Origin of the sequence: Psychrobacter sp. R86515 (genome assembly GCF_042466315.1) — a bacterium.
Taxonomy (GTDB): Bacteria; Pseudomonadota; Gammaproteobacteria; order Pseudomonadales; family Moraxellaceae; genus Psychrobacter.
In genome coordinates this window covers 2,537,547-2,652,889 of sequence record NZ_JAXHCC010000001.1, presented here as the reverse complement: position 1 = coordinate 2,652,889, position 115,343 = coordinate 2,537,547, and the positions used below count along the sequence as shown (strand labels likewise).

Sequence of the window (115,343 nt, the reverse complement as noted above, 5' to 3'; positions counted from 1 at the left end):
ACTTGCATCAATAGCCGCACGCGCCTTGTCATTACGTGTCGAAAAACCAATCTGGTAAGGGCCTCGAGAGAGCATTGGATTCATCGATCCTGAGATTCCGTAAGTATAGCCAAGGTTTTGTCTTACCTCAGTCATTAGCCGCGCATTAAAATCACTGCCTGCCATAACTTCGTTTCCAACAGCAAAGTTGGTCTGCTGCTGCTGAGCTATTGGGTCGGTTGCCCGTTTGCTACCCAATTGTCCCATAAGGACAGTGGTTTGAGTGCTTGGAAATGGAATATGAACGTGCTGCGCTTTGGTAAGCTGTTTCGGCTCAGGTAAATCAGTGGCAGCTTGGCCAGTAGGCAATTTAGCAGTGATGTCTTCTGCCAGTTTTTTTGCTTGGTCTAATGTTAGGTTACCTGTCATAGCAACAGATGCGTTTGCTGCTACCAGATATTTGTTTTTAAAGTCTATCAGTTGTTGCTTCTCAATCGTAGGAACGCTTTCTAGCGTGCCGACTGATGGATGCGCGTAAGGGTGAGTACCGTACAAAGCATCGTTGAAAGCGATACTGGCTAGACTATTGGGATCTTGTTTTTGTTGCTGCAGGCCTACCAACAGTCTTGCTTTATTGCGAGCTAAAACTTGCTCGTCAAACGTAGGCTCACTTACCATCTGTGTCATTAAGTCAATGGCTGGCAGAAGATGCTTATCATCAGATAGGCTACGTAGTGAAACGATAAACATATCTTTATAGGCGCTACTGCTTAGATTGATGCCCAACGTTTCCACTGCACGTGTAAATGCATTTTCATCTAGACTTTTGGAGCCCTGTTCGAGCATCGTCGCTGTCATATTAGCAATACCAAAACCATCCTTTTTGATACTACCATCGCGCGCGCTACCCGCATTAAAACGCAAATCCACATCGACGATTGGCAAGGTGGTCGTTTGTACAAACATTACAGGTATGCCAGACTTGGTCTCAAACTGTTGAATGGTTGGTACGGTGACGTTTAAAGGTTTGTCATCGTCTAAGCTAGTCAGTTTAGATAGAGCAGCAATTGGTGCACTTGCATCGACTGCAGCAGGTGAGCGGTAATCTTCAGCAGCTGTTGCATCTGCCTGCGCGGTAGTAGCCAAGATACTAAAAGCAAAAATTACGCTAGCACTGAGGTAAGATCGCTTTTTAGTTGTGATAGTGCTTCTTACAGAAAGTGAAGCAGCCTTAAAAGATTCTTGTTTTGCTTGATAGTCGTATTTATTCTGAATCATGAGTTTCTTCTTATTAAGAATACGGTGTTATGGCCATTTTTATGAGACGTTTGATAATAGACAGCGACTACTTCGCTGAGGTTTTATTGTCTTTAGGTGGCACGACATGCATCACCGTTAAGTTGTCCTTGACCAAATATTTTTTACTGGCCGCCTGAATATCAGCCACACTGATACCATCGAGCTTAGTTGGTAACTTAGCAAGTAGCCTGTCATCTAGACCGATAGATTGTAACGAGCCAATCATACGCGCTTGTCCTTCCATGCTATCTTGCGCATAAATCAAACCAGTAACTGTATTGGTCTTGGCGCGACTGATCTCATCATCGGCAATAGGATCGGTTTTCAGCTTTTCTATTTCTGAGGTTATTGCTTGTTGTGCTTGCTCTAAGCTGACGCCTTCACGAGGTGTTGCTTGAATCAAAAACAGCCCATCACCGCTATCTAGCAAGTCGTAAGAAGTACCAACCGTGGTAAGAAGACCTTGCTCACGTATCAGTCGACTCTCTAAGCGTGCAGATAAGCCGCCATCGAGCACATCTTGCGCAAGTGACAAGGCATAAGCTTGTTTTTCATTGTTGGTGCCTGCCGTTGCAAGGCTTGGCACGTTGTAACCCATCAGTAGAACGGGCACTTGTACGGCTTGCTCAGAGTCTACCTTTTGATAACCACGGAAGCCTTTTTGAGTTACAGAGGTACGTTTGGGTAGGTTGCTTTTTTCTAAACCACCAAAGTAACGTTTGACCTGAGTAAGTACTTCTTGTGGTTGCACGTCGCCGACGATGACTAACGTTGCATTATTTGGTGCATACCATGTCTTATACCAGTCTTTTAAATCTGAAAGTTTAATCGATTCTAGCTCGTTCATAGGCCCAATAACAGACTCACCCTTTGGGCTATCAGGTAAGGCTAGCAGACGAAATGATTCATACGCTTTGGCAAGCGGATTGTCATCAGTACGTTGGCGGCGCTCCTCCATGACCACTTGATGCTCTTTGGCAAATTCTTTTTCATCGAATATAAGGTTTTTCATGCGATCTGCTTCAAGCTCTAGCGCTAACGGCATATGATTGGCAGGGAACAGCTCGTAGTATCCGGTATAGTCATAGCTGGTAAAGGCATTGTTGACGCCGCCAAACTTAGCAATTAGCCGCTCATAGTCATCACTAGAGACATTGGTCGTGCCCTTAAACATCATGTGCTCGAGCAAGTGAGAGATACCACCTTTATCAAGAGGCTCATCTGCCGAGCCCACTCGGTACCAGATTTGTGTCATAGCAACTGGGGCACGGTGGTCTTCTTTTATGACGACTTTTAGTCCATTTTCTAGCTGATATTCATGTCGACCTGACATGTCCATTGTCAACTCAGATGGCTGTGTGTCTTTGCTCGTTTTATTTTCATCTGATATGTTTTGAGCCAAGCTATCAGTTGCGATTGATCTTGTCGCGGTTGCAGAATTAGTAGGCATCGTATTGGTTTGACACGCAGCAAGTGAGGCTGTTACTGCTAAGGCACAAGCAATGCGTAATGGCGCAGCTGCTAGAGGTAAAGACAATGGCATGGTATGGTCTACTTATATAAAATAATAATAGAAGAATTAAATGCTAATCATAGTAATAAATGGCATTACAAAGAGGTCTGAGCACCAACCATAACACTAGCAGTTGGTCTAAACTCTTGCGTCGTGGTGCAACCTGTCACTAATATTGTCGTCGTTAATAAAACAGCCACACTGATGCTGCTGGTTTTTTTGTAGTGCTTAGAGAGTAATGACATAACGGATTCCTAATAAGTATTTATCGAATAAGTCTTGGTAGAGTAGGCGAAGTCTGACAAGTAACAGGTCAGAATTTTGTGTCTAAACCTTAAGCAAAACTTTCTCAAATCATCGAGTGATTTTTTAAACAAATAAATTTTGACGGTAGTCTAATAGGGTAAAGGCTGAGCATGACTTGAATTATGCTAAAATAGGTCAAAATCAGATGTCATGTCGCTCGTAGCCAGATGACAACCTATAAATCCATTAACAATAAACAAATAATTGATTGTGATAACTTTTAGGGCAAATTTATGAACAACCCAAACAACAGTAACCGCGTAGTCATTAACCTTGATGCTGGTTTTGACGACTTAGATGACGATGATATTACCTTACCCAGTCTACCGGTGCAATCTGTGCCCATTATTGATGAAACAGAGAGTGTTGCTCCACAAAAGGACAGTACGGTAAACCAAGACGTCTCTAGTAATGATGCTGCGGACAATATTGCTTTGGCGACGCCAATTGTTATGACAGAAGAGCATAATGTCCCTAAAGGTAATTCTGAAAGCTTTTCGAGCGCTAAAGAGACAGCCGCTGCCACAAGTCAAACTAATACTGCGTCAACCATTCCTGCTATGCCGTTGCAAGAGCAGTTGGGTGATACGCCAAGTGTAAACCCAGTGGCTGACAGCGACACACAGGTAGCTACTAGCAAAGAGCCTGCCACAGAGTCACAAGAGAATAAGAAAAAGGGCAGCTGGTTTAACCGTATGAAAACAGGCCTCAGTAAGTCACGCAAAAACTTAGCCGAAGGCATGGTCAGTATCTTAATCGGTGGTAAAGAGATTGATGACGAGCTATTAGAAGAAGTCGAAGATCAGCTATTGGTAGCTGATATTGGCGTCAACGCGACGAACCGTATCATCAAGAGCCTTACCGAGCAGACAGATCGTGGTGACTTGATCTATGCTCATTCTTTATATAAAGCATTGCAAAGTGAATTGGTTGATATCCTCACACCAAAAGTTGAGCCATTGGTGATTGATACTAGCAAAAAGCCGTTTGTTATATTGGTAGTAGGTGTCAATGGCGTAGGGAAAACTACAACGATTGGTAAGCTTGCCAAGCGCCTACAAGGTGAAGGCAAATCAGTCATGCTGGCAGCGGGTGATACGTTCCGTGCGGCAGCTACTGAGCAGCTACAGATTTGGGGCGAGCGCAATCATATTCCAGTGGTAGCTCAAGGTCATGGTTCTGACAGCGCTTCTGTCATTTTTGATGCGATGCAGTCAGCCAAGGCAAAAAATATCGATGTGCTCATTGCCGATACTGCGGGACGTCTGCAAAACAAGACACATTTGATGGCAGAGTTGGAGAAGGTCGTACGTGTCATGCGTAAAGCGGATCCAAGCGCCCCGCATGAAGGTATGATTGTGCTAGATGCTGGCACGGGTCAAAATGCTATCAACCAAGTCGAACTGTTTAATAAAGTTGTGCCGCTGACGGGCATCACTATTACTAAGTTAGATGGTACTGCTAAAGGTGGCGTGGTATTTAATATTGCCGAAACGACAGATGTGCCTATCCGCTATATTGGTGTGGGTGAGTCGATTGATGACTTGCGTTCTTTTAGTCCGAAGCAATTTGTCGCCGCCTTATTCGAGACCGACGATAAAGAATAAAATAGCCAGTTTTATCTGGTAAATCGTTTTTAAGATAATAGGGAAGTAGACGCTATGATAGTTACCACAGCATCCTTTGGGTCACATCGATTAACACTGATTGCTCGTGACAATGAGCATGGTCAGCCTATGCTCGTTGAAGCCAACTGGCTGCTGTCAGGTAACTCATGGCATAGCTCAAAATCTGTACCCAAACTTAAAAAGTACTATGGCCTGACAGATGAAGACTTTACCTTTATAGATAAAAATAGCCTAAGCATGAATGAACCTGCTCAAGCGTTATTAATAGAAACGATTTTTCAACTTAAAGACTATGCTGATGGTAAACGCAAGACATTGGATTTGCCTTTAGATTTCTCTATGGGTACCGAGTTCCAGCAAAGAGTATGGCAGGCACTACAAGGTATTGAGTATGGCGAAACCATCAGCTATGCCACACTCGCGCAGCGTGTCAACAGTCCAAAGGGATTCCGTGCGGTTGCGCAGGCCAATGGCAAAAATCCTTTTAGCATTATTGTTCCTTGTCATCGAGTGATTGCAAGCGACGGTAAGCTCGGTGGCTATACAGGCGGGCTAGATAAAAAAGAGTATTTACTAGCATTAGAAGGAAGTTGGACGTAAAACTAAATCTATCTTAATAAAAAAGGGCCAAATACTTTTAGTATCTGGCCCTTTTTACTGAACAATTAACAAGTTTATGCTTCAAGCTGAGCCATGACGTCAGCAGAGAAGTTCACGTTAGTATAAACCTCTTGCACATCATCAGCATCTTCTAACATATCAATCATCTTTATGATCTTTTCAGCATCATCGACATTGTCGATCTCAGCCGTGGTAGATGGTGACATAGTGACCTCGGCGTTGTCAGAAACAAGACCAGCCGCATTAAGGGCATCTTGAACTTGACCGAAGCTTTCCCATTCAGTGATAACGAGTAAGCTTTCGCCATCATTTTCGATATCAACGGCGCCCGCATCTAGTGCAACGAGCATCACTTCATCTTCTAAGCTGACATCGTTAAAAGTGATCTCACCACGTTTAGTAAATAGATACGCCACTGAGCCTGATGTGCCAAGATTACCATCATTCTTGGTAAAAGCATGACGTACTTCGCTGACCGTACGGTTAAGGTTATCTGTCATGGTTTCGACCAGTACAGCCACACCACCAACACCGTAGCCTTCGTAACTGACTTCTTCCATATTCTCATTATCGCCGCCACCTGTACCACGGTCGACAGCACGATTAATCGTGTCGCGCGTCATATTGACGGATAGGGCTTTTTCGATAACGGCACGTAAGCGTGGGTTTTTGTCAGGATCGGGATCGCCTTGTTTGGCAGCTGAAACGATTTCACGAATAATCTTGGTAAATATCTTACCCCTTACTGCATCCTGACGGGCTTTACGGTGTTTAATATTTGCCCATTTTGAATGGCCTGCCATATAACATCCTTAAGTTCTACGTACTATTTTTATGGGTAAAAAGAGTGATCAACAACAACCTTCGATATCTGATTGCCTGATTTTATACTATCATTACTTTGTCTATTTGAGGTAGTAGCGCTACTGGCACGTTAACGATTTGTATGTTGTTGAGAGTGCTTTTTTGCTACACTGTGGCAACTTATAGATTGTATTCACTGTGATAGGTGAGCGATATTATAAACCAGTTTTAGCTATTTTGACCAACTTGCCCTTATCCATCACATTTTAAGTCATTGTGTGCTATCAAGCCATTGATTTTATAAAGTACTGATTCTATGAAGCAACCAACCGCCGAAGCTCTTACACACTTGCGTAACCGTACGCATATCATTATTGAAGGCACAGATACTCGTCTGGGTAAGCTCTTTGATATTGTATTGCTGATTGCAATTTTAGCCAGTGTGGCCGTCGTCATGCTTGATAGTGTGCTATATATGCGTTTGCAGTATGGCACGTTGTTCTTTTATGCAGAGTGGTTTTTTACCATTTTGTTTACTATTGAGTATGCGTTAAGGCTGTTTTCAGCACCCAACCGCTTACGCTATGCTTTTAGTTTCTTTGGGATAGTAGACTTACTGTCTGTATTGCCAAGTTATTTGAGCTTAATGTTTGTAGGCGTGCAGTATCTACTCGTGATACGGGTATTACGTATTTTACGTGTGTTCCGCGTTCTTAAGCTCAAGGCCTATATGCAACAGGCTGGGTTTTTGGCGTCTGCATTAAAAACCAGTCAACAGAAAATTACGGTCTTTTTCTTATCGCTTGTATTGTTAGTAACCATCTTTGGTTCAATTATTTATGTGGTAGAAGGGCCGGAAAACGGATTTACCAGTATTCCATTGTCTATCTACTGGGCAGTTGTCACGATGACAACGGTTGGCTATGGTGATATGTCACCTAAAACACCGCTCGGCCAAGCAATTGCAACCATGGTCATGATCACGGGTTATTCGATTATTGCTGTACCAACAGGTATTTTTACGTCAGAGTTAGCACGTAACATGCGTCCACAGTTGAACCCAGTGACTTGTCCAAACTGTGGTAAATTCGGCCATGCAGTAGGGGCAGACTTTTGCGATCGTTGCGGACACGCGCTACATATCTAGAGATAGATTTAATCGTGACAGTCAGTATACTTACTACGCATCGATATATTCATCAACCAGTGGTGACAGGTCGATCTCGACGCCTAGATTGACCAGGTTCCAGTATTGTCCTGATACAGTACGGTCTAGCATCATAGTGGTAGCTGAGGGTTGAAACTGACCAAAGTACTTCAAAGACGTACGCATCTGTGCAATGGCCTCGTGATGTACTTGGCTACTCCCAAAATCAAATTTGCCTTCTTGATAGGGGCTAATGGATAAAGGTTTTAGACCAATCGATAGCCACTTTTCATAAAACTCACCAGGGATGTTCTTATCATCTTCGCGGCGAATATCTAGGGCAATCAAATCTTGTTCAAGTGCAGTGACGTCACCTCTTAGTGCATGTTTGACAAAGCGTTTGAATAGCTGCACTTCACTATCGCTATAACTGCGGATACCGCCAAAATCATATGCCACGACACTGCCGTCATGACGGAACGCAAAGTTACCTGGATGAGGATCGCAGTGCATACGGTACAGCCCAAACAGCTGGCCTGCGGTAAAATGAAACAGACGCTCTGCTATTTTTTGTTTGATGTCATTGTCCCATGTCGCAGCGACAGTCAACGTTTCTCCCATCTCTTCAGTCAGCGTTAAAATCCGTCTAGACGAATGGCTGCTAATTACTTTGGGAACAATAAGGCCTTCATCTTCTGCATGAAAAGCGCCGAATACGCGTAAGTTATGAGCTTCTTTAACATAGTCCAACTCATCGTGCAGACTCTGGCGAATCTCATTAAAAAGCTGCTCTTGTAGTTGCTTACTCATATTGAGCACGCCAGCGATTTTTAGTGCCATACGTACTTGTTTGAGATCGCTATCACAGTTTTCATCAACATCAGGATACTGGACTTTGACCACCACTTTTTGACCCGATGGCAACGTCGCTTTGTGCACTTGTCCAATGGATGCTGCGGCAAAGGGTGTCTCTTCAAACTCGCTGAATAATTCTAAGATCGGCGCTTTCAGTTCGCGTTCAACTTGGGCTTGTATCTGCGCATACGGCATTGGCGGCGCATCTTTCTGTAGTTTTTCGAGTGCTGACGCAACCTCAGGCGGGAAAACATCCTTATATTGTGAAGCAATCTGTCCTACCTTCATTACCGCGCCTTTCATCTCACCTAACGTCTCGGCAATTTGAACGCCCACGTCTTGCATCAGATCTGAGCGAGCTTGCAGACGTTTTTCTTCGTCACTTGAGAGATGCTTAAATGAGTTTTTGGCGGCTTTGCCAGCAATACTCGCTGTCATGCCAGCGAGTTTCATAAAGCGTTTTCCGGACGATTTTGCCATTCATGTCACCGTATAATGGGTTGTTTGCTCAGTCGTAATTCTATTATTTTAATTGCAAGATTACTGTTTGACTAATGTGTGAAGACGCGAGTAATCATTTATAAAAAAGTAAGCGCCGTCATATCATTTGTTTGTGTCAACTGCATACATATTGATCAACCAGTAATCAAGCGCCATTTGATAACCCAATTGTCCCAACCCGCAAATAACTCCGACCGCAACGTCACTTAAATATGAATGATGGCGGAAAGGCTCACGGGCATGAACATTGGATAAATGTACTTCTATAAATGGCTTTTGGGTGGCCAATAGCGCATCGCGCAGAGCCACTGAAGTATGCGTAAAGGCAGCTGGATTAATGATGATAGCATCGACTTGAGCAGATTTATCCGCCAATAACCCATGATGCTGAATGTCATCTACTAACTTACCTTCATGGTTGGACTGTATGCATATTAACTCTACATCGTGACGAGCGGCGTGCTCAACTAATTGCTTTTCTATATCGGCAAGTGTCGTATGACCATAAATGTGCGGTTCTCGCTTGCCTAGTAAATTTAGATTTACGCCATTTACCAGTAGTAATTTATGAGTCAGTATTTGATTTGAATTTACGTTAGTCGATTGTTCGGCTGTTTTTGAGGGAGTGGAGGCGGTCATAATGGTCTCGGTAACTATTGGGCGGTGTTAATAATTTATTATAATATAAGAATAATCTAAGGTGCGCGGCGTTAAGCTAAAATGGCTTCAACGCATTTTGCTCTTTATCATAACAGCTTGCCAGCTAGGTTATAAAAATTTGTCTAAAAAGATTATTTAGATATCAAAAAGCATATTAAAAGTCTTTATGTTGCTAAAAACCCGTGCTATGATATTTTTTATGCAATAAATATTGCAAGTTTGTTGCTATCATCAAGTTTCGTGACGATAAGGGCGTTTAGCAAATTCGTTATAGAAGTATTATGTAGGTAATTAAAGTACTGCATAGACGATGATAAGTAGAGTAGTAATACTCTTAATTTTTGATTTCATAATCTTAGACCCTGTTTATATGCAATGTCGCAAAGGAAGCTAGGGCTAAGCGGACTTTTTTAGGAAGTAATATTATGTCAGCTCGTGAGCAAGGTATCGTTAAGTGGTTTAATGACTCAAAAGGCTTTGGTTTCATTCAACGTGACAGCGGAGAAGATATTTTTGTCCATTTCCGCGCGATTCAGGGTGATGGCTATCGTTCTCTAAAAGATGGCGAAAAAGTTGAGTTCAGCGTAGTAGAAGGTGATAAAGGTCTTCAAGCTGAAGAAGTCAGAAAGATAGAAGAGTAATTTACTCAGACATTAAAGCGGTTTAGTTATAATGTCTGTACAAACTACTGATATACTACTGAGTCAAGCCCATCTTATCTTACCTATGTTGAGTGAACTGCAGCATATTTGGTAGGATTGGATTTGGGCTTGGCTTTTTTTATGCCTATATGTCTGATGGCTTTCCCTAGACTTGATAAAGCTACTCTTACTGATTACGGTTTAAACGCTACATTTGACACTATAAAGGTTCATTGTGAGCCTATTTATAACTAATAAAATACAAGCAATTCATTTAAAAGGATATTTTTTTGAGCAATTTTACAACGTTTACTGATTTGCCACTTTCAACAGCGACCCTGCGTGCAGTAAGTGATCTAGGCTTTACTGAATTGACACCCATTCAAGCAAAGATACTACCGCATACATTGGCACATCAAGATGCTATCGGACAAGCACAAACGGGCACAGGGAAAACAGCGACTTTTCTACTGACTATTATGGAAGCCTTGCTTAAGCGTCCATTTACCAACGACGAAGAGCGTTATCTTGGTGAGCCGCGCGCTGTGATCATGGCGCCAACTCGCGAACTGGCTCAGCAAATATTTGATGACTGTATTGCATTAACCAAATATACCTCGCTACATAGCGTCTGTATTATGGGCGGTACTAACTATGAAACTCAGCAGCATGAGCTTGAACGTCAATACGTTGATATCTTGGTAGCGACGCCTGGCCGTCTAATTGACCTTGCTAATAAAGGCATGGTGTATCTAGATAGAGTAGAGGTACTGGTACTTGATGAAGCCGATCGTATGTTAGATATGGGGTTCATTCCTGATATCAAACGCCTAGTTGGTCGAATGCCTGCCAATACCGATCGCCAAAGCTTGTTGTTTTCTGCAACCTTTAACCAAGATGTTATGAATTTGGCCTATCGTTGGTTACATGAGCCTCAATTTGTTGAAATTGAGCCTGAACACAAGACCAGCGAGTTAGTAGATCAGCATTTTTATTTGCTGACAGAAGATCAAAAGCTGGACGCCTTGCAGCGTATTATCAGTGATGAAGCAGTAGAGAAGGTCATCGTCTTTGCCAATCGTAAAGACCAAGTAAAGCGTCTATATCACAAACTGCGTCAAGCGCATAATATTGTGATGCTCTCAGGTGATGTCATTCAGCAAAAACGTGAGAAGTACTTACAGCGATTTAAAGATGGTCACGCATCTATTTTGGTGGCGACAGATGTAGCAGGGCGCGGTATCCATGTCGATGATATCAGCCATGTGGTTAATTTTACTTTGCCTGATCAGCCAGATGACTATGTACACCGTATCGGTCGTACGGGCCGTGCGGGTCAGACAGGTATTAGTATCAGCTTTGTGAGTGAGGATGATGCCTTTAATATACCAGCATTAGAGAAGCATTTAGAAACCAAGTTTACGCTTGAGCAATGGCAGGAATAATTGCTATAAACTGAGCATTATTCAACAAGCAAAAGCCCTCAATATCAAAAATGGTATTGAGGGCTTTTTTATATGCTAAGTGTTAATAGTATCTGTTTAGATAACTTTATTGAGCGTGTTCCATCATTTCAATATGCTCATGATGATTCATGTCCATCGATTCATCACTCATGTCATGCATACTATGATCCATATGGCTGTCCATATCCTGCATGTTATGATCCATGTCTTCTGCCATATCCATATCGTGATTCATTTGGCTCATGTCGTGAGAGTCCATATCAGACATCATAGCAGCGTGGCTACCATGATTCATCTCACCATGGCCGCCATGCATATTTGCCATGACCATCGGCACGACTGCTACTGCCAAACCTGATATGACCATAACCGCACCATTTAACTGCCTTAAGCGAAAACGTCCGATCTTATCACGTAGCCAACCGACCGTTTCATGCGTCGCAACCAACATCGGTATGGTTCCTAGACCAAAGACAAACATCAATGCAGCACCGCTTAATGGATTATGAGCAACGACGGCAATCAGTAGAGCGCCATATACCAAACCACAAGGCAAAAAGCCCCAAAGCAAACCTGCTGTTAGTGCGCGCGGAAAAGTATTAAGTGGAAATACCTTTTGGCGCAATGGGCTAAGATACTGCCAAAATCGCATACCAAAACGTTCGAGCTTAGTCAAAAACGGCGCACCAAGCATCGTCACACCGACGAATACCAGTACCAATCCCAATAAGATACGCGGTGTACTATTACCCATCATCAATGGCTTTAATACGGTAATACCGATAAGCCCTGCAATTAAACCCAATAATGCGTAACTTGTTAAACGGCCAAGATGGTAAGTGGCCACCAAAGCACGACGCTTGGCAGGGCTGACATCTTTCATAGACAGACCAAACGCGGTCACAAGACCACCACACATGCCTAAGCAATGCGGTGAACCAAAGAATCCCATTAGTAATGCCGCCACAAGTAAAGCGATGGTCATGAATGCGTCTCCTAAGAATGGTAAAGGGCGAACTTGCTAGTGCTGAACTGGTTAATAAAACGGCACCAATAAATTACGCATTTATAAGGTAGATAAATTAGATGTTTGAATCTTTATTTATCTCAGAATTATCGTTATTTCCATCAGTTGCCGCTGTTTTATCTTTTTGCTGGGTAGGTGCTGAGCGTTCATGAGCCTGCATAGTTTGGCGTCGTTCTTGACGGTCATCCAATATAATACGCTGTGATGCATTGTCCAGATCTTCAAATTGATTTGACTTGACCGCATAACGCACCGCCCAAATAGCAACCACAAACAGCATGAGACTTAATGGAATTAATAAAAATATACTGAGCATGGCAAATCTCTTAAATAGCAGTGTCTCTTATTATTATACACCCATCACAAATGTAGTGGATGACTGGTAGCATTTAGAATGGATCTCTCAATGGTACCGTATACATTTCTAACGTTTATTCGTCAGAGTTTTTTGCGGCATTGCCTCTTGGAGTCAATAGTTGCTGTGAAGTCACGTCATTGGCATGGCGACAGTCCATCTGTGGACGTATCACATCGCGCAGGTAGGCTGCGACCTCATAGACAGCGCGCCGTGAGTGACTTAAGTTGTGGGCAGGTTTCATCCAGTCGCGTCTTACTGGCAGTGGCGCAGGAAGTGGTGTGCTGTTAATACCATTTAAGGCAAACTGTCTGCGTGCACGCGCCATATGATAGCTATCAGTAACCAGATATACATGGCGTAGCGGAATGCGTTTGGCAGTAAAACGGGCGTTTTCACATGTATTCATGCTGGCATTTTCACTTATCAGTCCGTCGATACCGTGTTCCATCAACCATTGACCGAGCCATGGAGCTTCAGCACCACTCAGTACGATCGGTAGAGGTAAGTCATGGTAAGCGCCTGCAGCGGTACGGGCGCGATTGAGACTATAGCGATTCAAGATAATCTGGTTGTTGTGGTCATTGGTCAGACCGCCGCCTAGGACTACATAGACGGTAGGCGGTGAGCTCATGGCAGCAGAAGGCATATCAGGTAGCGGCAGTAGAGAAAAGATATAAACGATTGCTTGCGAAAACAGCGGGGTAAATAGGCTAATAATCACTAAAATAACAGACGTGGAGCCTAGTATAAAAGTAATATTGATAATGCGAAAAAGCGTCGCCATGCGTTCAGAAAACCGCAAGTAATATCGCCATAATCGTTTAGATAATAGCCGCTTAGACCATGATTTTTTAGGCCACATGCTCAGCATATCCAATTGAGCCATCGGCATTTACCCAGACTGGCTCACGTGACAATTGAATGGCAAATTTTTCATAGACAGTAGCAGCGATATGTTTTTGCGCTATAGCTACATCCTCTTGTGTGGCTTGTTGAGGCGTATGGTTGGTCAGTACTAGTGCTTGCTGCTTATGAGTAAAAATAGGTGCAATACCGCCGCCTTTTAATCCCGCTTGTTCAATGAGCCACCCTGCAGCCACCTTTACCATTGCATCAGGCATCGCATAACCAACGATAGCTGGATAAGTTACTTGCAGCGCCGTGAATTGCTCCTGAGCGATAATAGGATTTTGAAAAAAACTGCCACAATTAGGTAGCTGCTTAGGGTCTGGCAGCTTTTGTTGTCTAATATCTATAATAGCTTGCATAACGTCAGCAGGCATTGCTTGCTCGCGCCCTTGTTGCTCCGCATAGCGCTGCGCCACAGTCTGTACATCGCCGTAACTGGCTAAAATATTGGCAGAATCAGTATGTAATCTGAAACCTACACGACTAATAAGCCATGTGTTTGGCGTACGTTTAAAGATACTGTCACGATAGCCAAATTGGCAATCAGCAGCTGATAAATGGTGCCAAGTTTGTGTCGGCAAATGATAGGCGCGTACATACTGTAAGCGGTCTTCTAATTGTACGCCGTATGCACCGATATTTTGTATGGGTGCCGCGCCAGTTAGACCTGGTATTAGTGCAAGATTTTCTAACCCATACCAACCTTGATTGACCGTATGAACGACCAAATCATGCCAGTTCTCGCCAGCCATTACCTCGATATTAACATAATCGTCAGTTTGTTCGGTCAGACTAATACCACGCATCTTTGGCTGTAATACTATGGCTTTCAAAGCGGCAGGCAATAAGACATTACTACCGCCAGACAGTACAAACAGTGGTAGCTTGTCTGCTGTATCCTCTATATAAGCTGCCATAAAGTCATCAAGCTGCGCCTCATTTTCTAACGTCACGACAGAGTCAGCAACACAGGCCAATGCCATAGTATTGTCATATGACAAGTCGATTGAATCATTGACTACGGCAGTCGATGAAACATTCGAAACATCAGAGCTGATGATAGACTGAGTACTGTGGTCAAGGCGTGCAGCTTGGGTCATAACATAGCCTATGTGGCAAAAGGATAATAAGTAATAAGGTAGTTATAGTTGTTTCAATTTAAAAGAGATACAAGGCAACTGAGTGCAGATGTAACTGTGATACTTCAAGCGAGGTTAACGCTGTAGCTCTTTTGTAGAAGCTTAACCATATTATAGAGGATACCGGATGCAAGAGTAGCAGAAATATAGACGGTATGGCTAGCAGGCTTTCCAGCTTTCTATCCAAGCTTGGGCGCTTGACTCGATACGCTCGATCACCTCTTCAAAATCATCGTTATCGCCCTTATAGGGATCTGGCACATCACTGCCGCAATAGGTAGGGTCTTCTTCACTGAATAGGGCTAGTGTTGCCAAACTATCTTCTGACTCTGCAATGCTGTCTTTGATAGCTTGTAGATCAGCTAAATTCTGTGAATCCATGGCTAAGATTAAATCAAAATCACGAAAGTCATTGGCACTGACTTGACGAGCGACCAGCTTATTAATTTTGTAGCCGTGTGACTTAGCATGACGTTGTGAGCGAGCATCAGGCGCACTGCCAACGTGCCAATCACTAGTGCCTGCTGAGTCTACTTTTATGGATAGTCCAGCAATCGCTGCTTGCTGACGGAAAACTTCTTCAGCAGTAGGGGAGCGGCAGATATTTCCCAAACATACCAATAATACAGACGAGGGAGTACAGGCTTTCATCAGCATAATATGACCTTCTATAACAAAAAAAACATGCTATAAGAGACCAGCATTGTTAATGCGGCTTTTATTAGCATGCAATCGATTGAATCAGCTGCTAGCGTAACGCTTAATGCTTGGAATGGCAAGGATAGAGACTAAACAATAGCGTCATTTAACAATGAAAATTTGGCCATATGATGCATGGCCAAAAGGTGAGATAGTGAAACGGTTTTAATCTTGATTACTTTTAAAACGCTGTAGATCGCGTCGCTCTTTTTTGTTGGGCTTGTTGTCAGGACGAGCAAGATTGGCCAGTTTGCGCTGTTCGGCATAGTAAGCACGGCGGGTTTCGCTTTCTTTGGTCTCTGAATATAGTACCTCAGCGGCAGTCGCATTGCCACGCTGGGCAGATAGCGCCTCAACAACGACCGTCTTTTCGGTCATAGTGGTCGCTGAGCCTTGGCGAATGGTTAGCTCATCTCCGACTGAAATCTCTTTACTGGTTTTTACCCGGCTACCAGCATAGTGTACGCGTCCACTTTCAATCGCTTGTTTGGCTAGGGTGCGTGTACGATAAAACCTAGCTGCCCAAAGCCATTTATCGAGACGGATTTTCACCAAACCTTGGTTATTATCATCAGTATTTTTTTTCATAAGAATCACTCTGCATTCGTTTTTATATTAAATCATAGTTTTATATAAACAATATTAGGGCAACTTTAATATTTGCAAATAGATTTGATGACTGTGGGTTAGTTGCACCATTGTTGTTCACAAGGTACACCATCGTGGTTACCATCCATTTTGGTATTAGGACAGTAGTTTGTGAAATAAGTGGCTTCTGCACAGGATGTCATTTGTGAGCAATGTGTTCTGCCGTCACATGAAAAGCTTGAAGTCGGTTGTGTTGATAAGACTGGAGTTGCAGTTGGCGCTGATGTTGAAGTGGTACCTAAATCAACGTATGTTGGCGCTATATCATCAATATTATCAATATTATCAACGTCAGTAGAGGTAAGAGTAGGTTGCATTACGATATCTGCTGCTGCATTGGTTGCAGGCTGACGTACCGTGTTTTTAGGTTGAAGGACTCTATAACCTATAAGCACGAAAATCAGACAGGTCAATATCACTAATACTTTGTTTATCACTGTGCCATACCTGCCAGCTCATAATCATTATTAATATAAAAATGGCAGTTTTTAATCGACTTAAAAACTGCCATTAAATAAAAAATATTCGTCTATTTTTACTATCTCAAAAACAACTGATAGCCAATATTGTCATTGACCGTGGCACAGTCATAACCAATATCTAAAAGTGCGTCTTGTAACTGACGAGAATTGCTTTCAGAGGCTTGCAGGCCAACCAGTACACGACCTTCAGCAGCACCATGGTTGCGGTAATGGAATAAGGTAATATTGAAGTCATCACCCAATTTCTCTAAGAACGTTAGCAATGCGCCTGGGCGTTCTGGGAATACCACTTGTAGCAATTGCTCGTTTTCGACATGAGCATGACCACCAATCAAATGACGGATATGTGATTTGGCGATATCATCATCAGTCAGGTCGTGAGCGGTATAGCCATCGTCTGACAATTGGTTACTGATGGTTTGACGCTCTTTTTCGCCTTCTTTTAAAGCAATGCCAACGAATATTGAGGCAGGTTCCATTGAGTCTGGTGACTTTTTGCTATCAGCACGATAGTTAAACTCAGTAATATTACGACCGTGTAGACTGCGACAGAAGTTCAAGAAAGCGCCTGTTTGTTCAGGGATAGTGACCCCAAAGATGGCTTCTTTTTTCTCACCGATTTCGGTACGCTCAGCGATATAACGCAGGCGGTCAAAATTCATATTGGCACCGCAAATGATACCGACGCAGTTTTTATCTTGAATATTATTGGCTTCGATATATTTTTTCATACCAGCGACTGATAACGCGCCAGCAGGTTCAACGATGCTACGATTTTCTTCAAAAATATCTTTGACAGCTGCACACACTTCATCATTGGTACAAGTAATCACTTCAGGTTCAACGATAGGACCTGAGTTATCGCTTTTTTGCGTACGGATGACGTCAAAAGGCAATTCACCAATCTGCGCCACTGCCACCCCATCTACGAACAATCCTACTTGCTCAAGCTTGACACGTTCACCTGTTTCAAGTGCTGCTTTTAGACAAGCTGACTGCTCAGCCTCTACCGCGATCACTTTTACATGCGGTGCCACTTCGCCTAAGAATGCGGCCACACCAGATATTAGGCCACCACCACCAACGGCAACGAATACATAGTCCATGTTGCGCCACTGTTGGGTCAGCTCAAGACCGATGGTACCTTGTCCTGCGATGACTAGCTCATCGTCATAAGGCGGAATAAAAGTAAGGCCTTCACGTTCAGCGCGGTCAATCGCATAACGGTTTGCTTGATCAAAACTATCTCCGTGTAGATCTACATTGCCACCAAGTGCTCTTACCGCATCTACTTTGATGTCAGGAGTCGTGGTTGGCATGACGATGATGTTGTTTAATGATAATTTGCGTGCAGAGTACGCCACGCCTTGTGCATGATTACCTGCTGAAGCGCAAATGACGCCACGCGCTTTTTGCTCATCGCTCAACTGACTGATGCGGTTATAGGCACCGCGCAATTTAAATGATTTGACTGGTTGTAAGTCTTCACGCTTAAATCGAATATCATTGGCAAAACGTTGGGTCAGCTTGGGCGCCGTTTCAAGTGGTGTTTGAATAGCAACGTCATAGACGGTGGCTTGTAAGATGGCTCGTACCCAGTGTGACAGCATAGTAATCCCTAAACAGAGTGAATATAAAAAGTGTAGATGAATATAAAAACGAAATAGATTAGCCTATGCCGATTTTTAGTATCTTGCAAGACTCAATTGCAGTTTTCTTGGGATTTCGTGCTTGAATTTACATGAAGTGCAGGTATTTGCATACGTTAAGTCTTAGGTAGGCACGATAGGACTCACAAATTAGCGTTATGATGCGCTAACATCCGTTAATATCATCGGTTATAATAGCCGCGCATTTTATCTGTTTTAGCCTTTTACTTTTTTTAAGACCATACGTTTATTTTCCAAGGATTTATGATGAGTGATCAGCAAGCACAAAAGCAAGCCGCGGCCAAAGCTGCTCTAAGCTATATCGAAGACGATATGATACTTGGGGTAGGGACAGGTAGTACGGTCAACTGTTTGATTGAGTTGTTGCCACAACTGAAGCTTGCTGGTGCCGTCGCTAGCTCACAGGTGACAGAAGATAAACTTCGTGCGCTTGGTATCGAAATAGTCGATTTAAACTTTGCTGGCACATTAGATGTGTATATCGATGGTGCGGATGAAGTCAATGAGCACTTGCAACTTATCAAGGGTGGCGGTGGTGCATTGACTCGCGAAAAAATTGTGGCCGCAGCTTCAAACAAGTTTGTCTGTATGGTCGATGATAGTAAAAGCGTTGATATACTAGGTCGCGCGTTTCCAGTACCGATTGAAGTATTACCACAAGCACGCTCTTATGTGGCTCGCCAATTGGCCAAATTGGGCGGTGAGCCAGTATATCGTGAAGACTTTGTCACTGATTATGGTAACGTTATCTTAGACACCTATGATTTGGATGTGAGTAATCCAATCGCGCTAGAAAAAGAGCTGAATAATATCGTCGGTGTGGTCTGTAATGGTATCTTTGCAGCAAACCAAGCAGACGTTCTGCTAAAAGCAGGTGCTAATGGTGTGACAACGCTCACGCGTTAATTTATGATCAAATCATTTGTATAAAAAAAGCCGTCCAGATCTGGGCGGCTTTTTTATTTGGGAACTTATTTAGGAGTTTGTTATCAAGTTATCTTACTATTGAATTCACTAGCTTTTTATAGAATAACCTAAGTTATGCAGGTAACTTGATTTTGTCTTTAAGTAAAAACTCCATCAATGCTTTCTGTGCATGTAAGCGGTTTTCAGCTTCGTCCCATACGACAGAGCGCGGGTCATTAAGCATGTCATGAGAGATTTCCTCGCCGCGATGGGCTGGCAAGCAATGCATAAACACCACTTCAGGGTCAGCCTTGTCTAATAGAGACGGCGTCACTTGATAAGGGGCAAAACGACGTGCACGTGTGTTTTGCTCTGATTCTTGACCCATACTTGCCCACACATCAGTGACAATTAAGTTAGAATCTTTTGCCGCGTCTTGTACGTTTTCTACCAGACTGACGCAGTGTGAAAAGCGCTCCATAAGTTTCGGATCAGGCTCAAACCCATAAGGCGCTGCCACACGTAGTTCAAAACCAAACTGATTGGCAGCTTGCATAAATGATGAGCACATATTGTTGCCATCACCGACCCAAGTCACAATCTTATTTTCGATACTACCGCGATGCTCGTAATAGGTTTGCATATCAGCAAGCAACTGGCAAGGATGATAATCATCGGTCAACGCATTGATAATCGGTACACTGGAATATTCAGCAAAGGTTTCAACTTTTTCGTGCCCAAAGGTACGAATCATGATGATATCAACCATGCTAGAAATCACGCGTGCTGAGTCTTCTAATGGCTCGCCGCGACCGAGCTGTGTATCGTTTGGTGATAAAAATATGGCGTTACCACCAAATTGACCCATACCCGTCTCAAATGAGATACGGGTACGCGTTGAAGATTTTTCAAATATCATGCCAAGCGTACGACCAACAAAAGGCTGGTATATCTCGCCTGCGTGCTGCATCTTACGCAATTCGCTTGCGCGTTTGATTAAGTTTTCTAGTTCTTGTTTGGTTAAATCAGATAAGGTTAAAAAATGGCGCAAACTCATAGTAATCCTAGCAGTCGATCGCAGTCAGTGAAACGTCATCAGTCTTCAATAGCATCGCGTCAGTGCGTATACTGGGTTGACAACAAACTTTTAGTATAGCGTATTTACTTTCAATGTAAACGTTCATTTTTATCAAGATCAAATGGCTTGCCAAATAGATCGAAATCACCTTAGCAAGCCACCATACCTTGTACGCTAATGACTGTGCCGCTAATGATTATGCCTGTGTACGGTTTGGACGTATGCTAAGGCGACATAACAGCTCATAGCTAATCGTACCAGCATGACCTGCTACTTCGTCGACACGCGGCGCATCGCCCCAGAGCATGACCTTGCTATCTATAGCAAGACTCTCAGGTGCGCTACTGATATCAATAACAATCATATCCATAGCCACGCGCCCAATCACTGGGCAGCGGTAGCTTTGGCTGTCATTAGCATCCATGACAGTGACATACGCATCATCCGTGACCACACGTGGGTAGCCATCGCCATATCCAACGCTGACCAAAGCGGTTCTGGTGTCTTGCTGCGCACGCCAACGGCTACCATAGCCGATCGCATCATTTGCGCTAACGGTTTGTAGAGCGATGATTTGAGCACTAAATTCCATCGCAGGCTGCAAGCCTAATTCTTGTGCGCTTTTATCAACCACAGGCGAGCTACCGTATAAGATAATGCCTGGACGTACCCAATCATAATGGTGTTCTGGGAAGTTGACGATGCCAGCAGAGTTGCATAATGAGCCTTGGATATCTGGGCTAATAGTGTCTTTCAAAGTCGCTAGCACGCTCGAGAAACGCTCAATCTGCATGGCATTTAATGGGTGATCGTGGTCATCAGCGTTGGCAAAATGCGTGGCCAGTATCAGTTGATAACCTGCTTCATGTAGGCGTTTTGCTGCTGATAGCACACCCTCAGCATTGAAACCCAAACGGTTCATGCCAGTATTGTATTTGAGCCAAGCGACTCTAGTTGCACTACCAGCTGGCGGGATATTTTGTAGTGCCCACTCTAGCTGTGGTCCGTGGTGAATCACGCAGCTAATATCATGATCAATCGCTTGTTGCCATTCATCAGCGGTAAACGCACCTTCTACCAGACCGATGGTTTTCTCCCAACCTAGCTGTCTGGCTTCTAGCGCTTCAGTCAACGTTGCGACCCCAATACCTTCTGCTTGCTGCAGGGCTGGCAAGACCGCCGCCACGCCATGTCCGTAAGCATTGGATTTGACCATAGCCAACACTTTAGACTGCGGTGCTCGTTGTTTGACTTGATTTAGGTTATGGGTAAGGGCTTTTGGTTTTATAGTAATAGTGCGCATAATCGCCTTCTATATGAGTAGAATTATGAAGTTATAAAGCCAGTACTGCATCGATTGAGTTGATGCGGTACTGGCTATTGTATTAAAAACTGATTATATAAAATTATTCATTAACCTATAATTGAAACTGAGTTTATATGAGGCTTAGTTCTTCTCAGAATCAAGTTTTATAAGGTTAGTTACTCATCATTCTCAAAACTCACGCCTTGATAGTACTCTGGCGTTAGATTGATAAAGCGGGTAAATTGACCTTCAAAGCCTAGACGAATAGTACCGATAGGACCGTTACGCTGTTTACCAATAATGATTTCCGCCACGCCTTTGTGGTCTGAGTTTTCATTATAAACCTCATCACGATAGATGAACATAATCAAATCGGCATCCTGCTCAATCGCACCAGATTCACGTAGATCCGACATGATAGGACGTTTATTTGGACGGTTTTCCAGACTACGGTTAAGCTGTGATAAGGCAATCACGGGACATTCAAGCTCACGTGCGAGCGCCTTTAAACTACGAGAAATCTCAGAAATCTCGCCAACACGGTTACCATCTAGGCTGGGCACTTTCATCAGCTGAAGATAATCGACCACGATTGCACCCAAGCGCCCATCATGGTTTTTGGCGATACGGCGGCAGCGGGAACGCATCTCAGACGGCGGTAGGGCAGTACTATCATCAATATATAAATGCTTTGATTGCAAATGTTGAATGGCGTTCATCATTTTTGCCCATTCATCTTCGTTCATTTGCCCAGAGCGCAGGTGTGTCTGGTTAATCGCGCCCCATGAGGATAGCAGACGCATGACGATAGATTCCGCAGGCATCTCCATCGAAAACACCACGACAGGCAAATCTTCATTAAACAAAATCCCTTCTGCCAAGTTCATCGCAAAAGTGGTTTTACCCATCGAAGGACGCGCAGCGACAATAATCAAGTCACCTGCTTGTAGGCCTTGAGTTTTGTTATTCAGCTCGGCAAATGGTGTCTGCAAACCAATCATGCCATCGGGGTTTGATTTGAGTTCTTGAATCTTATCGATAACATTGGTCAAGACAGAGGTAATACCGACAGGGCCGCGCTGTTCCGCGCGCTTGTTATGCTGCTCATTGATACTAAATATCTTACCCTCGACATTGTCTAGAATGTCGCTAACGCTTTGGTCTTTTGGGTTATAGGCAAGCGTCAGCATGTCATTACCAGTAGTAATCAGCTGGCGTAGGGTTGATAGTTCACGCACACGCTGGGCATAGGCAGTCAGGTTAAACAAAGTCGCAGGACTTTGGCTCAAGATATCAGCCAAATAACTGTCACCACCTGCACCTTTGAGTAATTTTTGCGCTTCTAACCAGTCGTGTACCATGACGGTATCATAAGGCTCATTCACTGCCGCCAAATGGGCAATGGCATCAAAAATATATTGATGTCGCCCAGCATAAAAGTCATCTTTGGTGACAATATCGGCAATCTTGTCGTACGCCTCTTCGATACTCATCAAAGACGCGAGCAATGCCTTTTCAATATCAATATTGTGCGGCGGTGTCTGATTGAGTAAGTCGTCGGTTTTGTCGTTTTCTGCCATGAGTGCCTAATGAGTCAAAATGGGTATAAAAAAGGATGTCGATGATAGAGCAATACAAACATAGAGCGCCTCTACGATAGAAGTACCAAAACGCGGTCTCAGGTTTGTCTGTAAATGCTACAATCAGATGCGAAAGTTTAACACATAATGTGGTTTTTTAGACTTGATAAAGCACTAAATCTGAAGTGATTGTTTTTTATGAAGTAAGAGATACCATACAATGTCTAAGTATAAAAGCTTAGAATAATAATTATAAATACAATAAAATCAATAATTTGAATAATATAAGGCTATTGTTATGACAGAAGAAAAGCGCCCGCTATTAATCACTACAGGTGAGCCTGCAGGTATTGGCATGGACGTAGTACTAGGACTAGCAGCAGAGGGTAAGTTACAAGACTTTGCTCGACCAATTTGGGTGACTGCTGATGCTAAAGCCATGCAAACTCGTGCGGAGGAATTGATTGCAGCTGGCGTGCTCAAAAGCACACCTAGCTGGCATACTATCAATAAAGATATAAATACCGATAATTTCGATGTTAACTTGGTAGAGCAGATATCGCAGCAAGATATAGACGCTGATAGTGCTTTTATCCTACTGAATATTCCTTGTGCCGCACCAGTTGTCTGCGGGCAAATCAATATCGCTAACTCGGCGATGGTGGCTCAGCAGTTAGATATTGCTCATAAACTGGCAACAAATAACACAGTCGCTGCCATCGTCACTGGGCCATTGCAAAAATCAGCGTTGATAGATGCTGGTATCAAGCTATTAGATGGCACCATGTTTAGTGGTCATACTGAGTTTTTTATGCAGCAAAGTGGCTGTGAGAAAGTCGTCATGATGCTTGCCAATCAAGCGATGAAAGTCGCGCTTGTCACTACGCATTTGCCATTAAAGGACATCCCAGCTGCGATTACTGCCGACAATGTACGCCAAACGGTACAAATTGTCATCGATGACATGAGAGAGAAGTTTGGTCTCACGCAGCCTCGTATCTTGGCTTGCGGTCTCAATCCACATGCAGGCGAGGGCGGGCATTTGGGTATGGAAGAAATTGAAATTATTAATCCAGTACTCAACGAGTTTATCAATATGGGCGTCAATATTTCAGAGGCAATGCCAGCGGATACGTTATTTACCACCAGACATTTAACAAACTGTGATGCGGTCATTGCCATGTATCACGACCAAGGTTTACCAGTATTAAAATCGCACGGTTTTGGCGATACGGTCAATCTAACCTTGGGCTTGCCTTATATTCGTACCTCTGTCGATCATGGTACGGCGCTAGATTTGGCAGGAAGCGGCGGTGCGAGTGCGACTAGCTTATATCAAGCACTAAGTATGGCTAATGAGATGGCTGATAAATCACTTATCGATGTACCTGCTGTATAAGTCAGTGCTTATAGATATTTTTCACATAGTACTTAATAATTTTATTATCAGTAATGCCTATCTAAAAAGGCAGCCGCCTAAGACTATTCAGTAAAATTTTTATCGTGCATGAGGAACAGCATCTGTCTTAAACGCAGGCCTGCATACCTAGGATCAGGACCCTAGGCTTGTCCAGTGACGGATACCGATTGGTTGATCAGCTCCATGGATCCGAACGAAGTTAAGAACGCGACGCTGGACGCATCGGACCCAACACCGATGCGGGCCATCGTGTCGGCACCTGCCATGCCAGTCGGATCAATGAGGTGCCAGCTCCCTTCAAGATAGACCTCGGCCACGGCATGAAAGTCTTGTGGTGTCACATCGGGCGCATAAACGCTCACAAACCTAGCTGGTATCGACGACGCGCGCGCTAGTGTTACGAGAACATGTGCAAAGTCGCGGCATACGCCCTGACGTTGAGCAAAGCTGTTGAGCGCGGTGGTTTGTGCATGGCTCGATCCGGGTACATAGCTAAATGCCGACTCGATCCAGTCGCGCATCGCGGCAATCCGTGCGCCGCCAGCGAGATTGCCAAACTCGGCGTCCACGAAGGCATGGAACTGTTCTGACGGGCAATAGTGAGACGGCATTAAATGCCTGATCGTCTCTCCGGGCAAAAGATGCAGGGGCGTTTGGGACAGTGCCGATATGTCTAAGGCAGGACGGTCAACGGCGATTTCTGCGAGATAAGTGCAGCTAAAATCCCCTTCAGCGTGAATCCAAATCCGCTCTCCTATGCCATCATCGGCGGTAACCCGTGAAAAATGCGCAACGTCTGATGTCCAAATCTCGGTCGAACGCACCCGTTGATCCGCAAGATCGGCAGCTTCAATCTGAAGCAAAAGATCCATGGGCTCTGAGAGTCTATAATGGAGTGTGACGTTAAGTTTCAGGATCATATGTGAATTCCCTAAGGGTATTTATCTGGCGGGCTGACGATCGGGTAGGGCTGAACCGCCTCGACTATATCAGAGACTGGCTTACTTTACTGGAGTCAGACAGCAATGCCTGACAGGGTTAAATTATCATAATACCGCTTTTCAGAATCAAAAGGTGAGACATAACCAATTGCGTTATGCAGTCGGGCTGTAATGAACCTGAGAAGTGTTAAAAATCGATTAATTATCGATTTAGTTTTACGCCGCGATTATTATGATGACTCCATCTTTGGACTTGTTTGTGTCTGCTAGCACTTGGTTTGACGCTGCCATTTAGCATATTCAGAGTTATATTATATGGATGTAGAGGTGAAAAGTTACCGAGTCAGTTGCTCGAAAGCATGGCTCGTCTATCGATAATAATTATTCAAAAACACAGCCTAATTATGAGCTGTGGTATAATTTGTCATTATAAAGTCAGCGTATCGCTGCCATTACATTATTATCGCCCATTTATCTTTTATACATTAAGACTCTTTTATGTCCAAAACTTCATTTGATGCTCAAACTATTTCTAACAGCTTACGTGCTGCCAAACATCAGCCGCGTAAGCGCTTTGGCCAAAACTTCCTGCATGATACTAGCGTCATTCGCGAAATCGTCGAAAGTATTCGTCTAGAGCGCGATGACAATTTAATCGAGATTGGGCCTGGTATGGGCGCATTGACCGAGCCGTTATTGGCAGAAGTGGATGCGATGACCGTGGTGGAGCTGGATCGCGATTTGGCAGATAGCTTGCGTATTCGTATCGGTGCCAATAGCCATCCAAACTTTGAGATTATCAAAGACAACGCGATGCATGTGGACTACCGTGAGCTATATAGTGAAGAGCGCGGTAAGCTGCGCGTGGTAGGTAACCTGCCATATAACATCTCTACGCCTATCTTATTTCATCTGCTTAGCTATGCCGATGTGATTCAAGACATGCATTTTATGTTGCAAAAAGAAGTGGTTGAACGTATCACGGCCGATGTGGGTAGCAAGACTTATGGCCGCTTATCGGTCATCATGCAGTATCACTGTGATACAGATTATTTGCTAACCGTTCCTCGCGGTGCGTTTAATCCACCACCAAAGGTGACCAGTGCCGTCTTCCGTCTGACACCGCATATCAACAAACCAGTAGTCGCAAATGATGAAGAGCACTTTGCTATTGTCGTACGTGAGACCTTTAACCATCGTCGCAAGACACTACGTGCTATCTTCAAAAAATCAACGTTGCTGCCGACATTGAGCGAAGACGATTTTGCGGCTTGTGGTATCGATCCGCAGGCACGACCTGAGACATTAAGCGTCACAGATTTTGTGAACCTAAGCAATCATTCACAACAGCTAGACGTATAATGTATTTTTGATACATAAAAGCATGCTACTAACCGTCAATTATAATGGCGGTTTTTTATGCTTTATTTTTGTGATTAGTGCTTAGGTATTTATTTCTTATCGAGCTGTCTTTAACTATCGTGTTTAAATCGTTGAGGTGTTATGAGTTTTCGCCATCAGTATGTTATCGGTGACTTACAAGGTTGCTATGCTGCGTATCTACAATTGCTAAAAACACTGGATTTTGATCCTGCCCAAGACAAATTATGGTTTGCTGGTGATTTGGTAGCACGCGGTGAAGATTCATTGAACACGCTGCGTCATGTCAAAGCGTTGTGTGAGCAAGGCGCTGCGGCAACGGTATTGGGCAATCATGATCTTAATTTGATAGCAGTCTGGCGTGGGGCAGCCAAGCTTAAAAATAAAGACAAAACGGCACCTATCTTTGCTGCGGATGATTGTGATGAGTTGCTCGAATGGTTACGCAGGCAGCCGATATTAGCCTATCCTGATGAGCATACGGTGCTGGTACATGCGGGTATTCCACCGCATTGGAGTATTGAAGCGGCCGCAGGATACGCACAGCAATTAGAAGCTCAGCTGCAAAGTAATTTGAATCAGCTCGATCAATTGCTGCCGAATCTATATAGCAAAGAAGCGGATGAATGGCATGCAGGTATCGAAGGATTTACTAAGATGCGGGCGATTGCTAATTACTTTACGCGTATGCGCTTGTGTAAGCAGGACGGGTCGCTTGAGTTTAGCTTTTCAGCAGGTTTAGATGAGGCTATGCCAACCGATTTTTTGCCTTGGTTTGAGTGGCAAGTACCGCGCACTCGTAAGATACTATTTGGACATTGGGCTGCGCTAAAAGGCGAGATTGATTTGCCACATGCGCGCGCACTCGATGGTGGCTGCGTGTGGGGTAATTATCTATTGGCTTATAGATTGGGTGATGGCAAAGTAATGACCTCAAGCGCACAGTGCCCGAGTCTATAAAGAGGGTTATAAGCGTCTTAATATACAAGGCTAAATAAATAGTCTGTTATAAGTAGTTCCATTATACCAGTCTGTTTTAAGTGGTCTGTTAATAGGTTTGATGGGTGAATTAGCTGGTTCCCTTGGGGGTATGCCTATGGCAAACCAATCAAAGAAAAATAACTCGACAGCTTGCCCAGCTTTAATAAGCTTTGGCTAAATATTCAAAGCAAAACTCAATAACACGCGTTTACCAGATTGAATTCGTGAAACACTGTGCTCATATTTATCGGGACGAAATAAATAAACTCTGTCGAACAGGTTTATAATGCAGTTTGAACACTCGAACACACCACCAACTTTAGGCTGAATTAAAACAAAGTTTAATTTGTAATAACAGCCTTTTTGCACGGAGTCACAGTGTCTCATAACGCTGTGGTTAGTAGGGTAGGTAACATAATTAATTGAAAAAATTCTACTACTGAAAATTGCTTTATTGGTTACTCTTGCGGTCATATCTAATCCATTACTTTACGTGTATTAAATGTCGCTTAACGCATCTCAAGCTGATTGTATTGGTTGTAAACTAGTCAAATACTAGCGTAAATAATGTAATGAAATGTTCTACTTAATTTATGGAGCTATTTATTCGATGAAGACTATGTTGCTATAAATGGATTAACGTGTATTGAGAGAATAGATGAAGAGTTTGTAAATTTCCCTCATATGCCTGAGTTGTGGAAATCTCCTAGATATAAAGGAGGTTGGAATAAAAGAATTTCCCAAAGCAGTTCGATGCCTGTATAGCGCACCGAACATACCCTCATAACAGGTCTTATGAAAAATTAATTTATTATCAACAGTCGATCGAGCATAAAGCCACCGCAACTACCTATTTAACTAGGTAGCTTTGGTGGTTTTTTAGGTTTTGGTAAAGGGGTTTTTGCGTCACCAGTCTGCTTATCATCAGAGTCAGGATGGTGTGGCTCATCACTAACGACATCGTTATCAATCGCACTTATCGTTTTAGTGGCCTTATCGTATTGAATATCATCGGTATAAGGAACACTGTTTAGTTCGTCATCGATTAAACCATCGTCCAGATCCATTACCTTTTCAGGAGAGCTATACGGCTGCGTATGCTCATCTGACGGCTGCTTTTCATAGTTGATGTCGGTGTTGGTCTGGAAATGTTGAGCATCAGCATGTTTAGATTCAGGCAGGATTCTGACATCAGACAAACGCCTTACCACATAATTACTTGGTATAGATTTGCCATTTTTTTGGGCGGAGGTATCATCAAATATCATGTGACCCTGACTATCGATACGCGCATATTTCATTGGCTTATCACGTGGCCAGAAAAAGTCAGACGGATGGCTAATAATATGGCCAAACACCAGTTTTGTGAGGCGACTCCATTCAAAAAAGCGAACTTCTTTAGAACGTAGGGCGACAAACAGTGCCAGTGAAAAGCTAACGATTAAGTTGACCAAACCAATAAGTGCCACACCAAGTATAGAAATTAGAATGAGGCTCCAGCTGATGTCATCAGCAGATATATTAAATAGTCCGTGTGCCAAGTTTGCTGAAGCAAAGGCAATGTGACGAATATCAATTGGTAAGCCGAAGATATAGCCGATAGTCGCGGTACTACCTAAGAACACCCCGAATAAGAAATTACCCATGATAGCGCCCAAGTTGGCTTCTATAAAGCCGCCTAAACGCTGAAGCCATGAGCTAGGTAGTATGTATTTCAGTAATTTGTGACGTTGTATGCGTGCGCCTACGTTGTTATAAACTGCCAAGTTATCGTAGTAGCCGGCAATCAAACCAGATAAGAACAGATAAACCCCAGCAATGGCAGCATGGGGAAGTGCTAATGAGTGAAAGGGGTCGAGATCATGTAGCAGGTGTCCTGCTTTTTCGGTATCGATCATTGGCGCGCCAGTATATTGCAACCAAGCAAAAGAGATAATCAAAGCGACGGGTACAGCTAGCATGACGTTACCCATGATAGCGATAAACTGGGTACGCAAGATATCGACGACCAATTCTGATAGCTTGGTCAATTGATGTGATTTTTTGCCAGAGCCTTCAGATATGGTAGAGGCAATCGCAGCTGCGGTCATGGCTGGCTGCTTGGTAGCGACTGTGCCACGAATAACATGAATAAATACGAAGCCCAAACCATAGATCATACTGTTGATGAACGCACGACCCATAGGTGCGAGCGCTAAGTGATACGCCAGTATTTTTATGGTTGCCATAAATGCGATGATAAAGCCACCGATAGAGGCTTTTTTGAGCATCTTTTGATAGCCAGCTTTATCGGTACTAATATAATGCTCACCGACGCGACTGGCATTTTCTGTGACTTTGCGAGAGAGCAGTTTGGTATTGTTATCAATCAAATAGCCAATACTATAGCGCTGATTGGCCGTAGTGATGAGTGCCTGTATCAGTTCGATAACAGCACGATCTCGCTTTTGATTATCGTCTGTGACCAGTTCAGTTAAAATCCGCATACGCTGCAAGCTTTGATCTAGACGCAGCATCATATTGGTCAAACGGATAGAGATACCTGTCTTATAAATCCGCTTACGTACGGTAGCGACGATATCTTCACACTGTTCGAGCATAACCAATAGGGGTGCAGGATCGACTGCTTGCTCGGGTGTGATATCTGTCAAGGTATCAAGTTCATGTGCTTGACGATATTGATTGACAAATAGTACGGCTTCTTGATTTTGTGCAACAAAAGACGCGGAATAGTTCAGTATCTGCGGATAGGACTCCATCAAATCAGGATGCAAGCCGATACCACTGATGCGATAAGACAAAATAATAATGGCGTTTAGAATACTGTTTTTTGCAGTAGCGACTAGATTTAAATGTTTCTCTTCTACACGAACCAGCTCAACCAGTTTGTCCCATTTTTCCTTTTCAATATTGGCAAGCCAGCGTTCATCAGAGCGTTTATTAAATAAGTAGCCCACCAGTTCAACGACAGAGTCATCTTGTGGTAATAATGGTAAAAACCGATGGCCAATCAACCGGCGTAAACTGTTGAAAAATCCTTGATCGGACATGATACCAGTATCGGTATACAGCGCAATTTGCCGATATTGGATAATCAGTTTTAGTACAAAACTAGACAGACCATCACCATATTCTGGATGCTGATGTATGATATCAATAAGGGATTGAATTTTCTCATTGGCCAATGCAGGTTCTTTATCACTGACTCGGAGCTCATCAATCAAGCGTTTGAGTACTGCAGGATCTGGCACGTCGCTCAAGGCGGTAATCTGTTGTAAAATGCGTTTTAATTCTGACACGTCGCACCCTTTATCATGGTTGTTTCAATCGTTTTTATTATTTAAGTCGGTATAGGTGGTTGAGTAATGTTTGCCAATCGTTCAATTGTAGTCGAGCGACATCTTGTCTTGCGTTATTTTAATCGGAACTGCCAATTGATATTGAATTATTTTGTTAGCAGTTATTTTGACAAAAAAAAGGACAGTAACACGACTGTCCTTTTAATCAAGGTATTTTAAGTTAGTTTTAAAGCTAGCTTAGCTTGCAGGAACGTCGAAATAAGCAAGATCAAAGTTCATCATTGGGTCACTACCAGCTTTGACCATTTGTGCATGAGCATCGATACGCGGTAGGACACGGCCAACGAAATAGTCAGCAAGCTTGGCTTTATTGGTATAAAACTCGCCTTCTTTGCCATTAGCGGCTTCTACCATCAACGCAAACATGTACGAGTAGGCGAGGTAGCCAAACGCATGCATGTAGTCAACCGCACAGCCATTGATTTCGTTTTTGCGTTCGCCGATGTTGTTAAGCACAGTTGTGGTTAGCTCTTCGATGGTATCCGCAGCATCTAGAGTAGCTTGTTTGATAGCATGGTCTGCTTGCATGTTGTTAACAAAGTCACGAATTTCACCCAAGAAATGAGTGACGTATTTGCCGTTGTTACGAGCAACTTTACGACCTAACAAATCAAGCGCTTGAATACCGTTGGTACCTTCATAAATCTGGGCAATACGGGTATCACGCACGATCTGCTCCATACCCCATTCGCGGATATAGCCATGACCACCAAAGACTTGCTGACAATCAACAGTGGCTTCCAGTGCCTTATCAGTCAGGAACGCTTTAGCAACTGGTGTTAATAGAGCAACACGAGCTGCAGCCGCTTTGGCTGACTCAGGATCGGTACTAAATTTCTCTTCATCAAGGTTTTTGGCAACGTACATCGCAAAACAGCGTGACGCTTCAGTGTTTACTTTGGCGTTCAATAGCATACGACGGACGTCAGCATGATGGATAATAGCATCAGCAGGTTTTTCTGGGCTTTGTAGCTGTGTATCGCTACGGCCTTGACCGCGGTCATTGGCATATAACGCTGCGTTTTGATAGGCAAGCTCAGACCCACCAAGGCCTTGCAAGCCCATAGTGACACGCTCATAGTTCATCATGATGAACATAGATGATAGACCAGTGTTTTCCGCGCCAACCATCCAGCCTTTGGCATTATCAAAGTTCATGACACAAGTCGCAGAGGCTTTGATACCCATTTTGTGTTCGATAGAGCCTACTGCTAACGTATTGCGCTCACCTAAGCTACCATCTGCATTGACCAAGAATTTTGGTACGACAAATAGTGAGATGCCTTTTGAGCCTTCTGGTGCATTAGGTGTTTTTGCCAATACCAAATGAATGATATTGTCAGTAAGGTCATGCTCACCACCAGTGATAAAGATTTTGGTACCAGAGATATCATAGCTACCATCATCATTAGGTACGGCTTTGGTTTTGATAATACCCAAATCAGTACCAGCATGCGGCTCTGTCAAGCACATGGTGCCCGCCCATTCGCCGTTGTACATTTTTTCTAGATAAGTTTGCTTTTGCTCTTCAGAGCCAGCTGCATTTAAACAAAGCGTCGCACCAACCGTTAGGTTTGGATACAGAGCAAATGATTGGTTAGCAGTAAAAACCATCTCTTCAGTGAGCATGGTAACCATTTTAGGGAAGCCCTGACCGCCGTATTCAGCATTACCGCTTAAGCCAACCCAGCCAGACTCAGCATATTGCTTATAGGCTTCTTTAAATCCTGTCGGCGTAGTGACGACGCCATCACCTTCGAAAGTTGCGCCTTCTTCATCACCGCTACGGTTAATAGGAAGTAGAATGTTTTTTGACAGTTTTCCCATTTCTTCTAAAATCATATCGACAGTTTCCATGTCGACATGAGCCAAGTTTTCGTTGTTTTGCCAAAACTCTGGCGCCTTGAATACGTCATTTAAGATAAAGCGCATGTCATTAAGAGGGGCATTGTAAACAGCCATAAACATTCCTTTGGTTCAAATAATTAAAATTGAAGTTGTTAAGATTATCAACTGTTTTCTTGGTATAACCTTAGCGATTAATAATCAAAGTTTAACAAATAAGCTTGTGAGCGAGTGTATTTCTTCGTGAATTGTGCGTACACCAAAAGTTAGCAGCGGCTATTGAAGTGCTTACAGACACCTCACTGGCAACTATAATGTGAGAAGGTAGACAGGTCGGTACTTATAGACAGTTGCTACTGTTAAAACTATGTTGATAGTCGTCATAAGTATCCGCAAAACAAAGCGGCAACACACCGAAGTATGTTGCCGCTCAGATTATACTATTGCGAAATTTAGCGCTTTAATTAAAAGGCAAACTGATCAACGTCCATGCTCATGTATGGCTCTACACCAGTGCTGATACGCTGTACGTGCGTAGTCGTACGTGGCAATAGCTTAGCAAAGTAGAACTGAGCTGTTTTAACTTTAGCATCATAGAATGCTTTTTCGCCAGTACCGTTTGCGATAGCAGTCTGAGCAACCAGTGCCATGCGCGCCCATAAGTAGGCTAGAGTCACATAACCACTGAAATACATATAGTCTACTGCAGCGCCGCCGACAGCATCTGGCGTTTCAGTTGCTTGCATACCGATGCGTGCAGTCAAATCGCCCCATTCTTTAAGATGTTTGGCAAGTGGGCGGATGAACTGACCCATCTCGTCATTTTCTTTGTTTTCTTCACAGAATTCTTGGATAACGTTTACAAAGTTCGCAAGTAGCTTACCTTGTGAACCTAGGACTTTACGGCCTAACAAGTCAAGTGCTTGAATCTCTGTGGTACCTTCGTATAAGCAAGAAATGCGCGTATCACGTACGTTCTGCTCCATACCCCATTCGCTAACGAAACCATGACCACCATAAACCTGAATACCATGGTTAGCAGCTTCCAGACCTGTTTCAGTCAAGAACGCTTTAGCAATTGGTGTCAGTAGTGACAACATTTGATCAGCAAACTTCAACTCTTCGCCTTCACCTTTTGCAACGGTATCTGCAAAGTGTGAGAGATAATACACTAGCGCACGACCACCTTCAGCAAAGGCTTTTTCAGTCAATAGCATGTTACGAACAGCTGGATGTACGATGATAGGGTCAGCCGCTTTTTCTGGTGCTTTTGTACCTGATAGTGAACGCATCGCTAAGCGGTCTTTTGCATAAGTCAATGAACCTTGGAATGCATACTCTGCTGCAGTCAAACCTTGCACAGCAGTACCGATACGTGCCACGTTCATGAAAGTGAACATGCACTGTAGGCCGCGGTTTTCAGGTCCAATCAAATAACCCGTTGCGCCATCGAAGTTCATGACACAAGTTGCAGAAGCTTTGATACCCATTTTGTGTTCGATAGAGCCACAAACGACATTGTTGCTTTCGCCAACGCTACCATCTGCATTTACCGTCATTTTAGGAACGATAAACAATGAGATACCTTTGGTGCCAGCAGGCGCGCCTGGTAGACGAGCCAATACAATGTGGATAATGTTGCTGGTTAGGTCATGCTCACCGGCAGAGATGAAAATCTTTTGACCAGTGATGCTATAGCTACCATCTTCTTTAGGCTCAGCTTTGGTACGGATAATACCCAAGTCAGAACCCGCATGCGCTTCAGTAAGACACATGGTGCCTGACCATTCGCCAGTAACCATTTTTTCTAAATAAGTTTGTTTTTGCTCGTCAGTACCATGATGCTCGATGGTTTGAATAGCACCATGTGAGAGGCCAGGGTACATAGAGAATGACCAGTTAGCCGTACCAACCATTTCATTGATGACAGTAGACAATGAGAAAGGCATGTTTTGACCACCGAAATCTTCTTCAGCAGATAAAGCAGGGAAGCCAAGCTCACAATACGCGTCATAAGCTTCTTTAAAGCCTTTTGGCGTGGTGACTTTACCATTATCAAACTTACAGCCTTCAGCATCACCGCTTTGGTTCAATGGTGACAGTTCGTTTTCAGCAAAGCTTGCAGCCATTTCAAATAGGCTGTCCATTAGCTCACGGTCAGCTTCTTGGAACGCAGGCAAAGTTTTGTAGTGGCTTTCACTATCGAGTAGTTCATGCATAACGAATTGGATATCACGTAAGGGCGCTTTGTATTGCATAACTTCCTGTCCTTTTTGGAATGTAACCGATCATAGCCAATAATGAGTATATGGTCGCACTATCCTCTAGTGCGTTATTCTTACCTAGCCAATCTGAAAATCTAAATAAAGGATAAACAGTAAAGCAGGTCAACTATGCTATCGATTACATAAAATAGTATTAAAAAGAGTGGTGATTGTCAGAGTCAATGAGAGATTAAATGTGCTCTAACAAATTCACTATAAAAGATAGGCTTTCATAGGTGATTATACAAGTTTGGTGACAGGACTGATAAGTCATGAACCTATCTTGCATCGGTTATGCAATCGACGTTAGGCACTAGGAAACAGTAGCATTAAGCATATGAAAACTCTAACGTTACTAAGACAGATAGTCCTTTATATGATTAGTATTAACATGAAAAAACGACAGCCAAAAAAATAGCGTTCGCCATAAAGACAAACGCATCGGTATAAATTACAACACTATTTGGTAGAATCGAGCATGTAAGTTATTTCACAGATATAAACGTGATAAACATTAAACATGCTCGTATGCTAGGAGTCTGAACATGGTAGTTTATGATTAATAACTTATGATTAATAACTTATGATTAATAAGTTATAACTTATAACGAATAGCTTAGCGTTTACTCAGAACCGTTTTGTTTAATCAGCATAGCAGTGGCGACATCAGCAGCCACGGGTTTGCTAAACCAATAGCCCTGACCAATTTTGCAACCCATATCTAACAACACATCACGCTGCTGCTCAGTTTCGATACCTTCAGCCACGACCTGCATGTCTAAAGCGACTGCTAAGTCTAAAATGGCTTTTACAATTGCGTGCTGGGTACGATCGGTTTCAATATTGGAGATAAAGCTCTTATCAATCTTGATAAAATCAAATGGATATTCTTGCAAGTAGCTCAATGATGCATAACCAGTACCGAAATCATCGAGCGCTAGACGTACGCCAAGCTCTCTAAGCGAGTTAAGCTGTTTTTTTACATTATCATGACGCTGAATCAAAGACGATTCGGTCACTTCGATATGCAATTGATGGGCAGCAACGCCATTCTCTGTCAGTAGTGTGCTCACCATATCAAAGAAGTCAGGGTGGCTAAATTCCGCGGCATCAGCGTTGATACAGACGTGTTGATGAAACCCTTGCTGTTGCCAAACGGCTAGTTGTTTGACGATTTTAATGGCCAGTTGCGAAAACAAATCAAAGGAGAGCTTGTGCGCGATAATGGCATTGATAAAATGAACGGGCTTGAGCAATCCGCGAGTAGGGTGTTGCCAACGTACCAATGCTTCAAAGCCTGTGATAGCTCCAGTCTCTAATGAGAACTTTGGCTGATAATAAGGAACGAATTGGCCTTCAGTGGTAGCAGCTCTAAGCTCAGACTCTAGCTCTAAACTACCAGCGGTGGCGCTTTCAATAGCCTCATCGTACCAACGTATATCATCGCCACCATGCTGCTTGACATAGTCCAATGCTTTTTCTGCTTTGGTCAATAAACCGGTTACTTCATTATCGTCTTTTGGAAAACAGCTGACACCCACAGAGATATGGTAATAGATATTTGCATCTGTCGCATGGCTCTTATCAGTAGAGAAGGGGCGTTCACACATTTGCATAAGTGTGTCTAGTTGATGACGTACCATATTGGCATCTTTAACTTCAAACAGTAGCGCAAAATCATCACCACCAAAGTGAGAAAAAGAGCGTAAATTATGCAGCTTGAGCTTCTCGACTTCTTCTACAAAGTTTTTTATTAAATCATTGGCACCATCAGGCCCTAGTAAGCTGGCAAGATTGCGATAGCGGTCAATGTTTAAGCGTACAAGGACAATCTCTTGGTAACTATCCAATAGCATGTCACTTGTCTGACTCAAAAATACCTTGCGATTAGGGAGACCCGTGAGCTGATCATAGTTGAGTAAATGCGCGACCTGCTTTTGATCTTTGATAACGGATGACATGTCACGCAACATACCCACATGGTAAGCCGTCTGCTCAATATAAATCTTGCGATAAGTGACATGGCAATCAATAGGCTCGCCATAACGATTGATCATCGAAAAATCAAGTTCGTAAAATCCATGACTGTCTAGGTTTTTACTGATATCTTTTAAGATCAGCTGCTCTGCTTCTGATAAAAACTCAGCAGCATAAATACCAAGTGGCCGACCAACCAAGAACTCTTCTTTGTAGCCAATCATAAGCTCATAACTGGCATTGACCGCTAAATAACGTAAATTATCATCTAATACAAATATGGCGTCTTCAAGCTGTTCACATAGCGTACTCATCAACTGCTGCTTGATTGATACTGGAATAGTGTCAAAATTGCTCATAATAGTGGCTCACAAAAGATAAGGGCTTATAAAAATAAGAACTGCATTATCAATTTATTAACATTGAGTTGGCATCGCGTTTTACTATGTACGATACAGAACAGACGTTATTTTTGACTATAAGCATAAAAGATAAAAACTACGATAGTCATACTAGTACTTATCAGTCTTTGCTAGGTGCTTAAGGCATGTAAAGTAGCTAACGCTACCACTGGTGCAGTCTCGGTACGCAAGACTCTTGTGCCGATCTGCCAAGGCTCAAATCCAACACTCTGTGCCTGCTGACATTCATCTTGACTCAGACCTCCCTCAGGCCCGATCAACAGTTTGATATAAGGGGTCTGTTGTTTAAGAATATCAGATAGAGCGTTAGGCATGGCAGGCTGTCCTGCTGCTGGTACACTCATTTGCATACATAGATCTGCAGCGTTTGCTAATACTTGGTAGTAAGGATCATGACTAAGCACAGAAACGATAGAACTGACGGCCATTTGCGCCTTCGTAACGCCAGTAGCCATAGCCTCAGAATTGGTATTGCTTAGCCATTCATTGATAGATTGTGGCGCAAGAATAAGAGGTGGACGATTAAGGCCGCATTGTTCACAAGCGGCGATCGCTACTTGTTGCCAGTGCGCCAGTTTCTTTTCAACTTGAGCAGGTTTCAATGTGACTTCGCCATGATGGCTGCTGAGCAACTGAATAGCAGTTACCCCAAGCTCAGTTGCTTTTTGAATAGCATAATCCATACGCTCACCACGGCTCATTACCAAACCAATCTGAGTGATAGTAGGCGGCGTACGATCGTCGTCTATGTGAGCAAGCAAAGTAGCCGTGGCATTTTTTTTACTGATTGCCTGTAGCTCTACTGTATATTCGCCGCCAAATCCATCGAACAAAATCCCTTGATCACCAATATTGGCTCGTAGTACACGGCACCAGTGATGGACAACGCTATCTGGTAATTCGACATTGCTACCTAGCGGTAATTCACCCAATTTAGGTAGTGGTGAGGCATCAGCGTTGTCGTTGTTAATGGCATAAAAAAAACGTCGCACGTGGTCTTATTCCTATTATTTGATTGAGTATAGTTATTATTAGATCTATAGAATATCACTTGAGACAATTAATGACATTTGTTTTATGAGAATTTTTCTTAATAAAGAAAATTATTTTTAGAGCAGCATTATTACACAGTGAAGAAATTTTTAAAAATCAAATAAGATAAAGTGTATGAATAAAACGGTTAAGGGTTATTGGTCAGAATTTTGACAATAAAAAACTGGCGCTCCTAGAAGCGCCAGTCATTGATAATGTATTCAGGAATGATTAAAGGATATTCTAGAATGCTTACAAGTTTAAGCGGTCAATCCCAAAGCTTCTACTAAGCGTTTGTTTGGCTCAATTTTGTTCATGCTATAAAAATGCATAGCAGGTACGCCCTCGGCAATCAAGCGTTCACACAAGCGATAAACCACATCAAAGCCAAACTCACGAATAGCCTTACGATCATCACCAAAATCCGTCAACTGCTTACGTACATAGCGCGGAATATCGGCACCACAGCTATCAGCAAAACGCAAGAGATTGCTTGAATTGGTAATTGGCATGATACCAGCGACCAAAGACTGAGCTACCGTGTCAATACCGCGTTTCTCTAACTTATCACGCAAGTACAGATAGCTGTCAGCGTTGTAGAAAAACTGGGTAATCGACGCATTGGCACCAGCTTGGTATTTATTTACCAGATTATCGATATCAAACTCAAAGCTACGCGCTTGTGGGTGCATTTCAGGGTAGGAGGCCACTTCGATATGGAAGTGATCACCTGAATGCTCACGAATGTACTTTACCAAATCTACCGCAAATGGTAGTTCACCCATGCCCACCTGACCTGATGGCAAGTCGCCGCGTAGCGCTACTAAGCGTCTAATACCTAAAGTCTTATAATACTCGAGCAATTCAGCGATTTCACTTTTGTCATCACCAATACAAGACATATGCGGTGCGATTTCAGTGGTACCACGCGCACTTAGTGCCTGTACGATATCTAAGGTGCGGCTACGGGTTGAACCGCCCGCACCATAAGTTACCGAAAAATAAGCTGGTGACAACTTATTAAGCTCATCATAAGTGCTGAGAAGCTTCTCGTGACCTTGCTCAGTCTTTGCAGGAAAGAACTCAAAGGAGAAAGCAGGCTTACTCACAGTCAGGCTCCTTTTAGTATTTATAAGCGTCAGGCTTGAATGGACCTTCAACTGGCACACCCAAATACTCAGCTTGCTTTTGGGTCAGCTTGGTTAGCGTACCGTTAAAGCCTGCAACCATCGCAGCGGCCACTTCTTCGTCTAACTTTTTAGGCAATACTTTTACGTATAGGTTGTCAGTACGTTGGTCAGCTGGCAAGTCAGCGAATTTTTCTTCGAACAGATACATTTGAGCCAATACTTGGTTGGCAAATGAGCCGTCCATCACGCGTGATGGGTGACCAGTAGCGTTACCTAGGTTTACTAGGCGACCTTCAGCAAGCAAGATCAAATAATCGTTCTCATCGTCTGAACGGAAGATTTGATGAACTTGTGGCTTGATCTCAACCCAGCGCCAGTTGTCACGCATGAATTGTGTGTCGATTTCGGTATCGAAGTGACCGATGTTACATACCACAGCTCCAGGCTTAAGGGCTGCTAGCATATGTCTATCACAAACATGGTAGTTACCAGTAGTCGTGACGATCATGTCAGTGTCTTCAAGCAAGCGCTTGTTGATGCTGGCTGCGCCGCCAGTATTGTCACCGTCGATGTATGGTGATAAGACTTCAAAACCGTCCATACATGCCTGCATAGCACAGATAGGGTCAACTTCTGAAACACGTACGATCATGCCTTCTTGACGTAAGCTTTGCGTAGAACCTTTACCTACATCGCCGTAACCGATAACCAAAGCGCGGCGACCAGCAAGGAACATATCGGTAGCGCGTTTGATAGCATCGTTTAAGCTATGACGGCAGCCGTATTTGTTATCATTTTTAGACTTGGTAACCGCATCGTTGACGTTGATGGCTGGTACTTTAAGCGTACCTTTACCAAGCATCTCAACCAAGCGATGAACACCAGTAGTGGTCTCTTCTGAGATACCATGGATATTATCAAGAAGCTCTGCATAATCGCTGTGAATCAAAGCAGTCAAATCACCGCCATCATCCAAGATCAAGTTAGCATCCCAAAGTTGGCCTGATGCTTCGCCGCCAACATGGACTTGCTGACGTAGGCACCATTCATACTCTTCTTCTGTTTCGCCTTTCCAAGCATAAACAGAGATACCAGCAGCAGCAATTGCAGCAGCAGCATGGTCTTGAGTTGAGAAGATGTTACATGATGTCCAGCGTACTTCAGCACCTAGCGCGACTAGTGTCTCGATAAGTACGGCAGTCTGAATAGTCATGTGGATACAGCCAGCGATTTTCGCGCCTTTAAGCGGCTGGTCTGCTTCGTAGCGACGACGCAAGCCCATTAGGGCAGGCATTTCGGCTTCAGCAAGGGTAATCTCACGGCGGCCGTAATCAGCAAGGCTGATGTCAGCGACTTTGTAGTCAGTGAAAGAGGGATCGATCGTATGGGCAGATGGTGTAGTAGACACTGCGTCCATAATATGCTCCTATCAGTGGTTAACGAATGATAAAAAGAATAAAAACGCAGGTGCCGTTGTTTGCGCTGTGAGCGACCAAAAATATGGTCTTTCGACAGTTAACCGAGCCTAACATAACCTGTGATTGCATAACTATAGAATGTTAATGCAGTAAATCACTGTTATGGCGCAACACCTCTCGGAGGTCGTTATTGTAATAGATGAGTGGTTAATTGTCACCTATTGACTGAGATAAATGATAGGCAGTCATGGCATAAGTACCTGTATATTTTTCATAGGTATAAAAAAAGGCCACCTGTAGATGACCTTTTATATTGTTTGCAATAGATACTATATTAATTTATGACTGGTTTAGTACCAATCATAGGTTAAAGAGCCAAAATAGCTAGTGCCTTCGGTAGCGTACTCATTACCGAATTGGCTGGCAAGGGTATAATCTTCATCAGTAATATTATCAACGCGTAAGTTAGCGCGCAGATTGGATGTGATATAGGTGCTTCCACTTAAGCTAAGCAGCGTATAGCTATCAAGTTCATTATTTTCGGTTGTAAGTCTATCATCACTATATTTTGCCTCGAGACGCATATCGAACGTAGGCTGCTGATATCCGATATAAACTAAACCACTATTTTTAGGACGGTAGGGCAGTTGTTGATCAAAGTTGACATCATTTTTGGTTTTGTTCTTCGCGTCTAAATAGTCATATCCTAAGCCAAATACAAACGAGCTAACGCGCCAGTCTGAAGTCAAACTTAATCCTTTGATTTGAGCCTTACTCGTATTAGTGGCATTGCTAATGAAATCATCAACGTCAGTATGATAGCCAGTTAGACGGGAGATTTGATTGCCTTTATTGTACTCTACAAACACTTCCGTATTTTTACTAGTCTCAGGCTTTAAGTCAGGGTCGCTGTAACCAGGGTAGTATAAATCGTTGAAGGTTGGCGCGCGAAACCCTGTCGCATAGCTTGCACCGATACGCAAGCCATCTAATGGACGTATAGCGGCACCTATGTTGTATGTGTTCTCATTGCCATATTGTGAATTGTCATCGACGCGATAATTGGCTTGTAGGTCATAACTATCTTCTGATAATTGATAGCCTACAAAACCACTTTTGACAGTTCTATCTTCAGGATCGTAAGCAGTTTGAGCGGCAGGGGCAGGATAACCTGAAAAATCCAAAACATCAGATGCTTCTAATTTCTGTGATAACCATTCTGCGCCAATGATAACGGTACCAGGTTGTGCATTAATACTTGTTTCTGAACGTGCCTGCTGTTGAATGGTATCAAATTGACTGCCATCTTGATAATCAATAGAGTTAGCATCATGAGTAGTGGATTTATCGATACTTTGGCCGTAGCTAAATTTAGTGACAGCTAATGGTGTTTGATGCTGAATAAAAACATTGGCGCTGCCATTTTTTTGATCTGAATAAGCATTTGGAAAAACGTTGCCTGCAGAGTCGATATTCGTTGTAGAGTCAGAATATAATGCGCTGAGTCCAGCACTTAAAGAGTCTGAAATCTTATGTTGTAACGCTAGACTGGCATTGGTAGATTTAAAACCATCATCATCAGCATTGTAATCATAAGAACTAGGGTTAGCAATTGCGTTAAAACCGTCTGTTTCGTTGCGGCTGACACCCAAACTCAGTGAGGAAGTCTCATTTTTAAGCTGGCCTGTCAGGCCTACTTGGTAATGGTTGTTGCTACCATAACCCACGGTCGTTGAAACGTTAGATTGTTCTACGTTATTGCCTTTAGTAAATATTTGAATGACACCGCCCATCGCGTCAGAACCATAAATACTAGAACCTGATGCGCCATATAAAATTTCGATACGGTCGATTTGATCGGCAGATAATAGATTTAGTGCTGGCGCGCCTGTAGAAATAGAGCTGTAGCGGATACCATCAATGATTACAAGAACTTGCTTGCTGTCGTAACCGCGCATATAAAAGTTACTAACACTTCCCATACTACCACTTTGAGTAATGTTGATGCCCGGTTGATTCTTTAATACATCTGTTACGGTTTGACCTTTATAACGTTGCAATTCTTCTTTATCGATTACCCGTGTCTGAGCAATCACATTACTGACTTTAGTAGGTGTGCGAGTCGCTGTTACTACGATTTCGTCAAGCTCAACTTGTGGTAAGTTACTATCGTCAATGGAAGTGTTTTCAGAAGTGGCTGCCATTGCAGTATTTACTGCTAGTAAGCCAAGCGCGCTCAAAATACTTAAACGAAGATAGGTACGTGAAGATGCACGTGATACAGACATAGTCGATTCCAAAGTAATCAAGTTAAAAATGCAGAAATGAGAGGTAACTATTATGACGTAAAAGGGGTCAAAAGTTACAAAAAACAGTATATAAGCAAAACTGTGCTCATTATCTACAAATTGTCCTGCTTTATAAACTACTTTAACCTAATGTTTACTCAGGTTAGGCTGAATGTTATTCAGGTTGGCTTGCTAAATAGTCAGTTAAAAATTACTTTACTTAGAAATTCTAGGAGAAATAATTCAACTTTATAAGAGAAGCCTATCCTTAAAAACACCTATTATTAGAAGCACACCTAGAGTAAGAAACCAAATACCAATACAGTTAGCTACAAAATTGCGTAATCAAAAGCACTGCTGTTATAAATAATTGTTACTATAGTATGGACGCCACCTGTCATTTATCATGCCATTTAAACTAAGAGGTTTGTTTTGTCTATCAAGCACAATCTGACTCCCAGTCCTTCGCCTAATTTATTCCCTGTTATTACTAAGATGCCATTTATAGTCGCAATGCTATTACTGACTATGCTGTTGAGTATTGCCTTGCCAAATAATGCCTATGCTGTTGAGGCTGGTGCGCTTGGAGTGGGTAATGACAGTAGTGGAGAGACAGTAAGTACGCCATTGCCTGATTCATTCGGACGAGATACGCCGCGTCATACGGTACAAGGGTTTATCAGTGCGTTGGGCGAAAATGATTATTTGCTGGCAAGTAATTATCTCAACTTATCAAAGTCCGATAACCCAACGACCGTTGTGCGACAGTTCAAACAGGCACTGGATGCAGGAGGGCGTTTTCAGCCGGATCTACAGATTAGCAATTCACCTGAGGGTAATCTAACTGACCAACTGCCACCTAGCCAAGAAAATGTCGGTGTGATTAATATCGGGGAGCGAAGTGTTCCGCTATTGCTAGAAAGGGTGGTCTCAAAACAAAACGAACAATATTGGCAATTCTCTAGCGATACACTGACCTCAGTACCAGAAGTGATAGAAAATACTGAGCCGACTTTGGTCTCTCGCTATACGGTTGATTCTTTAGATGGTAAAAAGCTTTTTGGCTATCAACTAGCTGATTTGGTCGCCGCGCTCACCATGATTGTGACTAGCTTTGTACTTACTTATGTCGCGGTATGGTTGCTATACCACTTATTAAGGATTGTATATCCGCGTGTGCGCGGGACGTCGTTGCCATTGCCCGACAAAGTTATTTTGCCATTATCTGTTGTGATCATGGCCCTGATACTATCTGAAGTTATGGTTTATGCAGGGGTTTCGGTGACCCTGCGTGAGCCGGTCAATCGCTTTACAGATATTGCTTCCTGGTTGGCGCTGACTTGGCTACTATTGCGAGTGATCGATGCGATATTCACCCGAGCGGTAAATCTAAGCTACAAGAAAAACTATACTGAGCGTGTCTCAATTTTGGGACTGCTGCGCAAGGTTGTCAAAGCGCTATTACTGATATTTGCAGTGATTGTTATTTTTGGCAATTTGGGTTTTGATTTGACCACTGGTATTGCGGCACTGGGTGTGGGTGGTTTGGCGTTAGCTCTTGGTGCGCAAAAGACGATTGAAAACTTAGTTGGTAGTGTCGTCGTCGTCGCCGATTCACCTGTGCGTATCGGTGACTATTGTAAATTTGGTACTTATGAAGGCACAGTTATTGATATTGGTATTCGCTCATCGCGCGTACGGACCTTGTCGCGGACGATTGTCACGGTACCAAACGGTGATTTTTCATCGATGCAGATCGAAAACTTTACCTCTCGCGATATGTTTCGTTTTTTCCATTACTTATATATTAAGCGTACCGCTGATCTTGACGTAATATTCAAAATGGTTAATGACTTGGATGAATTTATAAAAGAGCATGATTTGACCAATCAAGAATGGAATCAGGTCAATATTTTGGAGTTGCGCCAAGATTGCTATGTTATTCAGTTGCAAGCTTATGTGAATGCTATTGGTATCATTGAGTTCTATGATAAACAAAACGCTTTGTTTGTCGATATATTAAAGAAAGTCGCGAAATATAAAGTAGAACATGCATTGCCGACTCAGCAGTTGATTGTTAATCAAACGGAGCTTGAAGATCATGTGGGAAGTAGCACTGTTGAAACAGAGGAAGGTAGCTCAGAGAATAATAGCGATACAAATAATCATGAAACAAACGTTGGCATAGATAATGGTGACGGTGTTGATATCACTAAAAACGTTGATGCCACTAAAGACGAAGACAATAATAATGCTGCCAATGCATCAAACCAGCATAATCCATCTCTGGCAACCGTAAGCCGAAGTGGGGCGCTCAAAGCACTAAAACATAAAAGTCGTATGCTAAGAAAAAGCAAATTTAAGCATACCAAAAGAAAGATTGGTTTTTCTATATGGAACCAGCCTTAAAAGAGACTCTTTGCTCACGAATGGTAGTGAATAACACTAGCTCAGTTTTTGCTCAATTAGTTATAAAGGTACTGCGGTTTTATCACGTAATGAGCCGTAGTACGACCAAAGCAATAGACTGGCAGCGCTGCGATAAGGTGACCAGTGCTGAGTTAGATCTTTAAGCTGCTTGGGTGTTGGGCGCTCTGCTAAACCTAACAACTCCATGGCTGCAACTTTAATGGCCAAATCATCGACAGCGAGTATGTCTGCACGTTTTAATGAAAATAATAAATACATCTCAGCTGTCCAACGCCCAATGCCTGTCACAGCTGTCAAAGTTGTTATGGCTTCTTCATTTGACAAGGTTTCTAAGGCTGCAAAGTCTATATCATGATCTACTAATGAACGCACGTAACGAGTTTTTTGCTTAGACAATCCTTGTGTCTTCAAAGTATCATCTGTCGCTTTGCGTATCGCTTGCGGGGTGAACAATTCTGCATCAACCAACCGTTTCCAAATACTGGCAGCGGCGGCAACTGATAACTGCTGACCAACCATCGCTCTCATCAACTGCTCAAACCCACCTGCATTATGCCTAAGATTAGGTGTCCCGACCTGCTTATGGACAGGAGCAAACCTTGGTTCAATGGCAATCAGCGCAGCAATTTGCTGTTCTAGTTCGTTGGTGTTTTCAATAGTCTGTATGCTCATAGTGATTTCGCTTTGCTAATAAGAAGGTGCTCCAGTCAATATACTGATAGAGAGTAAGAAGCTAACATTAAATGGAATGTACATGAAAGAAGGCATTCATTAAAGGAAACATCGTTACAATCCATGTCTGAGCCATGGATGAGTGATAAAAAAAGGACTGCAAATAAGCAGTCCTTTTTATGTAGTACCGTATCACTAACAATAGACCTATTCGCTATCTGCTTTAGGTTTTTTAAGTAGTACCAATACAGCACCGTTACCACCGTCTTTTGGTGGCGCAGAGCAAAACGCCAGTACTTCTGGCAATTGACGTAACCAGCCATTGATACAGGTTTTTAGAATCGCTTCGCTACCTTTACCATGGACAATTTTTACCATGGTTTCGTTTTTCTGCTTGGCTTGGCTCAATAGTTGAGTCATCGCTTCGCGTGCTTCTTCTATCGTACAGCCATGGATATCTACCGCGTCATACCAACGCAGCTTGCCTTTTTTGAGCTGATCAAAGATTTTATTTTGCAGTGTTGGTTGCTTATAAGACAAATAAGCTTCAGCAGCGACAGGGTTTAGTAGTGCTTGCATATCTGATAAACCTGCACCTAAATCACTGGCTTCACTACCTTGAGCCGCCGCTCGTTTTGATAGTGTCGCTGCATCAGGTTTGCCTGCTCTAGTTGCGCTGGCAGGTGAACGAACATTTTTATCTTCTAGCTGATTGACACCATGCATGGCTTGCATAAACAGCACTTTATCGTCATCGATATGTTCACTGTCTAGCTGCTTGACTGTCTTTTTTACTTGCTTTTGAGTCGGTAGCGATACCGGCTCAGTTGGCTTTTGGTTCTCACCTTCAGGTGAATTGGTATCACGGCCTTTGCTCAGTTGGCCTTTGAGTTCTTTGAGCTGGTCTTGCATTTCTTTTGAAAACAGAGAGTTTGACATAAAAGTTAACGTATCGTTGATTGATGAATGGTTGATTGAACTATGTCTATAGCGCAGACATTGTTCAAGCTATTAGCATATATTTAAGCATAAATTATTGAGTTACTTTACCCGTCTGCTGCGACGCCCGCAAGTAAGGATTGTAACGCTTGCCCTGGATGGTCGGTTTTCATAAATTGTTCACCGATTAGAAAGTGCTGAATCTTATTGTTTAACATGAGACGGATATCATCACTGCTATGAATGCCGCTCTCGGTCACGATAAGTGGTTTTTGCTCAGCACTATCAGTAGCAAGTGCGTCGTTTAAAATATTCTTAAGATCAAGCGTGGTTTGCAGGTCAACATCGAAGGTATTCAAATCACGGTTATTAATACCGTAGATATTGTGTGCTGAGCGTGGCAACTGTAGCGCACGCTCAAGCTCAGATTGGGTATGCACTTCTATCAATACGTCCATACCAAGCTCAATACTGAGTGCATGTAACTCTCGTACTTGCGCATCATCTAGGCAAGCCATAATGAGTAGGATGCAGTCAGCGCCCATTAGGTAAGATTGATAGATTTGATAGACATCAATCATAAAGTCTTTACGTAATATCGGTAAGCTTGAGGTATTAGCCGCCTGAATAAGGTAGCTGTCATCACCCTGAAAGTAATCACGATCGGTCAATACAGACAGACAACTAGCGCCCGCTTGCTCATACTGCTGCGCAAATAGAGCAGGGGTAAAGTTATGATTGATAATGCCTTTAGACGGTGAGGCTTTTTTAATCTCAGCAATGATACCGATACCATTTTCTTTAGTGCCAGCAGCACGTAATGCTGCGGCAAAACCTCGACGCGGTTTATCATCAGCTGCGACCTGTGTTTGCAAGTCCTCTAGAGACAATGCTTCGCGAGCGACTTTTACTTCTTCTACTTTGGTGGCGACAATGCGCTGTAGCACTGACGGTATATCTGAATGGGTTGTGGTCATACTGGTATCCGAATATCGTTAAATGTAAATATAGTCAGAGAACTATTAGTAACTACTAAATGGCTACGGCGTTATCCTCCTTAGATGTACGATTTGTACAATCTATGGTTGGCTGCCTTGTATCCGTTTTAGATTTCTTTGACTATAGACAGTATATAAGTGCTTATAAGTTAACCTTGAGCGACTAACTGTTGGGTATAGTTGGCCAAAGACTCAAGTTTTAGTAAAGCATCGCCATTTTGAATAATTTTTTGTGCTCGGCTAACACCGTTAGGGTAGTTGCTGGCAAGTCCTGCGGTGTATATCGCGGCACCTGCATTTAGCGCAATCATATCACGTGCTTTAAGTACGGCACGGTCATGAGTGTCGGCTCCAGATAGCGCAGCACGAATCAACTCAAGACTTTGTGCTGGAGAGTCGACATCGAGGCCAATAAGAGTTTGTGACTCGATACCCGCATCTTCTGGCATCATGTCATAGACTGATATCTCGCCATCTTTTAGCTCAGCGACTGTGGTCGAAGTCGCAAGACTGATTTCATCAAGACCATCTTTCGCGCCTACTACCATGACATGACGTGCGCCTAAGTTTTTCATCACTTTGGCAATTGGCTCACATAGCTGCGCAGTAAATACACCAATGACTAAGTTTGGCGTGCCAGCAGGGTTGGTCAATGGGCCTAAAATATTAAAGATGGTACGTGCCTTTAGCTCACGGCGTACAGGGTTGGCATAACGCATGGCACTATGATGATTGGGTGCAAATAAAAATCCAATACCTTGGTTTTCGATACAGTCTTTTGCCTGCTCTGGCGTGAGCGCTAGACTGATGCCTGCTTGCTCAAGTAAGTCTGAGCTACCAGATTTGGTTGAGACGCCGCGATTGCCGTGCTTAGCAACTTGTGCACCAGCTGCCGCAACAACCAATGCCGACGCAGTCGAGACATTGAACAGATTAGCACCATCGCCGCCAGTACCAACGATATCTACCAAGTAGTCGCAGTTCTTTGGTTTAATGTTGGCGGCTAGTGCACGCATGGCGCTGGCTGATGCAGTAATCTCGTCGATGGATTCGCCTTTCATGCGTAGGCCTGTCAAGATAGCGCCCATCATAGCGTCGCTACATCTACCTTGCATGATGATGAGCATCACTTGATACATCTCATCAAAGGTTAAGTCAATGTGTTGAAATATTCTACCCAAAGCTGTGGTTAGCAATTGATGCGTTTGCTCATCAGACAATTCTGCAATACTCTCTGGTGTGTGCGTTTCTTCTATTGTTGTCGTACTCATTGTAGTCTCACTTACTATTATTTTTTATATGAATCTGTGTGGAATTTGGCATGGGCTTATGAAAGCAGTATTTTTTACCGACGTGCTTTTAGTCAAATCTAGCCAACTTGCGGTAGCTCATCGGATGTCAGAGTAGCCAAGCCATGAGTCTGTAAAAAGTTATTGAGCAATTGATAACCTGCTTCGCTCAATATTGACTCAGGATGGAACTGGACACCTTCTACAGCAAAATCCTTATGGCGAATACCCATGATTTCCTCAATACTACCATCAGCATTCTGTGTCCATGCAGTGAGCTCAAGGCAGTCTGGTAGGCTTGTCTTATCAATGACGAGTGAATGATAGCGCGTAACCTGTGACGGGTTGGGTAATCCAGCAAACACACCTTGCTCGTTGTGATAGATAGCGGATAAGCGGCCATGCATGACTTCGCCAGCTTTGACCACTTGACCGCCAAAGGCTTGACCGATAGCTTGATGACCCAAGCAAATACCCAGTATAGGAATAATTCCTTTAAATGTCTCAATGGCTTGCAGCGAAATACCCGCACGGTCAGGGTCGCACGGACCTGGGCCAATCACAATGACATCAGGTGCGAGGGTTTTAATCTGCTCAATGCTGACCTGATCATTACGCCAGACAATAATGTCCTGCTTTAGCTCACCGAAGTACTGTACGATATTGTACGTAAAGCTATCGTAATTATCGATCATCAAAATCATTAAGGCTTCAACTTATCAGTTTTATTATATTTTAAACATAAAATTTGTTTTCACTGTTATAGAGTCACTTGATTGCCGGACACAAGCAGCTATGACTATAACAGAGGGGGTTATTGCGCGCGGTTATCTTACCACTATTTTGTTTTCTATCAAATGTAGGGTATAGGCTATCTAAGTAAGCACCAAGTAAAAACATATTTTTTATTATTTTGTCGACGAATAAACTAATGTAGTTAGAGATAATGTTATAAATTCAGCTGTTAACGGCGCACCAATAAATAGCATTATAACGATAAATATATTTTAATTTGCACCAATTAAGTGCCTTTGGTTCTCAATTGGTGCTCTAATTAAGTGGTATTCTAAAACCGAACTAGATGAGAATTAATTAATATATAACGATATTAATCGTATAAATCACTGTAAATATTGATAATTAAATCTATCTATAACTATATCTGTTATCAGAGCGTCAATACATTGGCATAGCCTTTGCATTATTGCTGTTATGATTATTTTTAAAGCCAAAAAGCTGGTCTAAAAATAATTATTAACAAGAGCCCGAAGAGTTCAGCATTATGAGTTGTATATTGCTAGAATGTCGTTAGGATTGAATTGGCGTATGTTAGACCATGTGCACAAATATTGGTCTGATTGAGTAAACGCTTTAGATGAGCATCTTGACTAATACGCAAAATAGTGCTGATAATAAGCATAATATCGAATGCGCTATTTTAGTATTGAGAGCACATCTGACATTCTTGGACAAGAACATCATATTAATAATTTTAAATCGCAATTACGTGATCAACACAACGGAGACTATTCATGTCGAATAAACTATTAGATCTTATCCAATCCTCTAATGCTAAATGGGTTGATTTTCGCTTTACTGATACACGCGGCAAAGAGCAGCACATCAGCTTCCCAGCGCATACCGTTGATGAAGATGTCATGGAAGATGGCAAAATGTTTGATGGCTCATCAATCGCTGGTTGGAAAGGTATCGAAGCGTCAGATATGATCTTGCGTCCTGATCCAGAAACTGCTTTTGTTGACCCGTTCTTTGACGCGGTGACTGTGGTAGTGACTTGCGATATCATCGAGCCATCAACGCTACAAGGTTATGACCGTGACCCACGTTCTATCGCACGTCGCGCTGAAGAGTACTTAAAGTCTACTGGTATCGGTGATACTGCTTACTTCGGTCCAGAGCCTGAGTTCTTTGTATTTGACGATGTTAAATGGTCAGTTGATATGTCTGGCGTTAGTCATAAAATCACGGCTGAAGAAGCAGCATGGTCGACTAACGAGACTTACGAGTGGGGCAACATGGCGCATCGCCCACGTGTGAAAGGCGGTTATTTCCCAGTACCACCGATCGATAGCTCACATGATATGCGTGCTGTTATGTGTGAACGCATCGAAGAAATCGTTGGTGAAGGTTCAGTTGAAGTTCACCACCATGAAGTTGCTTCTTGCCAGTCTGAGATCGGTGTTGCATTCAACACAATGGTACGTAAAGCGGATGAAGTTCAGCAATTGAAATATGTTGTTCATAACGTTGCGCATCAGTTTGGTAAAACAGCGACCTTTATGCCTAAGCCAATCGTTGGTGATAACGGTTCAGGTATGCACGTACATATGTCAATCTCAAAAGACGGCGTAAACACATTCTCTGGTGATGAGTATGCTGGTCTGTCTGAAACAGCATTGTACTTCATTGGCGGTATTATCAAGCATGCTCGTGCGTTGAATGCGATTACTAACCCATCAACGAACAGCTATAAGCGCCTAGTTCCTCATTATGAAGCGCCTATTAAACTTGCTTATTCAGCATCTAACCGTTCAGCATCTATCCGTATTCCACACGTGAGCAGCCCGAAAGCGGTACGTGTAGAAGCACGTTTCCCTGATCCAACGGCTAACCCATATTTAGCGTTTGCTGCACTATTGATGGCTGGCCTTGACGGTATCCAAAACAAAATACATCCAGGTGAAGCTGCTGACAAAAACTTGTATGACTTGCCACCAGAAGAAGAAGCACAAATCCCAACGGTTGCAGAGAGCTTAGATGTTGCACTACAAGCACTGCGTGACGATCATGACTTCTTATTAAAAGGCGATGTCTTCACTGAAGACATGCTAGAAGCGTTTATCGCTTTGAAAGAAGAAGAAGTACAACGTCTGAATGTAACTGTACACCCTGTCGAATTTGACATGTACTACAGCTGCTAATTAGTCGCTAAAACACTCAGTTGTTTTGAGTCAAAAAAACCAGCTAAGTTATTCTTAGCTGGTTTTTTTATGGAATTTAAACTAGGGCGTGTCTTCAATTCACTCGATAGTCATCTAAATGGGCTAAAAATTGCTAAATCTTGCCAAACATCATCAAATAGCTGGTTAATATCCCGATATTATTTGCGCTATTTTCTTTGTTTAACGGCAATTTATCTCATTTTTATCACCATTTTTGAAATGAAGACACGCCCTAATAATTATCTTAAAATAAGAGATTAATACCAAACCCAAAAAATACGATTAGCTGTGTCAAACTCGTTTAGTCTACAATGCGTAGTACTTGCACTTGTTTTCCTTGCCACTCTAATTTTTGTGAATGGCATAAGAATGAATGCTCGATAGTAAATACTGGTCGTAACGCTCAATGTTTCAAAATCAGCCATCATAATTATAACAACAGGCACTACCATGAAGCTTTCAACGTTAAGCTCTTTAGTAATAATAACCTTGTCACTGTTTCAAATAAGTTGTATGCAACAAGATAAAAAGCAAGATCCTTATAAAGAGGGCGATATCGTTACTTGGAAGATTAATAATCATCTTATTTTAAAAGCTGAAGTCGGACAAAGGCGAGAGCACTCTCTTGAAAACCACTCTAAAAGAGGGGAAGCCGAGTTCTATCGACCACAGTATGAGCGTTATCTTGGGCAGTTTCCTATTGATTATCAACCTACAAGATTTGACAAGATAAGCGAGTCAGAGGCAAGAGACATGCCTATCTCTAAGCACTCAGGCAGAAGATATGAGTTTAATCTGATGCTCAATGGCTCATGGGTACAAGCGTCGGATAGGAGTGTCTACTCTAACGACACGTTAGATCATCCTGATCAGGTGAAAGTTGTTGTAAATAATTATTCTCTAGGGGGAAATACCAAGCAGTCTTTTGATAATTACTCAATACTAGAGTTGGATGCTGATTCTGCAGAGACTAATAATGGGGTGACTTGTTATCGTTTTAAGGGAAAGCATGATAATCAAAGAAGGTGCTTTGGTGAATCTACCAACCCTCTTGTTTCAGGCTTCTCTTACTATATCCCAACATTTAAGAATTATCCTGTAACTGTAGAGTCAAGAGAACCTATCTATAGCGGTATAGAAATCAACTGGTATACAGATCGTAAAAACCTTGACCAAGCACAAGCGATTGATACTGCAATATGGGATTTGATAGAAACGTGGAATATATCGCCAATAGAGTAAATACTTATTACTTAAATCAGCCATCATAATTATAACAACAGGCACTGCCATGAAGCGTTCAATGTTTAATACTCAGATTGTGGACACGCCCTAGTGTTATTCGCTGAAAAATACCCCATAATGGTACTATCATATTTGTTAAATACGCGCACTTATTAGGTTGACTGACTATGCACTCACTCTCAAAACATTCCCGTTTGATTCAGACCGCCATGACCATACGCAGTCATACCAAAAATAAGATGTTATTTACAGGTTTACTCGTCTTTACAGCCAGTCTTTGTGCATCTCTCACGAATGCTGCGCCTATTTACAAAGTGGTCGATGAGCAAACCGGTCAAGTCACCTTTACTGACCGTCCACAGGATTATGAGCAGCAAGCTGGCAAACAAGTCAGTCAAATGGCTATTACGACAGGTAATGAGACGAGCAGGTCAACTAGTCTGAATACGACAACCAATTCTAGTACAAGTCGCCAATCATCAAATGCGTCGCAGGCGACTACTACTGAGTCGGCTGCGATAAATACTAAGGTTACCACGCCAGTAAACTATCAGTTAGCCATTACTGAACCTAGCGAAGAGAGAGCCTATCGTCGTCCAGTACAGAATATCGATGTCAATGTGCAGATTAAGCCTGCGTTACAGGCAGGTGATAGCGCCCGTATTTATTTTGATGATAAAGAGGTTGCACAAGGTTTAAGTGCATCTATTGCTACTGTTGATGTTTTGCCAGGTGCTCATACAATCAAGGCGGTTGTACAAAGCGAAACTGGCCAAACACTTGAGCAAATTACACGTACTGTATATGTGATTCAAAACACGACCACATTGCAAGACAACAAAAGAAAGGCTGCGCAGCTGTTGGCTTATCAAAAGCTAGCTTGGTATCAAAAATTGATGCTAAAACTGCGTCAACAGGAAGTTGCTCAGTCACAATAATGGTCTCAATGATAGTCTCAATAATGATTGAATATAATAAATAGATATCGCTAGCAAAATAAAAGGGCAAGCATCGTTAACGATGCTTGCCCTTTTTTGATGTAAATCACTTATTTTAACTATAAGCTGTCTTATTTAGTTAACTCGATAGTACCGTTAGCAGTCACCGAAATAGTGCTGTTACCAGACTCAAAGCTTTGGCTTGGTACTGACTCGTCTGCCATTCCTGATTTCATGCTCATAGCGCTATACATTGGACGTGGATAGTTGCTACCTGTGTTTAGGTTAACATTGACGACGCGGTAGCCACGAGCATCCCAAGCGCGGGTAAGGCTCTTAGCTTGCTGCTGAAAAGCGCGAGAGGCTTCGGTCATTAATTTTTGCTCTAGCGCATCCTTTTTGGTATCTGATACACCAAAATTAAGATTGTCCATCACTAATGTTTCTTGCAAGTCAGCAATTAGTTGGCTAGTTGCTGAAAAGTCTGTACTTTTTAAGTCTATGTTTGCTTGACCTGTCCAGCCAATGATTTTATCGTTTTTGTCGTAGCGTGGATAGGTGCGCTGTTGCCCTGTGCTCACGGTCACGCTAGGGTAGCGCTTGGCGATTTTCATGGCATTATTGATTGAGGTGTTAAGCATTGTGGCTAAAGTCTTAGAGTCAGCTGCTTGTGCTTTTTTGTACAAGCTGGCGCGTACTTCATCGTTCTGAATTTCTTCTTTTATTTCTGTTTGAAACGTCAGTTGATCATAGCCTGTTGGCTCTGCATGGGCGCTACCCATCATCGCTGTCATAAGACAAACCGTACCAGAAGCTAGTGCTGCTTTATTCAATAAAGTATTTTTCATTATTATCTCCTAAGTTGATTCTAATAATATATAAATGACAATTATCAACGCTCATTTATACATGAAAAGTTGTCCCTATTGTTCTCTAGAAATCGACATGGGTGCAACTTCATCCACTAACATAGCAAAATTCATATAAGTTGCTGTGAGAATTTTGTGAGCTACGTTACAGTGATAAACATAGCCAAAGATGGTTCTTTTTACGACCGTAAGGGCAGTTTGTCGCTATTAGGAATAAGCAGGGTTGTCTAAGTGTCGATGTTCACTGGTCCATTGTTTAGGAGAGCTGCCATATAGACGTTTAAACTCTCTACTAAATTGTGATGAGCTGGCGTAACCCACTTGCATGGCTGCTGTATTTACATTCATACCTGTGGCTATTTTCATGGCCGCTGTGTTTAAGCGCATGGATTTTACAAATTGAATAGGCGACATCGATGTAGCTTGCTTGAATTTACGGTGCAATACCGCGCGGCTCATTCCTACATGTTTGGCCATGTCCTCAATGGTAATCACCTCATCCAAACGCGTCGATAAATATTCGATAGATTGCGCGATTTCATTGCCCACACCAAATGCGCGCTGCGCTGACGCTCCTGATTCCCCCTTTAATAGTGCATAGTAAAGCTCACGTAAACGGTTCTCTCCCAATATCGATGTATCGACTGGATTGTCTATCAAGAACAATAAGCGTAGCAATGCCTCAGTGAAAGCATCGTCCCAGTGTGAAAGCGCCAATCCTAAAGGCAGGGAAGTACTCTGAGACTGACGTAGGATGCCTGTCGCCCGACTGTGCATCTCAATTGAGAGCTCAGTCATCACCTTAGTATCTAAAGAAACATAGACCCCTATCAGAGGGTTGTCAGGGGAGGCAGTAGGCGTACCTGCTTCTACTGGCATCGACATTGAGCAGCAGAGATATTGGCTACTGTCATACATATAGCGATAACCATCCAAAATGGCTTCTTTGGCACCGCTCACGATAGCTATTATAGACGGTTCATACACCGCTGGTGCACAGCGCACGGAGGAGGTCATCCGAAAGAGCTTGACACCTCTCACACCCGTTTCTACCATGCCGTCTTCCACGATATAGTTATCGATAATCTGTTTGATTTGCTCTTTACTCATGAGTTGTAAGCCAATTGAAAACCCAGTCATTAAAAACTAGTGATTAGAAACTTAGTGATTGAAAATACCGTATTAATTTATCACCTGCTAGTGCAGCGCTCAATAGATTGATACAAATAGGCATGTTTTAGAGATTATATCGCCTATTTATCGATGGGTGTGAGAGTTATAGTATGCTTCAAGACAATGCATAGGATACTATACCATGATCACAAGCAATCAATTTGGACCAAAGGGATGGACGCCTGAGTTATTGGGTTCTCTTCATAACAAAACTTACGTGATTACAGGTGCCAACTCTGGCGCTGGCTTTGAGGCCACACGCATACTACTGGGTAAAGGTGCTAGTGTGGTCATGCTAAACCGTAACCAGCAAAAGTCAGTTGCCGCAATCAATACCTTACAACAAGAGTTTGGCGCTGAGGCTAAAGTCAAGTTTGTACACATGGATTTGGCAGCGCTCGACAGTGTACGCAACGCTGCGACTACGTTGCTAGCCACCGTATCAAATATTGATGCATTGATCTGTAATGGCGCAATCGCACAAGTGGCCAAACAAGAACATACGGTCGATGGCTTTGAGAGTCAGTTGGGCGTCAATCATTTTGGTCATTTTTTATTATGTGGCTTGCTGTTTGAGCGCATCGAGTCATCCCAAGGGCGTATTGTGGTGGTGGGTAGCAACGCCTACAAGATGGGTAAAAAGACCATTCAGTTCGATGATCTAAACTTCGACCATAAATATACCGCTTGGGACGCATATGCTCAAAGCAAGCTGGCACAAATGATGTTTGCTTTTGAATTACAAAAGCGCATTGAAAAGGCAGAAAAAGCCGTAAAAGTTTATGTTTGTCACCCAGGTGCATCGCGTACGAACTTGTTGAAGGATACAGCGAGTACTTTTAATAAGGCGCTATGGGCTGTGTTGTCTCGTTTCATTGCCCAGTCCGCTGAAAAAGGCGCATGGCCTGAGGTGATGTGTGCTACGCAAGCAGGTCTTGAACCTCAAAGAATCTACGGACCCACAAAACGAGCACAAACGGTTGGCCCTGTTGGTGAATGTCCATTAGATGAGGTTGTGTTGGATGAGACGCTAGCCACCAAGCTGTGGTCAGTATCTGAAGACAAAACATCATTCACCTGGGCGTTCTAAACAATTTATTGAACGCAGTTTTATCGTAGGGGTTGCAAAATTAAAAATTTCTTGTATAATTTGCGACTGGTGGCTCCATTGGTAGCCTCGCAACATTGTTCTATGAATCCCGCCAGGACCGGAAGGTAGCAACGGTAATAGTTATAATGTGTGCCGAGGATGTGCTGATGGAGTCGCTTTTTTTTGCCTAAAATTTGATAATTATATTTATAAAGTATAAAAGACATATTTGTGATGTATTAAGCCCTTAATTGTAAAGGGCTTTTTTTGGGTCAAAATTTTGTCTGATGATTAGCTAATTGCTTATGTAGTTTTCAATCTAACTTCCTGTTCGATTTCCTTTGTAGTTCCGTTCTAGTTCTAAGGTTTTATTGATTAATATGAGTTAAAATACAATGTATTAACTTTTTATTAACATTCTAGACACCTTGGAGTTTGATTATGAAGATGTTTGTTTGGCTATTCATTGCATTTGTGGTGTTGGTAGTTGTGTTTGGGGTATCCGTTTTTAATAGATTGGTACGCGCACGTAACCAAGCAAAGAACGGCTTTGCTCAAATAGATGTGCAATTAAAGCGTCGTCATGATCTGATTCCAAACTTGGTCGAAACTGCCAAGCGTTATTTGAGTCATGAAGAAGAAACACTTACTCGCGTCATTAGCGCGCGCAATCATGCCCAAGATCTACAAGACTCTAATAAGCATCAGCCAGACTCGCTAGAGCATATGGCACTATTTGCAAAAGCAGAAGGTATGTTGTCCAAAGCGTTGAGTCAATTCTCCGCTGTCGTCGAAGCCTACCCAGAGCTAAAAGCCGATAGTATGATCAAGGAACTCATGGACGAACTAACCAATACGGAAAATCGCATTGGATTTGCGCGTCAGCATTATAATGACAGCGTGATGTTTTATAATAACGATCGCGAAGTCTTTCCTAATAACCTCGTTAGTACGACTTTTGGCTTTCGTCCACTCAGTCCGTTGGTATTCGAAGATAGAGAAGCGATTGCTCAGGCACCGATTGTCAACATGAGCTAAGGTTTAAACAATTTTGGCGAACTCTAGGCAGCCTAATCTGATGGATTTTTTTGGTGAACAGCGGATACGTACGCGTCGCAGTCTATTACTTTATGGACTGTTTTTCCTGATTGTACTTGCTCATATGGCTGTAGGACTGGCTGTCATGTCTATACTACTGACAGTATTTACAGGCGGTATATACCACTGGGTATTGGTTCTGGTCATTGTCTTGACGTTAGGTAGTTTCGTTGGTGGTAGTTTTTTAGAGTATCGACGCCTGCGAGCAGGTGGCCGCGCTATTGCTCAGCGAGTAGGAGCAGTTAGGCTATTCATTGATAACAGTCAAGAAGCATGGGAGCACAGTCAAGGAGTCGCTCATCAACACGAAGCTGAAGAAAAGGTTCGCTATCGTTCGCGTCATATAGCAGTACGTGATGAGCGCGATTTTCCGCCCGTCTATCGCCGCTATTATGAAATTGCTCAGCAACTGGCTATTGCTTCAGGTTTGCAAACTCCTATTTTGTACGTGCTACCTGACGAGCAGGGTATCAATGGTTTCGTCGCTGGTCGCCATAGCTCAGATATGGTACTCGTCATTACCCAAGGTGCGTTAAATAAACTGTCTGATGAGGCGCTATACGGACTCATTGGTCATGAATATGGTCATATATTGCACGGTGATGCTACGTTCAGCTTACGGCTGATGGTGGTATTGGCAGGCTTGCAGATACTATACGACTGGAGTGACCCAATATCTAATCGCCTCTCTAATTATAGTCACTTTGATAGCGATAGTATTTCCCAAAAGTCTCTATCACAGAGACAGGTTGATATGCTAGCACGCAATACAGAAGCGCAAACCGCCAATTTCACCACGCATAGTGAATGGGTCGCTTACTGGCAGCCGCAATCACAACAACAGCAGTCCTCAGCCAAGCGTCAGTCTAAATGGGTGCAAACGCCGCCTATAATAGATCGTCAAGCCCCGCGTAGTGTATGGACATTGCTACTGCATGGTTTAAGCTTCTCCAGTATGGCAAGCGCGCAGTTGATTAAGCACAGTTTTAATCGTGAGCGCGAGCTACTTGCTGATGCCACTAGTGTTCAATTGACACGTACGCCTGCGATTATCGAAACCTTAAAAGCCATTCATCAAGACTCGCTCGGCTCGCGTTTGTCTGGCATTGCTGATATCAATGGACTCAGTCATTTTTTCTTTGCTAGTAGTGGGGCAGACTTAGGGGATGTGTCATGGTTTGCCACACACCCAAGCTTGACTGAGCGTATGAGCGCTATTAATGCGGATGCTTATCATCAGTTCGCGGTACAAGTCGCCAAAGAAAAGCGAATAAATCAGCAAAAGGTCAAAGAAATATATAGGCAACGCCGCTTAGGTGATTGGGGAGCAACAAAAGAAAATAGCCTAAGTGAAGATTTCCCAGAAAAAAAGACGCGGCATTCGTCAGTATTTGAGACTCAAACAGCTGCAACGATTAATATAGGTGACGCTAAACAGACAAATGACACAAAAGTCCTTGCTGAATCTATAAGCGAAAATCGTAATAAAGATAATGGCGAATCAGAGATTGATGACGGTTTAGAGTTTGCCGTAGAAGCTGATGTGGTGGTCGATGGGCGGCTTCAAGTACAGGCCGAAGACTTTGGCGTTCACCAGCTATTAAAACCGTGGCAGTCCAAACCTGACGCTGACCTACCAGAAAACACATTAATTGGATTTAATGATATTCAAAAGGTATCGCTACCTCAGTACATACTAAACCATAGTTATCATCCTTTAGGTGCGCTAGCATTAGTCGAAGCTGTCTTGCTTTGCCATCAGCATCAACCCTTATCAACGACTGTCACTTATAGTTTGAATGATATTTGGAGTGATGGCTTCTATGTTGCGACTGACTCGACTTCCCATGAGCAAGTATTGCTACATAAGATAGATACTAAGCTGATGACAGTAGTAGCCAGTTTGGACAGGCGTTTAGACAGCGCTTTGATTGAGCTTGCTTTAAACCAGTTACGTCAACAGAATTTATCTGAACTATGTATCGAAGATCTGAAGCTCAAAAGTAAAGACGATCATAGTCACGACAGTCATCAGTACTATAAAAAACAAGAAAAATGCCGTACGATGTTGTGGCGTTATCAGCAGGGCATATTTGAGTTATTTAGCCAACAGCTGACATCTGACTTAACCAAAAGCTTAGCTTATGATTTGTCAGATCAAAATATACCTAGTGATAACGCTCATGCTATGGCTCTGAATAATTCGTTAGCTTTAGCACATCAAAAATCGCCAATATTATCATTATGGCAAGCGTTACATTTGCAGCAGTTGCTACCAATATTATCTGAAGTTTTACAAGATACAGACGCGCAGTCTCTATGGCCGCAAATACTGAATACTGGTATGGAAGACGTAAGATCGCAACTAGATCCTTCGGGTCAAGTATTTACAGGTCTTAATAAATCAGAAGTATCAGTTGTTGTCTTATTGGCTTATCGACTATCAAAAGATGCAAAAGGTCAGATGATCTCAATGCATGACCGATCGTTATTGAGTGAAGGTAACGACAGTGTAGCGCATTATATTGTAGATTTGAGACGACATGCGCGCTTGATTGATATTGATCTTGTGACAGTAAGCGATGTTAATTTGCAGTGGCTATTATTGACAGCACAGCATTTGAATGGCATTCAGTTATTGGCGATTATTTCTGCGGTTCCTGTCTCTGCCAATCACTCTCTCAAGCGCGTGGTAGGTGCTCAGAATGCTGATAATTATCGAGAGAAGCAACAGGATGGTAGCCAAATAGATTATAATGAAAGTGAGATGAGCCAGCCGACGCATAATGAGTATCGCCAATGGCTAAGTACGTTGCATACGGTGATGTTACACGATACGATAATCAGCCAAGATGAATACGATTGTTTGTTGGTAATATCAGAGCGTTGGCTCGGTATTCGACAGTTGTTTTGATTGGTATGTATTTAGTATTTGATTAATAGTGTGATGCATACTCAGTGAGAGCTGCCAAAATAATAAAAACATTTATAAATGATATAAACAAAATGAGTAGGGATAGTAGAGTCAAATGAGTGATACCCAAGACCCGCTAACTGTATTACAGCGCCGTGTGCAGCAACGACAAATTCTAGCGATGATGGGTATCAATCAGTGGGTACAGCCTGAGTCAGAAACCATCAATATAGCTGATATTGCGACAGCTTCGGTTGAGCAATCACATATTGATTCCATTGATATTGAGTCTAACAACAATGAGGTAGCGAGCGCTGGAATTGTAGACACAGTTGATCAACCGACTGATGGCTATGATATCAGTGATTATAACGCTAGCGACTATGTTGCCGATGAGTATGGTACTGATTTGCAAGCTACCACTGAACAGACGGCTAGTGAGCAAAGCCCTGTTACCTATAGTTTTGATTCCGTTGATTCAAATACGGTCAGTTCAGATGCTGTTAGTTCAAGTGCTGGGTCTATCTATCATGACATCCCAAGTACTGCATCGAACCAAACTGCTGTAACCTCTACGAATGCACATATTGAGCAACCTCAATTTGCGCAGAGTAATTTTCCGCAAAGTAGTTTTCCACAGAGTACTAGTGATGACAGCATAAATGATGATAGCTTAAAAAAAGTAGCACCATTTGACCTGCAAGGTGGCCGCTATGGTGACTGGGTAATATTGGTTGATATCAAAGCGCTAAATAGTGACAGTCAAAAACTATGGCAAAACATCACTCAAGCGCTATCAATCACTTGTGAGACAACATCATTCCCGATTTGCGACGGTATGGATACTGCTGAGCTTGCCAATGCCAGTCTTGCAGGATATATTTTTCGAATTGGCCGAAGCGAAGAGATACAAGTTGTTGCACTGACCGCGCTGCCTGACGGCCTCCAACATCCCAATCTGACCACTGTGCCGACATTAGAAGAAATGCTCGCAGACAGTGATGCTAAACGTCAGCTGTGGGAGCAGATATCTCATTGAGTTGTATGAAAACTAACGTCGATACCAATGCCTTTATCAACAAACTGAAATAAAAAACATCCTTTTATTTCATCATACCTAGGACTGTGATTATGCCTACAACCCCAACGTCTACAGCAACTGCCACACCGCATCGTCTGCCAAATTTTTGTGCTGGACCTGCTACCATGCCAACAGCCGTATTAGAACGCGCGCAGAGCGAACTGCTTGATTGGCAAGGTCGCGGCCTGTCGGTCATGGAAGTCAGCCATCGTAGTAAAGAGTATATGGCCATTACTGACAAAGCGGAAGCTAAGCTACGCACGCTTATGGAAATACCAGATAATTATAAAGTGCTGTTTTTGCAAGGTGGCGCTAGCTTACAGTTTTCTGCGATTCCATTGAACCTGTTAAATGGTGGACGCGGTGACTATTTGACGACAGGCGCATGGTCAAGTAAAGCGATCAAAGAAGCCAAGCGCTATGAAGCGTTGGGTCTGGGCGAAATTAACCTAGTTGCAACTGGCAAAGAGAATAACTTTACTGACGTACCAGCGCAAAGCGATTGGAGCATCAGTGAAGACGCGGCTTATTTTCATTACTGTGCCAATGAAACGATTCATGGCCTACAGATATTTGAGCCACCACAAGTAGATGCGCCAATCATTGCTGATATGTCATCTTGTATCTTGTCACAGCCGATAGATGTGTCTAAATTTGGCATGATCTACGCGGGTGCGCAGAAAAACATCGGTCCTGCAGGCCTAGTCATTGTCATTATCCGTGATGATTTGATGGGGCAGGCCAGCGAATGGTGTCCTATGCTGCTGAACTATGAGCATCAAGCTGACAAAGAGTCTATGTCTAACACGCCAGCGACGTATTCTTGGTACTTGGCTGGGTTAGTGTTTGATTGGTTGGAAGAGCAGGGCGGTGTGGCTGCTATCGGTAAAATCAATCAGCAAAAAGCCGATTTACTTTATAAGACAATCGATGAGAGCAGTTTTTATAATAATCCAGTAGATTCTAAGTATCGTTCTATCATGAACGTACCGTTTACTTTAGCAGACAGCAGCCTTGATAAAGTATTCTTAGAAGAGTCAGAAAAAGCTGGCTTGTTAAATCTAAAAGGTCATCGTGATGTAGGCGGTATGCGAGCCAGTATCTACAATGCCGTACCACTTGAGTGGGCACAGCAGCTGGTTGACTTTATGATTGCTTTTGAAAAAAAGCATGCATAAGCAAAAGAGTAACCGCTAACGTATAGAGTCTTCATATATAAACTCATATCAAGAAAGGCGTAACTAATCATGGTTGCGCCTTTTTTATATTTATAAACAGACAGTTTGGTCATGCTAGCGCGTAGTAATAATGGTTTGCCGTGGATATGACTTAATGCTATCACCATTAAGTCATATCCACGGCAAACCATTAGGTTAAAAAACCTAAGTTTGTTATGATAAAATTTTGCTATAACGCTGTTTTGCTGTCAGGCTTTACGTTTTGATATTTATATTGGTTAGCATAGAGGTTTGTTATAACGTCATGATAATAAAAAACGCCCTGTTAAAAGCCACGTTGCTAACCATCACTGTCAGTTGGATACCGAGCAGTATCGCTGCACCTATCACGACGACCGCGCTTGGTCACAATAGCCCTACTGAGCACATCAATGCACCTTACTTACCTTATGCCAATCCAAAAGCGCCATCAGGGGGCATGCTTTCTCTAGATGCTCGCGGTACGTTTAATAGCGCCAATAAATGGATGACCACGGGTGTCGCGATGATTGGAACAGACTATCTGTATGATACTTTGATGACCGGCTCATTGAATGAAGCTTTTACCATGTATCCACAGCTGGCAAGTAAAGTGACATATGATCCAGATGATACGAGCTGGATTATCTATCATCTCAATCCTAATGCTCGTTTTTGGGATGGGTCGGGTGTGACCAGTCGTGATGTAAAAGCAACTTTTGAGGCGATATTGAACAAAGGCCCCATGTATATTCGCAGTTATCTTAGCGATATCAAAGACATTCAAATCATTAATGATCAACAAGTAAAGTTTGTCTTTGCCTCTGCTGAAAACAAAGAGATTTTACTGACTGTTGGCCAGTTCCCTATATTTGCCAAGTCTTCCATTGATACCGATTTTGAGAAAATCAGTCTGTCACCATTGATGGGTAGCGGTCCTTATAAATTGGGTCGAGTTGATGCAGGGCGTTCTGTAAGTTATATACGTGATCCCAATTATTGGGGTCGTGATTTGATGGTCAATCGTGGCCGCTATAACTTTGATATGATTAAGTTTGTTTATTATCAAAGTGATGAGATTGCCTTTGAGGGTTTTAAATCTGGTCAATACCGTTTTCGCCCCGAAAACAAAGCATCTAACTGGGTAACTGGGTATAATTTCCCTGCCGTAGAAGCAGGGCTTATCCAAAAAGAGACGATAACCAGTCAAAACCCAGTACCGATGCAAGCATTGGTGATGAATTTGCGTCGCCCAATCTTTCAAGACATCAAAGTTCGCCAAGCACTGACAGCTGCTTATGATTTTGAATGGATGAATAAAACCCTATTTCATGGGCAATATGAGCGTTTGCAGAGCTTCTTTCATGGTTCAGAGCTTGCCGCTACGGGTACGCCATCTGATGCAGAAATGCAGGTATTAACACCGTTATTGTCTGAGCTTGAACCGACACAGCGCCAAGCAACATTAGCAGAATGGCAGCTACCCACCAGCGACGGTAATGGCTTTAATCGTCAAGGGTTATTAGAGGCGCGTAAGCTATTGTTAGAGGCTGGGTTTTATTATGAGGATATGAAGCTATATCAGCCTGATGGGTCGCTTGCTCAGATTGAGATTTTGATGACAGGCGAGACCATGGGCCGTGTCTTGTTGCCTTATATTCGTAATCTAAAACGCTTGGGATTTGATGCAACATTGCGCCAAGTCGATGGGCCGCAATATTATGAGCGTATGCGCCGTTTCGATTATGATATGGTCGTGGATGTATTTGCCCAAAGTCTATCTCCTGGTGCTGAGCAAGCGGCATTCTGGGGAAGTGCTGCTGCTGACGAGCCGGGTAATCATAACAGTGCTGGTATCAAGAATGCAGCTGTCGATAAAGTCGCTGCTGCCCTTGGTAATGCTAAAAATCGTGACGAGATTATACTGTATACGCAGGTGCTAGATCGGTTGTTGCGCGCAGGGCATTATGTCGTACCGCTATACGGTAAGCCTGGCACCAATGTCGCCTACTGGGATCAGTATCGCCATACCGAAAAACTACCGACCAATGCTGTTGGTATTGATTACTGGTGGGTGGATAAAGAGGCAGAAGGGCGTATCAATAAATATTTAAAACAGTAAACAGTATTTACTATATGGTTTGACCCGATAACAACGGACAGCTGAGCATATATGCTGTTTTTATCGAATATATGCTATTGCTATCAGATAACAGTTAGATTAAATAATTTAAAATAACACGTAACAAAAATAACTACCGGTAAGGATTTAACATGAGTATCCGTATTCACCCAATCAAAGCATTTAGCGATAACTATATCTGGACATTGATCAATGAAAATAATAAGCAGGCGATTGTTATCGATCCAGGTCAAGCTCAACCAGTCATTGATTATCTAGAGACGCATGAGCTTGAGCTAACCTCGATTTGGACGACTCACCATCATCATGATCATATCGGCGGCGTCGCAGAGTTACAGGAATCGTATCCGATGACTCATCTGGTTGCGCATAGTGAGCATGACGTCGATGAAGATCAAACTATTAAAGATGGTAGCACGGTGAGCGCATGGGGTTGCTCTGCGCAAGTCTGGGATGTGTCAGGGCATACCGCTAGCCATATGGCTTATATCTTAGATATCGATGGGCAAAAGCACTGCTTCTGCGGTGATACGTTGTTTAGTGCAGGTTGTGGACGTGTGTTTACTGGTACGATTGAGCAATTGCATGAGAGCTTTAAGCGTTTGAACGGCTTACCTCATGAGGCGCTACTGTATCCTGCGCATGAATATACAGCGAGTAATCTGCGTTTTGGCCTGTCTATTGAACCTGACAACGAAGCGATGCAGCAAGCATTAGCACGAGCAGAGGCGCAAACTGAGCAAGGCATGGCAACACTGCCAGTAACACTAGAGCATGAACGCACGGTAAACGTGTTTTTACGTACACAAGAGCCGAGTGTAATCGCAGGAGTTAAATCAAAAATGCCTATCGATGATGAGAAGTCATTGACGGTATTTGCAGCGTTACGTGAGCTGAAAAATAACTTTTAAAGTAAGTTTTTAACAAATAGTTTGCTTTCTAGCACCTTTTTAGCACAAGCAACTCACTGCTGAACGTCATTGTCCTCTCTCTTTATTTAGGAAGTCGCCATTATGGGTCGTTATATCTTAAAAAGACTACTACTGATATTGCCGACACTATTTTTGATCTTGCTTGCCAATTTTGTGATCGTACAGGCGGCACCTGGTGGGCCTGTTGAGCAGCAGCTGGCACTGATTGAACAGGGCGCAAAAGACAATGCGCTTGGCGGTAATATCGGCGCGGGCAGTGCAGGTGGCAACGACAGCACTTATCAAGGCACGCGTGGTCTCTCTGAGGAGATGGTCGCCGCAATCAACGCTCAATATGGCTTTGATAAATCCGCTCCAGAGCGGTTTTGGCTCATGTTAAAGAACTACGCTCAGCTAGATTTTGGTGAGTCGTTTTTTAAAGGGCAGTCGGTGACCGATCTTATCGTAGAGAAGTTACCAGTCTCGATATCGCTTGGACTATGGAGTACGCTGCTCATCTATATGATAGCTATTCCACTAGGCGTCTATAAAGCGATGCATCATGGCTCAGGCATTGATAAAGCCACGGCTATGCTGCTAGCGATCGGACATGCGATACCTGTGTTTGTCTTTGCAGTGATTTTACTGGTGTTCTTTGCGGGCGGCAGCTATTGGAATATTTTTCCACTGCAAGGATTGACGTCCGAAAACTTTGATCAGCTAAGCACGCTTGGTAAAGTGAAAGATTACTTTTGGCATTTAGCGTTACCGCTGCTGGCAAGTACTGTAGGCGGTTTTGCAGGTTTGACCTATCTGACTAAATTCAGCTTTTTAGAGGAACTGGGCAAGCAGTACGTACTGACCGCTCGTGCTAAAGGCTTAGGTGAGCGTCAAGTGCTATACGGACATGTTTTTCGCAATGCAATGTTGATTATCATTGCAGGTATTCCAGCCGCTATCGTTGGTATCTTCTTTGCGGGTAATTTTTTGATTGAAATTATCTTTAAACTAGATGGCTTGGGCTTGTTAGGTTTTGAAGCCATTCAACAACGCGATTATCCAGTGATATTTGGTACGCTATTTATCTTTACGTTAGTGGGGCTGCTACTGCAATTAATCAGTGATTTGAGTTATCACTTAATTGATCCTCGTATTGATTTTGAGGGGCGCTAATGTCAAATAATCAACCTTTATCAAAGAGCAGTCCTATTAATAGCGAACCAGATAAATCGTCAATGCCTGAGCAGCTATCTACCACAAAAAAGCAACGCTTAAATCCTATCTGGCAAGCGCGTTTAAATCGCTTTCGCCAAAATCGACTTGGAGTGATATCGCTGTTTGTTTTCGCAGTGATATTTGTCATCTGCATGGCAGCTAATGTCATTGCCAATGACAAACCATTATTAGTGCAGTATCAAGGCGATTATTACTTTCCAGTATTAAAGGCCTATCCTGAAACGACGTTTGGCGGTGTGTTTGAGACCGAAACCAATTATAAAGATCCTGCAGTGCAGTCGCTGATTGATGAGCAAGGTTTTTATCTAATGCCGCTTATTCCGTTTGCCGACCAGACACCGAATGTCGAGCTTGGTCTACCTTATCCAGCAGCGCCCAATGCTCAGAACTGGCTTGGCACTGATGATATGGGGCGTGATGTGCTGGCACGGATACTTTATGGTATGCGAGTGTCGTTACTGTTTGGTCTGGCCTTGACGCTTGCGGGCGCACTGATTGGAATTATCGTCGGTGCGGTACAAGGTTATTATGGTGGCTGGGTAGATCTAGCAGGGCAGCGATTTATGGAAGTCTGGGGCGGTATGCCTCAGCTGTTTATGATCATTATTTTGGTCAGTCTGTTTAGTCCTAGTATTATTATGCTGTTCGCCATGATGCTGTTGTTCGGTTGGATGGGTTTGGTCGGTTTGGTACGAGCAGAGTTTTTGCGAGCCCGTAATTTTGACTATGTGCGAGCTGCACGCAATTTAGGCGTTTCGGACAGCCAAATCATGCTCAGACATATCTTACCCAATGCGTTAGCTTCTAGTTTGTCGCAGTTGCCATTTATTCTAACGGCCAATATTATCGCTTTGACTGCGCTGGATTTCTTGGGATATGGATTGCCGCCTGGCTCGCCGTCTCTTGGTGAGCTAATGGTACAAGGTAAAAATAACCTTGATGCACCGTGGCTTGCCTTGTCAGGGTTCTTTAGTTTGACCTTTATTTTGTCATTGCTTATCTTCGTTGGTGAAGCACTGCGTGACGCATTTGATCCGAGGCGCTCTTAATATGACTGAAAATATTATCGCTACCGAGCACAGCAATGCGCCAAATGAAAGTCTTCATCGTGAACAAGATAAGCTCATGCTAACCGTAGATAGATTAACTATTACTACGACTACAGGTGTCCAGTTGGTCGATGCGCTGTCTTATGAGCTAAGACAAGGGCAGACCTTGGCCATTGTTGGTGAGTCAGGCTCTGGCAAATCAATTGCTAGTCTTGCGCTACTAGGTCTGTTACCAGACAGCCTAACCATCACAGGTGCAGTGCAGCTGGCTGATACAGCAGGTATGTCTACCTTGCCCATAGCGAATGATAAGGCGCGTAACGCTGCACTACGGTCTATTCGTGGACAGCGTATCGGTATGGTATTTCAGGAGCCGATGACCGCATTAAATCCGTTGCATACAGTTGCGAAACAAATTGCTGAATCGTTGCGTCTAAGCGGCGTACCTAAGAAGCAATGGCGAGACACCAGCATCGCTTTGCTAAATGATGTCAATATTGCAGATCCTGCTGACAAATTGAATCGTTACCCACATGAGTTATCAGGTGGTCAGCGCCAGCGAGTGATGATTGCCATGGCATTGGCTCAGCAGCCTGATATTCTAATTGCTGATGAGCCAACGACTGCGCTCGATGTTACTTTGCAGCATGAGATTTTGGCGCTACTAGATGATCTTAAACGCAAGCACAATATGGCGATGATATTAATCAGTCATGATCTCAATCTGGTCAGGCGCTATAGTGATGAGGTCATCGTTATGCGCCAAGGTCAAACGATTGAACAGGGTAAAACATCTTCGGTATTTGATCATCCTAAGGCCGATTATACTCGCACACTTATCAAGCAAGACTTTGGGCAAGCATTAACCATAGAAGACGATAACGCAGATAAACAATCAAGCGTATTAGAAGTGAAGCGCCTTAATGTACAGTTCCCAATTGAAAAAGGTCTGCTTGGAGGTACCAAGCGCTGGTTTGACGCGGTCAAAGATGTCGATATGACACTGCAAAAAGGTCAGGCATTGGGTATCGTCGGTGAGTCTGGCTCTGGTAAAACCACCATTGCGCTGGCACTTAGCCAACTACTGAGCAACCAAGCACGTGTGAGTGGGCAGATAGTGGTCAATGATCAAGATATCTCAGCACTATCCAAAAAGGGGCTGCGTAACTTCCGCTCGCAAATTCAGATGGTATTTCAAGATCCATTTGCCAGTATTAATCCGCGTATGACAGTCATGCAAATCGTTGAAGAAGGATTGTTAGTACAAGGCGTGGATAAAGTCGCCCGTCAGCAAGCGGTGCTAGATAGTCTTGCTACGGTACATTTGCCTTTAGCATTTGCACAGCGTTATCCGCACGAGCTATCGGGTGGTCAGCGTCAACGCGTGGCACTGGCGCGTGCCCTCATTATGAAACCAAGCTTACTTATATTGGATGAGCCGACCTCTGCGCTCGATAGTACCACACAGGTAACAGTAGTTAGTTTATTACGTGAAATTCAAGAAAGACTACAAGTCAGCTATGTCTTTATCAGCCATGATCTCAAAGTAGTACGTGCACTGTGTCAGCATATTATGGTGTTAAAACAAGGCACTTGCGTAGAATCTGGACGTACCGAAGATCTTTTCAATCACCCACAACATACTTACACTCAGCAGCTGTTAAAGGCAAGTACTGACTAGTTTAAACGACTTACTGTAGTCACTGAGACTGATCAATCAAACTAAGCGACTAAAATAAGTGGCTTGGTATAAAATTGACACATCACAGTTCATAATAATAGCGACATAACGAAAAAAGCAGTGGTACAATAATTTTAGAGAGCTGCCCATTTTATAATGCTGTGATGCGTATCTTTATACATTCTGGCGCTCGTAAATTAGTAATATTTAACTGGTTGCCCAAAACGGTCTTTATTGCAGTTAAAACCATCATTAAAAAGGATTTTTGTGCTCATGAAAACACAAAACAGTATTACTAAATTGGTAAAGAACAACAGTTTGCAGCATGCTGGTTATTTGGCTGTCGCTAAAACTCGGGCGAAGGTATTAAAAGCAGTGTCTTATGTGATACCTATCAGAAGACCGATGTTATTCGTTGGCGAGACTGCCTGTAATGAGCTATGCGATATGCTTATCAATGAAGGCAATACCAATGTGTTTATTGTCACGGATACAGTGCTCAACAAACTGGGCATACCTGCGAAAGTCACTGATTATCTAGATGCGAAAAATATCAGTTATCACATCTATGATGGTATTACGCCAGATCCTACTTTTAAAGTAGTTGAAGAAGGGCTACGTCAGTCTATCGAAGCCAATTGTGATTCTATCATAGCTATTGGTGGCGGTTCAGTGATCGATGCGGCCAAAATGATAGCCATGTCTCAAGGCAACAAGTGCAAGCCCAAACAGCTAATCGGTATTCTTAAAGCAAGAAAGCCTGCGACGCCGCTATACTGCGTACCAACGACGGCTGGCACGGGTTCAGAGGCGACACTTGGCGCAGTAGTATCGGATGATAAAACGCATCAGAAAGCATTGTCTATCGATCCAAGAATGGTACCACTAGCCGCTGCGATTGATCCAGTTATCATGAAAGGCATGCCAGCCCATATTACAGCAGATACTGGTATTGATGTATTGACTCATGCCTTAGAAGCATGGATGAGTGCTAATGCCAGTGTAGAGACAGATTATTATGCAGCCTCTGCCGTAAAATCTGTTATGCATTACTTACCACTAGCTTATAAAGATGGTAGCAATCTAAAAGCAAGAGAAGAGATGGGTATCGCCGCTCATTACGGCGGGATCGCCTTTAATAAAGCAGGTCTGGGTTATGTGCATGCTATCGCGCATCAGTTAGGCGCTTACTATAGTATTCCGCATGGTCGTGCCAATGCCATCGTATTGCCTTATGTACTTGACGTCAATCGTAAAGCGAGCAAAAAAAGACTGGCTGCATTGGCTAAAAGAACTGGTATGGTACAGGATGGTCAAGCAGCTAATGGCGATAGTGAGATAGCAGATCACCTTATCACGCAAGTTAGAGACTTGATTGCAGATCTAAATATTGATCCGACTGTCAATGGTATGCAAAACAGTGACTTTAATGATATTGCAAAGGCCGCTGCAAAAGAAGTCAGTGATACTTATGCCGTGCCAACTTATCTATCAGCCGCTGAAATTAAAGAAATTCTAGCGAAGATTAAGCAGGCAAGTGACGAACGTGCTGATAGTAATAATGAAACAGCGTCATAATTTTTGATAGAGCTAGTGTTATTAAAATAAAAAAGTCTATTACTCTTTGGAGGATAGGCTTTTTTAATGCATTGAGATAATAAAGTTTTCGTCTTATTTCTATAGTTAAGTCATACTAAAATATATGATCGTTACGAAATAATCGTTTAATTTATCTTGTGATTGCACTCAGTTGATAAAAAATATCTTAATAAACTGTAAATATATTACAGTATAGGAATGTTTCAGTGATACAAAAGCGTTAGGATATTTAAAGGACATTACGCTTAGGAGATTTTTATGAATCGCATATTACCATCTAAAATTATAGGGTTAGTTATCATAGCGAGTAGTGCGATTTACGCAGGCTGCGCATCAACTGAAAACAGCTCTACTGTAAAGAATACAACTGCCGCTAACCCATATGCACCGACTACGCCAGGATTGGCAGTAGCCACGGTAGCGGGTGGATGTTTCTGGTGTGTTGAAGCAGGTTATGAAAAAATTCCTGGCGTGGTAGAAGTCGTGTCTGGCTATACGGGTGGCACCGCTGAAAACCCAACCTACAAGCAGGTATCAGCAGGTGGTACTGGGCATACAGAAGCGGCGCAGGTGTATTATGATCCTAAGAAAATTACTTACAATGGCATAGTGCAGGCGCTATGGAGAATTGCTGATCCTACTGATGATAAAGGACAGTATGTTGATCGTGGCACACAGTATCGTCCAGCAATTTTTTATAATAATGCGCAAGAAAAGCAAATCGCAGAAGCGGCCAAGCAATCACTACAAGCCTCTGGTGTGTATGATAAACCAGTAGTGATCGAGATTGTTCCTGCTAGCACTTTTTATCCTGCTGAAGAGTATCATCAAGATTACTATAAAAAGAACCCGATACGCTATAAAGCTTATACCTTCAATTCTGGTCGCTATCAATTTATCGAGAGTGTCTATGGTAAAAACTACGAGCTTGATTTTAGTAAGTTTACGCCCGAAGCAGATAGCACACAGCAAGTGACGTCAAATAACACATCAGATAGCAAAGTAAGCAAAGGTTTTAACCCAGATACATTTGTAAAACCTTCACAAGATGCGCTAAAGAAGTCACTTAATGATATTCAGTACAAAGTCACTCAAAAAGAAGGTACTGAGCGCGCCTTTGATAATGAATATTGGGATAATAAAGCGCCTGGATTGTATGTAGACGTCGTATCTGGTGAGCCACTGTATTCTTCGCGTGATAAATATAAGTCTGGTACGGGCTGGCCGAGCTTTACTCGCCCATTGGATACGAGCTTAGTGGTTGAAAAGCCAGATCGAGGAATATTTGGAACTCGTACTGAAATTCGTAGCCGTTACGCGGACTCACACGTGGGCCATGTATTTGACGACGGTCCAGCACCGACAGGCAAACGCTATTGCATGAATTCAGCAGCGCTCCGCTTTATTCCGCTTGCAGATATGGAAGCTGCTGGTTATGGTGATTGGATAGATGATGTAAAACCAGTTGGTTAGTACTATTTTTTTATCGCTCGGCCAAACAAAAAGGACGCATATGATGCGTCCTTTTTATTTGGCTGCTATTCACAGCAGCTTAAGCAATTAACAGCGACTTAAAATGCTGGTTGACGCTTAGGTACAGCGCCTAAAAATTCATTACGGGCTTGATTATTGTGTTGATATTCGCCAAGCATCGCGGTGCTACGCGTGGTTGAATGCTGTTTGCTAACACCGCGCATCATCATACACATATGTGATGCATCCATAACGACTGCGACGCCGCGGCAGCCAGTAACATCCATGATTGTCTGTGCAATCTGCTCACTTAGGTTTTCTTGTATCTGCAAACGACGGGCAAACATATCGACGATACGGGCAAATTTTGACAGTCCCAGTACTTGGCCGTCAGGTAAGTAGCCGATATGAGCGACACCATGGAACGGTAGCATATGATGCTCACACAGTGAATAAAACTCAATGTTCTGTACCAGTACCAGCTCGCGATTCGCTGATGGAAACACAGCATCATTGACCACTTCATCTATACTTTGATGATAGCCTTGGGTCAGATGGGCAAAAGCCTTTGCAGCACGTACAGGCGTATCTAGCAAACCCGGACGATCTAAGTCTTCGCCAGTTGAAGCAATCAGTTGGCGATAAGATTCGGTACCTTCTTTATAATCTGGGGTTATGATGGGGGTGTTACTCATAAGTTTGGCAGCCATCCAAAATGTGGGTGTAGCTTAACGTTGAATCCTATCATGTGAGGATTCTTATAAAAATTGTGCAAGCTGGGAAGGGCTGTGATTATACTCGAAATCTGCTGAACTTCATACTGCTGTGGCTAGCAGTTGAGTCTTTAATCAATAAAGGAGTGCTTGGTACTTAATTGAAACGGTTGTAGTGTTAATATTCTAAGTGCAATTTTTCTCATAAAATAAGCAAACTACTATAGTCTGAGTATTTTATCTTGAAGCGTTGATGCTAAAATGCACTGTAATAACTCGCTAAAAATGCTTATTGTCGATACTATTTCAAGTGATGAGCTGCTATTAGTCATTTTGACGTTATTAGTTGTTTATATTAGTCAATCCAATAACAAGCACCAAATACAGTTTACGACTGTTTACTTAAATTAATTCGTGTATAATAACTCATCTTTTCATTTGTACTATTTAGTAGTCTCAATCTTCTAATTACTCTAAATTAATTCTTATTCTAAATCATCTCGATTGATTCAAAAGGAAATCTTATGCTACTGCAAGGACAACGATTTGTCGTAACTGGCATCGCAAGTAAACTCTCTATCGCTTGGGCTATCGCAGAAGCGCTGCACCGCGAAGGGGCCTCACTAATCCTGACTTACCCGAATGACAAAATCAAAAAACGCGTCGATATGGCCGCTGAAAAATTCGAAGCAGATTTGGTTCTAGAATGTGACGTAGCCTCTGATGAATCAATTGCTGCATGCTTTGAGCAAGTGACTGCTCACTGGGGCGACGGTATTGATGGTGTGGTACATGCCATTGGATTTGCACCGATGGATCAGTTGGATGGCGATTTTGTCAATGCCACGACTCGTGAAGGCAGTCATATCGCGCATGATATCTCTAGCTATAGCTTCGTTGCATTGGCTAAAGCGGCTCGTGAGTTACTAGCGATGCGTCATGGTTCTATGTTGACATTGACCTACGAAGGCAGCATTTCAGTATTGCCAAACTATAATGTCATGGGTATGGCAAAAGCCAGTTTAGAAGCCAGCGTTCGTTATTTAGCAACGTCTATGGGCGGTGAAGGTATCCGTGTTAATGCGATATCTGCAGGTCCTATCCGCACGCTAGCGGCTAGTGGCATTAAATCTTTCCGTAAAATGCTCGATATCAGCGAAAAAATTGCGCCACTACAGCGCAACATCACACAGACAGAAGTAGGCAACGCCGCATTGTTCCTATTGTCGCCTTGGGCATCTGGTATCACAGGTGAGATTATGTTCGTTGATGCAGGTTTTAATACAGTTGCTATCAGTGAGCAGTTGATGATGCTTGATGAACCAGCACAGTGATTGTTATAGATGATTCGTTTGATAATAGAAAAGACAGCCAATTGGCTGTCTTTTCTAGTTATACTATGAGTCTTTTTGGCTACGTGTTTTTTTTAGCATTGCGCTTTTTTAGCTACGTGCCTTTGAGCGAGGGATATGATAACCAAGTTACCAAAGTGGATACTATGGGGCGGGGCAGTATTGGCATTTAGTGCTGGTTGCGTGAATACGACGGCATTAATGGGGTTTGCCAATTTATCAGTGTCGCATGTCACGGGCAATGTAAGCTTGTTTGCAGCGGCTATCGCTCATTCAGACGCGCGTAGTATTTTATATATTGGTACCTTGTTGCTGTCCTTTTTGGCAGGGGCTATACTAAGCGGTTTTGTCATTGGACAGACATCATTGAAACTCGGTCGTCGTTATGGACGAGCGCTATATCTAGAAGCAGCGCTACTGTTAGTTAGCTATTGGTTGTATCAGCAGCATGATTACTTAGGGCAATTAGCAGCAGCAATGGCATGTGGATTGCAGAACGCGATGGTGGCAACTTATAGTGGGGCGGTCATTCGTACCACTCACTTAACAGGGCTGACCTCAGACATGGGTGCAGCAATCGGTAACTGGCTTGCTGGTCGCTCTATTAGTAAGCCAACCTTGGGGTTCCAAGCCATTATCTGGTATTGCTTCTGCGGTGGTAGTGCAGTAGGTGCTTTCTTGTTTGCAAAAGTCAGCTATGATGCTTTGTTTGTTCCCATCGCGATTGTGTCGACAGCAGCATTTATATATAACTATGTCTCAGACCATCTGCCAGAAGTGAGACAACCAAAAAAAGATAGGCGCTTATCATAGTGATAAACGCCTATCATGCCTGTTATTAACCGTATTGGTTTTTACATGTTTATTTAGGTGTAGAATAGCGAGCTGTTAAAACATGCTTTGGTCTTATTCTTTATGGTCTTCGTGCTCATGCATCCCTTGCATCATATCGAGCATAGAGTCGTCAGTACGTTGTTGATCTTCTTTGGCTAGGCCATCTTGATTGATGTCTTTTGGTGCCATTTTGGTCGTTGAGTCCGTTTTATTTGAGTCTGTCATAAAGTACTCCAGTATTTTTATTTACTTCTTAATAGAGATGTTTTAATTAAATCTTTATTTGTTGATGCTCGTATTTAGTAGCGCTTGGCTTTTATTTAACTTATCTAGTATGCAGTGTGGTTATAGTCTTGTACATATACAGAGTACACTTGTTTAGTGACTATGTGTAACTAATGCTGCAATCAACCATGCAGCTGATCACGTGGTTAACGACTAAGCTTACGGATTTCTAACATAAGTTGTAGAAAGACGAGTTTCGACGTATATATCTCAAGTGATGTCTGTAGATAATTAGATTTACCTCAGTGTTCATGTATTTATCAAAATACACTAACCAATAATTTATGTTTTATTTTTAGGTTTCTTACACCGTCTTTGATTCAATAAGGACATTCTATGTCAGAGCAAAAGCTAGATAGCCATCTTCCTAATGATGGCAATGAATATTTATTTACTGATACTTTCCCAAAAGGTACAGGCAAAGGGCTGATCGTTGTCGCGATTGCCGCGATTATTGCGTTGATTATTTACAATGTGTTGCCGTTCGACATCAATGCGAATAAAGGGTTAGCGTTGTTATTCTTTATTGGCGTGCTATGGCTCACTGAGGCGATACATGTCACTATCACTGCGATTTTAGTGGTTGTAGTTGGTACTTTGGTTGGCATTCCTGATTTTAATGCTGAAGTAGGTCTGCAGAGCTTTGCCAGCCCCATTATTTATCTCTTCTTTGGTGGTTTTGCCTTGGCTGCCGCGTTACATGTACAAAAGCTCGATAGAAAAATCGCGCTAAAAATTCTATCGTTGTCGGGCGGCAAGCTCAGTACAGCAGTATTTTTGATATTTGGTGTGACGGCATTCTTGTCCATGTGGATTTCAAATACAGCGACAACGGCAATGATGCTCCCATTGGCACTCGGTATTTTGACGCAAGTTGATAGTAAAGAAGATCGCGGTACTTTTGTGTTTGTACTGCTTGGTATTGCTTATTCAGCAAGTTTGGGTGGTTTGGGCACGATTGTCGGCTCGCCACCAAATGCGATTGCCGCAAAAGCATTGGATATCGCATTTGTTGATTGGATGAAGTTTGGTATCCCAATGATGCTGATACTATTACCAGTACTGTTGGGTGCGATGTATTTGTATCTAAAGCCGAACCTAAACCGTACTATGCAGCTAGAGCAAGATGAAATCATTCCTTGGACCAAAACCCGCCTATTAACAATTACTGTTTTCATTGTCACAGCAGCTAGCTGGATGTTGTCTAAGCAACTTGGTGCTGCAGTTGGTATTGAAGATACGGATGCCGTTGTTGCATTACTTGCAGCAGTGGCGGTCGTGAGTTTGGGTCTAGTTTCTTGGAAACAAGTATCAGACAATACGGATTGGGGCGTACTCATGTTATTTGGTGGCGGTATTGCGCTATCAAATATCCTAAAAGTATCAGGTGCGTCATTAGTGTTGGGCGAAACAGTTGCTAATGGCTTACAAACAGCGCCACTATTGGTGGTGATGCTTGCAATCTCAGCCTTTATTATTTTCTTGACAGAGTTTGCATCAAATACGGCTTCAGCCGCGCTCTTAGTACCTGTATTTGTGGCAATTGCCGAGCATATGGGTATACCGAGTGAGGTCTTAGTACTTATTATTGGTATCGGTGCGTCTTGTGCCTTTATGCTACCAGTTGCTACGCCGCCGAATGCTATTGTGTTTGGTACAGGTTTGATCAAGCAAACAGAGATGATACGTACAGGTGTCATCCTTAATATTATCTCTACTATCATCGTTGGGTGTTGGGCATACTTTTTCTTACTGTAGTTAAATAACTCATGTAGACACAGTCATATGTACAAATGCTAAAAACCCCAATGTTCAAGACAAATTGAACGTTGGGGTTTTTTATGGCTTATCATACGAGCTAACGGTATAGAATGTTTATCATTAACGTCATCTTATTAAATGGATTTGATCACATGACACAGTATTTATTGAAAGCGGTTATTCTCATAATACTAGGCGCAATTGCTGTGATAATGGTATTTATAGCAAAATACTGGGCGCCTGATCGTACCGTCGCTGAGCTAAAACAATGGCAACTACCTAATAGCGAATTTATAGACATACAAGGTATGCAGGCGCATGTAGTACAGTCAGCTAATTGTCATGCAAATCGTGACAATACAGCCGAAGAAAACCGACCTAAAACAATCGTTTTATTGCATGGAACATCGGCAAGTTTGCATACATGGGAGGGCTGGACCAAGGCGCTGTCTGATCAATACTGTGTCGTGAGCATGGATTTGCCAGGGTTCGGTTTGACTGGTCCTTACGTGGACGAGAGCACGCGATATAGCAGCGAAAATTATGCGGCGTTTGTCATTCAGGTGCTCAATCATTTGAAATTAGATCGTGTTACGCTAGCCGGTAATTCATTAGGAGGCAAGGTAGCGTGGCGCACCGCAGCTTTGCATCCTGAGCGTGTCAGTCGATTAATATTGGTAGACTCAGTTGGTTATCCAGCAACGCCAAAACATATTCCTATTGGTTTTAAACTTGCTAAATATCCAATGATGTCACCAATTTTAAATCGTACCCTACCCAGAAGTGTCGTCGAAAAAAGCGTTTTAAGCGTGTATGCCGATGACAGCAAAGTCGATGAGGAATTGATTAACAGATACTATGAATTGACCTTGCGCCAAGGTAATCGGCAGGCTTTGAGTCGTCGCCTAAATGAAACTGATGATGAGAGCGATCAATTGCAAATAAAGCAGCTAGACATGCCGACTTTGATCTTATGGGGTGCAAAAGATGATCTTATTCCTGTAGAAAACGCCGCGTTATTTCATAGAGATATGCGTAATAGTCAGCTTAAGATATTTGATAACTTAGGTCATGTACCGCATGAAGAAGATCCGTTAGCAACCGTTGACGTTGTAAAGCAGTTTTTGATTAGTGAGTCAGGAAATGGATAACTTAGAAAAGAAACAGATAACAACCATCGCTGCGATTTCAGATATTCATAGTAATGTCTACGCTCTTGAAGCTGTGCTTGCCGATATAAGATATCGAGATGTTGATCAGATTGTCAATCTTGGTGATATTTTATACGGGCCAATAGCGCCTCATACTACCTATGAGCTATTAATGGCAAATCGAGATGACATTATTACTATTAGAGGCAATCAGGATAGGCAGATTTATGAAGCCACTACGGCAGAAATTGCTAATAATCCAACCATGGGTTTTATTATCAAAGATCTCTCTAAAAAAGCAATTGAATGGATGCGGTCTTTGCCATTTGATTTTCATGTAAGTGAGGATGTATACCTCTGCCACGGTTCACCGACCGATGACATGATATATTTACTAGAGGATATCGAAACGGGTCAACCAATAGTGCGTAATGATGCGACTATATTGGCGTTACTCGATGGTATTGATAATGATGTTATCTTATGTGGTCACACACATATCCCACGAACAGTAGTACTGTCGTCAGGACAAACTATTGTGAATAGTGGTAGCGTTGGCTATCCAGCTTACGAAGATGATTTGCCTACTATTCATAAGATGCAAACTTATTCGCCTCATGCTAATTATGCTCTTATCAAGTGTATTGAGACTCAACAAGGTAAACATTGGCAAACAGAGCATGTCAAGGTGGCTTATAACCATGAAGCAGCAGCAAATATGGCCCTAAAAAATGGACGTGAAGATTGGGCATTTGCATTGAAGACGGGTAGAGTAGTTCCAGTATGACAGTACTTAAAAACATTCTATCCTAGCAATGACAGCATTACCTTTAGATTAACTATGGATTTTGGTTTAATAGAGATTACGTAAAATGCTAACACTATATATGGTTCAACTGGGCGGCCGTCCTAAAGGCCGTCTGATTGAGCAACACGATATTTTTTTTGGTGCAGCCAGTCAAGTGAGTGGCTTGATAGCAGATATCAATGAACATTGGCCTGAGGTAAAAAATAAATGGCATATAGATTCTTATCGAGCAATTACTAAAGTGGGTAATTACACCATCAAGTTAATTGAATCAAGTGAGCAAGTAGAGGCTGCTACTGACTTAAGGTTATTCTTTATCAATCTAGGTGGCTATCAGCAGGGCAGTTTTGAAGAATTTCATTACAAGCTACTTATCGTTGCACCTAACCAAGCTGACGCCATCAAACAAGCGAAGAAAAGTGATTTTTATAAGCAATTTACTTTGAAAGATGAAACGTCACCTTTTAATGCAGCTTCTCATATTGATGATAAGTTTGCAGTAGATATAGATGACATATATAACGTAAATGATCTTATCTCCAATGTTCAGCTTTCGATTGAGCCTATTAGTGATATAGATGAGCTGAATGCTAAAGAAGACAAAGAGTACGTCGGCTATCTAAGCATCAAGAATTTAAAGAAATTGGCGCTATAATAGGTTTATCTAAATTTTATAAAAGTAACCCAATACACGCCTGATTAAATGAACTTAATAGACAGCTTAAGTTTGGATACGTTCTGTAATGTGTGATAGTTTCAGCATTATTGATACAAGAGCAATCAGGACTCGACTAGCTTGAATCATACCCCAATTACCCCCATAATCTAACCACTTCTACATAATAAATAGCCTAAGTGAATATGCCCAATACTTCTGAGAATGAACCAAAAATGCCTAGTGAAAGCAGCGTTGAAGAAATAAATAAGACGACAAATCCAGATGACAGCCAATTGAATAACAAGTTCAGCGACGATAGAACTGCTTTTCAGACTAGCATTGCCTCTGATCTACCAGTTCTTGCTAAAGACAGCTATTACTTAAGCCGTCTTGAGCGAGAGCTGGCACGTGCTGCCGTGTCTAAGAATAAAAAATCTGATCATGATTCTGAGCAAAAGAATAATTCAGATGATGTACTTGCCAAGAAACGTGCTCAGTACGAGAAAATAAAGACACGTTCTCAAGAAGCTGTGCAGGCACGTATTGATAGTATTCCAAGTGATTTACCTGCCAAGCTAAATCTAGATCTACCCGTTAGCCAGCGCGCAGAAGACTTAGTACAAGCGATTATCGATAATCAAGTCATTATCGTCGCTGGTGAGACGGGTTCTGGTAAAACGACGCAGTTGCCTAAGCTGGCGATGCTAGCAGGACGCGGTATTACAGGGCAAATAGGGCATACACAGCCAAGACGATTGGCTGCTCGTAGTGTGGCAAACCGTATCGCAGAAGAGTTGGGTGAGCCATTAGGTAATACCGTCAGTTTTAAGATTCGCTTTAATGAGCAAGGAACAGCGCAATCTGTTGTAAAGCTCATGACGGACGGTATTTTACTAGCTGAATTGGGTCATGATCGGTTTTTGAGTAAGTACGATACGATTATTATCGATGAGGCGCACGAGCGTAGTTTAAACATCGATTTTATTATGGGTTATCTTAAAAAGATGCTGCCTAAGCGCCCAGATTTAAAAGTCATTATTACCTCGGCGACCCTTGATACCAAGCGCTTTAGTGAGTATTTCAGCCGTTATGACAATAAGCTCAAACGGCAAGTTCCTGCGCCTATTTTTAATGTAGAAGGGCGTAGCTTTCCAGTAGAAGTTCGTTATCGTCCGTTGACAGATGAGCCAGTGAACAGCTCAGAAGATGACAGCTACGATGATTTTGAAGAGAACCTGCCACGTGCTGTGGTCGCCGCTGTCGAAGAGTGCTTTAGCGATGCGCAGAGTAAAGGTCACGCCGATCAAGCTGATATTTTGATATTTGCTGCGACTGAAGCGGAGATTCGCGAAACGCAGGAAGTTCTTGAGCGTCATGGCCCGCGCCATACCGAAGTACTGCCACTGTTTGCACGGCAGACTTATGAAGAGCAGCAGCGTATCTTTCAGCCATCGGGTCGAGGTCGCCGTATTGTTATCGCGACCAACGTTGCTGAGACTGCATTGACCGTGCCGGGTATTCGCTATGTGATTGACTTGGGTTTTGCACGGATTTCGCGTTACTCGTATCGCTCTCGTGTACAGCGCCTACCGATTGAAGCAATTTCGCAAGCAGCGGCTAATCAGCGTAAAGGTCGCTGTGGCCGTGTTGCTCCAGGTGTTTGTATTCGTCTTTATAGTGAAGAAGATTTTAGTGGCCGCCCTGAGTTCACTGAGCCTGAGATTTTACGTACCAACTTAGCGTCAGTAATCCTGCAAATGGCCAATCTACGTCTAGGTAGTGTGGATGACTTTGAATTCATTGAGCCGCCTGATAGCCGATTGGTCACTGATGGTCATAAATTGCTAGATGAATTGGGCGCTATTACTTCCAAGAAAGATACCGCTGCTCAGGACAAAACCAACAAGCCAAAAGCGAGAAAAGGGCTTGATCACCTGCGCTTGACAGCAACTGGTCAGAAAATGGCACGTATGCCAATCGATCCAAGGCTGGCACGTATGCTGGTGGCTGGTTCTGACTTTGATTGTATTCGCGAAATGCTGATCGTTGTGGCAGCGCTTGCGGTACAAGATCCACGCGAGCGTCCTGCCAATAAACGTACACAAGCGGATCAAAAGCATGCGGTCTTCCGTCAAGACGACTCTGACTTTTTGTTTTATCTGAGTCTATGGAAGGCGCTGTTTGAAAAAGACGAAGACGGTAATAAACTGTCTGGTAATCAGCGTAAGCAGTTTGCTAAGAAAAACTATTTAAGTTTCCCACGTGTACGTGAATGGCATCAGACACACCGTCAATTGGTACAGATGGTCACTGAGCTGAAATTAACTGATGTCAATGAGTCAAAGGCCGCTGATAAAAATGTAGCTGTCAATGATCCGACTGCGATCGAAGACGAAGAGCTAAAAGCAGTCAAATATGCCAATCTGCATAGAGCGTTGTTGACCGGTTTATTGTCTATCATCGCGCACAAGACTGAAAGCCGCGGTGAGTATTTAGCTGCGCGTCAGCAAAAGGCCAAGATATTCCCAGCCAGTACGGTGTTTAAACAAATACCCCCTTGGGTGATGGCGTTTGAGATGGTGGAGACTTCACAAGTCTTTATGCGTACTGTTGCCAAAATCGAACCAGAATGGATTATCTCAGCAGCAGGTGACTTGCTGAAATATCATTACTTCGAACCACACTGGTCCAAGAAAACAGGACGCGTCAAAGCTTACGCGCAGATTAGTCTGTTTGGACTGATTATTATTAGTAAGCAGCTGACCAATTATGAGCAAGTTAACTTAGTTGAATCACGAGAGATATTTATTCGTGATGGCTTAGTGACAGGTAATTTTGGTCGCAATGCACCATTTTTGCAACATAACATGGATAAGATTGCTCATGTTGAGCGTATCGAAGACAAGCTGCGCCGCCGTGATTTGTTGGTAGATGAAGAGACGCTCTATCAGTTCTATGATAAGAAAATTCCTGAGCACGTTGCCAGTCGTAAAGCGTTTGAGGATTGGCGTGCAGAAGTCGAAAAGCATGATACCAAGCATCTATTCTTTACCGATGAAGATGTACTTAATAGCCAGGCGCCGACCACAGGGGACTTCCCAGAAGTGTGGAAGCTGGGCGATCTAAAGTTGCCGCTTCGTTATATCTTTGATCCAGCTAGTGATGATGATGGTGTAACCATACGTGTGCCGCTTGCCGCATTACCGCAGCTCGATGCGATTGAGCTACTGTGGGGTGTGCCCGGTTGGCGCTATGAATTGGTATTGCAGCTGCTCAAGTCACTGCCAAAGGAGATACGTCGTCAAATCGTACCGATTCCCAATACTGCAGACAGTTTGTTTGATGAGTTGCAGCCAAAGGGTGAACAAGGATTGCTGAAACAGCTATGTCAGGCGTTGCATCGTCGCGGTATCATGTCGGTGACGCCAGAGAACTTCAATCCATCTACGATTGATCGTTATTTGCAACCACAAATCTGCGTTGTCGATGAGAAAAACCGTATCATCGAAAAAGGCCGTGACTTGCAAACCCTACAGATTCGTCATGCATCTGAGACCAGTCAAGCGGTAAATGAGCAGCAAGGCGTGCATACTGAGTTCCCTGAGCATTTTGCTTTTAGTAAAAACCATCATAGCGCAGGCGTGGTAATGAAGCAGTTTGCGGCGCTTGTCGCTGATGAAGCGGGAGAAGCTGTATCGATTCATCAATACACTGATGTCAATGCAGCACTTCAGGCCCATCGTATCGGGGTGCTGACTTTAATCAAAGGCAAACTTGGTGCAAAGAAAAAGCAGCTAACGAGCCAAATCGACAGTATATTTAAACTGGCATTTGCGCCACTTGGCGACATGGATAAACTCAAAACGATTGTTATAGATGCTGCGTTAGACGCGGCTCTCGAAGAGCACTACGTCTTATTTGATCACTCTGAGAATTTACCAGAAAGCGCCGATGACATCGCAGTTGGATTGAGCGAGGAGCTACCGTTTACCTCTGAAGAGTATGCCCAGACTCTCGAAGTGGTAGTGAATAACTTCTTATTAACTGGTCAAAGCGTCATCAAAACGCTTAAGAATGTCTACACTCGTTGGCAGCGTATTCGCCAAGGACTACTGATGCTAGATCGCGAGATATTTGGTGAGTCTATCGATGATATCGAAGATCAGTTAGAAGATTTACATTTGGCTGATTTTGTTTATCGGATGGATTACAGTCATTGGCAACAGTACCCACGTTATCTCGAAGCGCTACAGATTCGACTAGAGCGTCTGGAGCACAACCTCGATGCTGACCTCGATGGTGTTTACGCGCTTGACTTGCATATGGAGCGGCTAGCAGGGCGTGCGGACAAAGAAGCCATCAGTGAGTATCGCTGGATGGTGGAGGAATACCGTATTCAACTGTTTGCCCAGCCTATGAAAACTCGTATGGCAGTATCGCCCAAGCGTCTAAGCAAGATGTGGGATAAGGTGAGTTAGGCTAAGTTTTAGGTTTGTATGGTACGTTATGTTATAGAGCACACATTGATCTTAAGATATGGGCTCTATAACTAAGCGTTCTAAATGCCATATGTTACCTACTAAATTAGATATCAATCTCAAATGGAAGGACGATTAAAATGTGGGATGAACGCTATAGCGGCACAGAGTTCGCATTTGGTACCGAACCTAATGATTTTTTGAGAGAGACATTTGAGCAGATACCTGTAGGTGGACACGTACTTTGTCTAGCAGAGGGCGAGGGTAGGAATGCAGTATTCTTAGCTGAGCAAGGCTTCGAGGTGACTGCGATGGATATGTCCGAAGTAGGGTTAAATAAAGCGAACAAGTTGGCCAAAGATAGAGGCGTAGCTATCACCACCCAAGTAGTTGATTTAGCACATTACGACTTTGGTCAGGATAAATGGGATGCCATAGTTTCTATCTGGGCACACGTGCCTGAAACGGTACGTCAATATGTACATGCACAAGTTAGCGCTGCTCTCAAGCCAGAGGGAGTATTTATCGTCGAAGCTTATACAGAACGACAGCTTGGAACAGAGGCAGTCGGTGGACCACCAGCCAGTCAAAGGGAACGTTTTGGCGCTTTAAAGAACTTTCAAAATGAGCTTGTAGGTCTGAACGAAGTGGTTGGTATAGAGAAGTTGCGTATGGTATCAGAAGGAAAACGGCATCAAGGGCTTAGCGCTGTAGTACAGTTTGTTGGCAAAAAAGCCAGAAACTAGCCGTTGTAAGTTAAAGCTATTAGTAGCTATATACATAGTTAGAGAAGATAGTTTGCAAACTATCTTCTCTATGAGCTATTGAGACTTAATGTCTGACAATTAGTGACGGGTATTTAATGACTAGTATTTAAGGATTGGTACTTGATAATTGATACTTAATGATTGGTACTTAATGGCTAATCTTTTCTGTCAGTACACCCATGCTATAAAGTACATAGGCAATCACAGTTAATGCGACGATAAATGGAGTAAGCATCCAAATCACAATATTAATCAAAAGTGATGGTAACAATCCATTAAACAGCTCAATATCTGGTGCGAAAAAATCGGTCATAACATCGACTGCACGCTTAGCAATAGGGAATAGTAAAGTGCTGAAAGCTAACATATAAATGTACTTACTAAAGCCAGGGTCACTCATGACCACCATAAAGTAGAACACTGTAAAAAACGTGATGCCAAGTGCCCAACATTTGAGAGTGTAGCTTAAACGAATCATGTTATCTCCTCCCTAAGCTTTCTATTGATCGCTTTACATCGATCGTACGCAGAGTAAAGCTGCTCCTATACATTCATTATTTTAAATATATATAATATGTTATAATACGAATATATAGTCACGTCAACCAATTTTTTCTATTTATTCAAAATACTCCATAAATAATTCAACTTAAAAATGATATTTTTTGAGGAAGAATTCCATAGATATAACAGGAAATAGCCTAAGCGGATCAAATTTATTCTATTAGAAAGTAAAATTATAACTACAACTCATTACTCGGGCTCACACCAAACAATCGCTTATATTCTCGGCTAAACTGACTAGGGCTTTCATAGCCAACTTGCATCGCTATTTGTGATATTTGCGCCCCATGCATCTTAATTAAGCGTCTAGCTTCCATTAAACGTAAGCTTTTTTGATACTGTAACGGACTCAGTTGGGTTATTTCTTTAAAATGCTGATGGAACCCTGAGACACTCATGCCGCATCTACTAGCTAAGCTCTCAACCATGATAGGTTCATCTAGATGTGCCTTTATCCAGTCAGTTGCTTGGGCAATACGGTGTGTATGGCTACCTCTAACGACCAATTGCTTAAGTTTGTTGCCTTGCTCAGCCAAGAGTAGGCGATAGTATATTTCTTGTTGAGTTAAAGAAGCCAGAAAATCAATATCGTTTGGATAATCAAGCAAGCGTATCAATCGCTCAAACGCGTCCATTATGGTGTCATCTAAGTGCCACTTTATCCCTAAATGACTGCCTGCTACTGGTTGTGTGGTCGGGATTTGAGCTAAGACATCTCTAATCATGGCTAAATCTAATTTCATTGATAAAACAATGACAGGGTTCTTTATCGAAGCGTGTTTAATATGCATACTTAGCGGTATGTTAACTGGACAGAACATCAAGTTACTATTATCAAACCTTTGACAGTCAGCACCCAAATAAATCTCTCGTTCACCTTGCAGTACAATACAAATACTTGGCTCTTGAATATAACTCACGGCTTTGCTTGGTTTGTCCGCGCAGTAGAAGAACAAACCTGAAACAGCAGATTCGATGGTTTTATTTCTAGGTAGTACTGCTAAAAGTTGGTCAATAGTCGTTTGATTCATCACGAGTGCTTATTTTATAAGATTGCCTGATAGTATAAATATTTGTAGGATTAGGCAAGAGTTATAGAGGTTTGTTCTAACGTATAAGTGCAGAGGATTCTATAATAATTTCATCGCAAAAGCGTAAGTACGACCTCTAATAATATGAAACAAGGAATAATTACTCATGAAAATATTTTATAAAACGCGCGCAACCGCTACTGGTGGACGTTCTGGCCATACTGGATTAGACGATGGTTCGTTAGGATTTGACTTGGTATCTTTTCAAGAGCAAGACAAAGAAGGCGTGAATCCAGAACAGCTTTTTGCTATGGGTTACGCAGCTTGTTTTGATAGCGCTTTGAGCATGACAGCACAGCACATGAAATTGCCTGTTACCGCTTCAAAAACCTCTGCGCAAGTGGGTATCGGTATGAAAGCTGACGGTAGCTACAACTTAGAGATAGAGTTGTCTGTAGAAGTATCAGGTATTGATGAAGCGCAGGCGCAGCAGTTGATCGAAGCCACGCATCAGGTGTGCCCGTATTCTAATGCTACTCGCGGTAATGTCGATACTCATCTAGAAGTGACCGTTGTCTAAGACTGTTGTTTAAAGGCTATTGTTTAAAAGCTGTTGACCATAGACTAGCAATATTAAAATAATAACTCATATACTCAAACGCCCCGATTTATAAGAGTTGGGGCGTTTTATGTTGTCCAGTAACGTAATTAGCTGGAACCTTTTTTGAGAAAATTGGCTAATGCTAGGTTGTTAATGGCATTATTTTATACCGGTACTTTTTTATTTAAGGTAAACACCAAGACCGCGCCCAAAATGACTGTGCTTGCAACTATAAATGGCATAGTTAACTGCTCAGATAAAAACACCACACCTAGCAATGCAGCAATCACAGGGACACATAGCTGAACGATAGCGGCTTGTGTGTTTTTCAATAGTGGCATCGCTGTATACCAGATACTATAACCCAACCCTGAGGCGATTGCTCCTGATGCACAGGCGAGTAGTACACCTTCAGTGGTGATGTCCTCCAAATTGATATTTTTCAAACCTAAGTCATCTAGATACGTCATACCTACCAGTAATAGTATAGGCACAGCGACTAAGCTACGCACAAAGTTAAACCCTGTTGCTCGAAGCGGTGAGATACATGATTTGCCACGTATACTGTATACTCCCCATGCTATGCCGCTCATAGCCATTAACGCTGCCGCTAATGGTGACGGTATGGCAGCCGATGGCAACATCAAATACACGAATCCTGCCACTGCAACGACAAACGCTAACCATTGTAGCGCGCTGAGCTGTTCTTTTTTATAGATACCCCAGCCAATCATCGTCAGCTGAACCGCTGAAAACAAAATCAATGCCCCAGTGCCAGTATCCAGCTCTACATACGCAATTGAAAAGCACAGCGCATAAATCACCAAGCTGAGACTACTTAACCAACTGCCTTTATCATTTAATATAGCGTGGACAGTAGAGTTGTCATGATTGGACGTTTGGCGTCGCAGTCTGTAAGCATGTACAGTCATGATAACGCCTAGACAGGCCGTCGCACTTACTAGCCTGATGATTGTAAAACTCCAAGCGTCGATATAGCCTTCTGCTAATGCCATTCGGCAAAACAGGGAGTTTGCGGCAAAGGCGATTAACGCAATAATGGTATAAATAGTGGCTTTCAAAAGTAATTCCTACAATGAATAAATGGCACAAAACAGGCAAGCATAGAATTTTAGTTTTAGGTCTTGAGATACGCTGTTATAACGGTCGTTTTTTTTAGCAAAGATAATAGATTTATAACTTATTAATCTATTCGATAGCTGTCTCACAAGACAGGATATTTTGTCGTACTTATGGCAAAAAGTCTCTTTTAAATCAGAATAACGATAGTTGTATTGACGATAAGGTCTAAAAATAGGGATGATGTGCTTCGCGTCAAACGAACTATTAGAACAACATTCATTAAACACAATAAATCAGATAAATAAATAGGAAAAGATAGTATGAATTGGGCAAGTATTTTTATTTATGACACAACTTGGTTATTTGCCTTTGAAATCTTAATACGTGTCACTGTCATGTTTGTATTAATTATCACATTTTTACGATTCACTGGTAAGCGCGGCGTCCGTCAGCTCTCTATTTTCGAGCTGACCATTATTTTATCGTTGGGCTCTATTGCAGGTGACCCTATGTTCACTGAAGACCTGCCTATTATCCAAGCAGTACTAATCATGGGTACGGTCATTTCACTCTATAGGCTCTGTACTTGGGCGATGATGAAGTTCCAGCCTTTTGAGGACCTACTAGAGGGGCGCTCAATGTATATTGTAGAAGATGGCATGCTGGTGCTTGATAAGATTAAAAAAGGGGAGATGTCACACGATGAGTTTTTTGCTGAAATGCGCCAACAAGGGGTTGAGCATTTGGGTCAAGTGCGTACTGGTTTGCTCGAAGCTGATGGCAATTTTAGTATTTTATTGCACACATCTGAAAAAACAGACTACGGGATGCCGCTTTTCCCTAAGCAATACCGACCGGTCGAGCAAGTAGAAGCAGGGGTTTATTATGCTTGTATGTATTGCGGTTACGTCAATGAAATCTCTGACCCTAACCAATGCTGCCCACGCTGCGAGGATAATTGCAATAACTGGGCTAAAGCGTTAAACAATCATATCGTCAAATAATATTATTACCTGGCTGCCTTAGCTCAGTTGATAAGCTAAGGCAGCCAAGTGCTTTTTTCAAAGTGTCATATAAAAACCTTTCATTTACTGACAGTTTGTTTGACTGGTTTCATAAAGTATATGGGTTAAGTGGCATGCATAATTTACGTGACTTTATTTAGGTAACTTTATACCAGTCAAGTTTGCGAGTCATCACCATCACGCAGGCAAGTATCACAAAGCAGAATATCGCACCCAGTAATAGATTGAGATCTTCTGTACTTAAAATACCAAAAAATGCAGCATATAGTCCAGCAAGTGTCGCGGTAAAGATTACTGCCCGTTTCAAACCGCCAAATACATAGTAACTATACCAACCGATAAGCCCAACACAAGCACTGGCTGCTACCATATAGGCTTGCCAAAATGCGATTTGTTCTGCAAGCGGCAGTAATAAGACATAAAAGACAAATAGTGCGCAGCCGACGAGTAGATACTGAATAGGATGGATGCGACTTGATTTAAGCACTTCAAATAAAAAGAAAGTACCAAACGATACCAACATTAATAGCAAGGCGTACTTCATGGCTCGTTCAGTTTGTAGATAGACATCGTTGGGGCTTGCAAAACTAACGCCAAAGCTGTTTAGCAGAACACTTTGATTGCTGCTAGCTACTGTCGCACTGTCTGCCGTCAGACCTCTTGATGACTCAAACGAATCAGGATTGTACGAATGACTATCGGTATTGAGTGTTGATTCACTTATGACAGTACATCGATGGTTAGGCGCGCTGAGACATTGAGAGAGGTATTGGTTATTGGCAACAGTTAAATACTGATTTTGCCAGCTGGCATCGAATCCTTTAGCGGTAATGCTCTTAGTATTTGGTAATGCTTTACCGATGAAGTTTGGTGTCTGCCAGTCACTGTGCATAGACAGAGTAAAGTTCTGCCCAGTTGGTACAGTCGTCACACTACTAATGCCAGCTAATGGCAAGTCGATCACAATATTGAGCGCTTGATTGTCTTTAGGATTAGATAACTGGCTATTTACCTCTGATTTATCTAAATTTATACCCGCTGAGCTTGTGGCAACAAGGCTGTCTTTATTATTTTGGCTAGTAGGATTTTTTAATTGCTCCAATACGTCTTTAGGAATATCTGCTTCGACATAGCTTAAGTTCTCTATCATTGGTATCTGCGGATAGTTTGCTGCAATCGTTTTTTGATTGATTGTGACAGTAGGCAGGGTAGCGACACCGCGCAAATCAGACACGGGAATGATCAGTTTTGCCTTATTCCAGTGGGTAATGGTTTTGGCTAGTTGTGTCTTATCTGCATCATCGTCAATTGTAGTGCCAATCTGATCTAAATTTTTTAAAGTCTCATCAAGCGTATAACTCTGATCGAATGTCAGCTGACCATCATAGCTAGTAGCGCTATAGATACCGCGTTTATAAGTGTCTGTGTTTACTTTTAGGTTTTGTGCAGCCTGCGTCTGAGAGGCAAAAATCGTCTCAATTTTCGAGTATGACGGTTCGCATTTGCTCTTTATATTTGGTGTATCAGATGCATTTGACTGACATTCCGGTGTGACTGTCGTGGGAATAGCGATAAATGGATTAATCACTTCTTGTGGATTGACATGCTGCTCGCTGATTTCTTTTATCACTGATTCTGCGTAGTATTGTCTCTCGTATATGATATCGCTAATCATACTGAGACCAATCGAAAAAACGATACAAAGTCCTACAATGATGGATAACTTAGTCAATAATGTTTTTTGCATGTGGTCGCCTCCTAAGTGTCTTTAATCCACAGCTGCCGAGATAGCAGACTGTGGCTTTAAAAGACATTATAGAGAGGGCATGAAGAGAAGATGTGCAGGAAATATGGAATAACTGTGAAAGGGTGAAAGTTGATATTTTCGGATAACTACTTTCAAGTGTTAATGCTTTTTCGTGTCGCCAACGACTTTATCCATAATAGCGAATAACAAGCCAGACAATACAAAGGTCATATGAATAATAACCTTCCACATGAGTTTGTCGGCATCAAGTTCACTCATTCCGCTAGAGATATCCATAAAGGATTTTAAAAGGTCAATTGCCGAGATAGCGACGATCGCTCCGATGACTTTGAGCTTTAGACCAGAAAAGTCCACTTTGCCCATCCAGCTAGGACGATCATCATGAGTGCCAGTATCGATTTTTGAGACAAAAATTTCATAGCCACTGAATATAATGATAAGCAATAAACTGGCAACCAGAGAGATATCAACCAATACCAATATATCTACAATCACACTGGCTTCAGAGGCCGTCAAAATGTCAGCGAACATGTGCCATAGCTTTTGGACAAACTTAATAAATAATAAAATAATGCCTAACACCAACCCTAGATAAAAAGGTGCCAGTATCCAGCGGCTATTAAATATGGTTTTTTCTAAGTAAAGCTCAAACTTCTTTAGCATGGGTATCTCTTAGGTTTCAAATACAAAAAGTCTTAAAGACACAAGTATGAATAAGTTTTTGGGTATAGCTATTTAGCTTTAGTCAGGCGATATTTTATCTATATTAGCGAGCTGCGCTACTACTTGCTGAACGCGCTCTTTTCTATCGCCACTAATGCGTTGGAATGATTTCTGATGCTTGATTAATTGACTGGCGAAATAGTTGCTTATCTCATCGCGTTGATGCGGACTGTCTCGCAGGTCATCAGCCACCCATGGCGTATCAACATCAGTCAATAATATCAAATCATAATGATGGGCCAATGCTGCTTGCTCAAGGGCAGTAGGGCAGTCGCCATAATACCAATAAGAATAAACCATCAGCTCAAACAAACTGGTATCGCAAAACAAATAATGACTGGTGTTAGACGTCTGATCGACTTGTTTGGCTAAGATATTCTCTAGTGTAATCTGCCCCTGTGCGATAGGGAGCAGATCTTCCCAGGTACAAGTCAGGCGCTCATCATCCCATTTTTCCTGTAAGTAGGTACGCATATATTCTGACACCCATGGACTATCGAAATGCGCGGCCAAATCACGACATAAGGTCGTCTTACCCGTACTTTCTGCCCCTAAGACCGCGACTTTGATGACGGGTTTAGGCGTATGCTGCTCGAGGTTGTACACGGTAGCGTCGTTGCCATTCATAGTATGCCCAGATTGCGATAAGAGTGAAGACTACATATTGTAGCGCGGTAAAAGTAAAACCTTTATAGAAGTATAGCGGTACCGATATCGCATCAGCGATGATCCAGAGTATCCAATGCTCAATCTTGCGCCGTGCCATGAGCCACATAGCCATCAGAAACAAAGCTGTGGTGAGCATGTCAGTATAGTCGACCCAAGTAAATAGATGGATTCCAAGTACCGCACCATCGAAACTAAAGCCATTATTAATCACTGGACGGAAATAATAAACCAAGCCTACAAAAGCTATCGTTCCCGCTGCCAAAGCAGAAAGTATCGGGATGTCACCTGCATGTAAATGTTCAATACGGACATTATTGGCATTTGACTGCTTGTGCTCAACAGAATGGTTTTTCTTGTTCTTTGACCAGTTAATCCAGCCATACAAGCTCATCACGGTATAGTAAGCATTGATGAACATATCGCCAAACAGCTGCCACTTCCACAGTAGGTACACAAATATAGCAGTGCTGACCAGACCGATAGGGAAGACTAAAATATTGGTTTTGCTGGCGAGTAAGACACTTGCTACGCCGAAGACAACGGCAATCAGTTCAAGAATGATGAATATCGTAGAGTAGTCAGCGTATTGACCAAATAACCAGTTGAGAAGTTCTGCCATTAGCATTCCTAAGTATGAGCGTGTATCAATGTTCTGAATAATTAAGAGAGTTCGATGAATAGTACGGAATAAAATGATGCTAATTATAACGTAGCTACCGAAAAAGGACGGCAGTCTTTGCTAATTTATGGCAAGAAACATATTATTTGTAACAAAGTATTAGAAAAATTATAATATTCAGGCATAATAAACACACTGATTTTAAGTTTACAGTTATTCACTGAATTTGAATGGCTATTATTTTTCCACTTTTATGCTTATTCCAAGCACCACAGTAGTAGACAAGGAAGCTTATCATGACGACTTGTATCACAGGCACTGGTCTTTATATCCCACCTTACAGTATTAGTAACGAAGAGCTAGTTGAGTCATTTAACCAGTATGTTGAAAACTATAATACTGAACATGCTGAAGAGATAGCTGCAGAGACAGTGACGGCACTTGAGCCTTCTTCAGCTGCCTTCATCGAAAAAGTATCTGGTATCAAATCACGTTATGTGATGGAAAAAGAAGGTATCTTAAATACTGAAATCATGGCGCCAGTTATCCCTTACCGCAACTTGGGCGAAGAGTTGTCAGTCATGGCCGAAATGGGTGCAGCAGCACTTAGAGATGCTTTGGCTGATGCTGGACTTGAGGCCAACGACTTAGATGGTATCATCCTTGCTTGCTCAAACTTCCAGCGTACTTATCCTGCGGTTGCTATCGAAATCCAGAACGAAATTGGTATGATTGGTGGCTTTGCTTATGATATGAACGTTGCGTGTAGTGCGGCGACTTTTGGTCTATCACAAGCACATGGTTCTATCATCTCTGGTTTGGCCAAGCGTATTGCTGTGGTCAACGTTGAGATTACCTCAGCGCATCTAAACTGGCGTAACCGTGACAGCCACTTTATCTTCGGTGATGTAGCGACCGCTTCTATCGTTGAAGAGTTAGATACGCCAAAAGGTTATGAGATTCTAAACTCTAAGCTATTTACTCAGTTTTCGACTAACATCAAAAACGAATATGGCTTTATGGATCGCTCAGAGTATCTAGCAGCACAGACTGAAATGTATCCAGATATCAAAGCACCGGTTACTGATAAGCTATTTTTGCAAAACGGTCGTAAAGTATTCCGTGAAGTCTGTCCAAAAGTGTCAGAGATTATCACTGAGCACTTGCAAGAAAACGACATCCCAACGTCTGATGTTAAGATGATGTGGTTGCATCAAGCCAATGCCAATATGTTGGATTTGATCCTGCGTACCGTAGTCGGTAAAGATGCCGATAAGTCGATTGCCCCAAGTGTTATTGCTGAATTTGCCAATACCAGCTCAGCGAGTCCTATGATTGTATTCCATCGCCACAAAGATGACCTAGTATCAGGCGATTTGGGCGTTATTTGCTCATTTGGTGCCGGTTACTCTATTGGTTCGGTCTTGGTTCGAAAGGTCTAATGCTTTAACTACCTGTCTTGATAAAAATAGCTAAGAATATTCTTAGCTATTTTTTTGTCTGTCGTTTTTGCTATTGAAATTAAGTCGTGACATCTAAATATAAACAGAGATGTTTGAGAAGATAACATCAAGATTACCGACAATATCAACAAGAATGATTAGAGGTTTTAATTTACCCCAAAAAATTTGCTATAATCACGGGCTTATTCCTCTTATCCAATTAAAAGTCCTTTTATGAAAGAATCCTTACGCCTGCGTTTAGACCAGATGGTAGACCGTTATGAAGAGGTCACCGCTTTATTATCAGATCCTAGTGTCATCAGTGATAATAACAAGTTCCGTGAATTGTCTGTTGAGCACAGCGACTTGATGGAGATTACGACGCTGTGGCAAAACTACGTGGGTGCAGAAACGGATCAGGCCGATGCAGAAGCGATGCTAGCCGATGCAACAGATCCTGACATGAAAGAGATGATGATCGATGAGATTGAGAGTGCGCGTGATACCATCGTAGAGATGGAAGAAGCGCTCAATCTGATGATGCTACCAAAAGATCCTAACGATAAAGTACCAGCATTTTTGGAGATTCGTGCTGGGACAGGCGGCGATGAAGCAGCGATTTTCTCTGGGGATTTGTTCCGCATGTACCAAAAATACGCGCAAAGCCAGGGCTGGACGCTAGAAGTGCTCTCTGCAAATGAAGGTGAGCATGGTGGTTATAAAGAAATCATCACTCGCGTATCTGGCAATAGTGTATATGGTCGCTTAAAGTTTGAATCGGGCGCTCACCGTGTACAGCGTGTCCCTGAAACCGAGAGCCAAGGTCGTGTTCACACATCAGCTTGTACGGTTGCGGTCATGCCAGAAGTTGAGATTGATGATACCGTCGATATCAATCCTGCTGATATTAAGATGGATACTTTCCGCTCAAGCGGCGCTGGTGGTCAGCACGTGAACACGACTGACTCTGCTGTACGTTTGACGCATATTCCGACGGGTACCGTGGTAGAGTGTCAGCAAGAGCGCAGCCAACACAAAAACCGTGCGCATGCTATGAAGATGTTGGTCTCTAAAATCCAGCAAGCCAAAGTACAAGCACAGGTAGATGTGGCGGATTCTATACGTCGTGACTTGGTCGGTAGTGGCGATCGCTCAGAGCGTATCCGTACCTATAATTTTCCACAAGGTCGCATGACCGATCACCGTATCAACCTTACCTTATACAAGCTCGACTCCATTATGGAAGGCGACTTGGATGAGATTCTTGATGCACTATTACGTGAGCATCAGGCTGATTTGATGGCCAGTATCGGTGGCAATGACTAGTAGTTAGTCTGTAAAAGCACCAACAGTTTTATCGTTTTTATCACCGTGTCTGTTCTTATAATAATAAGTATTGATTTAATTTTTCTGTTTTCGTTTATCCATTTAATTACCTAAAAATATTGAGAGTGTTATGTCAAAGCACAATAATCAGAACCAAGATCAAACCCCAGTCGTAGAAGATGCTAACGAGCTAATCGCACAACTGCAAGCCAAGCTAGATGATATCAGTGCTTCAGGTAAACAGCCGTATCCTAATACGTTCAAACGCACTGATTATGCGCAAGACTTACAGACGGCTTTTGATGGTGTCTCAAAGCAGGAAATTGAAGAAAAAGCAGCAAATGGTGAAAAAACACAAGTAAACGTGGCAGGTCGAGTCATGCTCAACCGTGGTTCGTTCATTGTGATTCAAGACATGACAGGCCGTATTCAGCTATATGTAGCACGTAAAGAGCTTGATGAGGAAACGCGTGCGAGCATTAAATCACTAGATTTGGGTGACATCGTTGGTGTATCAGGCTATATCGGTCGCTCAGGTAAAGGCGATTTGTATGTGCATATTGAAGAAATTACGCTACTGACCAAATCACTACGTCCAATGCCAAACAAATTCCATGGTTTGGCTGATGTAGAAGCGCGCTATCGTAATCGTCATCTTGATTTGATGACCAATGAGACGACTCGTAATACCTTTATGGTTCGTAGTCAGATCGTTAGTGGTATTCGTCAATTTATGCTCAATGAGCGTTTTATGGAAGTTGAAACGCCAATGATGCATCCGATACCAGGCGGCGCAGTAGCTCGTCCGTTTGAGACACATCATAATGCATTAGACATGCCTTTATATCTACGTATCGCGCCTGAGCTTTATCTTAAGCGTCTGGTTGTTGGTGGGTTTGAGAGAGTATTTGAGATTAACCGTAGTTTCCGTAATGAAGGGGTTTCAACCCGTCATAACCCAGAATTTACCATGATTGAGTTCTATCAAGCATACGCTGATTATCATGACTTGATGGATTTGACTGAGCGTCTGTTTAATCAGTTAGCAATAGATGTATTGGGCACAACAGAGCTTACTTATCAAGAAGAAGCCATTAGCCTAAAAGCACCATTTGCTCGTCTATCAATGTCTGATGCGATTGCAAAATATGCTGAAAACTTTGACATGGCGCGTATCAATGATCGTGAATACCTAGCAGAATATGCATCTACGACACTTAAGCAACAAGTCAAAGATGTGTTCGGTGTGGGTAAACTACAGACGATTATCTTTGAAGAAACGGCTGAGCATCAATTACGTCAGCCAACGTTCATCACTGAATATCCTGCTGAGACATCACCACTAGCGCGCCGTAGTGATGACAATCCTGAGATTACCGATCGCTTTGAGCTGTTCGTTGGTGGTCGTGAGTTGGCCAATGGCTTTAGTGAGCTTAATGATCCAGCAGACCAAGCCGAGCGTTTCCGTGGTCAGGTTGCTGAAAAAGACGCGGGCGATGATGAAGCTATGCATTTCGATGAAGAGTATATCGAAGCATTGTCTTACGGTCTGCCACCGACAGCCGGTGAAGGTATTGGTATTGACCGTCTAGTAATGCTATTTACCGACTCTGCTAGTATCCGTGATGTGATCTTGTTCCCGCACATGCGCCGCAAACAAGACAGCTAAGATGGGTTTGCTTGCTATAAATCCAAACTGATACTTAACTCAGCATAAAAAGCTTTTGCTCATTTTCACAGAATGGGTATAAGCTTTTTTATGACATATCGTTTATAGAGGTATTATGGATATTCAGCAAGCATCACATGCGCCATGGCAAAAAATGATTCAGCAATGTTTTTTATCATTGTATGAGTTGCCTGATGACAAAATCACTGACTCTGATCATTTTCAGGGTTATGATTTTGTTTTTGAGTTTTCCGGCGCTACTATTTATTTGCTCGTCAATACCGTCGTGATGCAGGCAAATAAGCAAGAAGTGGATAATGCTAAATTTCGTGAGTGGAGAAAAGAAGTTGTTAACCAACTTATCAAACGCCACGCTCAGATTTATCAAAAAAACGATAGCCTAGTTGTAGATAGAAGTGCCGTGACAACTGATAAAGCGGTTTATTTTATCGGTTTAACATCATTATCTATCAATCATCAAGACGATCAATCGGGCCATTCATCTTATGCAGTTGGCTACGAATATGGCAGTCGGTTTTTTGCAGAAGACTGTGTTTTAGACTTAGATGATGAGCAAAGTATCCTACAAGTCTTTAGTCATCAAAACTTCGTTGATATCCTCAACCAGTTGGTTACTCCAAGTGATTTGACAACCTTTTTGGATTTTCATCGTCGTCAACTATCTAACTTTGCATCATTTCAAAACGAATCAACATTACTTAAACAGTTTCTACAATCACCTGACTTTCACCAACGAGCGATTAGGGTGCAAGAGCAGCTAATTGATAACGAGTTAATTGAGCAAGTTGAATTACGCTTACTTAAAGCAGTAGAGCCGAATCAGACTGTGTATGCCGATGCCTTAATGGCTGAGATGCAAAAAAATACTGGAATGTGGTTCAAGCTGTTCAACAGTGTGCTTGAGCGTTATTATGAAGCAGGTACACCTTTACCAAATGATCAGGTTGATATTTTGGTAGATGAGTCAATGTATACCTATGCATGTCTAGTAGAAAAAATCTTAGCTTATAGAACCATGGATCAAGACTCGCGCTGGAATGGTTATGTCCGTCATGAGCATTCTTATCATGTATTTGGACGCCATTATCTCATGGTGTTTTATGCGCAAGACGATAGCAGTTCGCTGAGCGCAGAGAATGTTCGGCTCTCTTATAAAGATTTATTGTCAGATACCAATGTCCAGTTACAGGAGCCTGTAATGGATGATTTGTTTTTACTGGGCGTAGAGTTTCGGCCATGTGAAGACAGTGTAAACACTGAGGTTTATCTGGATATATTTCATCAAGCAGGCTCATTGATTGATGAAAGTACTCAGCGCTTATATGACCGACTGGCCCAACTTCAAGCTCAGTTATAATCTGAACATAGTATGATTCATTAACCCGACGCTTCCTTTATATTTGTATTATTTACATTGGCATTTCTTATGACGCAGCAATATCAAGTTTTAGCTCGCAAATACCGACCAAAAAACTTTCACGAGTTGATTGGGCAGACGCATGTGTCTCAAGCGCTGATTAATGCGATTGATTATAATCGTTTGCATCACGCTTATCTGTTTACAGGTACACGCGGTGTGGGTAAGACGACGATTGCGCGTATTTTATCTAAATGCTTGAACTGTGATACAGGTATTACCAGTACCCCTTGCGGCGTATGTGATAACTGTTTTGCTATTGATCAAGGGCGTTTCATTGATCTTATTGAGATTGATGCCGCTTCTCGTACCAAGGTCGAAGACACGCGTGAGCTATTAGACAATGTGCCTTATGCGCCAAGCCAAGGACGTTATAAGGTCTATCTGATTGATGAAGTACATATGCTGTCTACGCACAGCTTTAACGCACTATTAAAAACGCTAGAAGAGCCACCTGAGCATGTGAAGTTTTTATTAGCGACTACTGATCCACAGAAGCTACCAATTACGATTATTTCGCGCTGCTTGCAGTTCGTTCTACGCCCATTACCTCAAACGTTACTTAGCGAGCACTTGGCAAATATCTTGACCAAAGAGCAGGTAGGCTATACTCAGCCAGCGATTTGGCAGTTAGCAAGTGCAGCCAAAGGTTCTGTACGTGATGCGTTATCATTGACCGATCAAGCCATTGCTTTTGGTCAAGGCGCACTGGATGATGCGACTGTCAATGCAATGCTTGGTCTCATTGATGCTGCTGACTTAGTACGCTTGATCACAGATATTTATAATCATGATAAGTCTGCTGTTGCTGCTCATATTGAGCAAATGCGCGCGCAAATGGTCGATGCGACTAGTATGTTTGATGGGCTTGCTGAACTGTTACATCAGTTGGCATTAACTCAGCTGTTACCTGAGGTCGCTCTCAATGTTAATGAGGCGCAAGCAAAAGATATTTATACGCTAGCTCAGCATATTAGCCCTGATGTCTTGCAGCTGTATTATGAGATCGTTGTACAGGCACGTGAAGGTGTCAAGCTTGCAAGTACGCCGATGCAAGCGCTTGAGATGTGCATTTTACGATTACTAGCGTTTCGTCCTTTACCAGTCGATGAAGTCTTGAGTAATATTTACGATAGTCATGGGTCTGCTGCCAAAGTACCAGCTATAGAACCAGTTTCTTCTACATCAGCTCCAGATGATATTACACATGAAGCATCAGCACCGCCGCCAGAGCTTTATAGTGTTGATTATCAGACACCAAGTCATGATGAGCTGCAAAGCGGTATTGATGATAATGACAATTTAGCGCAGTCAGTTAATAGTGCTATGCCTGAACCAGTTGTTGAGCCTGAACCAGTTGTTGAGCCTGAACCAGTTGTTGAGCCTGAACCAGTTGTTGAGCCTGAACCAGTTGTTGAGCCTGAACCAGTTGTTGAGCCTGAACCAGTTGTTGAGCCTGAACCAGTTGTTGAGCCTGAACCAGTTGTTGAGCCTGAACCAGTTGTTGAGCCTGAACCAGTTGTTGAGCCTGAACCAGTTGTTGAGCCTGAACCAGTTGTTGAGCCTGAACCAGTTGTTGAGCCTGAACCAGTTGTTGAGCCTGAACCAGTTGTTGAGCCTGAACCAGTTGTTGAGCCTGAACCAGTTGTTGAGCCTGAACCAGTTGTTGAGCCTGGCGCAAATGATTCTCAGTTAACAGCACACTCTGATGAAGACCCACGCACATTACTGCGTTGTCCACCTCAAGAACTGACAGGCGAGTGGAACCCAGAAAAGTGGGACTACTGGTTACAAACTGCTCGTGAAAGCGAGGTATTAGCACAAGATGAGCTAGCACTAGCACGACAAGGGACAATGACTGGTCAATGCAATGGCAAAGCCACGTTTTTGACCAGTGTTGATAGTAAGCATTTGCAGGTCACTTTTCAGCAATTGGCAGCTAAGCTACAACAGCAATTTACACAAGCTGACATTGACTTGAAAATTGATAGTAGTATCATGCAGACCGAAGATAAAACCCCAGAGCGCCGACAGAAAAAACGTTTAGAGCAAGCGAAAACCGTTGCTGAAACGAAATTACTAAAAACACCAGTAATGCAGTATTTAACTGAACGTGGTGAGGGGAAAATGGGTAAAGTACAGCTGTATTGAGATTTTAGAGCAGTGATTGCTCAAAATATCTAAAAGTATATTTATATATTGAACGTAGTTTTATATTAAATATCAAGGTGATAGCAATATATCACCTTGATATTTTTGTTTTTATTACGGGTCAAAATATATTTATCAAACAAGAGAGAACCATTTGATAACGATAAGATGAATCCAAAGTCGTTATAATGGTTAAGTTATATTAAAAACTGAAATGACGTTTAGGTGAGAATATGTTGGATAATTTACGCGGTATGGCTGTGTTCGCCAGTGTGGTCGGACATGGCTCTTTTAGTGGCTCAGCACGTGAGCTAGGTATTACAACCAGTGCAGTCAGTCAGCAAATTCGTTCATTAGAGAACGAGCTTGGCGTGGTGTTGCTACATCGCTCAACTCGTAAGCTAAGCTTAACAGAAGCTGGTGAGAGCTTTTATGAAGCGGCAAAAGATGTCGTCAGTGCAGCGGAGCAAGGGCGTATTAAAGTTAATCAATTGCGTGATGAGCTAGCAGGTAGCTTGCGTGTATCGACCACTCCTGAGCTTGGTGTTAATCATATACTGCCAGCACTCTCTACTTGGATGGCTGCACATGATGATTTAAGCGTCACCTATCTAGCTGACAATCATTATATTGATATGATTGATGAGCGTATTGATATTGCTATTCGCATGAGCCCATCGATTAATGACTCTAGTCTGAGCAGTCATCCATTGACTGATGTGCGCCAACTATTGGTTGCTTCACCTCAGTATTTGCGTCAGCATAGTAAGCTAAATACGCCTAAAGACTTGGCTGAGCATCAACTGATCTGTATTGAAATCATGAAAGATGCCAATCAGATCGATATGATTCAGACTGAAACTGGCAAAAAAACGCGTGTTAAAATGAACTCACGTATCTATACCAACAACGTATTCATGGCAACGACGTTGGCTAAAGAAGGTCATGGTTTGGTTAGAATGTTAGAAATGGATGTCAAAAAAGAGCTTGAGAGCGGTGAGCTGGTCGAAGTGTTGACTGGCTATCAGTTACCAAGCTTTGTGCTATATGCGGTCACTTTAAATCGCGACCAACAGCCAGCCAAAATCACTCGTTGCCTAGAAGTACTAAAAAAATACTTCCATGCAAATTAAGTGTTGTTCTCACTACGCACGAAACGTTTTTAGTTAGCAATAAGCAGTAAGCAGTTAGCAAAAAGCCTATAGATAATGAATCATCTATAGGCTTTTTTATTGTCTGTTATTAACGTTGAAACATACTTTAAAATGATGGTTTTAACAGATTGATTAAACGCTCAGCGACTTGTGTGCTTTCATCACGGCTCATGTTAAGCGGCGGTAGCAAACGTACAACATGACCACCCGTCACATTGATGATTAGCTTTTGCTCATCACGAGCACGATCCACCAGTTGACTACAATCCATGTCTTCAGGTAACGCGATACCAATCATCATACCTGCACCGCGACTGCTAACACCATGTTGGCCAAATGTATCAACGATACTTTCTCTGATAAATAAACCCTCAGTCACTGCGTTTTCCATGATATTACTATTTGCTAGCACGTCATACACGCTATGTACCACACGGCTAGCCAATGGCGTGCCACCATAAGTAGAGCCATGACTACCAGCGCCAAACAAACCATTGGCACGGCCACGTACCATGCACGCACCGACTGGGAAACCATTGCCTAGACCTTTGGCTGTCGTCAACACATCAGGGCGAGCGTTACTGTGTTGATAAGCAAAGTATCTACCAGTACGACCATTACCTGTTTGTACTTCATCTAGCATAAATAGCCAGTTATGAGCGTCACATTCTGCTTGTAGCTCTTCAAGATAAGTGAAGCCATTGGCTGCAGTATTTAGGCCGCCTTCGCCTTGGATCGGCTCTACAAAGATAGCGCAGATATCATCATGTTCTTGAGCAGCTTGTTTGACAGCTTCGATATCGCCAAATGGCACACGAATAAAGTCTTCATCTAATGTATAAAACCCTTCTCGCGCTTTTGGATTTGCAGTAGCTGACAAAGATAATAACGTACGACCATGGAACGATTGCTCCATCACGATAACTTTTGGACGTTTAAAACCTTGCTTGTACGCGTATAAACGTGCCAGTTTTAATGCAGCTTCATTGGCTTCGGCGCCGCTATTGGCAAAAAACACACTGTCCATTTGAGCGGCGGTACATAGTATCTCTCCAGCACGCTCTTGCCAATCAATGCCAAACAAGTTGCTTGTATGAATTAACATACCTGCTTGCTGCTGAATCGCGTCAGTGACTTGTGGATGACAGTGTCCTAAGCCGCATACCGCAATACCAGTCAAAGCATCTAAGTAAGGCGTGTCATCTTTGGTATATAGCCAACTGCCTGCACCGCGTGTAAAGCTGATTGGTTGACGATTATAAGTGGGCATCAGGTAAGTAGCAGACATGTAAAACATCCTTGGTATAATAATTGAGTAAAAGTGTGGGTTATAGCTCGTCAGAAAAAGGCGTGGTTTCTGCAGGTAAGGTGTAGTCTTCGTTTGCCCAAGCACCTAAGTCGATTAGCTTGCAGCGACTGCTACAAAACGGCTTATATTTATTGTCTTGCCAGGTCGTCTGGGTGCCGCAACGTGGGCAAGGGTAGGTCTTTGGGGGCGTATTTGCAGTAGAGTCAGTCATAAGAAAAGAGAGATGTCCTAAATGTTATTAGTATTGGTTGCATACGGCACGAGCATAAAACGCATCCGTCATTTAAATGACGACGAAACGAGGCGTACTCGCTATCGCTGTATTACTATTCAATTGGATTGACTATATAATAGCATGGGGCCGAATAATGACAAAAGACAAATGCTTTAAGGATAGTAGATGACCGACAATATTGATCTCACGCATCAGCAAGAGCGTGCCTTTCAACCACAAAAACTGTCAGCACCGCGTGACTTTATTATTCCAAATATCATCAATGACAATAAAAATGAAAAACTGTTGGTGTTAGAGATTGGGGCAGGGAAGGGTAAGCATGCACTTAGCTTTGCCGCACAAAACCCTGATAAGCATTTGATAGCTATTGAACGCACGCGTAATAAATTTGAAGCGTTCTCAAAATTAGCCACTCTACAAAATCTATCAAACCTAGATGCGATTCATGCGGATGCGATTGCCTGGACAGTGCATGCCATTAAACCAAACAGCTTGGCTAAAATCTTCATTCTTTATCCCAATCCTGAACAGCACAATCCAAATCAGCAATGGCTGAATATGCCTTTTTTTGAGTTTCTATTATCACGCTTGCAGGTGGGCGGAGAAGTGGTATTAGTGACCAATATTGAATCCTATATGGACAATGCAGAACACCAAGCAACTAAAGTATGGTGTCTACCATCAACACGTTCTCGAGTACCAGTGACCAGTCAGCGCACTCATTTCGAAGTGAAATATCTTGCACGACAAGAAGTGTGTTGGGAGCTAAGTATTCGTAAGCCAAAATGGTATAAAACAAGATTTGATGATTGGCAGGTAAGTGCTATAAGCGAAAAATAATAGCCTAAGTAAATATAGGGCTTATGTCAGTGCTATACAATAAAGGTAATAGTATTAAATACAAAATAGCCTAAGCAAATAAAATTAAAACAATAAGAAGCCGTCACTAAAGGACGGCTAAAAATTTGCACATTTTATAAATAAGGTTTTACGAGGCTGTTAGAGTTGGTATGCGCATCTAAAACAGTTAAAAAGGTATATGCACCAATAAACTTGCGGCTAATAAACATGAATTCTTTTGGTGGTAGATTAAATTCAAAAGATTGCATTGCACGTGTGGCCGTAGTGGATAGGCGTGAATGTAGTTTACTGTTGGCCCAAATATAGCGATTCTGTTCATCTAAACATTCGCTAGGGATATTAGTGTTTTTCTCAGGGTCACTAAAAGGCTCGGTAGCAAGCAAAAATAACGAAGCAATATCTGAACGTACTTTATTACTCATGCTATCGAAAAAGTCATATCCTTTCATAGCAAGGCTCATTGCTTGCTGATCATGGCGATATCCTGCGCGTAGTAGACCACGGGCAATCGTTAACAAGTTGCCATCGAACTGACGAATCGCTCCAAAATCTAGCAAAACCAATCTATCGATATCTTCTTCGTTTTCGCTCACACGCACCAAGTAATTACCAAAGTTGGGATCTGTCTGCATTTCACCCCATACAAAAATCTCTTGCATCATGATTTCAATGGCCGCTTGACCAATGGCATTGCGGCGTTCATGAGGTAGTAATTGTAATGCTTCCGAAACTACAGTGATACCTGGCTCGTATGACATGCATAGCAAACGTTTTTTAGAATAAGTGCGATTAATCTTAGGCACGATATAGCGAGGATCATCGATTAAACGCTCGTAAAAACGTTCTGTCGTAGCCGCTTCCGCTTCATAATCAACTTCGTGATGGAGTAGGTCACGTATTTCCTCAAACCAAGCATCGAGTGCGCGTGTTTGAGGGACGATATTACTTACTTTTAACAATCGTTTGAACAAGGCAAGATCAGAGTTGATAGCATCTGCCACACCTGGGTACTGAATTTTTAACACAACTTGTTCGCCAGTGGCGAGTATGGTCGCACGGTGAACTTGAGCAAGAGAAGCAGTTCCGATGGGGACAGGATCAATGTCTAGCTCGTTTAGTTTATTGCCCAGTAACTGGCGTAATGTTTGCTCAATCGTTGGCCAAGTCAATGTCGCCGTGTCATCATTAAGGGTTTGCAAAGCACGTGTGATCTCTGGCGGCAGTATATGCTCACCATAAATCGCTAGCATTTGACCAATCTTGACGACCGAACCTTTCAATTTACCTAGCTCTGATGCCAGATAATTTGCCTGCGTTTCCATAAACGCCTGATTGCGTGCAGTGCGTGCTTCTTTGTTTAAGAACATGCCAGACACGCTATTACCCGCCCAACGACGACCAATATTCAAAGAGGTTTTCGCAATCGACATACGACGATCAAACCCTGAGGTTTTTAGGCTATCGATTGATTGCTTGTTGCTAAAAGGTTTAGACGTATCATTTGCCATAAGTATAATCATTCATCCAATTGGTATTGATTTGCGGGTTCGAAACCTACAATACAAGGGAGACGTGATGCACAGGTACAAAATTGTATCATATAAAGCGCGTTGGTTTTATGAGCCTGAGCTGGCCATTGATAGTTACTTTGTAAGCTAATATCTAACGGTAACTATTGATAAACAGGTGCTTGCTAGTTTGAGTATAATTAATAAATAGCTAGATTTTTCTAGCAAGTTAACTGACTATTAAAACTTAGAAAAATCTATTTATAGCCAATAGATTAGTATTAAAAAGATACTAAAAAATAAGACCTAGCATGATGCTAGGTCAAATAATGATTTAGAGCTATAAAATACAGAAATACTATTAATCAAATGTATTGAGCAAAACCTTCGCGTTGTCTAAAATATTGCCCAAGACGTTAATCAATATGTCTCTTGGGATGCCTTAGCTGCTAAGCATTTTCGCGAGTGATGGCATGGTGACCAATATCACGGCGGTACTGCGCACCATCGAAGCTAATAGCAGCAGTAACTGCTAATGCGGCTTGCTGAGCATCAGAAATACTATCTGCTAACGCAGTTACACATAAGACGCGCCCGCCGTTTGTGACGACTTCTTTATCATTATCGTTAGCAAATGCCGTGCCAGCATGGAAAACTTTAACAGCTTTGTCGTTGTTAGGATCTAGTTCTGGCAAGCCAGCAATCACATCACCTTTAGACGAAGTTTCAGGGTAGCCTTTTGATGCGACAACGATACCTAGAGCAGGGCGCGCATCCCATTTGGCTTCACTAGGTAATTGACCTGCCAGACCTTGTGCGACCAAATCGACCATTGATGACTGCAAACGCATTAAGATAGGCTGCGTTTCAGGATCACCAAAACGGCAGTTAAACTCGATGACATATGGGTCGCCTGCCTTATCAATCATGAGACCAGCATATAAGAACCCAGTATAAGGATGGCCTGCGTTTTTCATGGCATCGACTACTGGTTGAATCACTTGCTGTATGACTTTGTTATGAACATCGCTGGTAACAACTGGAGCAGGGGAGTAAGCACCCATGCCGCCAGTGTTTGGACCAGTATCACCTTCAAAAGCACGTTTATGATCTTGGCTGGTTGCCATTGGCAAAATGTTGTCACCATCAATCATACAAATAAAGCTGGCTTCTTCGCCCTGTAAAAACTGCTCGATGACCACGCGGCTGCCAGCATCACCGAACTTGTTGTCCGCTAGCATATCGTCGATAGCTTCATGTGCTTGTTCGATCGTTTCAGCAACGATGACGCCTTTACCTGCAGCAAGACCATCTGCTTTGATAACGATAGGCGCGCCTTGCTCATCGACATAGGCTTTTGCAGCGACTGCGTCGGTAAAACCTTGATAAGCAGCGGTTGGGATATTGTTTTGCTCCATGAACTCTTTAGCAAAAGTTTTTGAGCCTTCTAACTGTGCACAGTAAGCTGTTGGGCCCCATGCTTTGATACCTGCATCACGACAAGCATCAACAATACCCGTAACCAAAGGCGCTTCTGGACCAACAATTACCATGTCGATATCGTTATTTTGACAAAAGTCGATAACAGCACTATGCTCGCCTGCGTCAGCGTCGGTAGACTCTAGCGTAACGTTTTGGCATTTAGGCTCAAGGGCGGTGCCAGCATTGCCAGGAGCGATGTAGACATTTTTTACATTGTCATCTTTTGCACATTGCCATGCCAATGCGTGTTCGCGACCACCTGAGCCAACCACCAAAATATTCATCATACCTTTTGCCCTTAGCATTAAAGTTAATAATGAGCGAGTCGTACGCTCGTAAATATGTTGGCATATTCTAACAAAAAAACGCCTTCAATTACCATGAGTATCCGCCTGCAAGCACCGAATCATTCATATCGACGTCCAAAACCGCATTGTCTCATTAGTAAAGGTTATCGACACACCGCTGATTCATGAAATGATGTTGTACACTTTAGCTCGCGCCTTATGTGCGTTACACTTCACTATATTGGTAGTATTAAATTCTGATGGCTACATATTAATAAAAAATAAGAGCAAAAAAGGAGAAAATTTCTAACTGTTATAAAAATAAAATAAGTCGCGTGAATGGAAATACTGCACCGTTGCACCAATGATGAATATGCAGTAACAGTAGTCAATCTAAATCGATAAACTTAAATAAATAAATGTTAAACCAAATCTATAAAAAAAGGACGCAGGAAATGCCAAACTCCCTCAGTATCGCAAAAGAGCGCATTAGCCAGATAAGCGATATTGCTACCAGTTATGTACAAAAAGACAAATCGCTATTTGATCATTTTATTCATAGCTATTATCAGCCGCTGCATCAAGAAACTGCAGAGGCGATTAGTAATGCTGACTTGGCGGGCATGGCGCTACATCACTTTACACTACTCAAAGCTTACGACGGCAGCAAGCCGCAGCTGACAGTACTAAACCCAGCAGCAGAAGAGCAGCACTTTCACAGCTCGCACACTGTCATTCAAATCGCAGCTTATGATAGACCATTCTTAGTTGATACGATTTTGATGAGCCTAGAAGCTGAAGGTATCGATGTTCATCGTACTTACAACATCATCATCAGTGTTGAGCGTGATGACAATGGTGCTATTACCCATATCGAAGGCGCACATGAAAGTGCCACTTCACATATGTCATTGATTCATTGTGAAATTGCTTACCAAGACAACGAAGACTTGGAAGCACTGCAAAAAATGCTGATGTCAAAAATTGACACGCTTGATACGGTCGTTGGCGACTGGAAACAGATGCGTGCGCAGTTGAACGATATCAAAACTGAGCTTTCTACTAAGCCGCTACCAGAAGTATTCTATTCACAACAAGAAATCCAAGCATTTTTAGATTGGATCTTAGACGATCACTTTATATTCTTAGGATATCGTGAATACCGCTTGGAAGGTGGTCAGTCTATCGAAGTGACTTCTGAGCCGACCGATTTGGATTTATTCGCAATCGGTAACAGTGGCCTTGGTCTATTACGTGGTTCTGAAAAAGACAAGCTATCTGAAAGCTTTAGCCAATTACCTAAAGGCTTAAAGCAATTGTTGACTGAGCCACGCGTGTTAATGCTGTCTAAATCAAGCCGTGTATCACCTGTGCATCGTTCAGTATATATGGACTTTTTGGGTATTCATAAGTTCGATGATAACGGTAATCTAATTGGTGAATACCGCTTTATCGGTTTGCTAACGTCACAAGCCTATCAGCTGACTGTACAGCAAATACCGCTATTGCGCGAAAAAGCCAATAAGATTATGGCAATGGCAGACTTGCCACGTGACGGTCACGCTCATCACAAGATGATGCATGTGATTAATACTTTGCCACGTGATGATTTGTTCCAAGCCAGCGTCGAAGAGCTATACCCAATTGTTTCGGGCATTACTCAACTACAAGACAAGAAGAGCTTACGTCTATTTAGTCGTATCGACCATTATCAGCGTTTTGTCTCGTGCTTGGTCTATATCCCGCGTGATAAGTTCAACACCGAGCTACGCATTAAAGTACAAAATGTCCTAAAAGATGCTTATAACGGTATGTCTTCAGGGTTTACCACTGAATTTAATGAATCTGCGCATGCTCGTGTGCACGTCCACGTACGTACCGTGCCTGGTCAAGTAAATGACGTCAATATCGCTACACTTGAAGCCAAATTATCAGCACTCATGCAATCATGGGATGATAATTATCAAAAAATGCTACTCGACAATGTGGGCGAACAACAAGCCAATGCTTTAAATCGTCGCTTCTTAAACTATATTCCTGCTGCCTACCAAGAGCGTTTTGATGCTCGTACCGCAGTCGAAGACACGAAACGTCTGGCAGGACTGACCGCAGAGCAACCAATGCTTTGGCACTTATACCAGTCGACAGGCGATGCACGTAACCAGCTTCACCTAAAGCTATACGGTCGCGAGCAGCCGGTTATCTTGTCAAAAGTATTACCAATACTTGAAAACTTTGGTGTGTCAGTTATCTCAGCACAAACTTATGAGTTTGACTTGCCAGAGCAACCTATCTGGATGCAAGAGTATGAGCTGACCTTAGAGCATGTCGATACGGTCAATATGCAAGTAGTGCGTGGTCAGTTCGAAGACAGCCTCAAGCAAATCTGGGCAGGCCGAGTGGAGAGCGACTCATTTAATGAATTGGTACTAACGACCAAGCTCGATACTTATGATGTCGTCGTATTGCGTGCATTGTCTCGCTATATGCTGCAAGCACGTGCCCCATTCTCTAGTGCTTATATTCAGCAAACTGTGGTCAAAAACAGTGATATCAGTGTCGCGTTAGGTAGTTTGTTTGACGCACGTATGAATCCTAAGTATAGCGAAGAAGAACGTCAAGAAAAGGCTGCTACCATTCAAGAGCAAATCACAGCGGCGTTAGCAGATGTGGATAGCCTGGATGAAGATCGTATCTTGCGCTGGTACTTAGATTTGATCAATGCAATGGTACGTACCAACTTCTATCAAGTCGATAGTGATGGTCAACGCAAAGATCGTCTGTCATTTAAGTTCTTGGCAGCAGACATTCCAAACTTGCCTAAACCAAAGCCAATGTTTGAGATATTTGTGTATTCACCGCGCGTCGAAGCTGTGCACTTACGTGGCGGCAAAGTCGCTCGTGGTGGTCTGCGCTGGTCAGATCGTATGGAAGATTTCCGTACTGAAGTACTTGGCCTTGTCAAAGCACAGATGGTCAAAAACGCAGTAATCGTCCCTGTAGGCTCTAAAGGCGGCTTTATTGTCAAAACCAAGAGCATGGCTGATGGTCGTGAGGCATTCCAAGCAGAAGGTATCGCTTGTTATCAGACATTCTTACGCGGCATGCTTGATGTCACAGACAATATTGTAGATGGCAACATCGTCCCGCCAGCCAACACGGTACGCCATGATGAAGACGATCCGTACTTGGTTGTCGCAGCAGACAAAGGTACAGCTACTTTCTCTGACATAGCCAACGCGCTAGCAGCAGAGTACAACTTCTGGCTAGATGACGCCTTTGCATCAGGTGGTTCAGTAGGGTACGACCATAAAGCAATGGGTATCACAGCTCGCGGTGGTTGGGAGTCGGTCAAACGTCACTTCCGTATGCGCGGTATGGACATCCAAAACCGTGATGACTTCACCGTTGTCGGTATTGGTGACATGAGTGGGGATGTATTCGGTAATGGCATGCTGCTATCAACGCATACTAAGCTCGTTGCAGCCTTTAACCATTTGCATATCTTTATTGATCCTAATCCAGATACGGCAGCCTCGTACGCTGAGCGTGCACGCTTATTTGAGTTACCACGCTCATCATGGGCAGATTATGAAGCATCATTGATCAGTCAAGGTGGTGGTATCTTCTCACGCCAAGACAAAACCATCGCTATCAGTCCTGAGATGAAATCGCTCTTCGATATCAGTGAAGACAGCCTTGCACCAAATGATTTGATCAGTGCGTTACTACGAGCACCTGTCGATCTTATCTGGAATGGTGGTATCGGTACTTATGTCAAAAGTGCAAACGAAACACACGCTGACGTGGGCGACCGTGCGAATGACTCGCTGCGTATCGATGGTAATGAGCTACGTGCAGCCGTCGTTGGTGAAGGTGGTAACTTAGGTCTAACTCAGCAAGGTCGTATCGAGTACGCTCAAACGGGCGGACGTATCTATACAGATGCAATCGATAACTCAGGCGGTGTTAACTGTTCGGATCATGAAGTCAATATCAAAATCCTACTTGGCAAAGTGGTCGAGCAAGGTGATATGACGCTGAAGCAACGTAATGAGCTGCTTGAGAGTATGACTGACACCGTAGCAGAATTGGTACTGCGTCAGAACTACTTGCAACCACAAGCCATTGAGCTAAGCCATATCCGTGCCGCAGCCAACCTGAGCGATCATCAGCGTTTTATTCAGATGTTAGAGAGTGAAGGGCGTCTTGATCGTGCGATTGAGTATCTACCATCAGACGAAGAGATTGCGAAGCGCCAAAAAGCGGATACTGGTCTGACCAATCCTGAGCTAGCAGTAGTCTTGGCTTATGGTAAGATGTGGGTTTATGACAATCTACTACTATCTGATTTGCCAGATGATCCGTACTTTATCAATGAGCTACGTAAGTACTTCCCAGATGAGCTTGCGTCACGCTTCTTTGATGAGATGACTGAACACCGTTTGCATCGCGAGATTATCAGTACTTACTTGACCAACAGTGTGGTCAACCGCTTAGGTATCGAAGCGCTGTTCCGTCTCTTTGAGGAAACCGATCAATCACTAGCTACTATCGTGCGTGGTTATGCGATTAGCCGTGATGTATTCAATGTATCGCGCGCTTGGAAAGCCCTTGAAGCCCTAGACAATCAAGTTGAAGCGACATTACTGCTGAACCTTGAGCTACGTCTACGTGATTCACTTGAGCGCGGTGTGGTCTGGTTCATCAATGCCTTTGGTCAAAACTTGCAAGTCGCTGATATGATTAGCCGCTTCAGTGAAAGTGTAGAAAAACTGACCAAGCCAAGTGGTTTTATCGAGCAGCAATTTGCCCAATATCTGCAAGAAGATACCAAACGCTTGATGCAGAAAGAGCTGTCTGATAATGACGCTACGCTATTTGCGATGCTACCGTACCATGTCGATGCGCTTGATGCTGCATTG

At 42.8% G+C, this 115,343-nt stretch carries 89 protein-coding genes and 1 other RNA gene (2 of these 90 cut by a window edge); 44 read left to right on the top strand and 46 right to left on the bottom strand.

All coding sequences use genetic code 11. The features are described 5' to 3' along the window. The 3 genes from SJY28_RS10960 to SJY28_RS10950 form a co-directional block, all read right to left on the bottom strand. Positions 1–1,257, bottom strand: partial view of a M16 family metallopeptidase gene (locus SJY28_RS10960; RefSeq protein WP_379544468.1) — the 5' portion only. Its footprint begins 321 nt before the window's first position; 1,257 of the gene's 1,578 nt are visible here — the first part of the coding sequence; the start codon lies at positions 1,255–1,257; its stop codon lies off the left edge, out of view. A gap of 67 nt (positions 1,258–1,324) precedes the next feature. Further along, a complete protein-coding gene (locus SJY28_RS10955) occupies positions 1,325–2,821 on the bottom strand; it encodes a M16 family metallopeptidase (RefSeq protein WP_379544467.1) in 1,497 nt (498 codons plus the stop codon). Between the two features lie 65 nt (positions 2,822–2,886). Then, positions 2,887–3,036 (bottom strand): hypothetical protein, encoded by a 150-nt coding sequence (locus SJY28_RS10950; RefSeq protein WP_379544466.1) that lies wholly within the window; start codon positions 3,034–3,036, stop codon positions 2,887–2,889. Between the two features lie 756 nt (positions 3,037–3,792). Between SJY28_RS10950 and ftsY the strand changes: the two genes are divergently transcribed. Both ftsY and SJY28_RS10940 read left to right on the top strand, forming a co-directional pair. Beyond that, positions 3,793–4,704, top strand: coding sequence for a signal recognition particle-docking protein FtsY (gene ftsY / locus SJY28_RS10945; protein WP_227526712.1), 912 nt, complete (start codon positions 3,793–3,795; stop codon positions 4,702–4,704). A 54-nt stretch (positions 4,705–4,758) separates the two neighbouring features. After that, a complete protein-coding gene (locus tag SJY28_RS10940; protein WP_379544465.1) occupies positions 4,759–5,325 on the top strand; it encodes a methylated-DNA--[protein]-cysteine S-methyltransferase in 567 nt (188 codons plus the stop codon). A gap of 74 nt (positions 5,326–5,399) precedes the next feature. Here the strand turns inward: SJY28_RS10940 and SJY28_RS10935 are convergent, their stop codons facing one another. Further along, complete coding sequence (locus SJY28_RS10935; protein WP_160022690.1) at positions 5,400–6,149, bottom strand: YebC/PmpR family DNA-binding transcriptional regulator; 750 nt, start codon at positions 6,147–6,149, stop codon at positions 5,400–5,402. 317 nt (positions 6,150–6,466) lie between these two features. Here SJY28_RS10935 and SJY28_RS10930 point away from each other — a divergent pair, with 317 nt between their 5' ends. After that, entirely contained in the window at positions 6,467–7,297 is an 831-nt protein-coding gene (locus tag SJY28_RS10930; protein ID WP_057760421.1) for an ion transporter, read from the top strand. 33 nt (positions 7,298–7,330) lie between these two features. Here the strand turns inward: SJY28_RS10930 and SJY28_RS10925 are convergent, their stop codons facing one another. Together SJY28_RS10925 and aroQ are read right to left on the bottom strand one after the other, a co-directional pair. Beyond that, positions 7,331–8,632, bottom strand: coding sequence for an ABC1 kinase family protein (locus SJY28_RS10925; protein ID WP_379544464.1), 1,302 nt, complete (start codon positions 8,630–8,632; stop codon positions 7,331–7,333). A 123-nt stretch (positions 8,633–8,755) separates the two neighbouring features. Then, a complete protein-coding gene (aroQ, locus tag SJY28_RS10920) occupies positions 8,756–9,292 on the bottom strand; it encodes a type II 3-dehydroquinate dehydratase (protein WP_379544463.1) in 537 nt (178 codons plus the stop codon). Between the two features lie 446 nt (positions 9,293–9,738). Between aroQ and SJY28_RS10915 the strand changes: the two genes are divergently transcribed. Beyond that, positions 9,739–9,954 carry a cold-shock protein gene (locus SJY28_RS10915; RefSeq protein WP_057760416.1) on the top strand — a complete coding sequence of 72 codons (216 nt, stop codon included), beginning with the start codon at positions 9,739–9,741 and terminating at the stop codon, positions 9,952–9,954. 290 nt (positions 9,955–10,244) lie between these two features. After that, complete coding sequence (locus tag SJY28_RS10910; RefSeq protein ID WP_379544462.1) at positions 10,245–11,399, top strand: DEAD/DEAH box helicase; 1,155 nt, start codon at positions 10,245–10,247, stop codon at positions 11,397–11,399. Positions 11,400–11,505: 106 nt separating this feature from the next. Here SJY28_RS10910 and SJY28_RS10905 read toward each other — a convergent pair whose 3' ends face one another. The 8 genes from SJY28_RS10905 to ilvA all read right to left on the bottom strand — a co-directional run bounded on the left by SJY28_RS10905 (position 11,506) and on the right by ilvA (position 18,292). Further along, positions 11,506–12,405 (bottom strand): sulfite exporter TauE/SafE family protein, encoded by a 900-nt coding sequence (locus SJY28_RS10905; protein ID WP_379544461.1) that lies wholly within the window; start codon positions 12,403–12,405, stop codon positions 11,506–11,508. Between the two features lie 97 nt (positions 12,406–12,502). Next, a complete protein-coding gene (gene ccoS / locus SJY28_RS10900; protein WP_298807580.1) occupies positions 12,503–12,763 on the bottom strand; it encodes a cbb3-type cytochrome oxidase assembly protein CcoS in 261 nt (86 codons plus the stop codon). Between the two features lie 115 nt (positions 12,764–12,878). After that, the gene (locus tag SJY28_RS10895; protein WP_379544460.1) at positions 12,879–13,589 is read right to left on the bottom strand and encodes a YdcF family protein; all 711 of its coding nucleotides are present in this window, start codon (positions 13,587–13,589) and stop codon (positions 12,879–12,881) included. Between the two features lie 67 nt (positions 13,590–13,656). After that, the gene (gene murB / locus SJY28_RS10890) at positions 13,657–14,697 is read right to left on the bottom strand and encodes a UDP-N-acetylmuramate dehydrogenase (protein ID WP_379544986.1); all 1,041 of its coding nucleotides are present in this window, start codon (positions 14,695–14,697) and stop codon (positions 13,657–13,659) included. A 315-nt stretch (positions 14,698–15,012) separates the two neighbouring features. After that, positions 15,013–15,510: a low molecular weight protein-tyrosine-phosphatase gene (locus SJY28_RS10885; protein ID WP_191113680.1), complete on the bottom strand. Its 498-nt coding sequence runs from the start codon at positions 15,508–15,510 to the stop codon at positions 15,013–15,015. Between the two features lie 207 nt (positions 15,511–15,717). Then, positions 15,718–16,140, bottom strand: a complete 423-nt coding sequence (locus tag SJY28_RS10880; protein ID WP_379544459.1) for an RNA-binding S4 domain-containing protein — start codon at positions 16,138–16,140, stop codon at positions 15,718–15,720. A 98-nt stretch (positions 16,141–16,238) separates the two neighbouring features. Beyond that, entirely contained in the window at positions 16,239–16,637 is a 399-nt protein-coding gene (locus tag SJY28_RS10875; RefSeq protein WP_379544458.1) for an excalibur calcium-binding domain-containing protein, read from the bottom strand. A 101-nt stretch (positions 16,638–16,738) separates the two neighbouring features. Then, positions 16,739–18,292 (bottom strand): threonine ammonia-lyase, biosynthetic, encoded by a 1,554-nt coding sequence (ilvA, locus tag SJY28_RS10870; protein ID WP_379544457.1) that lies wholly within the window; start codon positions 18,290–18,292, stop codon positions 16,739–16,741. A gap of 306 nt (positions 18,293–18,598) precedes the next feature. Here ilvA and rpiA point away from each other — a divergent pair, with 306 nt between their 5' ends. Then, positions 18,599–19,258 carry a ribose-5-phosphate isomerase RpiA gene (rpiA, locus tag SJY28_RS10865; protein ID WP_057760400.1) on the top strand — a complete coding sequence of 220 codons (660 nt, stop codon included), beginning with the start codon at positions 18,599–18,601 and terminating at the stop codon, positions 19,256–19,258. Between the two features lie 133 nt (positions 19,259–19,391). Here rpiA and argF read toward each other — a convergent pair whose 3' ends face one another. The 3 genes from argF to dnaB all read right to left on the bottom strand — a co-directional run bounded on the left by argF (position 19,392) and on the right by dnaB (position 23,222). Beyond that, positions 19,392–20,315, bottom strand: coding sequence for an ornithine carbamoyltransferase (gene argF / locus SJY28_RS10860; RefSeq protein WP_057760398.1), 924 nt, complete (start codon positions 20,313–20,315; stop codon positions 19,392–19,394). Positions 20,316–20,532: 217 nt separating this feature from the next. Continuing rightward, on the bottom strand, positions 20,533–21,639 hold the full coding sequence (alr, locus tag SJY28_RS10855; RefSeq protein ID WP_379544456.1) for an alanine racemase: 1,107 nt from the start codon (positions 21,637–21,639) through the stop codon (positions 20,533–20,535). A 179-nt stretch (positions 21,640–21,818) separates the two neighbouring features. Next, positions 21,819–23,222: a replicative DNA helicase gene (gene dnaB / locus SJY28_RS10850; RefSeq protein ID WP_057760393.1), complete on the bottom strand. Its 1,404-nt coding sequence runs from the start codon at positions 23,220–23,222 to the stop codon at positions 21,819–21,821. Between the two features lie 298 nt (positions 23,223–23,520). Here dnaB and pdxA point away from each other — a divergent pair, with 298 nt between their 5' ends. Continuing rightward, a complete protein-coding gene (gene pdxA / locus SJY28_RS10845; RefSeq protein WP_379544455.1) occupies positions 23,521–24,621 on the top strand; it encodes a 4-hydroxythreonine-4-phosphate dehydrogenase PdxA in 1,101 nt (366 codons plus the stop codon). Between the two features lie 161 nt (positions 24,622–24,782). Here pdxA and SJY28_RS10840 read toward each other — a convergent pair whose 3' ends face one another. Continuing rightward, on the bottom strand, positions 24,783–25,562 hold the full coding sequence (locus SJY28_RS10840) for a transglutaminase family protein (protein WP_379544454.1): 780 nt from the start codon (positions 25,560–25,562) through the stop codon (positions 24,783–24,785). A gap of 519 nt (positions 25,563–26,081) precedes the next feature. Here SJY28_RS10840 and rsmA point away from each other — a divergent pair. Together rsmA and SJY28_RS10830 are read left to right on the top strand one after the other, a co-directional pair. Continuing rightward, complete coding sequence (gene rsmA / locus SJY28_RS10835) at positions 26,082–26,945, top strand: 16S rRNA (adenine(1518)-N(6)/adenine(1519)-N(6))-dimethyltransferase RsmA (protein ID WP_057760387.1); 864 nt, start codon at positions 26,082–26,084, stop codon at positions 26,943–26,945. Between the two features lie 141 nt (positions 26,946–27,086). Then, positions 27,087–27,923, top strand: a complete 837-nt coding sequence (locus SJY28_RS10830) for a symmetrical bis(5'-nucleosyl)-tetraphosphatase (RefSeq protein WP_379544453.1) — start codon at positions 27,087–27,089, stop codon at positions 27,921–27,923. A gap of 875 nt (positions 27,924–28,798) precedes the next feature. On the opposite strand, the gene SJY28_RS10825 is transcribed toward SJY28_RS10830, so the two are convergent. From SJY28_RS10825 to SJY28_RS10790, 8 genes are all read right to left on the bottom strand, one after another. Further along, the gene (locus SJY28_RS10825) at positions 28,799–31,243 is read right to left on the bottom strand and encodes a site-specific recombinase (protein ID WP_379544452.1); all 2,445 of its coding nucleotides are present in this window, start codon (positions 31,241–31,243) and stop codon (positions 28,799–28,801) included. Between the two features lie 237 nt (positions 31,244–31,480). Next, positions 31,481–33,265, bottom strand: coding sequence for an acyl-CoA dehydrogenase C-terminal domain-containing protein (locus SJY28_RS10820; RefSeq protein ID WP_057760379.1), 1,785 nt, complete (start codon positions 33,263–33,265; stop codon positions 31,481–31,483). Between the two features lie 347 nt (positions 33,266–33,612). Beyond that, entirely contained in the window at positions 33,613–35,406 is a 1,794-nt protein-coding gene (locus SJY28_RS10815) for an acyl-CoA dehydrogenase C-terminal domain-containing protein (protein WP_114700078.1), read from the bottom strand. Positions 35,407–36,035: 629 nt separating this feature from the next. After that, entirely contained in the window at positions 36,036–37,748 is a 1,713-nt protein-coding gene (locus SJY28_RS10810) for a putative bifunctional diguanylate cyclase/phosphodiesterase (protein ID WP_379544451.1), read from the bottom strand. A gap of 173 nt (positions 37,749–37,921) precedes the next feature. Continuing rightward, entirely contained in the window at positions 37,922–38,803 is an 882-nt protein-coding gene (locus SJY28_RS10805; RefSeq protein ID WP_379544450.1) for a 16S rRNA (uracil(1498)-N(3))-methyltransferase, read from the bottom strand. A gap of 300 nt (positions 38,804–39,103) precedes the next feature. After that, positions 39,104–39,952, bottom strand: a complete 849-nt coding sequence (locus tag SJY28_RS10800) for a methylenetetrahydrofolate reductase (RefSeq protein WP_379544449.1) — start codon at positions 39,950–39,952, stop codon at positions 39,104–39,106. Between the two features lie 13 nt (positions 39,953–39,965). Further along, entirely contained in the window at positions 39,966–41,390 is a 1,425-nt protein-coding gene (gene ahcY, locus SJY28_RS10795; protein ID WP_191113667.1) for an adenosylhomocysteinase, read from the bottom strand. Positions 41,391–41,741: 351 nt separating this feature from the next. After that, a complete protein-coding gene (locus tag SJY28_RS10790) occupies positions 41,742–43,679 on the bottom strand; it encodes a TonB-dependent receptor (RefSeq protein WP_379544448.1) in 1,938 nt (645 codons plus the stop codon). A 495-nt stretch (positions 43,680–44,174) separates the two neighbouring features. Here SJY28_RS10790 and SJY28_RS10785 point away from each other — a divergent pair, with 495 nt between their 5' ends. Continuing rightward, positions 44,175–46,088: a mechanosensitive ion channel family protein gene (locus tag SJY28_RS10785; protein ID WP_379544985.1), complete on the top strand. Its 1,914-nt coding sequence runs from the start codon at positions 44,175–44,177 to the stop codon at positions 46,086–46,088. Positions 46,089–46,148: 60 nt separating this feature from the next. On the opposite strand, the gene SJY28_RS10780 is transcribed toward SJY28_RS10785, so the two are convergent. From SJY28_RS10780 to SJY28_RS10760, 5 genes are all read right to left on the bottom strand, one after another. After that, complete coding sequence (locus SJY28_RS10780) at positions 46,149–46,781, bottom strand: DNA-3-methyladenine glycosylase family protein (RefSeq protein WP_379544447.1); 633 nt, start codon at positions 46,779–46,781, stop codon at positions 46,149–46,151. A 207-nt stretch (positions 46,782–46,988) separates the two neighbouring features. Beyond that, positions 46,989–47,720: a Smr/MutS family protein gene (locus SJY28_RS10775; RefSeq protein ID WP_379544446.1), complete on the bottom strand. Its 732-nt coding sequence runs from the start codon at positions 47,718–47,720 to the stop codon at positions 46,989–46,991. 107 nt (positions 47,721–47,827) lie between these two features. Next, the gene (gene trpC, locus SJY28_RS10770; RefSeq protein ID WP_379544445.1) at positions 47,828–48,697 is read right to left on the bottom strand and encodes an indole-3-glycerol phosphate synthase TrpC; all 870 of its coding nucleotides are present in this window, start codon (positions 48,695–48,697) and stop codon (positions 47,828–47,830) included. A 170-nt stretch (positions 48,698–48,867) separates the two neighbouring features. Beyond that, complete coding sequence (gene trpD, locus SJY28_RS10765) at positions 48,868–49,989, bottom strand: anthranilate phosphoribosyltransferase (RefSeq protein ID WP_341609253.1); 1,122 nt, start codon at positions 49,987–49,989, stop codon at positions 48,868–48,870. Between the two features lie 98 nt (positions 49,990–50,087). Continuing rightward, the gene (locus SJY28_RS10760) at positions 50,088–50,711 is read right to left on the bottom strand and encodes an anthranilate synthase component II (protein ID WP_379544444.1); all 624 of its coding nucleotides are present in this window, start codon (positions 50,709–50,711) and stop codon (positions 50,088–50,090) included. Positions 50,712–51,539: 828 nt separating this feature from the next. Between SJY28_RS10760 and glnA the strand changes: the two genes are divergently transcribed. From glnA to SJY28_RS10745, 3 genes are all read left to right on the top strand, one after another. Beyond that, a complete protein-coding gene (glnA, locus tag SJY28_RS10755; protein WP_379544443.1) occupies positions 51,540–52,949 on the top strand; it encodes a type I glutamate--ammonia ligase in 1,410 nt (469 codons plus the stop codon). A 471-nt stretch (positions 52,950–53,420) separates the two neighbouring features. Beyond that, entirely contained in the window at positions 53,421–54,212 is a 792-nt protein-coding gene (locus SJY28_RS10750; RefSeq protein ID WP_379544442.1) for a hypothetical protein, read from the top strand. Between the two features lie 170 nt (positions 54,213–54,382). After that, positions 54,383–55,153, top strand: a complete 771-nt coding sequence (locus tag SJY28_RS10745; RefSeq protein WP_379544441.1) for a DUF4124 domain-containing protein — start codon at positions 54,383–54,385, stop codon at positions 55,151–55,153. 131 nt (positions 55,154–55,284) lie between these two features. Here the strand turns inward: SJY28_RS10745 and SJY28_RS10740 are convergent, their stop codons facing one another. Beyond that, the gene (locus SJY28_RS10740) at positions 55,285–56,001 is read right to left on the bottom strand and encodes an SIMPL domain-containing protein (RefSeq protein ID WP_379544440.1); all 717 of its coding nucleotides are present in this window, start codon (positions 55,999–56,001) and stop codon (positions 55,285–55,287) included. Positions 56,002–56,229: 228 nt separating this feature from the next. After that, positions 56,230–57,132: an AraC family transcriptional regulator N-terminal domain-containing protein gene (locus SJY28_RS10735; protein WP_379544439.1), complete on the bottom strand. Its 903-nt coding sequence runs from the start codon at positions 57,130–57,132 to the stop codon at positions 56,230–56,232. Between the two features lie 205 nt (positions 57,133–57,337). On the opposite strand from SJY28_RS10735, the gene SJY28_RS10730 reads away from it, so the two are divergent. From SJY28_RS10730 to msrB, 13 genes are all read left to right on the top strand, one after another. Next, complete coding sequence (locus SJY28_RS10730; RefSeq protein ID WP_379544438.1) at positions 57,338–58,285, top strand: SDR family oxidoreductase; 948 nt, start codon at positions 57,338–57,340, stop codon at positions 58,283–58,285. Between the two features lie 76 nt (positions 58,286–58,361). Next, positions 58,362–58,458, top strand: an RNA gene (ffs, locus tag SJY28_RS10725) — signal recognition particle sRNA small type. 268 nt (positions 58,459–58,726) lie between these two features. Next, positions 58,727–59,323 (top strand): LemA family protein, encoded by a 597-nt coding sequence (locus tag SJY28_RS10720; protein WP_379544437.1) that lies wholly within the window; start codon positions 58,727–58,729, stop codon positions 59,321–59,323. Positions 59,324–59,336: 13 nt separating this feature from the next. Further along, positions 59,337–62,297, top strand: coding sequence for a M48 family metalloprotease (locus SJY28_RS10715; protein WP_379544436.1), 2,961 nt, complete (start codon positions 59,337–59,339; stop codon positions 62,295–62,297). 115 nt (positions 62,298–62,412) lie between these two features. Beyond that, positions 62,413–63,336, top strand: coding sequence for a DNA polymerase III subunit psi (locus tag SJY28_RS10710; protein WP_379544435.1), 924 nt, complete (start codon positions 62,413–62,415; stop codon positions 63,334–63,336). A gap of 92 nt (positions 63,337–63,428) precedes the next feature. After that, positions 63,429–64,556, top strand: coding sequence for a 3-phosphoserine/phosphohydroxythreonine transaminase (gene serC / locus SJY28_RS10705; RefSeq protein WP_379544434.1), 1,128 nt, complete (start codon positions 63,429–63,431; stop codon positions 64,554–64,556). A gap of 307 nt (positions 64,557–64,863) precedes the next feature. After that, entirely contained in the window at positions 64,864–66,696 is a 1,833-nt protein-coding gene (locus SJY28_RS10700; protein WP_379544983.1) for an extracellular solute-binding protein, read from the top strand. A 152-nt stretch (positions 66,697–66,848) separates the two neighbouring features. After that, positions 66,849–67,628 (top strand): hydroxyacylglutathione hydrolase, encoded by a 780-nt coding sequence (gloB, locus tag SJY28_RS10695; protein WP_379544433.1) that lies wholly within the window; start codon positions 66,849–66,851, stop codon positions 67,626–67,628. A 102-nt stretch (positions 67,629–67,730) separates the two neighbouring features. Next, complete coding sequence (locus tag SJY28_RS10690; RefSeq protein WP_379544432.1) at positions 67,731–68,801, top strand: microcin C ABC transporter permease YejB; 1,071 nt, start codon at positions 67,731–67,733, stop codon at positions 68,799–68,801. A gap of 62 nt (positions 68,802–68,863) precedes the next feature. After that, positions 68,864–69,913 carry an ABC transporter permease gene (locus SJY28_RS10685; protein WP_379544982.1) on the top strand — a complete coding sequence of 350 codons (1,050 nt, stop codon included), beginning with the start codon at positions 68,864–68,866 and terminating at the stop codon, positions 69,911–69,913. A 76-nt stretch (positions 69,914–69,989) separates the two neighbouring features. Further along, a complete protein-coding gene (locus tag SJY28_RS10680; protein ID WP_379544981.1) occupies positions 69,990–71,594 on the top strand; it encodes an ABC transporter ATP-binding protein in 1,605 nt (534 codons plus the stop codon). 273 nt (positions 71,595–71,867) lie between these two features. Then, on the top strand, positions 71,868–73,172 hold the full coding sequence (locus SJY28_RS10675) for an iron-containing alcohol dehydrogenase (RefSeq protein WP_379544431.1): 1,305 nt from the start codon (positions 71,868–71,870) through the stop codon (positions 73,170–73,172). A gap of 279 nt (positions 73,173–73,451) precedes the next feature. After that, on the top strand, positions 73,452–74,666 hold the full coding sequence (gene msrB / locus SJY28_RS10670; RefSeq protein ID WP_379544430.1) for a peptide-methionine (R)-S-oxide reductase MsrB: 1,215 nt from the start codon (positions 73,452–73,454) through the stop codon (positions 74,664–74,666). A 98-nt stretch (positions 74,667–74,764) separates the two neighbouring features. Here msrB and folE read toward each other — a convergent pair whose 3' ends face one another. Beyond that, complete coding sequence (gene folE, locus SJY28_RS10665; protein WP_379544429.1) at positions 74,765–75,361, bottom strand: GTP cyclohydrolase I FolE; 597 nt, start codon at positions 75,359–75,361, stop codon at positions 74,765–74,767. 542 nt (positions 75,362–75,903) lie between these two features. Between folE and SJY28_RS10660 the strand changes: the two genes are divergently transcribed. Then, positions 75,904–76,713, top strand: a complete 810-nt coding sequence (locus SJY28_RS10660; RefSeq protein ID WP_101205004.1) for an enoyl-ACP reductase — start codon at positions 75,904–75,906, stop codon at positions 76,711–76,713. Between the two features lie 135 nt (positions 76,714–76,848). Continuing rightward, complete coding sequence (locus SJY28_RS10655; protein ID WP_379544428.1) at positions 76,849–77,544, top strand: YoaK family protein; 696 nt, start codon at positions 76,849–76,851, stop codon at positions 77,542–77,544. 93 nt (positions 77,545–77,637) lie between these two features. Here the strand turns inward: SJY28_RS10655 and SJY28_RS10650 are convergent, their stop codons facing one another. Beyond that, positions 77,638–77,790: a hypothetical protein gene (locus SJY28_RS10650; protein WP_166739249.1), complete on the bottom strand. Its 153-nt coding sequence runs from the start codon at positions 77,788–77,790 to the stop codon at positions 77,638–77,640. A 396-nt stretch (positions 77,791–78,186) separates the two neighbouring features. On the opposite strand from SJY28_RS10650, the gene SJY28_RS10645 reads away from it, so the two are divergent. The 6 genes from SJY28_RS10645 to SJY28_RS10620 all read left to right on the top strand — a co-directional run bounded on the left by SJY28_RS10645 (position 78,187) and on the right by SJY28_RS10620 (position 87,452). Next, positions 78,187–79,608, top strand: a complete 1,422-nt coding sequence (locus SJY28_RS10645; protein ID WP_379544427.1) for an SLC13 family permease — start codon at positions 78,187–78,189, stop codon at positions 79,606–79,608. A 155-nt stretch (positions 79,609–79,763) separates the two neighbouring features. Beyond that, positions 79,764–80,762, top strand: coding sequence for an alpha/beta fold hydrolase (locus tag SJY28_RS10640; protein WP_379544426.1), 999 nt, complete (start codon positions 79,764–79,766; stop codon positions 80,760–80,762). Further along, complete coding sequence (locus SJY28_RS10635; protein WP_379544425.1) at positions 80,755–81,549, top strand: metallophosphoesterase family protein; 795 nt, start codon at positions 80,755–80,757, stop codon at positions 81,547–81,549. Before SJY28_RS10640 ends, SJY28_RS10635 begins: the two co-directional genes overlap by 8 nt. Before the next feature lie 85 nt (positions 81,550–81,634). After that, on the top strand, positions 81,635–82,225 hold the full coding sequence (locus tag SJY28_RS10630; protein ID WP_379544424.1) for a DUF1543 domain-containing protein: 591 nt from the start codon (positions 81,635–81,637) through the stop codon (positions 82,223–82,225). A gap of 206 nt (positions 82,226–82,431) precedes the next feature. Next, entirely contained in the window at positions 82,432–86,706 is a 4,275-nt protein-coding gene (gene hrpA, locus SJY28_RS10625) for an ATP-dependent RNA helicase HrpA (RefSeq protein ID WP_379544423.1), read from the top strand. Positions 86,707–86,846: 140 nt separating this feature from the next. Next, positions 86,847–87,452 carry a class I SAM-dependent methyltransferase gene (locus SJY28_RS10620; RefSeq protein WP_379544422.1) on the top strand — a complete coding sequence of 202 codons (606 nt, stop codon included), beginning with the start codon at positions 86,847–86,849 and terminating at the stop codon, positions 87,450–87,452. 169 nt (positions 87,453–87,621) lie between these two features. On the opposite strand, the gene SJY28_RS10615 is transcribed toward SJY28_RS10620, so the two are convergent. Both SJY28_RS10615 and SJY28_RS10610 read right to left on the bottom strand, forming a co-directional pair. After that, a complete protein-coding gene (locus SJY28_RS10615) occupies positions 87,622–87,951 on the bottom strand; it encodes a hypothetical protein (protein ID WP_102091713.1) in 330 nt (109 codons plus the stop codon). 265 nt (positions 87,952–88,216) lie between these two features. After that, positions 88,217–89,068, bottom strand: coding sequence for an AraC family transcriptional regulator N-terminal domain-containing protein (locus tag SJY28_RS10610; RefSeq protein WP_379544421.1), 852 nt, complete (start codon positions 89,066–89,068; stop codon positions 88,217–88,219). A 166-nt stretch (positions 89,069–89,234) separates the two neighbouring features. Between SJY28_RS10610 and SJY28_RS10605 the strand changes: the two genes are divergently transcribed. Further along, complete coding sequence (locus SJY28_RS10605) at positions 89,235–89,648, top strand: organic hydroperoxide resistance protein (RefSeq protein WP_114700048.1); 414 nt, start codon at positions 89,235–89,237, stop codon at positions 89,646–89,648. A 185-nt stretch (positions 89,649–89,833) separates the two neighbouring features. Here SJY28_RS10605 and SJY28_RS10600 read toward each other — a convergent pair whose 3' ends face one another. Beyond that, complete coding sequence (locus tag SJY28_RS10600) at positions 89,834–90,751, bottom strand: DMT family transporter (protein ID WP_379544420.1); 918 nt, start codon at positions 90,749–90,751, stop codon at positions 89,834–89,836. A gap of 321 nt (positions 90,752–91,072) precedes the next feature. Here SJY28_RS10600 and SJY28_RS10595 point away from each other — a divergent pair, with 321 nt between their 5' ends. Further along, positions 91,073–91,756, top strand: coding sequence for a DUF421 domain-containing protein (locus SJY28_RS10595; protein ID WP_379544419.1), 684 nt, complete (start codon positions 91,073–91,075; stop codon positions 91,754–91,756). 157 nt (positions 91,757–91,913) lie between these two features. Here SJY28_RS10595 and creD read toward each other — a convergent pair whose 3' ends face one another. The 4 genes from creD to pnuC form a co-directional block, all read right to left on the bottom strand. Next, the gene (creD, locus tag SJY28_RS10590) at positions 91,914–93,524 is read right to left on the bottom strand and encodes a cell envelope integrity protein CreD (protein ID WP_379544418.1); all 1,611 of its coding nucleotides are present in this window, start codon (positions 93,522–93,524) and stop codon (positions 91,914–91,916) included. 159 nt (positions 93,525–93,683) lie between these two features. Continuing rightward, positions 93,684–94,208, bottom strand: coding sequence for a TIGR00645 family protein (locus SJY28_RS10585; RefSeq protein ID WP_102093027.1), 525 nt, complete (start codon positions 94,206–94,208; stop codon positions 93,684–93,686). 78 nt (positions 94,209–94,286) lie between these two features. Further along, positions 94,287–94,874 carry an AAA family ATPase gene (locus SJY28_RS10580; protein ID WP_379544417.1) on the bottom strand — a complete coding sequence of 196 codons (588 nt, stop codon included), beginning with the start codon at positions 94,872–94,874 and terminating at the stop codon, positions 94,287–94,289. Beyond that, the gene (pnuC, locus tag SJY28_RS10575) at positions 94,846–95,556 is read right to left on the bottom strand and encodes a nicotinamide riboside transporter PnuC (protein ID WP_057760303.1); all 711 of its coding nucleotides are present in this window, start codon (positions 95,554–95,556) and stop codon (positions 94,846–94,848) included. The genes SJY28_RS10580 and pnuC overlap by 29 nt, the downstream gene beginning before the upstream one ends. A gap of 296 nt (positions 95,557–95,852) precedes the next feature. On the opposite strand from pnuC, the gene SJY28_RS10570 reads away from it, so the two are divergent. The 6 genes from SJY28_RS10570 (at position 95,853) to SJY28_RS10545 (ending at position 104,715) form a co-directional block, all read left to right on the top strand. After that, positions 95,853–96,998 carry a beta-ketoacyl-ACP synthase III gene (locus tag SJY28_RS10570; protein ID WP_057760302.1) on the top strand — a complete coding sequence of 382 codons (1,146 nt, stop codon included), beginning with the start codon at positions 95,853–95,855 and terminating at the stop codon, positions 96,996–96,998. Positions 96,999–97,232: 234 nt separating this feature from the next. Next, positions 97,233–98,324 (top strand): peptide chain release factor 1, encoded by a 1,092-nt coding sequence (gene prfA, locus SJY28_RS10565; RefSeq protein WP_057760300.1) that lies wholly within the window; start codon positions 97,233–97,235, stop codon positions 98,322–98,324. Positions 98,325–98,454: 130 nt separating this feature from the next. Then, the gene (gene lysS, locus SJY28_RS10560) at positions 98,455–99,993 is read left to right on the top strand and encodes a lysine--tRNA ligase (protein ID WP_296209946.1); all 1,539 of its coding nucleotides are present in this window, start codon (positions 98,455–98,457) and stop codon (positions 99,991–99,993) included. Positions 99,994–100,108: 115 nt separating this feature from the next. After that, positions 100,109–101,371 carry a hypothetical protein gene (locus tag SJY28_RS10555; RefSeq protein ID WP_379544416.1) on the top strand — a complete coding sequence of 421 codons (1,263 nt, stop codon included), beginning with the start codon at positions 100,109–100,111 and terminating at the stop codon, positions 101,369–101,371. A 69-nt stretch (positions 101,372–101,440) separates the two neighbouring features. Further along, positions 101,441–103,582, top strand: a complete 2,142-nt coding sequence (gene dnaX, locus SJY28_RS10550; RefSeq protein WP_379544415.1) for a DNA polymerase III subunit gamma/tau — start codon at positions 101,441–101,443, stop codon at positions 103,580–103,582. A 233-nt stretch (positions 103,583–103,815) separates the two neighbouring features. Continuing rightward, positions 103,816–104,715, top strand: a complete 900-nt coding sequence (locus tag SJY28_RS10545; protein WP_057760292.1) for a LysR family transcriptional regulator — start codon at positions 103,816–103,818, stop codon at positions 104,713–104,715. A gap of 127 nt (positions 104,716–104,842) precedes the next feature. Here the strand turns inward: SJY28_RS10545 and SJY28_RS10540 are convergent, their stop codons facing one another. Both SJY28_RS10540 and SJY28_RS10535 read right to left on the bottom strand, forming a co-directional pair. After that, a complete protein-coding gene (locus tag SJY28_RS10540; protein WP_379544414.1) occupies positions 104,843–106,024 on the bottom strand; it encodes an aspartate aminotransferase family protein in 1,182 nt (393 codons plus the stop codon). A gap of 40 nt (positions 106,025–106,064) precedes the next feature. Next, positions 106,065–106,256, bottom strand: a complete 192-nt coding sequence (locus tag SJY28_RS10535) for a DNA gyrase inhibitor YacG (RefSeq protein WP_261869527.1) — start codon at positions 106,254–106,256, stop codon at positions 106,065–106,067. Positions 106,257–106,445: 189 nt separating this feature from the next. Here SJY28_RS10535 and SJY28_RS10530 point away from each other — a divergent pair, with 189 nt between their 5' ends. Further along, positions 106,446–107,120, top strand: a complete 675-nt coding sequence (locus tag SJY28_RS10530; protein ID WP_379544413.1) for an SAM-dependent methyltransferase — start codon at positions 106,446–106,448, stop codon at positions 107,118–107,120. A 134-nt stretch (positions 107,121–107,254) separates the two neighbouring features. Here the strand turns inward: SJY28_RS10530 and SJY28_RS10525 are convergent, their stop codons facing one another. Beyond that, on the bottom strand, positions 107,255–108,649 hold the full coding sequence (locus SJY28_RS10525) for an ABC1 kinase family protein (protein ID WP_379544412.1): 1,395 nt from the start codon (positions 108,647–108,649) through the stop codon (positions 107,255–107,257). 449 nt (positions 108,650–109,098) lie between these two features. After that, the gene (gene purD, locus SJY28_RS10520; protein WP_379544980.1) at positions 109,099–110,415 is read right to left on the bottom strand and encodes a phosphoribosylamine--glycine ligase; all 1,317 of its coding nucleotides are present in this window, start codon (positions 110,413–110,415) and stop codon (positions 109,099–109,101) included. 458 nt (positions 110,416–110,873) lie between these two features. Between purD and SJY28_RS10515 the strand changes: the two genes are divergently transcribed. Further along, on the top strand, positions 110,874–115,343 hold the 5' portion of the coding sequence (locus SJY28_RS10515) for an NAD-glutamate dehydrogenase (RefSeq protein ID WP_379544411.1). The gene runs 378 nt beyond the window's last position; 4,470 of the gene's 4,848 nt are visible here — the first part of the coding sequence; its start codon is at positions 110,874–110,876; its stop codon lies off the right edge, out of view.

Coding starts and splice junctions, on each gene's coding strand:
- SJY28_RS10955 (WP_379544467.1), bottom strand. CDS start 2,821: ATGCCATTGTCTTTACCTCTAGCAGCTGCGCCATTACGCATTGCTTGT.
- SJY28_RS10950 (WP_379544466.1), bottom strand. CDS start 3,036: ATGTCATTACTCTCTAAGCACTACAAAAAAACCAGCAGCATCAGTGTG.
- ftsY (WP_227526712.1), top strand. CDS start 3,793: ATGAAAACAGGCCTCAGTAAGTCACGCAAAAACTTAGCCGAAGGCATG.
- SJY28_RS10940 (WP_379544465.1), top strand. CDS start 4,759: ATGATAGTTACCACAGCATCCTTTGGGTCACATCGATTAACACTGATT.
- SJY28_RS10935 (WP_160022690.1), bottom strand. CDS start 6,149: ATGGCAGGCCATTCAAAATGGGCAAATATTAAACACCGTAAAGCCCGT.
- SJY28_RS10930 (WP_057760421.1), top strand. CDS start 6,467: ATGAAGCAACCAACCGCCGAAGCTCTTACACACTTGCGTAACCGTACG.
- SJY28_RS10925 (WP_379544464.1), bottom strand. CDS start 8,632: ATGGCAAAATCGTCCGGAAAACGCTTTATGAAACTCGCTGGCATGACA.
- aroQ (WP_379544463.1), bottom strand. CDS start 9,292: ATGACCGCCTCCACTCCCTCAAAAACAGCCGAACAATCGACTAACGTA.
- SJY28_RS10915 (WP_057760416.1), top strand. CDS start 9,739: ATGTCAGCTCGTGAGCAAGGTATCGTTAAGTGGTTTAATGACTCAAAA.
- SJY28_RS10905 (WP_379544461.1), bottom strand. CDS start 12,405: ATGACCATCGCTTTACTTGTGGCGGCATTACTAATGGGATTCTTTGGT.
- ccoS (WP_298807580.1), bottom strand. CDS start 12,763: ATGCTCAGTATATTTTTATTAATTCCATTAAGTCTCATGCTGTTTGTG.
- SJY28_RS10895 (WP_379544460.1), bottom strand. CDS start 13,589: ATGGCGACGCTTTTTCGCATTATCAATATTACTTTTATACTAGGCTCC.
- murB (WP_379544986.1), bottom strand. CDS start 14,697: ATGGCATTGGCCTGTGTTGCTGACTCTGTCGTGACGTTAGAAAATGAG.
- SJY28_RS10885 (WP_191113680.1), bottom strand. CDS start 15,510: ATGCTGATGAAAGCCTGTACTCCCTCGTCTGTATTATTGGTATGTTTG.
- SJY28_RS10880 (WP_379544459.1), bottom strand. CDS start 16,140: ATGAAAAAAAATACTGATGATAATAACCAAGGTTTGGTGAAAATCCGT.
- ilvA (WP_379544457.1), bottom strand. CDS start 18,292: ATGCTGTCACACTGGGTACGAGCCATCTTACAAGCCACCGTCTATGAC.
- rpiA (WP_057760400.1), top strand. CDS start 18,599: ATGAGTGATCAGCAAGCACAAAAGCAAGCCGCGGCCAAAGCTGCTCTA.
- argF (WP_057760398.1), bottom strand. CDS start 20,315: ATGAGTTTGCGCCATTTTTTAACCTTATCTGATTTAACCAAACAAGAA.
- alr (WP_379544456.1), bottom strand. CDS start 21,639: ATGCGCACTATTACTATAAAACCAAAAGCCCTTACCCATAACCTAAAT.
- dnaB (WP_057760393.1), bottom strand. CDS start 23,222: ATGGCAGAAAACGACAAAACCGACGACTTACTCAATCAGACACCGCCG.
- pdxA (WP_379544455.1), top strand. CDS start 23,521: ATGACAGAAGAAAAGCGCCCGCTATTAATCACTACAGGTGAGCCTGCA.
- SJY28_RS10840 (WP_379544454.1), bottom strand. CDS start 25,562: ATGATCCTGAAACTTAACGTCACACTCCATTATAGACTCTCAGAGCCC.
- rsmA (WP_057760387.1), top strand. CDS start 26,082: ATGTCCAAAACTTCATTTGATGCTCAAACTATTTCTAACAGCTTACGT.
- SJY28_RS10830 (WP_379544453.1), top strand. CDS start 27,087: ATGAGTTTTCGCCATCAGTATGTTATCGGTGACTTACAAGGTTGCTAT.
- SJY28_RS10820 (WP_057760379.1), bottom strand. CDS start 33,265: ATGGCTGTTTACAATGCCCCTCTTAATGACATGCGCTTTATCTTAAAT.
- SJY28_RS10815 (WP_114700078.1), bottom strand. CDS start 35,406: ATGCAATACAAAGCGCCCTTACGTGATATCCAATTCGTTATGCATGAA.
- SJY28_RS10810 (WP_379544451.1), bottom strand. CDS start 37,748: ATGAGCAATTTTGACACTATTCCAGTATCAATCAAGCAGCAGTTGATG.
- ahcY (WP_191113667.1), bottom strand. CDS start 41,390: ATGGACGCAGTGTCTACTACACCATCTGCCCATACGATCGATCCCTCT.
- SJY28_RS10790 (WP_379544448.1), bottom strand. CDS start 43,679: ATGTCTGTATCACGTGCATCTTCACGTACCTATCTTCGTTTAAGTATT.
- SJY28_RS10785 (WP_379544985.1), top strand. CDS start 44,175: ATGCCATTTATAGTCGCAATGCTATTACTGACTATGCTGTTGAGTATT.
- SJY28_RS10780 (WP_379544447.1), bottom strand. CDS start 46,781: ATGAGCATACAGACTATTGAAAACACCAACGAACTAGAACAGCAAATT.
- SJY28_RS10775 (WP_379544446.1), bottom strand. CDS start 47,720: ATGTCAAACTCTCTGTTTTCAAAAGAAATGCAAGACCAGCTCAAAGAA.
- trpC (WP_379544445.1), bottom strand. CDS start 48,697: ATGACCACAACCCATTCAGATATACCGTCAGTGCTACAGCGCATTGTC.
- trpD (WP_341609253.1), bottom strand. CDS start 49,989: ATGAGTACGACAACAATAGAAGAAACGCACACACCAGAGAGTATTGCA.
- SJY28_RS10760 (WP_379544444.1), bottom strand. CDS start 50,711: ATGATTTTGATGATCGATAATTACGATAGCTTTACGTACAATATCGTA.
- glnA (WP_379544443.1), top strand. CDS start 51,540: ATGTCGAATAAACTATTAGATCTTATCCAATCCTCTAATGCTAAATGG.
- SJY28_RS10750 (WP_379544442.1), top strand. CDS start 53,421: ATGAAGCTTTCAACGTTAAGCTCTTTAGTAATAATAACCTTGTCACTG.
- SJY28_RS10745 (WP_379544441.1), top strand. CDS start 54,383: ATGCACTCACTCTCAAAACATTCCCGTTTGATTCAGACCGCCATGACC.
- SJY28_RS10740 (WP_379544440.1), bottom strand. CDS start 56,001: ATGAAAAATACTTTATTGAATAAAGCAGCACTAGCTTCTGGTACGGTT.
- SJY28_RS10735 (WP_379544439.1), bottom strand. CDS start 57,132: ATGAGTAAAGAGCAAATCAAACAGATTATCGATAACTATATCGTGGAA.
- SJY28_RS10730 (WP_379544438.1), top strand. CDS start 57,338: ATGATCACAAGCAATCAATTTGGACCAAAGGGATGGACGCCTGAGTTA.
- SJY28_RS10720 (WP_379544437.1), top strand. CDS start 58,727: ATGAAGATGTTTGTTTGGCTATTCATTGCATTTGTGGTGTTGGTAGTT.
- SJY28_RS10710 (WP_379544435.1), top strand. CDS start 62,413: ATGAGTGATACCCAAGACCCGCTAACTGTATTACAGCGCCGTGTGCAG.
- serC (WP_379544434.1), top strand. CDS start 63,429: ATGCCTACAACCCCAACGTCTACAGCAACTGCCACACCGCATCGTCTG.
- gloB (WP_379544433.1), top strand. CDS start 66,849: ATGAGTATCCGTATTCACCCAATCAAAGCATTTAGCGATAACTATATC.
- SJY28_RS10690 (WP_379544432.1), top strand. CDS start 67,731: ATGGGTCGTTATATCTTAAAAAGACTACTACTGATATTGCCGACACTA.
- SJY28_RS10685 (WP_379544982.1), top strand. CDS start 68,864: ATGCCTGAGCAGCTATCTACCACAAAAAAGCAACGCTTAAATCCTATC.
- SJY28_RS10680 (WP_379544981.1), top strand. CDS start 69,990: ATGCTAACCGTAGATAGATTAACTATTACTACGACTACAGGTGTCCAG.
- SJY28_RS10675 (WP_379544431.1), top strand. CDS start 71,868: ATGAAAACACAAAACAGTATTACTAAATTGGTAAAGAACAACAGTTTG.
- msrB (WP_379544430.1), top strand. CDS start 73,452: ATGAATCGCATATTACCATCTAAAATTATAGGGTTAGTTATCATAGCG.
- folE (WP_379544429.1), bottom strand. CDS start 75,361: ATGAGTAACACCCCCATCATAACCCCAGATTATAAAGAAGGTACCGAA.
- SJY28_RS10660 (WP_101205004.1), top strand. CDS start 75,904: ATGCTACTGCAAGGACAACGATTTGTCGTAACTGGCATCGCAAGTAAA.
- SJY28_RS10655 (WP_379544428.1), top strand. CDS start 76,849: ATGATAACCAAGTTACCAAAGTGGATACTATGGGGCGGGGCAGTATTG.
- SJY28_RS10650 (WP_166739249.1), bottom strand. CDS start 77,790: ATGACAGACTCAAATAAAACGGACTCAACGACCAAAATGGCACCAAAA.
- SJY28_RS10645 (WP_379544427.1), top strand. CDS start 78,187: ATGTCAGAGCAAAAGCTAGATAGCCATCTTCCTAATGATGGCAATGAA.
- SJY28_RS10640 (WP_379544426.1), top strand. CDS start 79,764: ATGACACAGTATTTATTGAAAGCGGTTATTCTCATAATACTAGGCGCA.
- SJY28_RS10635 (WP_379544425.1), top strand. CDS start 80,755: ATGGATAACTTAGAAAAGAAACAGATAACAACCATCGCTGCGATTTCA.
- SJY28_RS10630 (WP_379544424.1), top strand. CDS start 81,635: ATGCTAACACTATATATGGTTCAACTGGGCGGCCGTCCTAAAGGCCGT.
- hrpA (WP_379544423.1), top strand. CDS start 82,432: ATGCCCAATACTTCTGAGAATGAACCAAAAATGCCTAGTGAAAGCAGC.
- SJY28_RS10620 (WP_379544422.1), top strand. CDS start 86,847: ATGTGGGATGAACGCTATAGCGGCACAGAGTTCGCATTTGGTACCGAA.
- SJY28_RS10615 (WP_102091713.1), bottom strand. CDS start 87,951: ATGATTCGTTTAAGCTACACTCTCAAATGTTGGGCACTTGGCATCACG.
- SJY28_RS10610 (WP_379544421.1), bottom strand. CDS start 89,068: ATGAATCAAACGACTATTGACCAACTTTTAGCAGTACTACCTAGAAAT.
- SJY28_RS10605 (WP_114700048.1), top strand. CDS start 89,235: ATGAAAATATTTTATAAAACGCGCGCAACCGCTACTGGTGGACGTTCT.
- SJY28_RS10595 (WP_379544419.1), top strand. CDS start 91,073: ATGAATTGGGCAAGTATTTTTATTTATGACACAACTTGGTTATTTGCC.
- creD (WP_379544418.1), bottom strand. CDS start 93,524: ATGCAAAAAACATTATTGACTAAGTTATCCATCATTGTAGGACTTTGT.
- SJY28_RS10585 (WP_102093027.1), bottom strand. CDS start 94,208: ATGCTAAAGAAGTTTGAGCTTTACTTAGAAAAAACCATATTTAATAGC.
- pnuC (WP_057760303.1), bottom strand. CDS start 95,556: ATGGCAGAACTTCTCAACTGGTTATTTGGTCAATACGCTGACTACTCT.
- SJY28_RS10570 (WP_057760302.1), top strand. CDS start 95,853: ATGACGACTTGTATCACAGGCACTGGTCTTTATATCCCACCTTACAGT.
- prfA (WP_057760300.1), top strand. CDS start 97,233: ATGAAAGAATCCTTACGCCTGCGTTTAGACCAGATGGTAGACCGTTAT.
- lysS (WP_296209946.1), top strand. CDS start 98,455: ATGTCAAAGCACAATAATCAGAACCAAGATCAAACCCCAGTCGTAGAA.
- SJY28_RS10555 (WP_379544416.1), top strand. CDS start 100,109: ATGGATATTCAGCAAGCATCACATGCGCCATGGCAAAAAATGATTCAG.
- dnaX (WP_379544415.1), top strand. CDS start 101,441: ATGACGCAGCAATATCAAGTTTTAGCTCGCAAATACCGACCAAAAAAC.
- SJY28_RS10545 (WP_057760292.1), top strand. CDS start 103,816: ATGTTGGATAATTTACGCGGTATGGCTGTGTTCGCCAGTGTGGTCGGA.
- SJY28_RS10540 (WP_379544414.1), bottom strand. CDS start 106,024: ATGTCTGCTACTTACCTGATGCCCACTTATAATCGTCAACCAATCAGC.
- SJY28_RS10535 (WP_261869527.1), bottom strand. CDS start 106,256: ATGACTGACTCTACTGCAAATACGCCCCCAAAGACCTACCCTTGCCCA.
- SJY28_RS10530 (WP_379544413.1), top strand. CDS start 106,446: ATGACCGACAATATTGATCTCACGCATCAGCAAGAGCGTGCCTTTCAA.
- SJY28_RS10525 (WP_379544412.1), bottom strand. CDS start 108,649: ATGGCAAATGATACGTCTAAACCTTTTAGCAACAAGCAATCAATCGAT.
- purD (WP_379544980.1), bottom strand. CDS start 110,415: ATGAATATTTTGGTGGTTGGCTCAGGTGGTCGCGAACACGCATTGGCA.